We start from the raw sequence: 112100 nt of genomic DNA on the forward strand, positions 1-112100 counted from the left end.
ATCGTGACACTCGAAGACATCCTCGAAGAAATCGTCAGCGAGTTCGAGAACGAACAGAATATCGACAACCCGCTCATTGACCCTCTGCCTGACGGGCGCTTTGTGATCGATGGCGCAGCCTCTATCCGCGACCTGAACAAAAGCCTGGGCTGGCACCTGCCCTGCGACGGCCCGAAAACACTCAACGGACTTGTCACCGAGGCGCTGGAAACCATTCCGGAGACCACCGTTTGCCTGAAAATCGGCGCCTACCGCCTGGAAATCCTCGAGACCGAGGACAACCGCGTCAGCCGCGTGCTTATCTGGCACAACAGCGTCAAGCCCGCGGTTTAATCAGCGCTCCAGGCCTTGTTCGATTCGAACCGGCCTCCCTATAATCATCCTCGCTTACCCAAGCCTTGCCGACACGCGTGCTACCCGCACCCCGCGTTGCCGGCATGTTGCGTTACGCAACACCTGCGCCCGTTCCCATCCCGAACTGCGCTTGCACCCGCCCTTATCCGCCAGGGCAAACGACCATAAAAACTGCTCTGCCACGTCCGCAGCAAAAGCGAATGAAGGCTAAAGGGCTCATAACTGTCAGGGATATGCGCATGACCACCAGCACCACTTACAGCGAAGCTTCGCCCGACAAACCGGTCAACTCCGCAACCCGCGTGGCGACGGCCAGTTTTATTGGCACGGCGATCGAGTTCTACGACTTCTATGTGTATGCCACTGCCGCAGCACTGGTCATCGGCCCCGTGTTTTTCCCGCAGACCTCCGGAACCGCGCAAATGCTGTCGGCGTTCCTGACCTTCGGTATCGCTTTCCTTGCTCGTCCGCTGGGTTCGTTCCTGTTCGGCCACTTTGGTGACCGGGTCGGACGCAAATCCACCCTGGTCGCTTCGCTATTGCTGATGGGCGTGTGTACCACCCTGATCGGTGTGCTGCCGGGTTACGCCACCATTGGTGCCTGGGCGCCGATCCTGCTTTGCGTCCTGCGCTTCGGCCAAGGGCTGGGCCTCGGGGGTGAATGGGGAGGCGCTGCACTGCTGGCCACCGAGAACGCCCCCAAAGGCAAGCGCGCCTGGTACGGCATGTTCCCGCAACTGGGCCCTTCCATCGGCTTTCTCGCCGCCAACGGCTTGTTCCTGATCCTGGCCATGAGCCTGACCGACGAACAGTTCCGCTCCTGGGGCTGGCGGATTCCGTTCCTGCTCAGCGCGGCACTGGTGATGGTCGGCCTGTATGTGCGCCTGAAGCTGGAAGAAACCCCGGTATTCGCCAAAGCCATCGCCCAGCATGAACGCGTGAAAATGCCGATCGTTGAGCTCTTCAGCCAATACTGGGCGCCGATGCTACTGGGCGCCGCCTCAATGGTGGTGTGCTATGCACTCTTCTATATCTCGACCGTGTTCTCACTGAGTTATGGCGTTTCGACCTTGGGTTACACCCGCGAAACCTTCCTCGGCCTGCTGTGTTTTGCCGTGCTGTTCATGGCTGCCGCGACGCCCTTGTCGGCCTGGGCCAGCGACCGCTACGGGCGCAAACCGGTATTGATTGTTGGCGGCGTGCTGGCAGTGTTGTCCGGCTTTTTGATGGAGCCTTTGCTCACTCAGGGTTCGACCTGGGGGGTGGCGCTGTTCTTGTGCATCGAGCTGTTCCTGATGGGCGTGACGTTTGCGCCGATGGGCGCCCTGCTGCCTGAACTGTTCCCGACCCGGGTCCGTTACAGCGGCGCATCGGCCGCGTACAACCTGGGCGGGATCGTCGGTGCATCCGCCGCGCCGTTCTTCGCGCAAAAACTGGTGAGCATGGGGGGCTTGAGCTGGGTGGGCGGCTATGTATCAGGCGCAGCCATACTCAGCCTGATCGCTGTTCTGTGCCTGAAGGAAACAAGAGAGGCTGACCTGAACAAGGTCGCGTGAGGGCAGAAGCGCTGCAGGAACGAGCGTGCTCGCGATTGTATCAACGCGGCCTGACTAAAAACCGCGTCGCATGCATCGCGAGCACGCTCGCTCCTGCAGATAAATCATCCAGTCGATGTTTCGTTACAGCTCTACAACCACCGCTTTGGCAGCACGGGTCGCTTTGGCCCGCGCGGCTTCAATCGACTCATCCCGCGCCAGGGCAACGCCCATGCGGCGCTGACCGTTGACTTCAGGCTTGCCGAACAGGCGCAACGCCGTGTCTGGCTCGCTCAAGGCCGCACCCAGATTGGAAAAGGCAGTTTGAGTGGACTGCCCCTCCACCAGGATCACCGCCGAAGCCGATGGACCGAACTGACGAATCAACGGAATCGGCAAACCCAGAATCGCCCGTGCATGCAGCGCGAACTGCGACAGGTCCTGCGAGATCAGTGTGACCAGGCCGGTGTCGTGCGGGCGGGGTGAAACTTCGCTGAACCAGACCTCGTCGCCCTTGATGAACAGCTCGACACCAAACAGGCCGCGACCACCCAAGGCTTCGGTAACGGCCCTGGCAACGCGCTCCGACTCAGCCAGGGCTTTCGGGCTCATGGCTTGTGGCTGCCAGGACTCTTGATAATCGCCTTTCTCCTGACGATGACCGACAGGAGCACAGAACGTGGTGCCACCCACATGTCGTACGGTGAGCAAGGTGATTTCATAATCAAAGTCGATGAAGCCTTCGATGATGACTCGGCCCTTGCCCGCACGCCCGCCTTCCTGGGCGTAGTCCCAGGCTTTTTGGACGTCCTCGGCGCTGCGCAGCAGGCTCTGGCCCTTGCCCGAGGAACTCATCACCGGCTTGACCACGCACGGGAAGCCGAGGTCCAGCACTGCCCGGCTGTAATCCTCGAACGTATCGGCAAAGTGATACGGCGACGTTGGCAGATCCAGCTCTTCAGCCGCCAGGCGACGAATACCTTCACGGTTCATGGTCAGCGAGGTCGCTCGTGCGGTAGGAATGACTGTGAAGCCTTCAGCCTCCAGCTCAACCAGCGTCGCCGTCGCGATGGCTTCGATTTCCGGCACGATGAAATCCGGTTTCTCGGCCTCGATCACTGCACGCAACGCGGCGCCATCGAGCATGTTGATAACGTGACTGCGGTGCGCAACCTGCATCGCTGGTGCGTTGGCGTAGCGATCGACGGCAATCACTTCAACGCCCAGGCGTTGCAGTTCGATGACAACTTCTTTACCCAGCTCGCCGCAGCCACACAGCAATACGCGGGTCGCGGTCGGCGACAGTGGAGTTCCGATACGGGTCATTTCAGGTCCTCAAGGAAACAAATCATCGAAGGCGCTTGCCAAGCCAGCGCCTGCTGGGAAGAAAGGCCGGGATTTTACATGATCTGAAGCGTACGGCCTTACTGCTTACTGCACAGTCGCTTTGCGCAAACGCCAGGCCATCGCCAGCCATACGCAGGTCACGCCGGCAAATTTCGAGGCCATGGCGGTGACGATCACGCCCGTGGTAAAGGCGTCGATCATGCCAAAGAAGATGAAGGTATCAATAGGGATGCTCAGGGCAGAGCTGATCCACAACCGGTCATGCAACGGCCGCTTGGTGATGCTGAAGACGAGCCAGTCAATGCATTCGGACACGGCAAAGGCCGTGGCACTGGCGAGGGCAATCGAGGGATCGGAGGTGATGTACGACAGCACCAGCGCCACCAGCATGGCCAACAGGGCACCATGCCCGAAACGGGTCTGCACCATGTCGCGCAGGACAAACACCAGTCCGCCCCAGGCCGACCAGATAATGTCCAGATGGGGCGCTGTCGAAAACGCGAAGTTAATCAGCACAACGCTGGCGATATAAGCGATCAGATACAGCATGGGAGCGCGCGACACCTCTAAATAAGGCGCACAGGGTACTTGAGTCAGTCAAAACTGTGTAGCCGCTGCGCAGCCATCGCAGCCCTGCTCTCCTCCAGCGGCTACCGCTATCAGGTGTGCGATGCGCCGCCCGGCATCCACAGCATGCCGCCGGACTTTGCCCGCTCATGACACAACGCCAGCACTTCACGACGCTCAGGGTTGCTCATGCGGCTCCAGCGGGTGATTTCTGCGACTGTACGCTGGCACCCGGTGCACAGGTCATCGTCATCCAGCGCACAGATATTGACGCAGGGCGAAGCCACGGGACGCTCCGGGGTGGTCATTCTTCCTGCTCCGACAGTTCACGGGCATACCGCTGACCGTTTTTTACATAGTGCGCCGCGCTGGCCTCAAGCAGCTTTTTCTGCTCATCGGTCAAATCACGCACAACCTTGCCCGGCGATCCCATGACCAGGGACCCGTCAGGAATTTCCTTGCCTTCACCGATCAGCGAATTGGCGCCGATGATGCAGTGCTTGCCGATTCTGGCGCCATTGAGGATCACCGCGTTGATCCCGATCAGGCTGTAATCGCCGACCGTGCAGCCATGCAGCATGGCGTTATGACCAATGGTTACGCCAGTCCCTAGCGTCAGCGGATAGCCCATGTCGGTGTGCATCACCGCCCCGTCCTGAACGTTGCTGTGCTTGCCGATCAGGATCAGCTCATTGTCGCCACGCAGTACAGCGTTGAACCAGACACTGGCGCCCTCCTCCAGCCGCACCTTGCCGATCAGGGTGGCGTTCGGGGCTGTCCAGCTTTCGGGATGTGTGTCGACGAGCGAGTCGCCCAGGCGGTACTTCATGGAAATGTCCTCAGGGGCCACGGCCATCTGCTGATGGCTCTATATGGGGGTGGAACGCTCAGGTGGCGTATGCAGGCTGATGTTGACGTCATCATAAAGCAGGTTCATCAGCTCAACGATCATGATGGCTGTCAGCCCCCAGATCTTGTACACCCCAAAACGGTAGCTGGGCACATACCAACTGCGCCCCTGGTAATCGATGCGGTGTGTATGCTCCCGCGGATCCTGACGAAAGAACTCCAGCGGCACGCTGAACACGGCAGCGATCTCGGCATCGTTGGCCAGATACTCAACGTAGTCCGGCACCAGCCCCACGTAGGGTGTAACGCGGATACCGTGCAACGAAATCAACGGACTAAGCGGCCCGATCACTTCGACCAGGCCGGGCGGAAGACCGATTTCTTCTTCAGCTTCGCGCAGGGCCGTAAAGACCAGATCCGGGTCTTCAGGATCACGCCGGCCACCCGGAAAAGCCACTTCGCCGCCGTGGGTAGACAACCCGCTGGCTCGCAGGGTCAAAATCAACTCGGGTTGGGCACTGCGCGTCACCGGTAGCAGCACCGCGGCTTCGGGGAAGCGTCGATCTGTTTCCAGCGTTCGCGGGGTGTAGCGGCTCACACGGCCAAGTAGCTCGTCCAGCATAGGTCATCCCGATCGGTCACTTAACGGGCATCATGCACCAAATTGCCTGAGTCACCCAAGCCCCGCACTGTCGCAGCACTTGCCGCAAGCCCGTCTCACCCCCCAAGATAGGCACCAGACCAGAGACTTCAGCATGAAATTTTGCAATCAGTGTGGCCATTCTGTCAGCCAGCATATTCCGCAAGGCGACTCACGCTTGCGCTATGTGTGCGACCACTGCCGCACCATCCACTATCAAAACCCCAATATCGTTGCCGGATGCCTGCCGACCTGGGGCACGCAAGTGTTGCTGTGCCGTCGCGCCATTGAACCGCGCAAAGGCTACTGGACACTGCCTGCGGGCTTTATGGAAAACGGGGAAACGGTCGAACAGGCCGCACGACGCGAAACACTTGAAGAAGCCTGCGCGCAATTACAGAGCCTGAGCCTTTACACCTTGATCGATGTACCGCACATCAATCAGGTGCATATTTTCTACCGTGCCGAACTGCAAAGCCTGGACTTTTCCGCCGGAGAAGAGAGCCTTGAAGTTCAACTCTTTGAAGAAGCGGACATCCCTTGGTCAGAGCTGGCTTTTCGCACGGTGAGTCGTACCTTAGAATGCTTTTTCGCTGACCGGACAGCCAACATCTATCCGGTGCGCAGCGAAGCCGTACCGCCATTGAGCGGTCTGAACCACCCCAACAATCAATAATGAATGATGTTTGATTCGCACCCTCAGGAATGCCCCTCCAATGCGCTGGTTGCTCGCCGCTCTTTGCCTGTCCTTCACCCTGACGTGCCACGCCGACGTTACCGTTACGATCAACGGCAAACCGGTCGATAAAAATCAGGTACTCACGCCAACCAGGCCTTTGCCAAAAAGCAGCCTAGGGCAGCCCGTGGAAAAGATCCTGGTGCTCAAGTCTGCCCGTAAACTGCAGTTAATCAGCGACGGCAAGCCGATCAAGACTTACCGTATTTCATTGGGCAAGCAGCCCAAGGGCCCGAAAATTCGCGAGGGCGACAAACGCACACCTGAAGGGCTTTACTGGATCGACTGGCGCAAGAGAAGTGAAAAATTCAATCTGGCGATGCATATCTCCTATCCCAATGTCAGCGATGCCGCACAAGCCAGACGTGAAGGATTCAGCCCGGGGTCGATGATCATGATCCACGGTACACCTGACACCGAAGAAAACCCTGAAGAGCTGTTCCATACCCTGGACTGGACCGACGGCTGCATTGCCATGAAGAACTACGAAATGCGCGAAGTCTGGAACCTGACCAAAGACGGCACGATGATAGAAATTCGCCCCTGAGCACGCCCGCCTCATACAAAAAAGCCCGCTGACCGTTACCGGTTCAGCGGGCTTTTTTGATCGGGCCTCAAGCTAGAGATCCGCCAGGCGCCATACTTCATACGCAGGGGTTTCGTACGGGTGGCTGAGCTTGAGCGCAGCCACCACGGCCTGGATCAGATCATCTGCGACGACCAGCTCAACTTTCCATTCACCGACGAATTCGACCTGGCCGGTTTGCCCGATAAACGGCTGACTGCCGTCCAACGCGCGAAACTGACCCTGGCCCAATGTTTGCCAGGCGCAGTGGTCATAGCTACCGATACGTCCGCCACCGGCGGCGAATACAGCATCCTTGACCCCTTCGACATGGCTCGGCGGCACGAAAAAGCTGAGCTTGTACATCGTCTTAGTTCACCCAGGCACGGGCGTTACGGAACATGCGCAACCAAGGTGCATCTTCGTTCCACTCCTCAGGACGCCACGAGTTCTGCACGGCACGGAATACACGCTCCGGGTGCGGCATCATGATCGTCACACGACCGTCAAGGCTGGTAAGACCGGTAATCCCGCGCGGCGAACCGTTCGGGTTGGCCGGGTAGTTTTCCGTGACCTTGCCGTGGTTGTCGACGAAGCGCAGTGCTACGCAGCCCGACAGATCCGCTTGCAGCAGTGCTTCTTCGCTGGCGAACTCGGCATGACCTTCGCCGTGAGCGATGGCGATAGGCATACGCGAACCGGCCATGCCCTGCAGGAAGATCGAGTTCGACTCCTGCACTTGTACCATTGCCACACGGGCTTCGAACTGCTCGGAACGGTTACGCACAAAGTGCGGCCAGAACTCGCTGCCCGGTACCAGTTCACTCAGGTTGGACATCATCTGGCAACCGTTGCACACCCCGAGGGTGAAGCTGTCGGTACGCTCGAAGAAGCCCTGGAATGCATCACGTGCACGGGTGTTGAACAGTGCCGATTTGGCCCAGCCTTCACCGGCACCCAATACGTCGCCGTAAGAGAAGCCACCGCACGCGACCATGCCCTTGAATTCGTTCAGGTCGACACGGCCCGCCAGGATGTCGCTCATGTGAACGTCGACCGCGTTGAAACCGGCACGGTCGAACGCCGCCGCCATTTCAACCTGACCGTTGACGCCCTGCTCACGCAGAACGGCCACTTGAGGACGAATGCCTTTCTTGATGTAAGGCGCACTGATGTTGGCGTTGACGTCAAAGCTCAGCTGCACGCTCAGGCCTGGATTGTCTTCTTCCAGCAGCGCATCGAATTCTTGCTGCGCGCAATCGGCATTGTCACGCATGCGCTGGATCTGGAAGCTGGTTTCGGCCCACTGACGCTGCAACTCACCGCGCTGGCCGGCAAAGACTTTTTCACCGTTGAAGGTGATGGTGACTTCGCTGTTGTTCAGCGGCTGGCCGATCACGTCGACGCATTCACCCAGGCCAGCAGCGCTGAACTGTGCGAGCACGTCGGCGGTCGCGTCCTGACGCACCTGAATCACCGCACCCAGTTCTTCGTTGAACAGGACGGCCGGGATCTGGTTCACGTTGTCAGCCAGGCAATCCAGGGTCAGGTTCAGACCACAATGACCGGCGAAGGCCATTTCCATCACGCTGGTCAGCAGACCACCGTCAGAACGGTCGTGGTAAGCAAGCAGATGGCCATCAGCGTTCAAGCCCTGAATCACCGCGAAGAAGGCCTTGAGGTCTTCAGCGTCATCCACGTCCGGAGCCTGCTTGCCCAACTTGCCGTAGGTCTGGGCCAGGATCGAGGCGCCCATGCGGTTCTGGCCACGGCCCAGATCGATCAGGATCAGATCGGTCAGGCCTTTGTCCATGCGCAACACCGGGGTCATGGTCTGACGCACGTCGAGCACCGGAGCAAAGCCGGTGACCACCAGCGACAGTGGCGAGGTCACGGTTTTGTCAGTGCCGTCTTCGTTCCAGCGGGTTTGCATCGACATCGAGTCTTTGCCCACCGGAATGGTAATGCCCAGTTCCGGGCACAACTCCATGCCGACAGCCTTGACGGTGTCGTACAGACGGGCGTCTTCGCCGGGGTGACCCGCTGCGGACATCCAGTTGGCAGACAGTTTGATGTCGCTGATTTTGCCGATACGCGAAGCCGCGATGTTGGTCAGGGTCTCGCCGATTGCCATGCGGCCCGACGCCGGAGCATCCAGCAGTGCCAGCGGAGTGCGCTCGCCCATGGCCATGGCTTCACCGGTGTACACGTCGAAGCTGGTGGCGGTTACAGCCACGTCAGCCACGGGCACTTGCCACGGACCAACCATTTGATCACGCGCAACCAGACCGGTAATGGTGCGGTCGCCGATGGTGATCAGGAAGCTTTTGCTGGCGACGGCCGGGTGATGCAGCACACGCTCGACACATTCACCGATGTTCAGCGTTGAGGGATCGAAGTCATCGCCCAGTTCGGCTTCACGTACTGCCGAACGGTGCATGCGAGGTGCCTTGCCCAGCAACACTTCCAGTGGCATGTCCACCGGGTTGTTGCCGAAGTGGCTGTCGGTCACGGTCAGTTGCGGCTCTGCAGTGGCTTCACCCACCACGGCAAACGGACAACGCTCACGTTCGCAAATCGCCTGGAAGCGCGCGAAGTCCTCAACGCCAACCGCCAGAACGTAACGTTCCTGGGATTCGTTGCTCCAGATTTCGTGCGGGGCCATGCCCGGCTCGTCGTTTGGAATGTTACGCAGTTCAAAACGACCGCCACGCTCGCCATCGTTGACCAGCTCAGGGAACGCGTTGGACAGACCGCCAGCGCCCACGTCGTGGATGAAGCTGATCGGGTTCTTGTCACCCAGCTGCCAGCAACGGTCGATCACTTCCTGGCAGCGACGTTCCATTTCAGGGTTTTCGCGCTGTACCGAAGCGAAGTCCAGGTCAGCCGAGCTGGCGCCTGTCGCCATGGAGGACGCTGCACCACCACCAAGACCGATCAACATCGCCGGGCCACCCAGCACGATCAGCTTGGAACCAACGGTGATTTCTGCCTTCTGCACGTGTTCGGCGCGGATGTTGCCCATGCCGCCAGCCAGCATGATCGGCTTGTGGTAGCCGCGCACTTCTTCGCCACGCGGGGTGGTGATGGACTGCTCGAACGTACGGAAATAACCGGTCAGGGCCGGACGACCGAATTCGTTGTTGAATGCAGCGCCGCCCAGCGGGCCTTCAATCATGATGTCCAGCGCGTTGACGATGCGCTCAGGCTTGCCGTAAGGCACTTCCCACGGCTGTTCAAAACCAGGGATCTGCAGGTTGGATACGGTGAAACCGGTCAGGCCGGCCTTTGGCTTCGCGCCACGACCGGTAGCGCCTTCGTCACGGATCTCGCCACCGGAACCGGTCGCGGCACCCGGGAACGGAGCGATGGCCGTCGGGTGGTTGTGGGTTTCAACCTTCATCAGGATGTGTACCGGCTCCTGCACCGCGCCGTACTGGCGGGTCTCCGGGTCCGGGAAGAAACGCCCGGCAACGCTGCCCACGATGACAGAAGCGTTGTCTTTATAAGCAGACAACACGCCTTCGCTGTGCATGACGTAGGTGTTCTTGATCATGCCAAACAGGCTTTTTTCCTGGCTCTGGCCGTCAATATCCCAACTGGCGTTGAAGATCTTGTGGCGGCAGTGCTCAGAGTTGGCCTGGGCAAACATCATCAGTTCGATGTCGTGCGGGTTGCGACCCAAACCGTTGAAGGCATTGACCAGATAATCGATTTCGTCTTCAGCCAGGGCCAGGCCCAGTTCGACGTTAGCCTTTTCCAGCGCAGCACGACCGCCGCCCAGCACATCAATAGCCGTCAACGGCTTCGGCCTGGCATGGCTGAACAAGCCGGCGGCCTGCTCCAGGTTATCCAGTACGAGTTGCGTCATACGGTCGTGCAATGCAGCAGCAATCAGTTCGGCCTCTGCGTCGCTGAACTGGCCAGCCACGTAGAAAGCAATGCCACGCTCCAGGCGCTGGATTTTAGCCAGGCCACAGTTGCGGGCAATGTCGCTGGCCTTGCTCGACCAGGGAGAAATGGTGCCAAACCGCGGCAACACCAAAAACAGTCGGCCGCTCGGCTCTTGAACCGGCACGCTGGGGCCGTACTTCAGGAGACGAGCCAGTACCTGCTGTTCATCGCTGGTCAGCTCACCGGTGACATCGGCAAAGTGGGCGAATTCAGCATACAAACCGGTGACAGACGGAACCTTGAGGCTCAGTTGTGCAAGGAGTTTGCTGTGGCGAAAGGCAGAAAGGGCAGGAGCGCCGCGCAGGATCAACATCTTCGGGACAGCCTCGGAAGGGGTGTGCTTTGAGGCCCGGCATTCTAGCCTAAACAGCTCGCCACGGCACCCGAAACGGCACACCTGAAACACCCCAAACGCCACTAAACGACCAAAGCCTTATTCTTTATGGCTATCAGACACGTAAACAATGGTCATTTATCGTCTTTAAAAACCCGTCACCCCCCCATTTCATAGGGGTTCCAGCGGTTTACCGGTCTGTTATCAGAATGACCACACATTGTCGAGATATGGCACCCGCTGCGCTTTGCGTATACTGCGCGAATGTTTTCTCTATCTGCATTCCGCCAGCGTTGCGCCAAATGGCTCCTCGCAACCGGACTCTTCCTGATGCTCGGTGCCTGCGTTGAAAAACCAAGCACACTGGAGCGAGTAAAGGAGGATGGAGTACTGCGGGTGATCACCCGGAACAGTCCGGCCACCTACTTCGAAGATCGCAATGGCGAAACCGGCTTTGAATACGAGCTGGTAAAACGCTTTGCCGACGATCTTGGCGTAGAGCTGAAAATCGAGACAGCCGACAACCTGGACGACATCTTCACGCAGCTGGGCCAGCCCGACGGCCCGGCTTTAGCTGCTGCCGGTCTGGTCAGCAGCGAGAAACGCCTGCAGCAAGCCAGGTTCTCCCATCCCTATCTCGAAGTAACGCCCCAGGTCATCTATCGCAACGGCCAGTCACGCCCGACATCAGCGGCCAACCTGGTGGGCAAACGCATTACCGTGCTTAAAGGCAGCTCCCATGCCGAGCAACTGGCCGAACTGAAAAAGCAGTATCCAGGCATCAATTACGACGAATCCGATGAAGTGGAAGTCGTCGACTTGCTGCGCATGGTGGATGAAGGCCAGATCGACCTGACTCTGGTCGACTCCAACGAAGTGGCCATGAATCAGGTGTACTTCCCCAATGTTCGTGTGGCCTTCGACCTCGGAGATTCACGCAGCCAGCGCTGGGCAGTGATGGCGGGCGAAGACAACAGCCTCCTGAACGAAATCAACGCGTATCTCGACAAGGTCGAGAAAAACGGCACGCTGCAAAGGCTCAAGGACCGTTACTACGGGCACGTGGACGTGCTGGGTTACGTGGGCGCCTATACGTTCGCCCAGCACCTGCAGCAGCGCCTCCCCAAGTATGAAAAATTCTTCAGGGACGCCGCCAAAAAGGAACAGCTCGACTGGCGCCTGCTGGCAGCCATGGGTTACCAGGAGTCTTTGTGGCAGGCTGCCGTTACGTCCAAAACGGGTGTTCGCGGGCTGATGATGCTGACTCAAAACACTGCGCAAGCAATGGGCGTATCCAATCGACTGGACCCCAAGCAAAGCATTTTTGGTGGCGCCAAGTACCTGGCACTGATCAAGAGCGAGCTTGATGACGCTATCCCGGAGCCTGATCGCACGTGGTTTGCGCTGGCCGCTTACAACGTCGGTGGCGCTCACTTGGATGACGCACGCAAACTGGCCAAAAAAGAAGGCCTGAACCCCAACAAGTGGCTGGACGTGAAAAAAATGCTGCCTCGCCTTGCGCAGAAGCAGTGGTACAGCAAAACCCGCTATGGCTACGCCCGGGGCGGAGAGCCTGTGCACTTCGTGGCGAACATCCGTCGCTACTACGACATCCTGACGTGGGCCACGCAGCCGCAGCTGGAAGGCGATCAGGTTGCCAAAGAGCAGCTGCATATCCCCGGCATCGACAAGACCAAGCCTAAAGAAGAGCCGCAGCTTTAAGCTGGCGCCCCACTGCAGATGCTGCCCCGGCAAGAAGGCTGCGATCCTTTAAAGAGCAAAAGATCGCAGCCTGCGGCAGCGCCTACGCCGCGGCCAGAATCAGTGCTTTCATCTCGGCCACTGCCGATTTGAAACCCACGAACAACGCGTGCGCCACCAGCGCATGACCGATGTTCAACTCGTTAATACCCTTAATGGCCGCGATGGCTTCCACGTTGTGGTAGTGCAAGCCATGCCCGGCGTTCACGATCAGGCCCTGGGCCAGACCAAACGCCACGCCATCCGCCACGCGCTTTAACTCTTCGGCCACGTCGGTCGGGGTTTGCGCATCGGCGTAACGCCCGGTGTGCAGCTCAATCGCTGGCGCTCCGACACGCTTGGACGCGGCAATCTGCCGTTCATCGGCATCGATAAACAGCGACACCTCACACCCTATTTTTGCCAGCCGATCGACTGCGGCCTTGATTCGGGCTTCTTGCCCCGCGACATCCAGGCCGCCTTCGGTGGTCAATTCCTGGCGGGTCTCGGGAACCAGGCAGATGTGAGCCGGACGAATGCGCTCGGCAAATGCCATCATCTCTTCCGTTACGCCCATCTCGAAGTTCATGCGCGTTTGCAGCACATCCTTGAGCAGCAGCACGTCACGCTCTTGAATATGACGACGATCTTCGCGCAGATGCACGGTGATGCCGTCGGCGCCCGCCTCTTCAGCGTCCAGCGCGGCCTTGACCGGATCAGGGTAACGCGTGCCGCGAGCCTGACGCAGCGTGGCTACGTGGTCGATATTCACGCCGAGAAGAATGCGATTGCTTTGAGTCACGTGGGCTCTCCTGAAGAGCTGAAGATTCGGTGCACAGCATACCGGTCTATTCAGGGCTTGCGAAACAACTCACGACTGGCCAGCGGACGCCCCGCCAAATGAACCGCCAAAGCCTGACGCATCAAACGCTTGGCAGCGGATAGAGCGCCCGCAACCGCCCAGTCAGCTTCGGCCATTGCCTGCAACTCGGCCCCTTGAAACAAACCCGGCTGCAACAGCCAGACCCGCTCCAGCCCGGCATCCACCTGCAAGCGGTACAAGCCATCGCTCGCTACTGGCTCTCCATGGATATCGACTGTCAGTGAAAAGCCGTAGCCCAGGTCATCCAGCAGGCGCCATTCAAAAGCCCGTAGCAAAGGTTCCAGCGCCCGGCCCTCCGCCAGAGCCAACAAGGTCGCCGCATAATGCTCGAACACGGCCGGATGGGGATCTTCAGCGGGCAGCAGCCGAATCAGCAACTCATTGAGATAGAGACCGCTGAATAGCGCTTCGCCATTCAACCAGGTTGAAATGCCTGCGCTTTCCATGCGGCCTACATTTTTCAACTCGCCCCGTCCGCGAAACTCGATCTCAAGCGGAACGAAAGGTCGCGCCAAAGTGCCCGCCTTGCCACGCGCACTGCGCAGCACCGCTCGCAAACGCCCTTGCGGCGTAATGAAATCCACCAAGGCACTGGTTTCGCGATAGGGGCGACTGTGCAGAACATAGGCAAGTTGCGGGACGGGTGCACTGCTGGACATGGAATACCGACTCTCTGGAAACTGAAAACACCCTCCCCAGGCCCTCCCCCGAAGGAAGAGACCCTGGGTGAGGGTGTGTTCAGAGACTCATCGACCCGTAATACCGGGTCGGTCATGGATTCAAAACAGCACGTTGAGGGTGCGGTCATTTTCCAGTAACCCTGGCCCTCCGGGAGAGGGCCAGGGGCGAAGGCTGCCTGTTACAGGTCGCCGTAGCCCAAAGAACGCAGGGCGCGCTCATCATCGGACCAACCGCCTTTAACCTTGACCCACAGGTTGAGCATGATTTTGGAGTCGAACAGCAGCTCCATATCCTTGCGCGCCTCGGTGCCGATACGCTTGATTCGCTCGCCCTTGTCACCAATGATGATTTTTTTCTGGCCGTCACGCTCAACCAGAATCAAGGCATGGATGTGCAAGGTCTTGCCCTGCTGCTTGAACTCTTCAATCTCGACGGTGATCTGGTACGGCAGCTCTGCGCCCATCTGGCGCATGATTTTTTCGCGTACCAGTTCAGCGGCCAGGAAGCGGCTGCTGCGGTCGGTGATCTGATCTTCCGGGAAGAAGTGCTCGTTTTCCGGCAGGTGGTCGGCGATCACACGCTCAAGGGCTTCAAGGTTGTGCCCGTGCTGAGCCGAGATCGGAATGATCTGGGCGTTGGGCAATTGCTCCTGAAGCCAGCTCAGGTGCGGCATCAGCTCGGCCTTGTCTTCGATACGGTCCGTCTTGTTCAACGCAACGATCAGCGGGCCGGTGACGTACTGTACGCGCTCGAGAACCATTTGGTCTTCGTCGGTCCACTTGGTACGGTCCACGACGAAAATCACCACATCGACGTCTTTCAACGCGGCCGAAGCGGTTTTGTTCATGTAGCGGTTCAGGGCCTTTTCGCCGCCTTTGTGCATGCCCGGGGTATCAACGTAGACCGCTTGCACGGTGCCTTCGGTCTTGATGCCCAGCATGTTGTGGCGCGTGGTCTGCGGCTTGCGCGAGGTGATCGCCAGCTTTTGACCCAGAATGTGGTTCAGCAGTGTGGACTTACCCACGTTTGGTCGACCAACAATGGCGACATAGCCACAGCGTGTTGCAGTTGAATCAGTCATGGCCATTCTCCACGCCAAGGGCAATCAGTGCTGCGGCGGCCGCTACCTGTTCGGCAATGCGACGGCTCACGCCCTGTCCCCGGCTTTTTTCATTCAATAAAGCAATTTCGCACTCAACGAAGAAGGTGCGGCAATGCGGTTCGCCCTGGATATCGACCACTTCGTAACGTGGCAAGTCGCAGGCACGCGACTGCAAGAACTCCTGCAGGCGGGTCTTTGGATCTTTATTGGTATCGACCAGCGTCAAGGTCTCGAACTCACTCGCAAGCCAGGCCAATACGCGGTCGCGGGCGGTTTCCATGCCGGCATCCAGGTAAATGGCGCCGATCAGGGCCTCAAGGGCATCCGCCAAAATCGATTCACGGCGAAAACCACCGCTCTTCAGCTCGCCAGAACCCAGGCGCAGGTACTCGCCAAGCTCGAAGCCACGCGCCAGTACCGCCAGGGTTTCACCCTTGACCAGACGGGCTCGCAAACGCGACAACTGGCCTTCACGGGCCAGCGGGAAGCGATCAAACAATGCTTCACCGGCCACAAAATTGAGAATGGCATCACCCAGGAACTCAAGACGCTCGTTATTGCGCCCCGCGAAACTGCGGTGTGTCAGGGCCAGAATCATCAGTTCCTGGTCTTTGAAGGTGTAGCCGAGCTGACGCTCTAAACGATTTAAAGAAAAACTCACGATTTACCCACGCTGAGTTCGTGGCCGAATGTCACCACCGGACCGATATTAGGGATCAGTGATGCTCGTTTATCGCATAGCAAATGGACAGGGAACAGGCTGTTCGCCGCCGTCACACTTAACGCTTTGTTCAAATCCACATCCTGAATACAGTTGACCGGCGCGCCTGTCGCGGTGCGGCGGTCGTAAGAACCCTCAGGCGCCGAATTATCCGGACGCCTGAAAAGCATTCGGCGCTGTTATTAACAGCGCCGTCTTGGCTACTTGATCAGACCCACCCGCGAGAAGTTCGGCAGGTTGCTGGTCTTGGGTTCCGGCCAGCTCATCCAAACGGCGAAGGCCTTGCCGACGATATTCTTGTCGGGAACCATGCCCAGTTCGTCCTTGGGAATGTTCGGATCATCCCAGTAACGGCTGTCGTTCGAATTGTCGCGGTTGTCACCCATCATGAAGTAATGGCCGGCCGGAACCGTCCACTCCTTGTCAGGTGGAGCGCGATAGCGGCTCATTTCCTTGCGGATCATGTGCTCTATTTCGCCCAGCTTCTCTTTATACAACTGCGCGCTGCCCAGGGTGCCGGGTTCTGTAGACACCATTTGCTCGGCAACCAGCTGATCATTGACGTACAAATGCTTGTCACTGGTGTAGCGAATCTTGTCGCCCGGCAGCCCCACTACACGCTTGATGTAGTTGACTGCCGGATCGCTCGGGTAGCGAAAAACCATCACATCGCCCCGCTTCGGATCACCCACTTCGATGATTTTCTTGTCGATCACCGGCAAGCGGATCCCGTAAGAAAACTTGTTCACCAAAATGAAATCGCCTACATCCAGGGTCGGCTTCATCGAGCCGGACGGAATCTGGAACGGCTCAACCAGAAACGAACGCAGCACCAACACGATGAACAACACCGGGAAGAACGACTTGCCGTATTCAACCAGCAACGGTTCCTTGTTGAGCTTTTCGATTACCTGTCTATCGGCCGGTGCAACATTGGCCTGATAGTTGGCAATAGCCTTACGCCGGCGAGGTGCCAGGAAGACCAAATCGAGCAGCGCCAGCAAACCGCACACGGCAACAGCAATGACCAGCAACAGCGGGAAATTTAGTGACATAGGACCTAGCTATCCAACCTGAGCACCGCAAGGAAGGCTTCTTGTGGAATTTCCACGTTACCGACTTGCTTCATGCGTTTTTTACCGGCTTTCTGCTTTTCCAACAGCTTGCGCTTACGGCTAACGTCACCACCGTAGCATTTGGCCAGTACGTTTTTTCTGAGCGCCTTGACAGTGGTTCGCGCCACAATCTGTCCGCCGATGGCGGCCTGGATTGCAACATCGAACATCTGGCGCGGGATCAGTTCTTTCATTTTTTCGGTTAGCGCACGCCCTTTGTAGTGGGCGTTGTCACGGTGAACGATCAATGCCAGGGCATCGACTTTCTCGCCGTTGATCAACACATCGAGTTTCACCAGATTAGCCGACTGGTAGCGATCGAAATGATAGTCGAGCGAAGCATAGCCGCGGCTGGTGGACTTGAGACGGTCAAAGAAGTCCAGGACCACTTCGTTCATCGGCAAGTCGTAGGTCACCTGGACCTGGGTGCCGAGGAACAGCATGTCGTGCTGAACACCGCGCTTTTCAATACACAGGGTAATGACGTTGCCCAGGTGCTCTTGAGGCACAAGAATGTTGGCACGCACGATTGGCTCGCGCATGTCTTCAATCACTGACAGGTCTGGCAGCTTGGACGGGTTATCGACGTAAATCGTTTCACCGGTCTTGAGCAGCAATTCGAAAATCACCGTCGGTGCGGTGGTGATCAGGTCCAGGTCATACTCGCGCTCCAGGCGCTCCTGGATGATTTCCATGTGCAGCATCCCGAGGAAGCCGCAACGGAAGCCGAAGCCCAGTGCATCGGAACTTTCCGGGGTGTACTGCAGCGACGAGTCGTTCAGCGTGAGCTTTTGCAGCGCATCACGGAAGTCTTCGAAATCGTCGGAGCTGACCGGGAACAGGCCGGCGTATACCTGAGGCTGAATACGCTTGAAGCCGGGCAATACATCAACGTCCGGAGTCGAGCTCAAGGTCAGGGTGTCGCCCACGGGTGCGCCGTGAATGTCCTTGATACCGGCAATGATGAAGCCTACTTCACCGGCTTTCAGATCAGCGGTAGCCGTATGCTTGGGGTTGAACACACCCACGCTGTCTACCAGATGCATTTTGCCGGTGGACTTGACCAGAATCTTGTCGCCCTTTTTCACGCGGCCGTGGCGCACGCGAACCAGGGACACGACGCCCAGGTAGTTATCGAACCAGGAGTCGATGATCAACGCCTGCAGGGGATCTTCGATATTGCCGGTCGGTGCAGGAATGGTGTGCACCAAGCGCTCAAGCACCTCGTCAACACCCAGGCCGGTCTTGGCGCTGCAGGTCACGGCGTCAGTGGCATCGATGCCGATGATTTTCTCGATTTCTTCTTTCACACGATCAGGATCAGCCTGCGGCAGGTCGATCTTGTTCAAGACCGGCATCACCTCAAGACCCTGCTCGATAGCGGTGTAGCAGTTGGCTACGGATTGGGCTTCTACGCCCTGCCCCGCATCGACAACCAGCAACGCGCCTTCACAGGCCGCCAGGGAACGGCTGACTTCATAGGTGAAGTCCACGTGCCCCGGGGTATCAATGAAGTTCAGCTGATAGGTAATGCCATCATTGGCCTTGTAGTACAAGGTCACGCTGTGGGCCTTGATGGTGATCCCGCGCTCACGCTCGAGGTCCATGGAGTCCAGAACCTGGGCTTCCATTTCGCGGGCAGTCAAGCCACCGCACATCTGAATGAAACGATCGGCCAGCGTCGACTTGCCATGGTCAATGTGGGCGATGATGGAGAAATTGCGGATATGACTCAAATCACTCACGGGTCAACACTCAAAAAAAGTCGCAGGCAGACTGCCCGCCGAAAAATAGCCGGGAATTGTACCTGATCCTCGCGCCAAGCGTCACGTTCACAGGCCAATAGCCACCGACAAAAAAGCCCCTATCGCGAGATAGAGGCTTTGGATTAACGCAAAAAGCGACTCATCAGCCGGCCCGGCGCAATAACCAGAAACCGGCCAGGGCACAAACGCCCGCGGGCACCAGCACCGCAAACAATGGCGAGAAACCGAACACCAGGCTGGACGGGCCCAGCAAGTCCTGAGCGATACGGAAGGTGAAGCCCACCAACACGCCGGTGAACACACGCTGCCCCAGGGTTACCGAGCGCAAGGGGCCGAAGATGAACGAAATGGCCATCAGCACCAGCGCAGCAGTCACAAGCGGCTGCAAAACCTTGACCCAAAAAGCCAGCCAGTAGCGGCCATTGTTAAGCCCCTGATCCTTCAGGTAATGGATGTAGCTCCACAAGCCCGTGATCGACAGAGAGTCAGGTGCCATGACCACGGTATTGAGCAGCTGCGGGCTGAGGGCCACATCCCAGCGTTCTTCGGGGACCTTGATCACTTCGGTGCTGCGATCATGGAAAACCGTCGTGCTGACTTCACTCAACTGCCAGTGATCTTCGTCGAACTGCGCTTTTTTAGCGAAGCTGGACGACAGCATGTGGCGTTCTTTATCAAAGCGATAACGGGTCACACCATAAAGCAGGCCATTGGGCTGAACCGCGTTAATGTGAATGAACTCCTCGCCCTGACGATGCCACAGGCCATGCTTGGAGCTTTGCGCATCACCGCCGCCCTGGGCCAGGGCACGATTGGCCTGGGCGATGGTTTCAGTCGCCGGCGCCACGTACTCGCCAATCAGCACGCCGGCCAGCATCAGCACCAGCATCGGCTTCATGACAGCCCACACAATACGACCGATGGACACGCCCGCCGCACGCATGATGGTCAGCTCGCTGTTGCTTGCCAGCGTGCCGAGGCCTATCAGACAGCCAATCAATGCAGCCATCGGCAACATTTCATACATGCGCCGTGGAGCGGTCAGCAATACGAAGCTGAACACATCCATCACGGTGTAGCTGTCGCTGATGCTGCTCATCTCATCGATGAAGGCAAACAACGTCGCCAGCCCAAGAATAATCCCCAGTACCGCCAGGATCGCCAACAACACGCTGCTACCAATGTAGCGATCGAGCTTACCCACGAGCCATCTCCTTCACGCTACGGCGACTGGCCAGCTTCAAGCGCAGCGGCTCCCAGTACAACAACCCCAGACCGATCAGCAGGAACAGGACATGCACCCACCACAAGCCCAGCGCAGGCGAAAGCTTGCCCTTCTCAAGCGCACCGCGGGCAGAAATCAAGATGGTCAGGTAACCCATATAAAGAAGAATGGCCGGTAACAACTTGAGGAAGCGCCCCTGACGCGGGTTGACCCGGGACAGCGGTACGGCGATCAGGGTCACGATAAAGACCAGCAGTGGCAAGGAGATCCGCCATTGCAGCTCGGCCACTGCGCGTGGCGCAGGGTTGCCGATCAGGTCCAGTGTCGGGATCGCATCGCGGTCCGTGACTTCGTCGCTGACATCCGGCTTGGGCAGCAACACACCGTAGGTCTCGTACTGGATGGCGCGATAGTTGGCCTGGCCCGGATTACCGTCATAGCGGTAGCCGTTGTCCAGAATCAACCAGCGGCTGCCGTCCGGGCGAACTTCCTGGCGGCCCTTCTCGGCCACCAGCACTGAAATACCGCGATCCTTGGCATCCTGGGCCAGGCGCTTTTCAGAAATGAACACCCCGCTCAGGTTGGTCCGGTCGTTGGTCAGTTCTTCGGTGTAGGTCACCCGCGAACCATCGCTCAAGGCCTGAAAGCGACCCGGCACCAGGGTGTCGAACTCGGTCAGTGCATCCTGCTTGTTGAGCAACAGCTGAAACTGATTGGCGCCCTGCGGTGCCAGGCTCAGGCTGAGCCAGGCCACGAGCAGTGCCACAAACGTGGCCGGCACCATGGTCATGCCCAGCAAGCGCTGCTGGCTCATCCCCGTGGCCGACAGCACGGTCATCTCGCTTTCGAGATACAAACGCCCGTAAGCCAGAAGAATGCCCAGAAACAGCCCCAGCGGCAGGATGAGCTGCAGGAAGCCAGGCAGGCGGAAGCCCATGATCAGGAACAACGAGCCTGGATCCAGGGCGCCCGAGGCAGCCTGGGCCAGGTATTTGATAAAGCGTCCGCTCATGATGATGACCAGCAGCACAGCGCTGACAGCGCTCAATGTAAGCAGGACTTCGCGGGACAGATAACGGAAGACGATCAAACCAGACACTCCAGGGTCGTCAGGCTAAGGCGGCCAAACTAGCAACGTAACGAGTCGGTCCAGGCTCATGGTGATGAGCTGAGCCGTTTGAAAAGATGGGGCATTATCCTGCGAATGACCGCGCCTGTCACTGCGCATGCTCACCCGGCTTTTTTAAGCAGCAGTCCAGGGTTGTCAGCCTTGGTCGACGGGGTTCAAACTGCCCGCCTTGACGCTCATCTGGATTACAGGTGAAGCGCTTCATCTCTTCAAGCAGGCAAACACCTTGTTTGTCCGCACATTGACCATTTGATTCAGGGACCCGGACATGGAACTGGTTGTAAAAAGCGTTAGCCCAGAAACGTTGAAAACGGCCACTCTGGTGGTCGCCATCGGTGAAGACCTTAAACTCGGGCACACCGCCAAAACCATCGACGAACTCAGCGGCGGCGCACTCAGCGCTGTGCTCAAGCGCGGCGACCTGGCCGGCAAGACCGGTCAAACCCTGCTGCTGCACAGCTTGCCAAACCTCAAGGCTGAGCGCGTGCTGCTGCTCGGCACCGGTAAAGATGCCGAACTGGGCGACCGTCCGTTCCGCAAAATCATCAGCGCAGCCCTGGGTGTCATTAAAGGCCTGGGCGGCGCCGATGCCGTGTTTGCCCTCGACGAAATCGTGGTCAAGGGGCGCGACAGCTACGGCAAGAGCCGCCTGCTGGCAGAGACCCTGATCGACGGTGAATACACGTTCGACCGTTTCAAGAGCCAAAAAGCCGAACCCCGCGCCCTGAAAAAAATCACCCTGCTGACCATCAAGCCTGCACAGGCCGAGGTTCAGCGCGCAGTGACCCACGCCCAGGCAATTGCCGCAGGCATGGCCTTCACCCGCGATCTGGGCAACCTGCCGCCCAACATCTGCCACCCAAGCTTCCTGGCCGAACAAGCCAAGGACATGGGCAAGGAATACAAAGGCCTGAAAGTCGAGATTCTTGACGAGAAGAAAATCAAGGACCTGGGCATGGGCGCTTTCTACGCCGTGGGCCAGGGCAGCGACCAGCCACCGCGCCTGATCGTGATGAACTACTCGGGCGGCAAAAAATCCGAAAAACCTTTCGTCCTGGTCGGTAAAGGCATCACTTTCGACACCGGCGGCATCAGCCTGAAACCCGGCGCCGGCATGGATGAAATGAAGTACGACATGGGCGGCGCTGCCAGCGTGTTCGGCACACTGCGCGCCGTGCTTGAGCTGAAACTGCCGATCAATCTGGTCTGTATTCTGGCCTGCGCTGAAAACATGCCGAGCGGTGGCGCTGCACGCCCGGGCGATATCGTGACCACCATGAGCGGCCAGACCGTGGAAATCCTCAACACCGACGCCGAAGGCCGTCTGGTGCTGTGCGATGCACTGACTTACGCCGAACGCTTCAAACCCCAGGCCGTGATCGATATCGCCACCCTGACCGGTGCCTGCATGGTTGCCCTGGGCGCCCACACCTCGGGCCTGATGGGCAACAACGACGAGCTGATCGAACAATTGCTGGATGCGGGCAAGCAAGCTGACGACCGCGCCTGGCAGTTGCCGCTGTTCGACGAGTACCAGGAACAACTGGACAGCCCGTTTGCCGACATGGGCAACATCGGCGGCCCTAAAGCAGGCGCTATCACCGCCGGCTGCTTCCTGTCGCGTTTTGCCAAGGCCTATCACTGGGCTCACCTGGACATCGCCGGTACCGCCTGGGTCAGCGGCGGCAAGGACAAAGGCGCCAGCGGCCGCCCTGTGCCCCTGCTGACTCAATACCTGCTGGATCGCGCCAACGCTTGAAGCTGACAATCGAAGGCTGCGCCACCTGACGGTGGCGCAGTCTCGATTCAGGAATCGCAATGACCTCCGAAAAAACCAAGATCGACTTTTATATTCTGCCCAGCGCCGATCCGTCGGCACGCCTGGATTTCGCCTGCAAACTCACCGAAAAAGCCTGGCGCCTCGGCCACCGGGTGTACCTGCACTGCAGCGACGCTGCACAGCGCCAGGACCTCGACGAGCGTCTCTGGCGATTCAAGGGCGAAAGTTTCGTGCCCCACAGCAATGTCGAAGATCAACCCGATGATGTGATTGTCATGGGGCTGGGAGAGGTACCCGCCAGCCATCAGGATTTACTGATCAACCTGGACCTTAAGGTCCCGGACGCCTTCAAACACTTTGCCCGAGTGGCCGAAGTGGTCGTAGAAGAACCCTCCGTTCGACTGGCCGCACGGGAGAGTTTCCGTTTCTACCGTGAACAGGGCTATCCTTTGCAAGACCACAAGCTACAACGACTCTGAGCACACGATGGACACTCCCAACTCCCAGCAAAAAGCCGCCCACTTGCTCAATGACCTCGAATCCATTCGCAAGCTGCTCGGTGATGATGGCCTGCAACCGCCATTGCTGACCGACATGATCAGCGACGAAAGCACCCCAATCCCGTTGCTCTCCGAAATGATCGGCGAAGAACCCGCTCCCCCGCCCGCTGCCGCACCGGCCCCCAAGGCCGAAAAAGCTCCGGACGCCCTGCTGGTGCACCTGGATAAAGAGTTGCGCACAGCGGCACAAGCCATCATGCAAGACGTGATCAACGATTTCGCTCCGCACATCGAAACCGAAATCAAGCGTCGCCTCGATGCGCACATGGAACGCCTGCTCAGTCAGCATCAAAGCTGAGCCACTTCATGTAGCCGCTGCCGAAGGCTGCGTCCGATTGCGCAGCGATCGTAAATCCTGCGCCTTCGATTTATCCGGCACATTGCGATCTCTGCCGGGCCGTCGGACCCGGCTTCATGCCTGGGCAGCCTCCAGGAATTAGCCCGGCGCCTCACCACAACTCGCCCTATCCCTCCCGCCCCGCTATACTTGCCGGCTTTCCTGAATTAATGCCAATAGGGTCCCGCCGCGCATGGATAAGACCTACCAGCCGCACGCCATTGAAACTTCCTGGTACAAAACCTGGGAAGAAGAGAATTATTTTGCCCCGCAAGGCGCGGGCGACCCGTACACCATCATGATTCCGCCGCCGAATGTCACCGGCAGCCTGCACATGGGCCACGGTTTCAATAACGCGATCATGGACGCACTGATCCGTTTCCGCCGCATGCAGGGTCGCAACACCCTGTGGCAGCCGGGCACCGACCACGCGGGTATCGCCACCCAAATGCTGGTTGAGCGTCAGATCGAAGCACAAGGTCTGAACCGCCACGACCTGGGCCGCGAGAAGTTCCTCGACAAGATCTGGGAATGGAAAGACCAGTCGGGCGGCAACATCAGCCGTCAGATCCGTCGCCTTGGCTCGTCTGTGGACTGGAGCCGCGAGCGCTTCACCATGGATGACGGCCTGTCCGACGCAGTTAAAGAGGCCTTCGTGCGCCTGCATGAAGACGGCCTGATCTACCGTGGCAAGCGTCTGGTCAACTGGGACACCAAGCTGCACACGGCCATCTCCGACCTTGAAGTGGAAAACCACGACGAGAAAGGTTCGCTGTGGAACCTGCGCTACCCGCTGGCTGATGGCGCGAAAACCGCTGAAGGCCTGGACTACCTGGTAGTTGCCACCACACGTCCGGAAACCATGCTCGGTGACGCCGCTGTTGCCGTGAACCCGGAAGACGAGCGCTACAAGGCCCTGATCGGCAAGTTCGTCGAGCTGCCACTGGTAGGCCGCCGCATCCCGATCATCGCTGACGATTACTGCGATCCGGAATTCGGTACCGGTTGTGTGAAAATCACGCCGGCCCACGATTTCAACGACTACGAAGTCGGCAAGCGCCACAACCTGCCGCTGCTGAACATCTTCGACAAAAATGCCGCCGTGTTGCCTGCCGCCCAGGTGTTCAACCTCGATGGCACGCTGAACGAAAGTGTCGACGGCAGCCTGCCGGCCAAATACGCCGGCCTGGATCGCTTCGAAGCACGCAAGCAGATCGTGGCTGACTTCGATGCCCTGGGCCTGTTGGTGAGCGTCGACGATCACGCACTGAAAGTACCGAAAGGCGACCGCTCGGGCACGATTATCGAACCGTGGCTGACCGACCAGTGGTATGTATCGACCAAGCCTCTGGCAGAGCCTGCCATTGCCGCCGTTGAAGACGGCCGCATTGCGTTCGTACCGAAGCAATACGAAAACATGTACTTCTCGTGGATGCGTGACATCCAGGACTGGTGCATCAGCCGTCAGCTGTGGTGGGGCCACCGGATTCCGGCCTGGTATGACGAGTCGGGCAAGGTCTATGTAGGCCGCGACGAAGCCGAAGTCCGGGCCAAGAACAACCTGGACCCTGAGGTTGCGCTGCAACAGGACAACGACGTGCTCGACACCTGGTTCAGTTCGGGTCTGTGGACGTTCTCCACCCTGGGCTGGCCGGAAAAAACCGACGCACTGAAGACCTTCCACTCCACCGATGTACTGGTCACCGGCTTCGACATCATTTTCTTCTGGGTTGCCCGGATGATCATGCTCACCATGCATTTGGTGAAAAATGAAGACGGCACCCCGCAAGTACCGTTCAAGACCGTGTACGTACACGGCCTGGTGCGAGACGGCCAGGGCCAGAAGATGTCCAAGTCCAAGGGCAACGTCCTGGACCCGCTGGATATCATCGACGGTATCGAACTCGAAGACCTGGTGGCCAAACGTACCACCGGCCTGATGCAGCCAAAACTGCTGAAGAAGATCGAGAAGCAGACCCGCGATGAATTCGCGGACGGCATCGCCAGCTACGGCACCGATGCCCTGCGTTTCACCTTCTGCTCGCTGGCGTCCACCGGTCGCGACATCAAGTTCGACATGGGTCGCGTTGAGGGTTATCGCAACTTCTGCAACAAGATCTGGAACGCCGCACGTTACGTGCTGGACAAGGGCGAAGACTGCGGCCAGAACGGCGAAGCCTACGAACTGTCACTGGCCGACCGCTGGATCATCTCCCAGCTGCAACGCACCGAAGCCGAAGTCACGCGTCATCTCGACCAGTTCCGTTTCGACCTGGCCGCCCAGGCCTTGTACGAGTTCATCTGGAACCAGTATTGCGACTGGTACCTGGAACTGTCCAAGCCTGTGCTATGGGATGAAAACGCACCGGTCGAGCGTCAGCGCGGCACCCGTCGCACCCTGGTACGCGTACTGGAAGTGGCCTTGCGCCTGGCACACCCGTTCATGCCGTTCATCACCGAAGAAATCTGGCAGCGCCTTGCGCCGCTGGCCGGCGTTGAAGGCAAGACCATCATGCTGCAGCCATGGCCGGTAGCGAACGAAGCGCGCATCGACCAGGCCGCCGAAGACGATATCGAATGGCTCAAGGGCCTGATGCTCGGCACACGCAACATCCGTGGCGAAATGAACATCGGTCCGGGCAAGCCCTTGCAGCTGTACCTGAAAAACGTCAGCAGCGAAGATCAACGCCGTCTGACCGAGAATGATGCCTTGCTGAAAAAGCTGGCTAAACTCGAATCGATCACCGTGCTGCAAGACGGCGCCGAAGCACCGCTGTCCGCTACCGCTCTGGTCGGCGAGATGGAAGTGCTGGTGCCGATGGCCGGCCTGATCGACAAAGATGCCGAGTTGGCACGCCTGGACAAGGAAATCCAGCGTCTGCATGGCGAAGTCGCGCGAGTGGGCGGCAAATTGTCGAATGCCGCGTTCGTTGACAAGGCTCCGGCCGAAGTGATCGAAAAAGAACGTGCCAAACTGGCCGAAGCCGAACAGGCCTTGAGCAAGTTGGCAGAACAGCACGCGCGGATTTCCAGCCTGTAATAACGCTGCGCACCTGATCGCGGGCAAGGCCTACTGCCCTTCTGTAGGAGCAAGCTTGCTTGCGATGGTCTAAAACGATAACGCGTACTTATGCCGCGTTATTGAGATCATCGCGAGCAAGCGCGCTCCTGCAGGGGTTTTGGGCCTTGCCCGCGATTGCTTTTGTGGAATGAATTGAACATGACTACCCCACGCACTTCCAAAGCCACACGCCACAAGCCAAAGCCTGCCAGCGATGCCAAACCGGTCGAGCCGCGGGTCAAGCCCAGCCTGCACCCGCGCAACCGCCATCAGGGCCGCTACGACTTCCCTCAGTTGATTTCGGTATGCCCGGAACTGGCCGAGTTCGTGATCATCAACCCGTACGGCAAAGAGAGCATCGACTTCGCCAACCCGACTGCCGTGCGCGTATTTAACCGCGCCCTGCTCAAGGCGTTCTACGGCATTGCCCACTGGGACATCCCGGCTGACTACCTGTGCCCACCGGTACCGGGTCGCGCTGACTACGTGCATTTTCTGGCTGACTTGCTGGCCAGTATCAACGATGGAGAAATCCCTCGCGGGCAAAACGTTCGCGTGCTCGACATCGGTATGGGCGCCAACTGCGTCTACCCGCTGATCGGCCACAGCGAATACCGCTGGCAGTTCCTGGGCACCGAAGTCGACCCGACGGCCGTTAAAGCGGCCAAGGCGATTGTGCAGTCCAACGGCCTGAACAAAGCCATCAGCCTGCGTCTGCAACCCAATCCGCAGAAAATCCTGCTGGACCTGCTGGAAAGCAGCGAGCGCTTCGACCTGACCATGTGCAACCCGCCGTTCCACGCATCGCTGGACGAAGCGACACGCGGCAGCGAGCGTAAATGGCGCGCCCTGGGCAAGGCCGATCCCAAGCGCAAACTGCCGGTTCTGAACTTTGGTGGCCAAGCGGCCGAATTGTGGTGTGAAGGTGGCGAGCAGCGCTTTGTCACGCAACTGATCCGCGAAAGCATCCAGGTGGGTCGTCAGATACTGTGGTTCAGTGTCCTGGTGTCCAAGGCTTCCAACTTGCCAGCCATCCAGACTGCCCTTAAAAAGGCCGGTGCCCGTGAAAGCCAAGTGGTGGACATGTCCCAGGGCAACAAGCAAAGCCGCTTCGTGGCCTGGACCTTCCATGACAAAGAGCAACAGCAAATGTGGCGGGAAAAGAACTGGAAGTAAGCTGCACCTAAACCTGCAGGAGCAAGCAAGCTCGCTCCTGCAGGTATTGCGCGCATAAAAAAGCCGCGCCCGGACACGTCCGGGCGCGGCTTTTTTAATGCTTACTTGTTAACAGCGTCAGTCAGGCCTTTGGCCACAACGAGCTTGATAACTTTCTTGGCAGCGATTTCGATGGCAGCGCCAGTCGAAGGGTTACGGCCAGTACGGGCAGGACGCTCGGTTACTTTCAGTTTGCCAATACCTGGCAGAGTGATTTCGCCGCCATTTTCCAATTGATCAGCAACGATCTGAGCCAGTTGGTCCAGTGCGTTACGCGCGGTAGTTTTTGGCGCGTCGATGGCTTCAGCGATATCGGCGATCAGTTGGTCTTTAGTAATAGCCATTGAGATGTTCCTTCCCTATCAAATTCATTTGGTTTGCAGAGTGCAATGTCAGCCATCGAGCCAGATTTCAAGGGTCTGGCACACCCGTCAGCTTTCACGACGAATCGCGGATGTAGATAGCGAAAACGGGGTTTGGTTCGACCTGACACATGCTGAATGCACGCTTTACGCCGTTACAGAGCGCAAGACCGGGCAAAACTAGCACAGAGACGGCTAAATATCCGCCTCTACCTAGCCATTTGGTCAGCTTTATAGCCCTAAAACCCGAAAAAAACTGTCCGAACCCCTCTCATCCCCCCTAAACCCCGGTGCAAGAGCTGACCCAAGGCTCAGGTGCGGTACACTTATCTCTTTTTGGGGCCTGCGCTCCCAGCCCTCTCATTACTCGCCGAGAAGCCCATGCCGATCCGTCATTGCATCGTCCATTTGATTGAGAAAAAACCCGACGGTACGCCCGCAGTTCTCCACGCCCGTGACTCTGAACTGGCCGAGTCGATGGCCATCGAGAACATGCTCGCTGACCTCAACGAAAGCTATAACGCCAAGCAAGGTAAAGCCTGGGGCTTTTTCCATGCAGAATCCGGCGCCCATCCCTTCAGCGGCTGGCTCAAGGAATACTTCGAGGGTGGCAAGGACTTCACCGCTTTCAGCCGCGTCGCCGTTGAGCACCTGCAAAAGCTGATGGAGGAGTCCAACCTGTCCGTAGGTGGCCACGTCCTGTTCGCGCATTATCAGCAAGGCATGACCGACTACCTCGCCATCGCTCTGCTGCACCACAGCGACGGCGTCGCCGTGAACGCTGAACTCGACGTAACCCCCTCGCGGCATCTGGACCTCGGGCAGTTGCATCTGGCTGCCCGGATCAATATGTCCGAGTGGCAAAACAACAAGCAGTCCAAACAGTACATTTCGTTTATCAAAGGCAAGAACGGCAAGAAGGTCTCGGAATACTTCCGCGACTTCATCGGCTGCCAGGAAGGTGTCGACGGTCCGGGTGAAACCCGCACCCTGCTCAAGGCCTTCAGCGATTTTGTTGAAAGCGAAGACCTGCCCGAAGAGTCCGCTCGCGAAAAGACCAAAACCCTGGTCGATTACGCCAGCAGCCAGGCGAAAATCGGCGAGCCCATGGGGCTTGAGGAGTTGTCGGAGCTGATCGACGAGGAGCGTCCGAAAGCGTTCTACGACCATATCCGCAACAAGGACTACGGCCTGTCACCCGAGATTCCGGCCGACAAACGTACCCTCAACCAGTTCCGCCGCTTCACAGGCCGCGCCGAAGGCTTGTCTATCAGCTTCGAAGCGCACTTGCTGGGCTCCAAGATAGAGTTCGACGAAGAAGCCGGCACGCTGGTGATCAAAGGCCTGCCGACGCAATTGCTCGACCAGCTCAAGCGCAACAAGTGATGCTCAAGGGCGTCCTGAAGAAGGTCCTGTTTGTTCTGGTGGTGGTCGTGGTGTTCCAGAACTGGGGCAAGATCGAGCGGCTGCTAAACCCGTCGGGGGCGGTGCCCGAACATACCCGGGCCAATGCCCGGGTGGTGCTGTATTCCACCGACTGGTGCGGCTACTGCAAGGCCACGCGACGCTTTCTGGACCAGAAAGGCATTCCGTTCAAAGAGTTTGATATCGAAAAGAACCCCGCGGCACGACAGGCCTACGAGGCGCTGGGTGGACGCGGGATTCCCATACTGGATGTGAATGGCACCCTGATCAGGGACTTCAATCCGGAGGCCATTCTGGCAGCGCTGAAGTAACGGCCGCCTGACTTTGCACCAAACACTCTTTGGCGCTTTTCTTGAGCTTCTTGATCAGGCGTTCCTGACGCAAGGCTTCACCCTTGTCTGGCCAGGATTCGACATACACCAGAGCCACGGCCGGGCTCGAGGCAAAAAAACGGGCGCCTTTGCCACTTTGATGCTTGGCAAAACGGCGCACGGGATCATCGCTGATCCCGCAATAAAGCGAACCATTGGCCGCTCTTACCAAATAGACAAACCAGGGTTTCGCCAGCGTGACCACCCGCAGTCCTCAGCGACTCGCCTGAAAGGCCTTGAGCCCCTTGTGCGCTTGGGCCCTGATAGCGTTTTTCACCAGCGGCGTCCAGCCCAGCAACAGCCCCTTGGCACCCAATGCCTGACGCGACCAGCGCCAAAGATCGAAGTGATCGTGGTGCTCACAAATTTTGCCGTCACGAAACACAAAGCGGGCCTGAATATCGTTGATCACAATCGCGCCGGTCTGACCAAACTCATAGGTCGCGACCCAATGCGCACTGCCGCGTTGCGCATCGGCCTGCACCTGATCGAATGTCAGGGTGAAATCCTTGGCCCGCGAAGTCAGCATGCGCCACATATCGGTGGCGTTCTGGCCGCGCAACTCACCAAACACCGGATCACTGAACAGCACATCATCGGTGTAACAAGCGCTCATCGCCTCAGCATCAAGCCGTTGAAAGGCCTCATAGAAGCGGGTGATCAGCGCATGGTGTTCTTGGTTCATCGCAGTGTCCGGGCAAGTCTGGAATGTGAGCACAATAATCTGCAATGCCGCGAAACACTACGGGCTTCAGATTTTCTCGCTGCGCACATTGACATAACGTGCGCGTCCGGCCCCGAGCCCGGCCACAATGGCGCCCGCACCGACGACCGCAAAAATCCAGCCGAGGGCCTCCCACCCTCCGGTTACCTCGTGAACCAGACCGACAGCAAATGGCCCCATAGAGGCCACCGTGTAGCCAATGCCTTGAGCCATGCCCGACAAATTGGCTGCCACATGGGCGTCCCGTGAGCGCAGCACGATCAGGGTCAACGCAAGGCTGAACGTTCCGCCCTGCCCCAGCCCAAGCACGATCGCCCAGCCCCACAAGCCATCCAGCGGCGCATACAGACACCCAAAGAGGCCCGCCAGGGTCATGCTCATCACCAGCACGATGGCCAGCCGCTGATCCTTGCCACGGGTTGCCAGCCACGGAGCACTCAGCGCCGTCACCAGTTGCACGATAACCGAGCCCGACATCACCAGCCCGGCCTGAGTCGGCGTCAGTCCCCGACCAATCAAAATAGAAGGCAGCCAGCCAAAAACGATATAGGACAAGGAAGATTGCAGGCCCATATAGAGCGTCACTTGCCAGGCCAGAGGATCACGCAACAGGCCGCGAACCCGATAGGCCACGTGATGTGTACCTTGCCGCTTGCCCGTTTGCGGTAACCAGAATATTGCCGCGATCACTGCTGGCAGCGCCCAGAACCCCAGGCCGATTGCCCAACTGTTGGAAAAGTAATCGCTCAGCGGCACGGTTGCCCCGGCAGCCAGCGCTGCCCCCAGGCACAAGGCCATGGTGTACACCCCGGTCATCGTCCCCGCATGACCGGCGAAGTCGCGCTTGATAATGCCCGGCAACAACACCCCGATGACCCCAATGCTGGCACCGGCCAGAATGCTCCCGGCAAACAGCCCCGTTTCCCCCAGGCAGCTGCGCAACACAATACCGCCGCCCAGCACCAGCAAAATCCCCAATACCACACGCTCGGTGCCAAAGCGCCGGGCCAGCAGCGGAGCCAGAGGCGCAAACAGCCCCAGGCAAAGCACGGGAAGCGTCGTCAGCAAACCGGCTTGCGCGGCCGACAGTCCCAGGCTTTCGGAAACCTCGCTGAGCAGCGGTGCCATGCTCGACAGTGCCGGACGCAAGTTCAGCGCCACCAGCACCAGTCCCAGCAGCAACAACCATGGGCGGACTACCGCTGCAGCCTGCAGCGGTACCGGCTCATCGTCGGCCTCGGCGTCGATCAGCAGCTCTTCCAGATCATCCAGATGACGAACGGGTTCGCGACTGTCGTGTGGAGGTGACGGTGGCCGGGTCATGGTTTTCTCCTGTTCAAGGTTCATTGATCAACGTCCGGCAGAGCGCCATGGCCCGTTGCGAGTCCTGGTGTTCAACGGCATCCAGCAAGGCGCCATGCAGATCAAACACTGACTGGCGACGCGGGCGGATATCCAGCGTTTGGCGTAACTGACTGGAAACAAGATTCGAGGTATAGCGATACAACTCGCTTAATGCAGGATTGTGCGCGGCATCGATCAGACGCTGATGAAACAGCAGGTCGCAGCGGATAAACGTGTCGAGCTCGCCGTGATAGTGCTCGGCGCTGGCCTCGAGTGCCTGGCGCAACAGCTGCAAATCCTCGTGGGTCCGACGCTTGGCCGCCAATCCAACTGCTTCCACCTCAAGAATGCGCCGCGTCTCGCGTATCTGCTCCATCGAGCAGGACGACAAGGCGCGCACGGTATCCATGGGATCAACACGCCCCCGCAGATAACTGCCATCACCCTGGCGAATTTCGATCAAGCCGGCAAACGCCAGGACCCGCATGGCTTCACGCACTGTGTTGCGGCTGATGTTCAATTGCGCCGCCAATTCTGGCTCGGTGGGGAGTCGCTGACCCACCGCCCAAGTGCCGTTATTGATCCGAGCACGCAATTGCTCAAGGGCTTGATCGACAAGGGAGCGTTTTACCAGTGGCGATGCGTCTGTCATGGGGCTTGGTCTTTCGTCCAATCATTGGATGAATTGTCTTACATCCTAGTCAGACCCACAGGGAGGTGCAATCAACTAGAGATTAGAAAGCTCTAAAAAACACCGGATTAATCATTGAACATTAAACCCTTTAAGGGTAGTTTTGACACATCGAGGCAGCCTCTTATGGAAAAGAAAACACCTCATTACAACCTCCAGTGCATCCAGTCCGACGTCATCCGGCTCGGCGCTGTGGCCTTTACCAAAAGCGCACTGGATGGCGGACGAAGCCTGGGCCTGACCCTCGCGCAAATGCAGCGGGTAATTGCTTCTCTGGAGCGCAGGGCGTTGCACAAGTCGATGTCGACCCATGCCGATCACAAGGTATGGCAGGACGTCTATTACGCTCAGGCCTACGGTTTGTTTATTTACATCAAAGTGACCTATCGCCCTGGCGGAGGGCCCCCGGTCATCGCTTTCAAGGAAAAAAACTGATGAGCAGACATGATTGCTATACCTGCGGTGCTCCCGGCGCCATGCAAGCCTTCAAGGGGCGCAGCCTGAGTGTGAGTTTCAAACAATTGACCCGCATGGTGCACAGCCTGGCAGGCCACGAATGCACGGCGTGCGCAGAGATCGAGTTCGACGCCCCCAGCGCAGAGCGGTATGCCCGGGCGGGAGATGAACTGATCGAGGATGCCAAACGGGTCATGGCAGACGAGATGAAGCGGATCCGGCGCAAGCTGCACTTCACCCAAAAAAGTGCGGTACAGCTATTGTCCGGCGGCGGCCACAATGCCTTTAGCCGTTACGAACGGGCCGAGGTAGAGCCACCAAAGCCCTTGTTCGTGCTGATGCGCTTGCTGGACCGCCATCCCGAGCTGGCCCAGGAGCTACAAGCGATCAATGCATGCGACGACATCAATACGCTGCTGCAGCAAAAAGAACAGCAACGCCTGGGAGAGAACTGAAACGAGGGCGAACTGTGCAGCAACTGCCGCGCCTGTCGTCACAGCAGTTGCCAGCACTGAATCAATGCAGGATCTGATTCAGGAACAGTTGAGTCCGTTCGTTCTGCGGATGATCGAAGAAATCATTCGGGGCCGCCTGCTCAACGATTTCGCCCTTGTCCATGAAAATCACCCGGTTGGCCACGGTACGGGCAAAACCCATTTCGTGGGTCACGCACAGCATGGTCATGCCGTCTTCAGCCAGGCCAATCATGGTGTCGAGCACCTCCTTGACCATCTCCGGGTCGAGTGCAGACGTAGGTTCATCGAACAGCATGATCTTGGGTTTCATGCACAGCGCCCGGGCAATCGCCACGCGCTGCTGCTGGCCACCCGACAATTGCCCAGGAAACTTGTGAGCCTGCTCCGGAATACGGACCCGCTCCAGGTAATGCATGGCGACCTCTTCCGCCTGACGCCTGGGCATTTTGCGCACCCACATCGGTGCCAGCGTGCAGTTTTGCAAAATGGTCAGGTGCGGGAACAGATTGAAGTGCTGAAACACCATGCCGACTTCACGGCGTACCGTTTCGATCTGCTTGATGTCATTGGTCAATTCCACGCCGTCGACCACGATGCGACCTTGCTGGTGCTCTTCGAGACGGTTCAGGCAACGAATGGTGGTCGACTTGCCCGAGCCTGAAGGGCCGCACAATACGATGCGTTCACCTGGCTGCACATTCAGGTTGATGTCCTTGAGTACATGAAACTGGCCATACCACTTGTTGACGCCCAGCATCTGGATAATGCCTTCAGGGTCCGCCGCTTTCTTGATTGCTTCACTCATGTCGCACTCCTAACGCTTGTGACCGGTGTCCAGCTTGTGCTCCAGATGCATGGAGTAGCGGGACATGCCAAAACAGAAAATCCAGAACACCAACGCCGCAAACACATAGCCCTCAGTCGCCATCCCCAGCCACGCGGGATCGGCGGCCGCTTGCTTGACGCTATTGAGCAGGTCGAAGAGGCCAATGATGATCACCAGGCTGGTGTCCTTGAACAGGGCAATAAACGTGTTGACGATGCCGGGAATCACCAGCTTCAAGGCTTGCGGCAGAATCACCAGCCCCATGCTGCGCCAGTACCCCAGGCCCATTGCCGCCGCCGCTTCATACTGGCCCTTGGGGATGGCCTGCAAGCCACCACGCACCACTTCTGCGACATACGCCGACTGGAACAGAATGACCCCGATCAAGGCCCGCAGCAGCTTGTCGAAGTTCATGCCTTCAGGCAGGAACAACGGCAACATCACCGATGACATGAAGAGCACGGTGATCAGCGGCACGCCGCGCCAGAACTCGATAAATGTCACGCACACCACGCGCACCGCCGGCATCTGCGAACGGCGACCCAATGCCAGCAGAATGCCGAGCGGCAATGCCCCCGCGATGCCCACCGTCGCGATCACCAGGGTCAGCATCAAGCCTCCCCACTGGCTGGTGGCTACGGTGCTCAGCCCCCCATAACCGCCGTGCAAGAGGCTGTAGGCCAAGATCGGGTACACCACCAGAAAGCTCAGCCCGTACACCACCTTGTGCCTGAAGCGCGAAACGAACAGCGGCGCGGCCCCCAGCACCGCCAGCCATACCGTCAAGTCCACCCTCCAGCGCAGCTCATGGGGGTAATAGCCATACATGAACTGACCGAATCGCTGCTCAATGAACACCCAGCAGGCACCTTCCTTTGTGCAGTCGGCGCGGGTAGTACCGACCCAGTTGGCATCCAGAAGCGCCCAGTTCAACAGCGGTGGCACGATCAACCAGATCAGGTAAAAGGCAAACAGGGTGAGCAAGGTGTTGAGCCAACTGGAAAACAGATGGGTCCGTGCCCAGGCCAGGATGCCAATGCGGTTGCCCGGCGGCGGCATGTCGGGTTTGAAAACATGAGTTGTCATCGTCCCGTCCTCATCGCTCGATCAGCGCAATGCGCGTGTTGTACCAATTCATCAGCAACGAAATGCTGATACTGATTGCCAGGTACACACTCATGGTGATGGCGATGACCTCTATGGCCTGGCCGGTCTGGTTAAGGACCGTGCCGGCAAACAGCGAAACCATCTCCGGGTAACCAATGCCAGCTGCCAGCGAAGAGTTTTTCACCAGGTTCAGGTATTGGCTGGTCAGTGGCGGAATAATCACCCGCAACGCCTGGGGAATGATGACCTTGCGCAACGTTGGTCCCGGGCGCATGCCCAGCGAATGTGCGGCTTCAGTCTGGCCGTGGCTGACCGACTTGATGCCCGAACGGACGATTTCGGCAATGAACGCTGCCGTATAGACCGTCAAGGCAATGGTCAGCGCCAGCAGCTCCGGAATCAGTACCCAGCCCCCCACAAAGTTGAAGCCCTTGAGCTCGGGCATTTCCCACTGCACCGGTGCACCAGACACCACGCTGCACAGGCTCGGAATCACCAGCAGCAACCCCAGGCCAACCCAGAATTTGTGAAATGGAACGCCGGTCTCCTCAAAACGCTTATTGGCCCAGCGCACCATGACCAGCACTGCCGCAATCGCCAGCAATACACTGGCCACAAACGGCCAAAAGGCATCGGTGCCAATGGCGGCCGGCATGTTCAGACCCCGGCTGCTCATATAGAAGGTGTCAGCGAAGTTGTGACTGTTACGCGGCCCCGGCATGGTCAGGAAGACCGCGAAGTACCAGAACAGGATTTGCAGCAAGGGAGGAATATTGCGAAATACCTCGACGTAAACCGTCGCCAGCTTGCTGATTATCCAGTTCGGGGATAGCCGCGCGACACCAATGATAAAGCCCAGAATCGTCGCCAGAACCACTCCGATCCCCGACACCAGCAAGGTGTTGAGCAAGCCGATCAGAAATACCCGGGCATAACTGTCGGACTCGGTGTAGTCAATCAAATGCTGCGCAATACCGAACCCGGCACTGCGCTCCAGAAAGCTGAAACCGGAGGTGATCCCGCGGTGTTCAAGGTTGGTCTGGGTATTGTGAAACAAGTACCAGCCCAACGAGACCACCAGCGCAACGGTGATGATCTGAAATAACCACGCGCGCACACGTGGGTCGCCAAGGCTGAGCCCCGGCTTGGGTGCGCCGACTTTAGTCTGCATGATGTGCCCCTGAAAAAATGGATCAGAACATCACCCGGCAGCAAGGACCTGCTCTCGAATCGAAAACACGCCCTTACCTGCCAGGTGAAAGGTCCATCAGCGCACAGGTGGTGCGTACTGGATGCCGCCGTTGTTCCACAGGGCGTTCAGCCCGCGGTCGATGGCCAGAGGGGAGCTTTTGCCCAGGTTTTTCTCGAACACTTCGCCGTAGTTACCCACTTGGCTGACGATCTGAACCACCCAGTCTTTGGGCAGCTTCAGGTCTTTGCCGTACTCTCCGTCAGCACCCAGCAAGCGGGCGACGTCCGGGTTTTTGGTGGATTTGGCTTCAGCAACGACGTTTTTGGAGGTGATACCTGCCTCTTCTGCATTGAGCATGGCGAACAAGGTCCACTTGACGATACTGAACCAGTCCTCATCGCCTTTGCGTACAACAGGGCCCAAAGGCTCTTTGGAAATGGTTTCCGGCAACACGACATAATCGCCCGGGTTCGCCAGCTTGCTGCGCTGTGCATAGAGCTGCGATTTGTCGGAGGTCAGCACGTCGCAGCGACCGCTTTCCAGTGATTTGGCGCTTTCGTCGGAGGTGTCGAACGTAATGGGGGTGTATTTGAGATTATTCGCCCGGAAGTAATCCGACACGTTAAGTTCAGTAGTAGTACCGGCCTGAATGCAGATGGTGGCCCCGTCCAGTTCCTTGGCACTTTTCACGCCCAGCTTGTTGTTGACCAAAAAGCCAACGCCGTCGTAATAAGTCACGCCCGCAAATACCATCCCCATTCCGGCATCACGTGAACTGGTCCAGGTGGTGTTGCGCGACAACACGTCAACTTCGCCCGACTGCAGCGCGGTGAAACGCTCTTTGGCGTTCAACTGGCTGAATTTGACCTTGGTCGCATCGCCAAATACCGCGGCAGCCACCGCGCGGCAGATATCAGCATCAATCCCCAGAATCTTTCCAGAAGCATCCGGCACCGAAAAACCCGGCAAACCATCACTGACACCACACTGCACAAAGCCCTTCTTTTTAACGCCATCCAGCGTCGCACCTGCATGAGCGAAACCACTGACGCTCAATACAATTGCTGCGGTGGCCAGGGCCAAGGTGGATTTCAACTGCTTCATTCAAACCTCCAGTGTTGCTTCTGTTGTGTTTTAACAAGACCCGCCGCCCCCTTGTGAGGCACTGTTGACCCGTGTTGGCTTTTTATTGGATCAAGCGGCATAAGCCTTGAGCGATGGATGTATCGCACGTACCGTCAAACTGAAGCGCTCACTTGAGCAGTTGAAATCCTTGTCTAACTTCACCTCTCAGGCTTTTTGCTATCCCCCCTCCGGCAGTTGCCTGTTAGTGTTACCGCCGAAGGTGGTCAAACTCACCACCCTGACCACAAAGCAAGGCGCGTACCACTCTGGCGACTTAAGTGTTTCAGCCTGTATTTACGGAACCCGTACATTCGAATACCCGACACCCTTCGTACTTTTCAATCGACCCCGCACCTATGCCGCGCACCCGATCCGCGAGCACGCACAACGATGGAGCAGCCATGACCAAGCCTTTGATTATCGAACCCCAAAAGACTGTAGATGCCTGTGTTATCTGGCTTCACGGCTTGGGTGCCGACCGTTATGACTTTCTGCCGGTGGCTGAAGCGCTGCAGGAATCCTTGCTGACCACGCGTTTTGTCTTGCCCCAGGCCCCGACCCGCGCGGTGACGATCAATGGCGGATATGCCATGCCAAGCTGGTACGACATCAAGGCCATGAGTCCGGCGCGCTCGATCTGCGAAGAACAGCTGAACGAATCGGCAGACCACGTCATCGAATTGATCGAAGCCCAGCGCCAGAGCGGTATCGACGGCAACCGGATTTTTCTGGCGGGCTTTTCACAAGGGGGCGCAGTGGTCCTGCACGCCGCCTATCTGAAATGGCAAGGCCCTCTGGGAGGCGTAATCGCCCTCTCCACCTACGCCCCCACCTTCAGCAATGAACTGCAGTTGTCTGCGAGCCAGCAGCGAATCCCCGCCCTGTGCCTGCACGGTCAGTACGATGACGTGGTGCAGAACGCGATGGGACGCACCGCCTATGAGCATTTGAAACGCTTGGGTGTGGCTGTGACATGGCAGGAATACCCAATGAGCCATGAAGTGTTACCTGAAGAAATCCGGGACATCGGTGCCTGGCTGACGAAGCGCCTGGGTTAATACCGAAACATCCTGTCGTTCCCTACGCCGAGCCTGCGACATGCATTACACTGCCCGGCGTACACTCCTTAACCAACTGATGAGATGACCGTGCTCAAAGCACTCAAAAAAATATTCGGCAAAAGCGAGGCTGAGCCACTCGCGCCAGCTTCCATTACACCTTCGAGCCCACCCAGCCCGCGTACCGACGCGCAACAGCCTGGCCGCTCCGCTCCTGTGCAAGCACCGGTGATCACGCCCGACGCCCAGCCAGCTCCCGAACACGTGCATATCGAAAAACCCAAAGCGCCAACACCACGACGCGATGCGGCACCAAAACCGCCGGTCATCCCGTGGAAGCTCGAAGACTTCGCGGTCGAACCGCAAGAAGGCAAAACCCGCTTTCATGACTTCAAGCTCACCCCCGAGCTGATGCACGCCATTCAAGACCTCGGGTTTCCGTACTGCACGCCGATCCAGGCGCAAGTACTGGGCTATACCCTGAGCGGCCGCGACGCCATTGGCCGGGCTCAGACCGGTACCGGCAAGACTGCCGCCTTCCTGATCTCGATCATCAGCCAGCTGACCCAGACCCCGCCGCCCAAAGAACGCTACATGGGTGAGCCGCGAGCACTGATCATTGCGCCGACCCGTGAACTGGTGGTGCAAATCGCCAAAGACGCGGCCGACCTGACCAAGTACACCGACCTGAACGTGATGACGTTTGTAGGCGGCATGGACTTCGACAAGCAGCTCAAGCAGCTTGAAGCTCGCCACTGCGACATTCTGGTGGCCACACCGGGCCGCCTGCTGGACTTCAACCAGCGCGGTGAAGTGCATCTGGACATGGTCGAAGTGATGGTGCTCGACGAAGCCGACCGCATGCTCGACATGGGTTTCATCCCGCAAGTGCGCCAGATCATTCGCCAGACACCGCCCAAGGCCGAACGCCAGACGCTGCTGTTCTCTGCGACCTTTACCGAAGACGTGATGAACCTGGCCAAACAGTGGACCACTGACCCGGCCATCGTCGAAATCGAAGCGCAGAACGTGGCCAATGAGTTGGTGGAGCAACACGTCTACGCCGTTGCCGGGGCTGACAAATACAAATTGTTGTTCAACCTGGTGAACGATAACGGTTGGGAGCGCGTGATCGTGTTCGCCAACCGCAAAGATGAAGTGCGTCGCATCGAAGAACGCCTGGTGCGTGATGGCATCAACGCCGCCCAGCTGTCAGGCGATGTGCCACAACACAAGCGGATCAAAACCCTCGAAGGCTTCCGTGAAGGCAAGGTCCGCGTACTGGTGGCTACTGACGTGGCAGGTCGAGGGATTCACATCGACGGCATCAGCCACGTGATTAACTTCACCCTGCCGGAAGTTCCGGACGACTACGTACACCGTATCGGCCGTACGGGGCGTGCCGGCGCGAGCGGCGTCTCCATCAGCTTTGCCGGTGAAGACGATTCGTACCAGCTGCCATCGATCGAAACCCTGCTGGGCCGCAAAATCAGCTGCGAAACCCCGCCGACAGAACTGCTGCGACCTGTTGTCCGGGCTGTACGCAAGCCGAAGGACCCGACTGAGACCGTGTGATCAGGGGGAGAAAGGCGTAGCCGTTTAACACACGGCTACGTTGAGCGATTCAGACGCTACTTCCAGCGATCGGCGGCCGCGTGGTCACTGGATCGACCGTCAACCCAGCGCGGGCCATCGGCGGTGTGTTCTTTCTTCCAGAACGGGGCCCGGGTCTTCAGGTAGTCCATGACAAATTCGCAGGCCTCAAAGGCCGCCTGACGGTGAGCGCTGGCCACGCCGACAAACACAATCGGCTCGCCCGGCTCCAGTGCCCCTACACGGTGTATGACTTCCAGCTTGAGTAGCGGCCAGCGCTGCTCAGCTTCAGCGGCGATCCCGGCCAGCGCCTTTTCGGTCATCCCCGGGTAATGCTCCAGGAACATGCCCGCCACGTCATGCCCGTCATTGAAATCACGGACATAACCGACAAAACTCACCACTGCCCCGACACCCGCGTTAGCGGCCTGCATGGCGTTGACTTCAGCTCCCGGGTCAAAGGCCCCCGCTTGCACCCGAATCGCCATCTTCAGCCTCCGGTCACGGTTGGAAAAAAGGCCACTTCATCGCCATCCTGCAGCGGCTCATCGAGCTTGCACAGCGCTTCATTGCGGGCACACATGAGCTGGGGTTCGGCCAATACGTCCCACTCCCCGCCCCGAGCCATCAGGGACTCGCGCAGGTGCTGAACCGTCGCAAACTCGCCGCTCACCGACAACACGTCCCGGCCCAACGCTTCTCGGTAACGTGCGAAGAACATGACGTTCAGGTTCATGAGGCATCAGCCTGGAAGTGCCCGCTTTTACCGCCGGACTTTTCCAGCACACGGACGCTTTCGATGGTCATGCCGCGGTCTACCGCCTTGCACATGTCATAGATCGTCAGCGCCGCCACACTCGCGGCGGTCAGGGCTTCCATCTCTACCCCGGTTTGCCCGGCCAGCTTGCAGCGCGCCACGATCAACACCGCATCGGTGCCCTGGGCGCTGAGTTCCAGCTTGACGCTGGTGAGCATCAGCGGGTGGCACAGCGGAATCAGGTCGGAGGTTTTCTTGGCCGCTTGAATCCCGGCAATCCGTGCCACGGCAAATACATCCCCTTTGGGGTGGCCGCCGCTGACGATCATGTCCAGGGTTTCAGGGCGCATCCGCACCACGGCTTGAGCCGTTGCTTCACGGGAGGTCACCGCTTTGTCGGTGACATCGACCATATTGGCACGGCCTTGAGAATCTAAATGAGTCAGCACAGGGTTACTCCAGACAGGAACATCGATTGTAAACCCGAGGCGTCTTTTTTGCCCACGCGCGTTAAACCGGATCATCGACCTGACGAATACCCGGCATCAGAACATCGAATTGGCCGCCCCCCGAACTTCGCCGTACAACGTCTGAAAACGTTGGAGACGTGCTTATGTCGCTGTTGATTGCTATTGCCCTGAGCCTGCTTGCAGGCTTCGCGGTGCCCCTTCAAGCAGGCAGCAATGCCCGGCTGGGCGTGATACTGGGCCATCCCTTTTGGGCAACCGTCATCTCGCTACTGGTCAGCGGGCTGGCGATTTCACTGTTGATGCTGATCGTCAAAGTGCCCCGCCCCAACCTCGTGGCACTCAGCGCCGGGCCGTGGTGGATCTGGCTAGGCGGTGTCGCCGGGGTGTTTTACATCACCGTCGCGCTGATGGTGGTACCGCGCCTGGGCGCGCTCAACTTCATCATGGCGGTGGTGGTGGGCCAGCTGATTATTTCACTGCTCATGGACTACTTCGGCTTGCTGGGTTTGCCCCGGCATCCTCCCAGCCTGCAAAAAATCCTCGGCGTCAGCGTGGTGCTGGCCGGCTTTATCATCGCCTCACGCGGCTGAGGCCACAGCGTCAGGCAGCAGCCGCGCTGACTTGCCTGACCCGCTCACGTAACCAACGGTGGGCCGGATCGTCGTTAAAGCGCGGGTGCCAGATCTGCACATAATTGAACGGAGCCACCGCCATCGGCGGCGCTCGTGCAATCAGCGTGTCGCCCAACGGCAAATTGTCCAGGGTACGGGTGGCCACGGTCAGGATCAGGTCGGTGCCGGCAATCATCCCCGGAGCTGCACCCCAATGGGGCACGTTGACCGCCACCCGGCGCTGTAAGCCGCGAGTGCGCAATACGTTGTCGATTTCGCCCTGGGTGTTGCCATCCGTGGACACCAGCAAATGCGGTCGCGCCAGGTAAGTGTCCAGATCAAGCACGTCATTGTCTGGAAGCGACTGGCGATTGAGCAGACAGGTAAAGGTTTCTTCAAACAGTACATCGCAGCCAACCTCCGCCGGTAACGCGGCAAACACCCCAAGCGCCAGGTCGATCTTGCCGTGCTCGATCTGCTCCAGCATGCCGAGTCGACTGTCCTGGATGACCACCAGCGAGATGTCCGGTGCCTGCGCGCGCAACTGCACCAATAATTTTGGCAGCACGATCGCCGCACCGTAATCGGACATCGCCACGCGGAAAGTGCGTTGTGACTCCGCAGGTACAAAGCTCATGGAATGACCGAGCAGCGTTTCGATCTGCCCCAGGATGGTCTTGAGGGGTGCCTGGAGGCTTTGTGCCCGCGCACTCAGCACCACCTCATTGCCCTGCCGGATCAGCAGCGGGTCATCCAGCAACACCCTGAGTTTATTCAGCGAATGACTGATCGCTGGTTGACTCAAATGCAAACGGATACCGGTGCGGGTCACGTGCTTTTCGGTGAGCAGCGCATCCAGCACCACCAGCAGATTCAAATCAATATTGCGCAGTAACACCCCAACCTCCTGTCATTCGTCGCCCCGGGATGGCCTTTCCCAAGCGAACACTGCCTGCCTTGAACCCGATGCAGGCAGATACAGCGTCTCATGCCAGCGAGCTTACCTCAGTGCGAACGTTTATGACCGGAACGCAATCGGGCGGCTCCTGGCCGCCCGATTCAGGGTTAAACAATGGATGTCAGAGATGCGATTCGGCGTACTCGGCCAGAATCGAACGAGGCACCCCTTGCAGGGCAATGTGAACGCCGTTCGGGAAATCTTTGAAACGCTCCGTCAGGTACGTCAGCCCCGAACTGGTCGCTGACAGGTACGGTGTATCGATTTGCGCCAGGTTGCCCAGGCACACCACTTTTGAGCCAGCGCCTGCACGGGTGATGATGGTTTTCATCTGGTGCGGCGTAAGGTTTTGGCATTCGTCGATCAGGATCAGGCTTTGCTGGAAACTGCGCCCCCGGATGTAGTTCAGGGATTTGAACTGCAAGGGCACCTTGCTCAGGATGTAATCGACGCTGCCATGCGTGTTTTCGTCATCCATGTGCAGGGCTTCAAGGTTATCGGTAATGGCGCCGAGCCAAGGTTCCATCTTCTCGGCCTCGGTGCCCGGCAGGAAGCCGATCTCCTGATCCAGCCCTTGCACACTGCGGGTACAGATAATCCGCCGGTAACGCTTGCTGACCATGGTTTGCTCAATGGCCGCCGCCAGCGCCAGGATGGTCTTACCTGAACCCGCCGCACCCGACAGGTTGACCAGGTGGATATCCGGGTCGAGCAAGGCAAACAACGCCAGCCCCTGGTAAATGTCCCGTGGCTTCAAGCCCCAGGCTTCCTGGTGCAACAGCGGTTCCTGGTGCATGTCGAGGATCAGCAGGTGATCCTTGCGCACTTCTTTGATCCAGCCGACAAAACCCTGCTCATCGATGATGAATTCATTGATGTGCACAGCCGGCAAGTTTTCATTCATTTGCACCTGGTGCCAGGTGCGGCCATGACCCTGACGGGTTTCAACCTTGTTGACCCGATCCCAGAATGAGCCGGTCATGGTGTGATAGCCACGTGACAACATCGAAACGTCGTCAACCAGCTGGTCGGTACTGTAATCCTCAGACTCGATCCCGCAGGCCCGGGCCTTGAGCCGCATATTGATGTCTTTGGTCACCAGCACCACATGCAAACCGGGCTCACGGGCATGCAAATCAATCAGCTGGTTGATGATGATGTTGTCGTTGAGGGTTTCAGGAAGCAGCGCGTTGGGTTCTCTGCGCCGGTTCATCAAAATCGACAGAAAGCCCTTCGGTCCACTTTTTCCGCGCTGGATCGGTACGCCTTTTTCAACGTCTTCCGGCGATGCCACGCCCAGGGTCTGGTCAATCAGACGGATGGCCTGGCGGCACTCGGCTGCCACCAGTAGCTTGCCGGCTTTCAATTTGTCGAGCTCTTCGAGAACGGTCATCGGGATGGTGACGTGGTGTTCCTCGAAGTTAAGCAATGCGTTTGGATCGTGAATCAGAACATTGGTATCGAGTACATAAAGGATTGGCTGGTTGGAAGAAGGAGTGCGTCCGTGATCATCCATACTCGGTCACCTTTGTGGGAGCCATTCGACGCAATACCTCAACAGTGCTGCGCCTCGAAGTGACTGCCGAATCCATCTGTCCATATCAGATGAATGCCCCGCCCGATGGGTCCTGGAAGACGCCACCTGTGGTGCAGGTTTCGGCCGTCTGTCTTCGTAATACTCCAAAACACGTGACAAAAAAAAGTTTTTTTAACGCTTTGGCACTTTATTTCTCTGACTGACGAATAGCCTTGGCGGATACCCGGATCAGAGCTAGAGTCAGGTGTCTACCTGATACAAAACAGCACGTTCTTGAGCCCTTCAGCGCCGTTTTCAGCCGTTGCCCGAGCCACTACCTGAACGCTGCGCACGCCTCCCAGCCCAACCCGCTTTGCGCGGTCGCCTTTAACAACCAGGGCAACGCGCTGCGCACTTTTACCTGTGTGTCGTGAAACGTAATCACCCCATGACGCCACAACAGCATCAGGCTCAATACACGGTGCGCCGACTGTTCGGCTGTCAGGCTGGCTGCCATGTCCTGAGAGTCAATGTCCCACAACGCCACCCGCAGCCCCTGCGCCTGGAAAAACGCCCCGCTGTCTGCCCTTCGCTGCCCGTAAGGCGGGCGAAACAACGGCACATAACGCTGCGCCAATACCTGCCTGACCAGCGCCGTGCTGCGCAAAATCGAGTCCTGCCAGTCTTGCCAATGGCTGTGCGAACGATACTCCCAACCTTGCACCCCCACGCATTGCCCCTTGTACAGCGCCTGTACCGCCTGCGGGTTGCCCTTGTCGAGCCGGGCTTGCAAGGCACTGCCCAGTACAAAAAAGGTCGCGCTCATGGATTGCGTGCGCAGGTAATCAGTCAGCCAGTCGGTTGTGCCCGGCAAGGCGCTTGGGCCGCTATCGAAGGTCAGCATGAACAGCCGGTCATTCATGCCTTCGCCACTGAACTCCTGCTCGCTGAAGAGCGCGATTTCGCTGCTGATTTGCGGGAACAATGCTGCCAGACGCAATTGCTCATCCAGATAACGCTGATGAAACATACGGCTCGGCTGCGCCCAGGCGGCGTAAAATGACTCGTCGGTGATTTCGAACTTGCCGGCCTGCTCCCGCAAGCTGTCCAGGTCGTTGATGTAATAACAAAACGACGCATCCTGATCGCAACTTTGCTGGGCAAGGTTGTAGTTGGCCAACAGGCGCTGCCACATCCGTTTGCGCAAAGCCTCGATGGCCTCCAGGTTGATGGTTTTCAGCCCCAGGCGTTGCCTGAGGGCGTTTTCGTCCAGGGTTTCGCTGGCCAGCAAGGCCCGGGAAAAGGTGAGGATTTCGGCGCGCGAGGCCACATCGAATAAAGCCGGGCTGGTAAGCGATTCGGGCCAGGTGCTGCGATCCAGCGTCGCCGGTTCATTGGGCACCGCCAACGCTCCCAGGCACACCAGCCAGGCCGACAGGAAAAGAGCAATGCGCACGGATTCATCTCCTTTTAAAAACTGGCGGCACTATAACGCGGCTAATGCCGATTACCTGTAGCTACCGCGCCTGCGAACGCCGGTAATCGTCACGCTATCGCCGTGATAGGTGGAGTCAAAACGTCCAACCCCCTAGAATCCCCCGACGCTTAAAGGAGACGACCTCATGCTGACGGTGATTTCACCCGCTAAAACCCTCGATTACGAAACGCCGCCGGCCACTGCGCGTTTTACCCTGCCGGACTATCTGGACCACTCCCAGGAACTGATCGAGCAATTGCGCGAGCTGAGCCCGCAACAGATTGGCGAGCTGATGCACCTGTCCGACAAGCTCTCAGGCCTGAATGCCGCCCGCTTCGGCAGCTGGACCCCGGCCTTCACCCCGGCCAACGCCAAGCAGGCGCTGCTGGCATTCAAGGGCGATGTGTACACCGGCCTGAACGCTGTGGACTTCAGCGAAGCCGATTTTGACTACGCGCAAACCCACCTGCGCATGCTCTCCGGGTTGTATGGCCTGCTGCGCCCGCTGGACTTGATGATGCCGTATCGCCTGGAGATGGGCACCAAACTGGCCAACGCCCGAGGCAAGGACCTGTATGCCTTCTGGGGCACGCGCATCAGCGAATGGCTCAACGAAGCGCTGGCCGGGCAAGGCGATGACGTGCTGCTCAACCTGGCGTCCAATGAGTACTTCTCGGCGGTGAAAAAATCGGCCTTGAACGCGCGCATTATCAATACCGAATTCAAGGACCTGAAAAACGGCCAGCACAAAATTATCAGTTTCTATGCCAAGAAAGCCCGCGGCATGATGAGCCGGTTCGTGATCAAGGAACGCATCAATAACCCGGATCACCTCAAGCAATTCGACGACCAGGGCTATCGCTTCAGCGCCGAACAGTCGAAGCCGGATCTGTTGGTTTTTTTGCGTGACCACGCCCCCGAATAATGCCCGTCCTTGTGTAGCCGTCCTGGCCCGGCAAACCGCGACTCAGTGAGAAGCGGTATCCAAGCACCTCGCGATTCAAACACTGAGCCTTGCCTGCTTGCAGCGCGAGGCCACAGGTCCCTAAAAGTCTGGCGCGAAACACAGCCTTGAACTTCGCGCCTTGATGCCGCGAGTTTCCCGGCTCATGCTTGCCTGACACTTACTCGGCGAGATGTACGTCATGTTTATCGGCATTTTACTGATCATCACCTGGCTGGTACTGCTCTTGCGTTACCCGTCCAAGGCGCTGCCGGTCTCGATGGCGGCACTTCTGGGGCTGGCCATCGTGGCAGCGTCTGTCGCCTGGCTGGATCACCGTGAAGCCCAGCAACTGGCACGCCTCGAACTGCGTCTGGTCTTTGCACCCAACGAATGTCCGGCCGACCGCCCGCTGAGTCTGACCCTGCGCAACAGTAATGATGTGCCGTTGACTGAACTGAGCTGGCACATCGCGGCCTATGCTCCCGGTGATACTGTAAACCTCGCGGATAACCTCTACACCGCCCCACGCTACCGCGGCCCGGGCGAGCTGCAAGCCGGGGCAGCCTGGAAAGATTGCTTGCCGATGCCACCCTTGCGCGCCGGTTATCGTCCGCAAACCCTCGAATTCAAAGCAGAGCGCCTGCAAGGCAGCTTCTCCAACTAATGCGCCGCTCGACCGCGCTCAAGGATATTTCGATGTCTCGTGTTTTGATCACGGGTTGCTCCAGCGGTATTGGCCGAGCCTTGGCCGATACCTTCAAGGCACACGGCCACGATGTCTGGGCCAGCGCCCGCAAGCCAGATGATGTGGCGGAGTTGGCAGCGGCGGGTTTTAACGCTGTGCAACTGGATGTCAATGATCCGGCAGCCTTGACGCAACTGGCCGAACTTCTGACCGCCAATGGCCAGGGCCTCGATGTACTGATCAACAACGCCGGTTATGGCGCCATGGGTCCGGTACTCGATAGCGGTGTTGCGGGCCTGCAGCAGCAGTTCGAAACCAATGTTTTTTCAGTGGTCGGGGTTACCCGGGCGCTGTTTCCAGCGTTGCGCCGCAACCAAGGGCTGGTGATCAATATCGGCAGTGTTTCCGGCGTGCTGGTGACGCCGTTCGCTGGGGCTTACTGTGCATCGAAAGCGGCCGTGCATGCCTTGAGCGAAGCCATGCGCATGGAGTTGGCACCGTTTGCAGTCCGGCTCATGGAAGTGCAACCGGGCGCCATCGACACGCATTTCGCAAAAAATGCCAGCGCCCAGGCAGAAGTGCTGATTGCGCAGAACTCCCCCTGGTGGCCCATGCGTGACGGGATCCGGGCTCGGGCCAGCGCCTCGCAAGACAACCCGACGCCGGTGGGCAAATTCGCCGATGCCGTGTTCAAGGCCAGCCAGAAAAGCCGGCCACCGGCGGTGTTGCGCTACGGCAATGGCAGCCGTGCCCTGCCGCTGCTGGCTGCGTTGTTGCCGCGGACACTGCTGCAAAAGGTATTGATGAAGCGGTTCGGGTTGAACACAACCCTTTGAAGCGTTTAATCACCCCTGGCTTTTCATGAAATCAATAAACACCCGCACCTTGAGCGGCAGGTGCCGGGTGTCGGGGTACAGCGCGTAGACCCCTTGGCGAGTGAAGTGCCAGTCAGGCAACAGGTGAACCAGTCGGCCGGCCTCTAAATCGTCCTCAACCAACCAGTCAGGCAAGATCGCCACACCCTGCCCGGTTAACGCAAAGGCACGCAGTACCGATGAATTATCCGCCTTGATCCGCGCCTTGCCCGGGTCAGGTTGATAGGACTGAACCACGCAGCTGCTCACTCCGGTCACGCTCAACTCCCCCACCCGGCCATGCTCCAGCCACGGTGTTTGCTCCAGGGCCTGCACACTGTCGATGGCCGGACGGCTTTTCAAAAACGCTGGCGAAGCCACGGGCAAAATTGCAAATGTGCTCAACTGCACGGCGCGGTGGCTGGAGTCCAGGATACGGCCCAGTCGCAGCGCCACGTCAAAACGTTCCGAGATCAAGTCCGCGTGGGTCGACGAGGTCGACAGGTGCACGTTGAGCTCGGGGTGCAAGGTGCGGAACAGCTCCAGCGCAGGCACCACTTTTGCCAGCGCATACTCCACCGTCGTAGTGATCCGCAGCGTGCCCTTGAGTTCAGTGTGTTCGCTGCGCGCTTCGTCGATCGCCAGTTGTGCGGCCTCCAGCATGCTCAAGCAACGCAGATAAAAGCGCTCCCCCGCCTCGGTCAGCGCCAGCCGCCGGGTGTTTCGCGTGAGCAACGTCACACCCAGCTCTGCCTCCAGCCGTTTGATGGTGAAACTGACCACGGCCCGGGTTTGCCCCAGTAAATCCGCGGCAGCCGTGAGGGAGCCGGCTTCGACCACGGCTTTGAAAGTGTCGAAACGATCAAGGCTAACCATGCTGATTCCCGTCGATTGTCAAAATAATTTTGACAATCTAGCAGCGCCCGGGCCGTTCCTCCAACGACAAAAGCCGCCTACTGTTCGGCTTCTGATCAAGGAGCCCGCCATGGCCTATCGCAACAAAATCGCGCTGGTGTATTTGCTGGGCTTTGCGCTGGATCTGGTGAACATGTTTGCCGTCTCGATTGCCTACCCGCAGATCGGGCAAGAACTGCAGGCATCCGTCACACAACTGGCGTGGATCGGCAATGCCTACATGCTCGGCCTGACCCTGATCATTGTGCCCAGCGTGTGGCTGGCTGCGGTGCTGGGCGAAAAACGCCTGATGCTCATCTCGTTGCTGCTGTTCACCGTCGCCTCTTGGTGCGTGGCCCAGGCCGCCTCCATTGAAACGCTGATTGGCTGGCGACTGCTGCAAGGCCTGGGCGGCGGTTTGTTGATACCCGTAGGCCAAGCGATGGTGTATCGACAGTTCAAGCCCCATGAAAGGGCCCGCCTGACCTCGGTGATTTTGCTGGTGGCGCTGCTGGTGCCCGCACTGTCCCCGGTGCTGGGAGGCTGGGTGGTTGAAGCGCTGTCATGGCGCTGGGTGTTTTACGCCAATTTACCTCTGGCCCTGCTTGCCCTGCTGTTGGCGCAGTGCTGGATCAAATCCGACGTTCGATCGGCCGCTCCCGTGCCTCTCGATCCCGGCAGCGTCGCGAGCGGTGCACGGCACATGGCGCACTTGCTTAAAAGCCCGCTGCTGCGGGTGGCGATGATGACTTATCTGTTCATTCCGGGGATTTTTATCGGCACGCAACTGGTGAGTATTTTGTACCTGCACCAACTGGGTTACAGCCCGGCACAAACCGGCGCGCTGATGCTGCCCTGGGCGCTGTCCTCGGCGCTGGGCATCACCTTGAGCCGCTGGCAATTCAATCGCCTTGGCCCCAAGCCGTTGCTACTGCTGGGTATGAGCGCTCAAGCGCTGGGCATCGCCTTGTTGATGCACATTGAGGGCGGCCCTGCATTCCTGCCCGTGGCGCTGTATGCCCTCATGGGCTTTGGCGGCAGCCTGTGCAGCAGCACGGCACAAAACACCGCATTCATTGATGTCCCTGGCGAACACATGAGCCACGCCAGTGCACTGTAGAACCTCAACCGGCAGTTGAGCTTCCTGCTCGGCCCGGCTCTGATGATGGCGTTGTTCAGCGCCTTGACCTCGATCACCTCGACGCCTCACGCCTTTGCCCTATGCTTTGCCATCGGCAGTGCGTTGACCCTGGTGCCGCTCATTCCCGCTTTGCGCCTCGATACTCCACGCGTGCTGGCCTTGCTGGCACCCTGACCCAAGAGAATGTGATGACTGATTATTCGCGCTACTTCGACCTTGTAAAAGAAACTCACGTCGAGATTGAAGGCTGGTTTTCCGGGCTGGAGCCCGGCGTGCTTCCGACACTGCTGGCTCGCTTCTCGGAGCAATTCACGATGATTGCCCCCAACGGCAAGGCACTGGATCTCAACGGGGTGGGAAGCCTGTTCGAGCAACTGCGCGGAGCACGTCCCGGGCTGGTCATCACCCTCAGCGAGTTCAAGGGGATCGCCTTGCATGCTGGCGGCGCAGTGGTCAGCTATCGCGAGCTGCAAGAAGAACACAACGGCAACCGCACGGATCGGCGCGCAACCGTTGTATTTGAGCAAAATGCCGCCGGCGATGTGCTGTGGCGGCATTTGCATGAGACCTTTTGCGCGAACTGAACCCTCGATCAGTGTGACGGATGCGCGTCCTCCTGATCCTGCTCCACGATCACGGTGCAGGTGGTACCGGCCGCCAGCAGGAAGCCGTCGGGGATTTCATCGATGTGGATGCGCACCGGCACCCGTTGGGCCAGACGAACCCAGTTGAATGTCGGGTTGACGTCAGCCACCAGCTCACGGCTCTCGGGGTTGTCGCGGTCATAGATGCCCCGCGAGATGCTTTCCACGTGGCCCTTGAGTACCTCTCCGCTCATCATTTGCAGATCGGCTTTGTCGCCCACGCGAATGTGCGGCAGTTTGGTTTCTTCGAAGAAGCCATACACCCAGAACGAGTTCATATCGATCACGGCCATTTTCGGGTCACCCACCCGCGCATAGTCGCCCCGGTGCACATTCAGGTTGGTCACATAACCGTCAACGGTAGCCAGCACCTTGGTGCGCTTAAGGTCGAGTTTGGCCGCATCCAATTGGGCCAGCGCATGCTGATAATCAGCCAGCGCCGAGTCCGCGATATTGCTCGCATCGTCCCGGTTCTCGCGGGAGATCACCAGGTTGTCCATGTCCGCCCGGCGATGGGCGTTAACCTTGCGCATCTCCCAGGTGGCCTTGCGTGACGCCACCAGCGATTGCGCCTGCTTGACCACGATTTCGTAGTGCTCCGGGTCGATTTCCAGCAGGACCTCACCCTTTTTGACCAACTGATTGTCTTTGACCGGGACGTTGACCACGTAGCCGTTAACGTCCGCGGCGACGTTGATGATGTCGGCCCGCACGCGACCATCTCGGGTCCACGGGGTGTTCATGTAATGTTCCCAGAGGGTTCGGCCGATCCATATCGCAAGGGCCAAAACCAGCAAGGTGGCAAGCAGGCTGAAGAACTTTTTCATCGGATCGGTCTCAACGGTAAACAGTGAGCGCCATGGCGCCAAAAAGACAAGCAAACAGGCTCAGGCGCAGCAGCGCCGGATGCCAGAAGAAGCGGTACAGGTCGTAGCCGGAAAACAACCGGTCAAAGCCCCATGCCAACCCCGCCGCGATAAAAAACATCAGGGTCATGGTGGGCATGTAGACGCCGTGGAAGGCGATTTCACGAGGCATGTTCAAGTCCTTGCGGCTGGGCGTAGGCGGCCAGCGGCGATTGCGGGTCGAGCAGTGAGGTACGAATAAAGTGCAGGTAGCTTTGCACCCGGACCAGGGCCGAGGTGTCGAAGTTGCGGGCGAACGGTTCGTCAGTGGCTTGTACCCGGGTAATCGCGTGATCCACGGCGATCAGGGCGCGCTCCAGATTGCTTTCGCTGGGGGCGATGAACAGGCGCACCAGCGCACGCCCCATCACCCGAATCGCCTGGCGCCACGGCTGCGCCTCGGCATACGCCGGGTGAACCGGCAAGATCGCCTGTTCTTTGCGCAACTCGATAATCGCGTGCCCCACTTCCAGGACCACAAACATCCAGCGCAGCAGTTCACGCTGTACCTTGGGCTGACCGGCTGCCAGGCCATACGCCTGGTGCATCAGGTCGCGGGTGCGGCTCTCAAGGCTGGAGCTCAGGCCGCGCAATTTACCGCTGATGGCGTACACCACTTGTTCACGTAAATCCTGCTCCAGACGGCTCCATAACCAGCGGCTGTTGGGCGGCAGGATGATTGCACCGGCCGCGGCACAGACCAGCATGCCCATGACCATCGCGATGTAGTCATTGATGAACTGGTACGGGTTATAGATCGTCAGGTTGTCAGGAACCGAGCCGGTGCTGAAAAAGATCAGCAAACCCAGGCCGACACCGGCGTAGTTGGCCCGCGAGGTGAGAAACGATCCGAGCATGATGACCGGCGTCAGTACCAGGCAGAGCAAGGCGAAGCCGTCGATGTGGGGCAGCACAAAGAACATTTCGACAAAGCCCACCAGCGCCCCGATAAAGGTCCCGCAAGCCATCTGAAACGCCATGCGCTTGGGGTTCGGGGTGGCCGCCGAAAGGCCCACGGTAGCGGCGGCAATCAGGGTCATGGTGGCGCCACTGGGCCAGGCGGTCATCACCCAGTAGGTGCCGAGCACTGCCAGAATGAACGACGCCCGCAGCCCTGAAGCCGCCGCCGACCACCAGTTGGTCTGCGAGATAAAGGGTTGGTCCCAGCGCTCGCGCTCATGGGTATGGTCGGCCAGCGAGGCGTGGGTCAACGCGTAACTGTGCAAATCGTCGACAAAGCGGTACAGCAGTTCATAGGCGGTGTTGAAGTCGAGAAAGTCCGATGCACTGGGTTGCGTTTCGAGGAACTTCACCCGCAGCGTACGTACCTGCTCGGGCAAGGCGGCCTTGAACCCGGCCAACTGTTCGGCCAGCACCGCAGCGTCCTTGTCGGTCAAGGAGCGGCCCGTGTAGGTGTCGAGCAAACGGGCCAACAGCTCCAGCTCCGGCTCGATGGCCGACACCACTTGCGCCACGCCCCGGCTGCGCAAACGTGCGAGCAATTGGTGCAAGGCGTTAAAGCGCGTGGTGATGGCCATGAACTCGCTGTTGAGACGGCTCAGACGGCCGCTGCGACGGCGCATGTGCGGGTCTTCGAAGACCGTTACGCTGCGCATGCCTTCAAGGCCGACACTCTCGCCAATAAAGCGCACGTTACTGGCCTCATAGGCCGCTTGAGATGACTGCCCACGCAAACCTTCGGCAACAAATCCGGCGAATACCCCAAAGCGCTGATAGAGCGCGTTGTGCATGGCCGCGCCAGCGGTCTTGGGCAGAATGGCGGCACTGATCAGGGTTGAGCACAGAATGCCCAGCGAGATTTCCAGCACGCGCCACACCGCCGCCATGAACGCGCCGTCGGGATGCGCCAGTGCCGGCAGGCCAACCATTGCCGCGGTATACCCCGCCAGGACAAAACCATAAGCACGAAAGTTGCGGCAGCGTGCGGCACCGGCCGAGCAAATACCGACCCAGATCGCCATCGCCCCCAGAAACAGCACTGTGTTTTGCGCGAACAGCGCAATCAGTGCGACGGTCACAGCCGATCCGGTCAATGTGCCCAAAAACCGGTAAAAACTTTTGGCGAACACTTGGCCGCTTTGCGGCTGCATCACGATAAAGACCGTGATCATCGCGGTGCGGGGTTGCGGCAATTCAAGACGCATGGCCAGCCACAGCGTCAAAAAGGCCGCGATCAACACTTTGAAAATATGCACCCAGGTCACGCCATCGCTGCGTGCCCAGTCAAAAAAGCCTCGGCGCCATTCCAGGGAATACAGCCAGCGTACCGGGGCGGGCAAATGGTTCATCTACAGGCTCTCAACGTTAGCCATCAGGGGTTTAAGCAGTCAGACGGACTGGCGCGTTTCAATGATCAAACAGCGCCATGATTGCCGGGGGTTTGTCCGGGACGTAGCGGTCGTCCTTGGGCACGTCGTTACCGGCGCCCAAGCCGCCGCCCAGGGCCGTGACCAGCTCGGCGTGAGCACTCAGGCGAGCGGCCTGCACCTGTTGCTGGACTTGTTGCTGACGAAACAACAGGGTCTGGGCATTGAGCACGTTGAGGTAGTCGGTCAAGCCGCGCTGGAAAGCGACCATGGCGATGTCGTAGGTTTTTTGCGCGGCGGCCACCGACTCGGCGGCGAACTCCTGCTGTTTTTCCATCGACTCGCGCTTGATCAACTGATCGGAGATCCCTTTAAGCGCCGTGATCAGCGTCTGGTTGTACTTGGCCACCGCCATGTCATAACCACCCGAGGCGGCCCCCAGCTGTGAGCGCAATCGACCACCATCAAAAATCGGCAGCGAGATCGCCGGACCAACGTTGTAGTTGAGCTTCTTGCCGGTCAGGAACTCCAGCGCCCCGCCACCAGTGGCCATGAAACCGATACTGCCCACCAGGTCGACGTTGGGGTAGAAGCCTGCATGCGCCACATCGATGCCACGTGCCTGTGCAGCGACTTCCCAGCGACTGGCCACGACGTCCGGGCGTTGCCCCAGCAATTCGGCCGGCAAGCTGGACGGCAACTTGAGCGCCGTACTCAGGGCCAGAGTCGGACGTTTGAGACGCGCCCCCTCGCCCGGGCCTTTACCGGCCAGCGCAGCCAACTGGTTACGGGTCAGGGCGATTTCTTCTTCCTGGGCGTCGATTTGACGATGAATTTCGGGCAGCGGCGCTTGCGCCTGACTGACTTCAAAATAAGTACCGATGCCGCCATCCAGACGTTTTTGCGCCAGATCGAGAATCTGCTCCTGCTGGTGCAGGGTCGATTCGATGATGTCGAGCTGGGCATAGTGCAGCGACAACTGGATGTAGGCGCGAATCACGTTGTTTTGCAATTCAAGCTGCGCCTGACGTGCCTCGGCGGCACTCATGTGTGCCATGTCCACCGCCTGCTCCGTGGTGTTGCTTTCACGACCCCACAGGTCGAGGGCAAAGCTGAAGCCCAGGGCGGCGTTGTTGTCCCAGGTGGTGGTGTTGTCCAGCGCACCGGGGCCATAGAATTGATCGGATGGCCAGTTATGGCGCTTGAGGGTCGACTCGCCATTGATCTGCAGCGATTCGGCCGACTCGGCAATACCGGCCAAGGCTTTGGCCTGACGGACGCGCGCCGCAGCCATGGCCATGCTCGGGCTGCCCTGAACGGCCATATTGATCCAGGCATCCAATTGCGGGTCGCCATAAGCGTGCCACCATTGGGCCTTGGGCCAGTTTGCGTCTTGCGCGGCGTTTTGAATCGCCTCGTCGGTGGCCAACGTATTGGCAGCCAGCATCTTGCCTTCAGGGGCGATGCCACCAAAACCGATACAGCCATTTAATGCTAACGATAAAGCCAGGACACTGAGGGCTTTAAGCTCTCTGCTGATGCGACGCGACACTGCTGCAAATTCCGTCAGGGAGGGAGGAGGCTTGAGGAATAGAAGTCTATGGCTTGGCAGGCACAACGATAAGCAGGCATAACTGTGAATCTTTATTACCATTCTCGGGATAATCCGTTGGTCGAATGCCCCGCCGGCCTGCAAACCCGGAAACTTCGTGTCACAATTTGTCGTAGCACTGGTTGTTTTGTCGTCGTCCCCCCATATCGCCCCTTGAGAGCATTCCATGGACACTTTGCAAAATATGCGCGCCTTCACCAGCGTGGCCGAAGCCGGAAGTTTCACGGCCGCCGCCGCCATGCTGGACACCACCACGGCTAACGTCTCGCGCGCGGTCTCCAACCTTGAGGCCCACCTGCAAACCCGCTTGCTCAACCGTACGACCCGACGCATTGCCCTGACTGAAGCCGGCAAACGCTATTTGCTGCGCTGTGAGCAGATTCTGGCTTACGTTGAAGAGGCAGAAGCCGAAGCCAGTGACGCCCACTCACGTCCGGCAGGCCAATTGAAAGTGCACACCATGACCGGCATCGGTCAGCATTTTGTCATCGACGCCATCGCTCGCTACCGCAAGACACACCCGGACGTGACCTTCGACCTGACGCTGGCCAACCGCGTGCCCGATCTGCTCAACGAGGGTTACGACGTCTCCATCGTGTTGGCCAGCGAGCTGCCGGACTCCGGGTTTGTGTCTCAGCGGCTGGGCATCACGTACAGCGTCGTGTGCGCCTCCCCCGACTACGTGAAAGCCAATGGCAACGCGGACAGGCCCGCTGACTTGCTCAATCATTCGTGCCTGCGCCTGGTCAGCCCGGTCATTGCCCTGGATAAATGGGTGTTCGAAGGGCCGGAAGGCCAGGAAATGGTCTTGATCAACTCATCGCCGTTTCTGGTCAACTCGGCTGACGCGATGAAAACCGCGATTACCAGCGGCATGGGTGTCGGCATCCTGCCGTTGTATGCGGCGATCGAAGGCCTGCGTAACGGCACGCTGGTACGGATGATGCCCAAGTACCGCTCGCAGGAATTGAACCTGTACGCCATCTACCCGTCGCGCCAGTACCTGGATGCGAAGATCAAAACCTGGGTCGAATACCTGCGCAGTTCCCTGCCGGACATTCTGACGGCGCACCAGAAGGAATTGACGACCTATAGCTGATGGCTGGATAGCTGGCGTGGCCCGCCGGACATTGGCGAACGGCGGTGGAGAATGTTAGCGTGCTTACATTCCCGACAGCCGACGAGTCTTGTTCAGATGAGCCTTTCTAGCGCAAAGAAAACCGTACTTGCCTTCAGCCGTGTCACGCCCGAAATGATCGAGCGCTTGCAGCAGGAATTCAATGTGATTGCTCCCAATCCCAAGCTGGGCGATATCAACGCCCAGTTTGAGGAAGCCTTGCCGCACGCCCATGGCTTGATCGGTGTCGGTCGCAAACTGGGGCGCAAGCAACTGGAAAATGCCCGGCAACTGCAAGTGGTGTCCAGCGTGTCGGTGGGTTACGACAACTACGATGTCGACTACTTCAACGAGCGTGGAATCATGCTCACCAACACCCCGGACGTGCTCACCGAAAGCACCGCCGACCTGGGTTTTGCGCTGATCATGAGCAGTGCGCGCCGGGTGGCTGAGCTGGATGCCTGGACCAAGGCCGGCCAGTGGCAAGCCAGCGTCCCGCCCGCTTTGTTTGGCAGCGATGTGTACGGCAAGACTCTGGGCATTGTCGGCATGGGCAACATCGGCGCGGCGATCGCCCGCCGGGGCCATCTGGGTTTCAACATGCCGATCCTCTACAGCGGCAACAGCCGTAAAGCCGAACTTGAGCAAAGCCTGGGCGCGCAGTTCCGCAGCCTTGACCAGCTACTGGCCGAAGCAGACTTCGTGTGCCTGGTGGTGCCCTTGAGCGAAAAAACCAGACACCTGATCAGCCATCGCGAACTGGGCCTGATGAAGTCGAGCGCGATCCTGGTGAATATTTCCCGCGGGCCGGTCGTCGACGAACCGGCCCTGATCGAAGCCCTGCAAAACGGCACGATTCGCGGCGCCGGGCTGGACGTATACGAGAAAGAACCCCTGGCTGAATCGCCACTGTTCCAGCTCAAAAACGCCGTCACCTTGCCGCACATTGGTTCGGCCACCCACGAAACCCGCGAAGCCATGGCCAACCGCGCCCTGGACAACTTGCGCAGCGCGCTGCTGGGTGAACGCCCGCAGGACCTGGTCAACCCGCAAGTCTTTAAAGGCTGACAAACCTGTAGCCGCTGCTGCCATCAAGGGCCTACGGCCCTTTTCGCAGCCTGCGGCAGCGGCTACAACAACCGCCTTGCCGCAATATGAGCCCGCCCATACATCCTGTAGCAGCGGTCGAGCCGAGCGAGGCCGCGTCCGGCTGCGCAGCAGCCGTAGTCGGCGTACCTTCAGGCAAGCTTGGCGGCCATCGGTAACGGCTTGGGTTTGCGAAACACCAGTACGTTGCCGAGCATCACCAGAACCAGCCCCGCCAACGCCGGAGAGCTCCACTGGTAGCCTTCGGCGTAGGCCGACACGTTAAGCGCCACCAAGGGGAACAGCACGGTGCAGTAAGCCGCGCGCTCCGGCCCCATGCGCCCGACCAGAGTCAGGTACGCGGTAAACCCGATCACCGAACCCGGAATCACCAAGTACAGCAACGAGCCGACATACCGGGCATTCCATTCCATATTGAACGGAATCCCGCTTAACCCGCAGTACAACGCCAGCATGCTTGCACCATAGAGCATGCCCCAGGCGTTGGTGGTCAACGGCTTGAGCCCGGCCTTCTGTTGCAGGCTCGAGAGCATGTTGCCCGCCGAAAAACACATCGTGCCAATCAGGGCCAGTCCAAGTCCCAACAGGGTTTCGGGGCTGGCGGTGTGTCCGCTCAACTCCGGCCAGAACAACAGGCCCAAACCGAGCAAGCCCAAAGCACCACCGGCCACCACATTGCGCGCAATTTTCTGCTTAAAGAAAATCCGTGCGTTCAGCGCATTCCACAACGTGGCTGTCGAAAACACCACCGCGATCAAGCCGGTCGGCACCCACTGGCTGGCGGTCAGGAAACACATGAAATTGACACAAAACAGGCACAGCCCCTGCGCCAGGCATATCAAGTGACCGCGCTTGTTCATCACCTGTAGTTTGCGGCTGAGCAACAGCAAGGCAAACAGCACCAGCGCCGCCAGACCAAAGCGATAAACAATGGAGACCGGAATCGCCACCACCCCCAATTGCAACTTGAGGGCGATCCACGTGGTGCCCCAGATCAGCACCGTCAATAAATATAGAAATAGGTTCATGACACGCTCCTGAAGATGGCCTTCAGTGTGCGGCTGTGCCCGTGGGCGTACTTGCACATTCTTGCGCTTTTGTTGGCCCGGGGCTGGCAGCCCGGACACGACGGAGTAGGATGCAACGTGTTGGAGAACAGACCATGTCCGCACTCGATACCCTGCAAGTTTTTCAAGCCCTCAACAGCTCGCCCAATTCGCGGCTGGAGCATAGCGCCGAGCTGGGTGACGGCATGGCCGCAGCCCTGTGGAGCAATCACCACGACGCCCGTGAATACCAGGCACCGACGCATCACACGCTGTCGTGTTATATCGCTGGCGGCACCGAGACCTTTCGCCGCAACAATCCCGGCAGCAAGGGCGCACCGGGCAAGCTCTGCGTATTGCCCGCCGAGCACCAGTCAGAGTGGGTCATCAACGGTGAAATCCGCCTGGCCCATGTGTACGTCAGTGCAGAACAATTCGCTTTGGGGTGTATCACCCTGCTCGACCGCGAACCGCGCACCCTGCAATTGCGCGAGAGCACGTTTCTTGATGACCCGGAGCAAACCCGGCGCTTTCATCAATTGATCCGGATGAACTGGAATGAGCCCGGCGAACGCCTGCTTACCAGCAGCCTGGCCGGTGCCCTGCTCGATCATGCACTGCTGAGCCAAATTGGACGCCGCGAAGGGCTGCAACTCAAGGGCGGATTGGCAGCCCATCAACGCCGGCTACTGGTGGAGACCATTGAACACCACCTGGGCGAGCCCTTGAGCATCGGCCAATTAGCCGCGCAATGTGCGTTGTCGCCCTACCACTTTGCCCGCATGTTTCGCGAAAGCTTCGGCGTGCCGCCCCATCAATACCTGCTGGCACGGCGCCTGGCCCGGGCCCGCGACCTGTTGCGCCACTCATCCCTGGCCCTGGGCGATGTGGCGCTGGCGTGCGGTTTCGCCAGCGCCAGCCACTTCGCCAACCGCTTCAAGCAACACCTGGGCGGCACGCCGGGTGAATACCGGACGGCATTCAGGTAACGCGCTTAAAACGCCAGCGTGCTGGAGAACGTCATCTGGCGCGAGTCGCCGATGGAAACGAACATGCGGCTCGCGGCCGAGGTGTAGTAAGTCCGGTCGAAGAGGTTTTTGACGTTGAACTGAAACGTTACCTTCTGCCCTTCGATGCGGGTGTCGTAGGTGGCGAACGCATCGGCCACGGTGTAGGCCGGCAGATCGAAATCGTTCAGCGCATCACCGGCCCGCTCGCCCACGTAACGTGCGCCCGCCCCCACCCGTAACGTGTCGCCACCCACGATATTGCCGAAGTCATACACCGCCGACAGCGAACCGCTGTTTTTCGCCACGTTCTGCAAATGCATGCCTTGGTAGGTCGTGTCTTTGGTCACTTCAGCATCGGTATAGGCATAGCTGCCGATCACGCTCCACTGATCGCTCAACTGACCGCTGACATCCAGTTCGAGGCCCCGTGACCGGACCTCGCCCGCCGCCGAATACACCGTTTCATCATCCACCGTCGATGACACCAGGACATTGCGTTTTTTGATATCGAACAGGGCCACGGTGCCGGTAATGCGCCCCGGAATATCCAGTTTCGCGCCCAGTTCCCAGGACTTGGCCTGCTCGGGCGCGATGGATGAGTCCAGCACCACGCCACCGCTCAACGGGGCGATGGTGGAGTTGGGCTTGAACGATTCGGTGTAGCTGCCATAGAACGACAACTCGTCGGTGTAGCGGTACACCAGACCGGCACGCGGGACCCACTTGACGCCATGGGTGTCGGTGTTGGCGGTGAACGGTATGCCTTTGCCGGCCAGTTGGTCGTACTTCTGGAAGCGGGCACCCGCCACCAGAATCCACTGGTCGGTGAGATGAATGGAATCCTGCATGAATAACGAGTCGCTGCGCAGTAAGTCGGTTTGATTGCTGTCACTGGCGCTGACCGTGGTGCCGGCAACTTCCTGGCCATACTCCGGATTTTCGTAATCGAAGATGGACTGGCTATTCTGGCGGATCAACTCGGCGCGGTGGATTTTGCGGTACTCGTCATCCACGCCAAACACCAGGTCATGTTGCATGCCCGCAGCGTTCACCTTGCCTTGCAGACTGACGGTGGTGAACCGGTCAGTGGAAATGGCGCCCTGGGTGCCGTCCATTTTTCGGGTCAGTGTGCCCGTGGCCGGATTGACTGCGGTAACACGCACCTGGCTGGCATCGTAGGTTTCGCGGTTCCAGCTGTAACCGAAGTGGGCTTTCCAGTCGTCGTTGAGGTCGTGATCGACTTCCAGTCGGTACAGGTCCGAACGCCCTTCCATGTTATTGAACGGTTCATCGAGGCGCCGCGTGGCCGGGATATCCAGCGGGTGATTGGTCGCCGGATTGATTGCGGTGCCTCGGTCAAAGGGCGATAGAAATTCGCGGTGTTCATAGGCCAGCAACACTTGAGTATTGTCGCCATACCAGGCCAGCGACGGTGCAATCAGCGTCTCGCGATGGGTGCCGAAATTGCGCCAGTAGTCTTCGTCTTCATGGTCAATGATCATCCGGTAAGCCAATCCCGAATCCCCCAGCGGGCCCGTGCTGTCCAGGCTGGCGCCACTGCCGTTTTTACCGGAACCATAAGTGGAGCCGCGCACGGTCAGCGCGTTGTATTGCTCCAGCTGTGGTTTTTTGCTGACCACATTGACCACCCCGCCCGGGTCCTGGATGCCGTACAGCAACGAGGCCGGTCCCTTGAGGACTTCGACGCGTTCGGTCGCAGCCCCCAGTGCCCGACCCTGCACCAGCGGCATGCCATCGCGCATGATCGAGCCGTCACGGTTGTCGCCAAAACCGCGCTTCATCACCGAATCCTGCGTACTGCCCAGCGTGTTGCCCTGGGTGATACCACTGACGTTGTTAAGCGCGTCATCCAGATTACGGGGCGCCTGATCGCGAATCACCTGGGCGGCGACCACGTTGATGGTCTGCGGCGTTTCCATCGACGAGCCAGTGCCGCGCATCACCGAAGTGGTGGCGGGAGGCTGATAGCCGGTGTCGGCGGGTGCCATCGAAGTAATGCTGGTGGTGCCGAGGTTCAGCGCACCTGCGGTGGGCTGAGGCTCCAGGGCAAAGGTGCGGGGATCGGTACGACGCGCATTGAAACCCGACTGCGCGAGCATCTGCTGCAAGGCCTGTTCGGCACTCATGCGGCCCTTGATGGCCGGCGCTTGCAGACCATAAGGCGCTTCGTCGGTATAGACCACGCTGAGGCCGGTCAAGCGGCTGAAATCATTCAAGGCCCGGGGCAAAGGTTCGGCAGGCAGGTCGAAATCAAACTGAGCGCCAGGCTGCTGTTGCGAGACCCCGGCTGCCATCGCCACACACACCGGCGTTAACGCCAGCCCCGCCATCACCAGCGCAGAAGCCCCAAGCCACTGTTTTGCTGAACCGCCTGCCACTGACATTACCCTGGACTTCATGCTCATGACCTGTGTGTCGACCCGTTAGGGAATGCGAACTTTTCGCATTTTCAAGCACTACACGGATCTGCCCGGGGTCTACCTCACTGCGCCGTGAAAAATAATTTCAGAGCGTGCTCAACGCAACACGATCAGCCGACCCAACACCTGATGCTGCTCAAACCCGAGCACACCCTGCAAGGAATCGAGCACCGCTTGCGGGTCCTGGCTGGGGAAGCTGCCGCTGATGCGCCGCGCACCCAACTGGCTATTGAGCAACACAATCTGCCCCGGGTAATACCGCTTGAGGTCTGCCACGACCTCGGCCAGCGGCGTCCTGGAGTACGTCAGCCAGCCTGTGCGCCAGGCCGACCGTGCCCGGCTGTCGACCTGATGCACGGCATCGCTCGCACCAGCGTCATACGCCACTTGCTGATCGGCTGTGAGAATCTGCTGTGGCGCATCCTTGCCCGCCTTCACCCCGACCCGTCCAGACACCACCGTGACCTGAGCGCCCTGCGGTTGCAGGCGCACTTCGAATTCCGTCCCCAGAACCCGCGCTTCGCCCTCACGGGCCTCGACCACAAAGGGTTTACCGGTGCGGGACACCTGAAAGAAAGCCACGCCACGACGCAACTGGACATGCCGCTCGCCGCCACTGAAGTCCACGGCAATGGCGCTGTCGGCGTCGAGGGTCACCCGGGATTGATCGGCCAGGGTCACCGTGCGGACTTGCCCCGGTGCGCTGACATAATCGGCGCCCAGGTCATCCATCCAGCGCGCCGGTTGCCAGCCGCCGAACACCCCGATCATCAACAGCAGGCTGGCGGCCATCGCCAACCCGCCGGACCAGCGCTTGAGGCGGCGGTAGCGGGGAACGTCCATCGCCGACAAGTAGCGCCGCATCGCCAGCGCCTCCTCATCAGCCAGCGTACTGCCCGCCACTTCGCTCAACTCCCATACAACCTGCGCCTGAGCATAGGCCTCGGCATGCGCAGGATCGGCCTTCAGCCAACGGCTGAAGGTGGCCTGGTCGCCACTGTCGGGCTGATCGTGCAACACGCTGAGCCAGGCCAGAGCTGTACGCTCCTGCTCAGGAGTGACGTGGATACTTGAACGAGTGATCACGGCGCAGTCCCTGATGGCGGTTCACGCAAACTGGCCTTGCAGGCCTCGAGGGCGCGCATCATATGTTTTTCAACCGCACTTTGGGACACGCCCATGACGTTGGCGATATCGGCATACGTTCGGCCGTGAATCCGGTTGAGCAAAAATATATGCCGGGTGCGCTCGGGCAAACGACGCAAGGCGGCCTCGACCTGACGCAAATCATTACCGGCTTCCAGTGCCGCCTGGGGCTCACAGCCCCGGGCATCCGGCTCAGGTTGCCAGTGCTGGTTGACCCGCCCGCGTGAGCCTTCGCTGCGCAAATGATCGATCGCGATATTCCCCGCACAGCGCAGCAAATACGTACCCAGCTCTTCGACCTGCACCAGGGGACGGCGCCAAAAACGCAGAAACAGATCCTGCACCAGGTCGGCAGCCGTTGCCCGGCATCCCACGCGACGGCTTACCAACGCTTCCATTTGCGGACGTTGGGATAAAAACACCTGCAGGAAATGCGCACGTCCATGGCGCGTTTCACTGCCAGGGCCGTCCTCGGGTTCAGGTGGGGTCATGGGCGTCGGGAGAAGGTCAAAAAGGAAGGCGATACTAATGATAAATATTCTCATAAGCAAAATGAGATGACGGACTGCAGACACTCATTGATCAGCGGAGATTGCTCTATGCAATCACCCACCCCTACAGCGCAAACAATTCTCGTTCTCTAGCACATTATCAACCTGGCCAAGGCAAATACATCGGCGAGCCTCGTACCCTGTGCGTCCAGCCCTCAGTCGCATTTTGATATAAACCAGCCAAAGCCCGCACCTGCGGGCTGTTCTTCCTGCCAAAGGCTGACGCCGGTCACTGCGCGCGATTGATCGCAAAAATAGTGCTTGAAATATTTGTTCATCGGCCCAAACACTGTAACTGAGCGATGACGATGAACCTTTGAACACTCGAGGCCGTCAGACCTCACACGAGCACGCTTATATAAGGGAAGAATTATGCAAATTAACGTCTTTTCCGATAAACATATCGACAGTGACGAACGTCTCCAGGGATGGGTTAAAGCAACTGTTGAAGTTACGCTCGAACGCCATCTGGAGGACCTGACCCGCGTCGAGGTCCATCTGAGTGATGAAAATGGCGGCAAGTCCGGTCCTAAAGACAAACGCTGCAAAATGGAGGCACGACCTAAAGGTCATCAACCGATTTCCGTATCCCACGATGCTGACTCACTGACTCAAGCCGTCGAGGGTGCAACTACCAAACTGGAACACGCACTGGAGCACTTGTTCGGCAAGCTTCGTGGCAAACGCTCCGTGACCCTCGCCCCGGAAGGGTTTGAAGAGCACGAAGCCAAGCAGAGCGCTGACGCGCTACTGGAAGAAGAGTTTCTGGAGAAAGAAAAAGAACTCGAGCTCAATAGCTGATCCAGCGTTCAGGACGCACTAAAAAAGGGCGGGCTTACTTCGGTAAGCCCGCCCTTTTTTGTACGACTCTTACGGGTTACAGCTCGCCCTTCTCCACTTCAGGATGCTCGCCGGAGCCGGCACCGGTCTTGCGGTGCGGGTTCTCGATCTTCACCGAGGGGAACTGTGAAGATGCATAGCGCACCACCAGGATGGCCACCGCCAGCAACAAGATCGCCCCGGTCAGATACACAACCCCCATGTCTGGCGGATTGTGATGCGATACGTTGGAAATCAGCAAACGGGTCAGCGCTGTGATCGCCACATAAATCAAAAAACGTACGGGCATGTGGTTGGTCTTGAAATAAATCCCGACCATGGCGCCCAGTTCGAGGTAGATAAACAGCAGCAGGATGTCATCGATAGAGATGTTGCCCTTCTCCACCATCTGCAGAAATTCCATCACCGCCGCCCACGCCGTCACGGCGCCAATGGCGAACAACGCCAGGTAATGGAAGGTTTCGACAAACAGATTCCCCATCGACTCTGCCAGTTCATGAACCTGACCACGTAGCTTTTCAGCTTTGTTAACTTTCACGATGCAGCTCCTTGAATCGACTCAAACGGATCATCCGCGTTGCACATGACGCTTTCTGCATGCAGAAAAAAGGCCAGTAGCAGCAGATAAGATGATGGCCGACAGGGATTAGACACGTTGAGTACGCGCTGCGGGCCGTCAATTGCAGCTAGAGTAAAAAAGCCGCTATTCAAATCCCGGCGATTGGCTTATCCTTTTAGCTGTATATAAATACAGTAATCGCAAGACAATTTATCGTGAAGGCATATGAGGTGGTAAATGGCCGTCGAAGTGGTATACCGCAGCAGCCGAGATCTGGAGCGTTTGTTCATGGATAAAGCCGAAGCTGACCGTCATGACAAAATGCTGGAGCTGGCCGAACTGCTGGCTGAAGTGTTGCAAAAGGCTGTGCCGTCCCTGAGCGAGCAGCAAGTAGAAGAAGCCGGTATCTACATGGCGAAAAATCGCGATGTCTTTGCCAAGGCCTTCAAGAGCCAGCCGGACGCCCTGTCCGAGTTGCTGGTCGAGAGCGAGTAAATATCCCGCAGAAGGTGGGTTCCCCTTAACCCGTCCCTTCTGCTGCCGGATACAGCAGACTCTGCGCCAGCTCATCCGACACCCTTGCCGGGGAGCGTTTTTCGGCCTGTGCGTGAGCATAGATCCCGGCCAGACGCTGGCTGATGCGTCGCAACTGCAAATTGATTGCCTCGGGCTGAGCCCCTTCATGGGTCAGGGCCAGGTAAATCAGTCCGCCTGAATTGATCACATAGTCGGGCGCATACAAAATTCCACGGCGCTCGAGTTGATCGGCCACTTGCAGGTTGGTCAGCTGATTATTCGCACACCCGGCCACGGCGGCGCAGCGCAATTGCGCCACGCTGTGCCAGTTAAGCACGCCGCCTAACCCGCAGGGCGCCAGAATGTCGCAAGGCGTGCTGAGCAACGCCTCGCAGGCCACCGGGTGAGCACCCAGTTGTTCCATCGCCAGGCGAACCTTGCCCGGATCAGTGTCGCTGACCAGCAACTCTGCGCCTGCCGCATGCAGCTGCTCGGCCAATGCATACCCGACCTTGCCCAGCCCCTGAACCGCGACACGCAACCCCTCGAGGTTATCACTGCCCAAACGCCATGACGCTGAACTGCGGATTCCGGCAAAGACCCCCATTGCCGCATGGGGCGAAGGATCCCCCGCATCCGTGGTGCTGGTGACGTGTTGGGTGTGCTGAGCAATGCAGTCCATGTCGGCTGTCGAGGTGCCGCTGTCAATGGCCGTGATATAGCGGCCCGCGAGTTGCTCGACGCAACGGCCAAAGGCTTCAAACAATGCCGCTCTGCTCTCCACGTGCGCCGCACGCACAATCACCGCCTGCCCACCGCCAAACGCCAGCCCGGCCAATGCAGCCTTGTAGCTCATGTCTTGCGCCAGGCGGACGGCATCGTTCAGCGCGCTTTCATCATTGGGATAAGCCAGGTAGCGGCAACCGCCCAATGCCGGACCAAGACGACTGCTATGAACAGCAATCACCGCCTTGAGCCCGGTAACAGGGTCGACGCTGAGGTGAAGCGACTCGATATGAGCGCTTTGCATGAGAGCAAACATAATGACCTGGCCCTCGAACAGTTACGGGTAACGCCAGTATAGGTGGCGTCCGAAAAACCGTTGAAGTGCGCAAGCATAAGATCGAGGTATATGTGCGATTAAAGACATATCGGCTCAACAACCTGCGCGAACGAGGCTGCATGGCTTTTGGAGGAGACAGCTCCGTCGTTCGTGAGCGCTGACGAACGACGGAGCGGCGATACCCGAATACCCCGCGCTAGACACTTGCCGCAGGCGGCGTATCGGGCTGCTGCGCCGGATGAGCCTTAATGAAGGCCGGGTGATTTTGCGCCAGTGCCAGCACCCGGCCAATGCGCGGGTATGACGCCAGCGACACCTTGAAACGCTCCGCGGCGTAGAGCTGCGGAATCAAGTAAACATCTGCCAGCCCCGGCTCGGCACCAAAGCAGTAACCGCTGTCACCAATCAATTGCTCAACAGCCGTCAACCCTTGGCTGATCCAGTGATTGATCCATTGCACCACCTGCTCTTCATCCTGCCCGAGTTGCCGCAGCCGGTTGAGCACACTGACGTTGTGCAACGGGTGGATATCGCAGGCGATCAAAGCCGCCACTGCCCGTTCATGGGCCCGGGTGGTGAGGTCTTTGGACAGCAGCGGTGATTGTGGATAACGCTCTTCGAGGTATTCGATAATGGCCGGTGATTGCGTCAACACCTCACCGTCATCGGTGCGCAAGGCCGGCACGCGACCTTGCGGGTTGATCGCCAGATACGCCGGCTGGCGGTGTTCGCCGCCCTCGGCGGCAATCAGGTTGATCGCCAGCGCGCGGTAATCGAGGCCCTTGAGGGCCAACGCAATACGCACCCGATACGACGATGTTGAACGGTAGTAGGTGAAGAGATCCATGATCCGTTCCTTTTAGCGCGCCGCGATGACCTTGCCCCGGCACTCGCCAAATCCGATGGAGGCATAGCCTTCACGGATGCAGCGTGCGCGCAGGATGATTTCGTCGCCGTCTTCGAGGAATTTGCGAACCTCACCCGACGCCAGCTCGACCGGTAGTTTGCCGCCCTCGGTAATCTCCAGCAGGCTGCCCAGTTGCGAACGATCCGGGCCGGACAAGGTGCCCGAGCCGAACAGGTCACCAGACTGCAATTGGCAACCATTGACGCTGTGATGCGCCACCAGTTGCGCAGCTGTCCAGTACATGTTCAGGCTGTTGCTCAGGCCAAGTCGATGGGCAGGCAGGTTTTGTTCACGCATTGATTCGGTGAGAAGCAGTACTTCAAGCTCGATGTCCAGCGCCCCTTTGGCCTGATCCTGGGGGTCGAGCAAGTACGCCAACGGTTGCGGATCACCTTCAGGACGGGCCGGCTGCGCACGACGGAATGGCTCCAGCGCTTCGGCAGTCACCACCCACGGCGAAATGCTGGTAATAAAACTTTTGGACAGAAACGGGCCAAGCGGCTGGTATTCCCATGCCTGAATATCCCGGGCCGACCAATCGTTGAGCAGACAGAAACCGGCGATGTGGTCGCCCGCTTCACTGACCGGAATCGGGTCGCCCATCTCGTTGCCCTGGCCGATCCAGATCCCCAGTTCCAGCTCGTAGTCCAGGCGTGCGCATGGGCCGAACGCGGGCTCGGTCTGGCCCGCCGGCAAGGTCTGCCCCTTGGGACGGCGCACGTCCGCGCCGGACGCGCGAATGGTCGAGGCGCGGCCGTGGTAGCCAATCGGCACGTATTTGTAATTGGACAGCAACGGATTATCAGGGCGAAACAGTTTGCCAACGTTTTTAGCGTGTTCGATACCCACGTAAAAGTCGGTGTAGTCGCCGATTTTTGCCGGTACCTGCAGTTCGCAATCCGCCGCCAGCGGCAGCAGCCTGGCACCTTGGGCTTCGATCTTGCCGCGCAAAGTGCTGCCTTCACTCAGCAACTCGAGCAAACGCTCACGCAAAGCCACCCGGGCACTGCGCCCCAAGGCGAAGAACGCATTCAGCACCCCGCCCATAGTGGCCTCTACCGCCACTTTGGCCTGCCCTTCAAACAAGCCGGCCGCCAAGCCCGCCTCAAGGTCGAAGATGTGTTCGCCGATCGCAACACCACTGCGTGGAGCCGAGCCGTTCAGGCTGAAGATGCCCATCGGCAGGTTTTGCAAAGGAAAATCGCGGTGGCCGTTAGCCGAGGCGATCCAGCTTTGGGTGAGAGTGGACAGGGTCATGGCTTATCTCCGATTCGGGGTGAAGGTTGCGGGCAGCGAGGCCCAGCAAGCGTCGTAACTGGATTGCAATTGCGGGCACTCGAGGGCAAACCGGCTGGGGCGCAACACTTGGCTGGTTTCAAACATAAAGGCCATGGTGTTATCGATTTTGCTCGGTTGCAGCTCGGCCGCAATGGCTTTGGTGCAGGTTTCGCCGTCCGGGCCATGGGCGCTCATGCAGCTGTGCAGCGATGCACCGCCCGGCAAGAAGCCTTCGGCCTTGGCGTCGTAACTGCCCTGGATCAGGCCCATGTATTCGTTCATCAAGTTGCGATGGAACCACGGTGGCCTGAAGGTTTTTTCTGCCACCATCCAGCGCGGCGGGAAAATGACGAAGTCCAGGTTAGCCAACCCCGGCACGCTGGTTGGCGAAGTCAGTACGGTAAAGATCGATGGGTCGGGGTGGTCGAAGCTGACGGTACCGATGGTGTTGAAACGTCGCAGGTCATATTTGTAAGGCACGTTATTACCGTGCCACGCCACGACGTTCAAGGGCGAATGATCCAGCTCGCAACCCCAGAGTTCACCCAGAAACTTTTGCACCAGCACGGTGTTGCTCCGGTCGTCCTCGTAGTGGGCCACCGGGCTCAAAAAATCACGCGGATTGGCCAGGCCATTGCTGCCAATCGGCCCCAGATCCGGTAAGCGCAGCGCAGCACCGTGGTTTTCGGCAACGTAGCCTCGAGCCTGCGCATCCAGCAATTCGACACGAAACTTGAGGCCGCGCGGGATCACGGCGATTTCCAAAGGCTCCAGCTCCAGCACACCCAGCTCGGTGCAAATGCGCAAACGGCCCTGCTCGGGGACGAGCAACAATTCGCCATCGGCATTGAAAAAGACACGCTGCATGGAGGTGTTGGCGCAGTAGTTGTAGATGCTGATGCCGGAAGGCTTTTGCGCCCCGCTGTTGGCAACCATGCCGATCAACCCGTCGATGAAATCCGTGGGCTCATCAGGAATGGACAACGGGTTCCAGCGCAAACGGTTAGGCGTGACCGGGCCTAACGGGCCACCGGCCAGTTGCCGCTCCAGCTTGATAAATGCCGGATGCTTGGCCGACGGCTGAATGCGGTACATCCAGGTACGGCGTGCTTCGCTGCGCGCCATGGTGAAGGCCGTGCCGGAAAACAATTCGGCGTACAGGCCATAAGGCACTTTTTGCGGGGAGTTCTGGCCGACCGGCAAAGCGCCCGGTAATGCTTCACTGCTGAATTCGTTGCCAAATCCGGATTGATAGACGGGAGTTGGCAAAGGCGAGTCGAGGTTCATGGAGCCTCCAGAGTGGAGAAGGCAGATGACAGCGCCATGCCCTGAATCAGCCTGCGCGTCGCTGCATTATTTTTATCGTAATTCAATTACGCATAACGTAATTTGATTGGTATTAAGCGTCAAGCTATAAAGACGCCCATTCGTCCCGAGATCCCAGAGCCTCCATGGAAAAGCCCCGCAGCAGCAACGACAGCACCGGCAAGCAAAAAGTGCGTTCCGCCGAGGTCGGTACGGACATCCTCAAAGCGTTGGCCGAGTTATCACCCTCGACCTCGCTCTCGCGGTTGGCCGAGCACGTGCAAATGCCTGCCAGCAAGGTGCACCGCTATTTACAGGCGCTGATTGCCAGTGGTTTTGCTGAACAAAATATCGCCACCAACCATTACGGCCTGGGTCGCGAGGCATTGCGTGTGGGCTTGGCCGCACTGAGCAGCATGGACGTCCTCAAAGTCGCCGCCTTGCCCCTGGCAGAGTTGCGCGATGACCTGAACGAAACCTGCTTTTTGGCGGTGTGGGGGAATCAGGGGGCGACCGTGGTGCATATCGAGCCGGCAGTACGGGCGATTACCGTGGTCACTCAATTGGGTTCGGTGCTACCGCTCCTGAGTTCATCCACCGGACTGGTGTTCAACGCCTTTCTACCCGACCGCGAAACCGCAGAGTTGCGCGAGCAGGAGTTGGCACACGATCAGATTCATCCTTTGGCGAAAGCCGAGGATTACGCCGCATTACGCGAGCAAATTCGCCAACGCGGTTTGCATTTCGTACACGGTTTATTGATGCCGGGCGTGGATGCGTTGTCCGCCCCCGTGTTCAGCGCCACCGGGCAAGTAGCCGGGGTGCTGACCGTGGTCGGCCCGACGTCGCTGTTCCACGCTGACGAAAACGGGCCCGCAGCCAAACGGTTATTGGCCGCGAGCCAGGCCATCAGCTGGCGCATGGGTTATCAGCCAGGCTGACAACCCGCGGGATCATAGATCCCACTTGTATCTGGATTCGTCCAGCAAGTGCTGGATCATTTTTTCGACGTCATACAAAGACAGCGTGTGGATCCGGTAAGTGTCTTCGAACGTCCACGGCTTGGCATACACGCCTGAAAGGCTTTGGTTATAGGTCGGTGCCACCCCGCGTTCAAGGCTGTCGGTACCAATATCGACCAGTGATTGAGTAAAGGTAAGCTTGGGGTCTACCACCGCATGAACCGTGTTGACGTATACATCGTCACATAACATCCCCGATGGCTTGAGCTGCTCGTTCAAGAAGGCTCGTACGCGTTTGGCGTATGAAGCGATGTCATTCGACGTGATGATGCGTGGACTTGAGGGGAGGTCTTTCGGGTCAATCATTGCACTACTCCTGTTACTGCTCCCTGCCTATCAAAGCCTCATGCTGTGATTAAGTCTGCAGTGAACAACCTGGTGAGTGCGCATTACACCCCGTGCTCGCGCCTGGTGCGCGGTACAAGATTATCGCGTGACATCCGTCCCTGAACGCCCACGCCAGAGACCGCCTCGGTCCTATAGGACTGTTGCCGAAAACGTAACAGAGATTGTCGCAAAGCAGGCTTACTCCGACACGGCCAAGCTTTTATTCTGGATGCATCTCCAGAGCGATGAAGTCGCTCTGCTACTCTCTTTAAGTGCTTGGCCTTTAGCGGCCAGTCGCCCCCCCGATTTACCCTGACGTTGATTTGTAGCTCCTTGATGAACGTCTTCTTTGGCCGCTGTTCTACAGCGGCCTTTTTTATGCCTGTTATTGGCGAGCCTTGCGTTTACGAGACGCTACAACACCCCCACGCAGGCTGCGCCAAGGAAACCCCAAAACCTGTAGCAGCAGTCGAGCGCAGTGAGGCCGCGTCCGGGTCTGCGCTGAATGGATAGTTACGACGGCTACGCCGCCGGACGCGGCCTCGTTCTACTCGTCCGCTGCTACAAACGGCCTTTGTAGCCGCTGCCGCAGGCTGCGCCAAGGACACCCAAAGTCCGCAGCGCGGCCGCGTCCGGGTCTGCGCTGAATGGATAGTTACGACGGCTATGCCGCCGGACGCGGCCTCGTTCTACTCGTCCGCGGCTACAAACGGCCTTTGTAGCCGCTGCCGCAGGCTGCGCCAAGGACACCCAAAATCCGCAGAGCGGCCGCGGTTTAAAAGATGCTTGTCAGCAACGGTGCGGCAAACAGGTTGAGAATACCGGTCAGTACCATCACCAGGCCTGCGACCGAGCCTTCTTCGCTACCCACCTCTCGGGCACGGCTAACACCTGCTCCGTGGGCTCCAATACCGAACAACGCACCGCGGGCCAGACTGCTGCGCAGTGGCAACCACTTGAGCAGAAGACCGCCCAGCAGCGCACCCAATACACCGGTGAACATCACAAATACGGCGGTGAGTTCTGGTACCCCGCCCAAGTCCTGGGCCAGGGGCATGGCAAACGGTGTGGTGATGGAACGGGGCACCAGTGACATCGTTAATGAGGTATCGAGGGCCAATGCCCGGGCCAGCCAGAATGAGCTGCCAATGGAGGCTGCGCTACCCGCCAGCATCCCCAGCAACAAGGCCCCCCAGTGCCGGGCCAACAGCTGACGCTGTTGCCAGATAGGTACTGCAAAGGCCACGGTCACCGGCCCCAGTACCAGCATGAGCCAATGGGTGTTGCTCGCGTATTCGGAGTACGCGGTATGCAATGGCACCGCGACAGCGAGCAACAAGGCCGGGACCAATATCAGCGGTGATAGCCAATAGCGTCCGGTGCGGCCATACAGCCAGCGGCTCAGGCCATACGTAAGCAGGGTGAATATCAGCCAGAACATCGGCATCACCTCAAACTTCATGGCGCATCCTCCATCGGCACACAGCCTCCACGGTAAACGCGGTAACCACCATGACCAGCAAGGTACTGACACCGATCACCAGCAGGATGCGCCAGCCTTCATCGCGCACAAGTACGCCGTAGTCGAGCAAACTCATCAACGCAGGAATAAAGAACAGCAGCATTTCAGCCATCAATACGCCCGCCCCCAGTTGCAGGGTCGCGGGCTTGATCCAGCCCAGGGCAAAACCCAGTAACAGCAGCGCCATGCCGACCACACCACCGGGTATGGGCAAATGCCACACGCTCGCGAGTTGGCACCCGAGCAAGTAGATGGCGAGCAGTACGGCCAATTCGCTGACCAGCCGACCCAAGCGTTTTACATCAAAGCGTTTCATGTTGTTTCCATTCCAGACTGGGCTTCAGTGTAAAGAGCCCCCTTCCATCCCTAAAACGAATTGTTAGACTGGCAACCATTCCAAAGTGGAATCACGGTCATGGAATTCAAGCAGCTACGAACATTTGTCGAGGTCGCACATCAGGGTGGTTTCACTCAGGCAGCGCACACTCTGCATATCAGCCAGTCAGCGGTAAGCAAACAGGTCGCTCAGCTTGAGCACAGCCTCGCCACGCCTTTGTTCGATCGACTGGGTTCCCATGTACGCCTGACGGCGGCAGGTAATGTGGTGCTGCAACGTGCTGAAAGCATGCTGCGTTTGCACAGGGAGTTACTGAGTGAGCTTGATGATTTGAGCCATTTGACACGCGGCGAGCTGACGCTGGGGTTGCCATTGCTGGGCAGTGATGCCCTGTTCGCCAGATTGTTTGCCGAATACCGGCGGCGCTACCCGAATATTCAGGTGCAGTTACTTGAGGGGGGCAGCTTGAATATTGAGCAGGCGGTATTGAGCGGCGAAGTGGAACTGGGCGGCAGTCTGACCCCCAAAAACCCGGCCTTCGCTTACCAGCCGTTCTGCGATGAACCGCTTGACGCTTTACTGCCCGCCGACCATCCCTTGGCAGAAGACGGCAGCGTGCGCCTGGAGCAATTGGCCGACACCCCTTTTTTACTCTATCAACGCAGCTTTGTACTCAACGACCGCTTGCTGCAAGCCTGTCAGCAAGTTGGCTTTACACCCAAAGAAGGCGGCCGCAGTGGCCAGGCGGATTTTCTGGTGGCGCTGGTGGCCGCCGGGCAAGGGGTTGTCTTGTTGCCAAGCGTGGTTGCACGCGGCCTGGTACGCCCCGGCGTCGTGCGGTTGAAGCTGGTTGCACCCGACTATTTACGCTGGGATATCGCGTTTATCTGGCGAGACGGGGCGTATTTGTCACGGGCAGCTCAAGCCTGGCTTGAGCTGCTGCGTGAACACCCGGTTACTGGGTCAGTGCTTTGATCAAGTCTGCCAGCCAAGGCTCGGCATCACTTTCTGGGGTGACGCTCTCGCTGGAGTCCAGACGGAGCATAGGCAGCACTTCATTCACTCCCAGCTCGGCGAACAACTCGCGCATTTGCTCGCCCCCGCCGCAGAAGGTATCGCCATAACTCGAATCGCCCAGCCCCATCACCGCACCCGGCAAACCACGCAAGGCAGCCGGTAACTGGTCACGCAGGGCGCTGTAGAGCGGGATCAGATTGTCCGGCAGCTCGCCCATGCCCGTGGTAGAGGTCACGGCCAAAATGGCTTCTGGCGCAAACGCCAGAACCTCGTCCAGGGTTGCACGCGGGTTGAGCATGACCTCAAACCCTGCCTCGGCAAGCAGTTGCCTGGCATGACGAGCGACTTCTTCAGCGGTGCCGTACACCGAGCCGGAAAGAATGGCGACTTTCATCAATCTGATCCTGTAACTGTCTAAAAGGTCTGGATGTTAACAGGTGAGGCAGCGCTTCGGGGATGGCAACTGGACGGCTCGCAGCCATGCCCTAGAATAGGCCTATTTGCCCGCCAGTCAGGAGCGACTACCGATGATCAATGCCCGTTTACTGCAACGCATGATAGACGCGACCCAGGACGGCATTGTGATCGCCGAACAGGAAGGCGAAGACAACATCCTTATTTATGTGAACGCTGCTTTTGAAGCACTCACCGGCTACAGTCGCGATGACATTCTTTATCAGGACTGCCGCTTCCTGCAGTCAGGCGATCGTGATCAGCCGGCGCTGGCGCTCATCCGCAAAGCCATCGCCAGTAGACAACCGGTCCGCCAGGTACTGCGCAACTACCGCAAGGATGGTTCTCACTTCTGGAATGAGTTGTCGATCACCCCGGTATTCAACGAAAGCGATCAACTGACTTACTTTATTGGCGTGCAAAAGGATGTCACCCCTCAGGTAAAAGCCGAGATGCGGGTGGCCCAGTTAGAAGCCCAACTCAGCGCGGTACAGGCAGAGCTGGAAGCACTGAAGGCGACGAGCGGTTATAACAAAACGTAAAAATCGCGGTCTGTACCTACCACTACAGACCCTTTTTTCGAGCCCCTCATGCCACACGATGCTCTTTTGACCCAGGAAGAGCTGGATTTCATCCAGTCGATGCATCACAACCCTCTGTCGAATACAGGGGAAGCATCGTCAAGCCTGGTGGTCAACGGGGTCTCTCAAATACGCGATTTGCTGACACGTTTGGCAGCTCATGAGCACGTCACGATCCACGCTCATATTGCCAATCAGCACATGAGTTTTCCGCTGCGTCTGGTCGAAGACGAATTCCATACCCAGCACCTGGAGCTGGGAACACCCAGCATCTTCGAAGACGGTCCCAAGGCCCGGCCGTGGCGCATGACGTTGCCAGAACCGGTCCCACTGGAAAACATTCGTGGCAAGCCCGGACATTTATGGATCACCGAAATGTCGTTCAAGGGGCTATTGGTTGAAGTGCGTAACGACGCCCGCCCGCCTCGCCAGTTTTCGCAGTGGTTCAGCCCCGGCGGCCAAGAGCGCATAGCCCTGCGTGGCACCCTGGAACGCAAGACTGAACTGGGCTTATACGCCTATCGCCTGAGCCAGCATGACCACGACGAAACCGAACGGTTGCGCCAGTTCATCCTGCATCGGCATCGCCTGGCACACCCCGAACTGCACGCCAGCACTCAACCCTTGAGGTCAGCGTCAAGCCGTTGATTCATCAGCCCGGCGTCACTGCCCAAACAGCCAATGGATGAACCTGCCAACGCTTCCTGGGCAACATTGGCTGCCTCACCCGCCAGCAATAATGAACAGTTCAAGGTGTTTGCCAGACGCAGCAGCCGTCGAACATGCGCAGTGCTCAACGCTTGGTTGGCAAACAGCACCACGGCCTGAGGCTTCAACTTCTCGCAAATCAGTGATAACTCGCCCAATGGCTGTCCAACGGCCAAAACCCTGACCACCCGATCGGATCGGGTCAGGAGCAAACCGGCGACCAGCAATTCCAGCTCATGGCACAGCTCGGGCAGCGCCACCAAGACGACACATTGCCGGGCACCCGCGGCCTGCAAGTGAAGACGATGCTGGACGCGCCCGCGCAAGAACCCATCCAGAAGCAGCCATTCGCTGGTGCGGCCAAATTCGTCCTGCTCTCTGAGCAACTGCTGCCACAACGGCAGAAATATGGTCTGGAATACGATGTCGACCGGATAGATCGAGAAAACCTGCCCATACAGACGTTCAAGTTCCGCCTCATCGAAAGCGCTGAGAGCGGTCCGGATACTCAAATGCCATTCGCTGTATTCGTCAGTTTCGATCCCTGCCTGCAGGCAACTTGATCGGGGCTCACGCGTTAACAAGTCACCTACTTTACTGACGGTGACACCACGCTCAATCCAGCCAAGCACACGACGGACTGTCTCGATATCCGTCATGGAATACAAACGATGCCCACTTTCGGTGCGTGTTGGCTGTATCAATCCATATCGCCGCTCCCAGGCACGCAGTGTCACCGGATTGACACCTGTGAGGCGGGCTACTTCACGAATCGGATAAAGATCTCCCGGCGCAGATGAGTCAGCGGTCAGCGCAACGGGTTCAATATCAATAATCATGGGCATATGAGAGCCATCGACCAAATGTAGGTAACGCATTCTACGCAATATGTCGCTACACCGCCTTGAGATACATACAGCGCGCCTCCCCTACGTCAAACAGGTTACCCAGAGACGCTTTGGCCCAGGCATGGCCGTTGCGCAACAGACGCTGGTATAGTTTTGTCATTACGCCACCACCCCGCTGTTTCTTTAGACCGAGCCTGTCATGCCTTCTACTTCTGCCCCGATCCTGATCACTGGCGCCGGACAGCGCATAGGCTTGCATTGCGCGCAGCAACTGCTGGCTGAGGGCTTTCAGGTAATCATCAGTTACCGCACCGAGAAGCCGGGCGTACAAGCCCTGCGTGATCTGGGTGCGACAACGTTGCTCGCCGACTTTTCGACCCCGGACGGTATCCTCGCTTTTATCGAGCGGCTCAAAAGCCATACCGATTGCCTGCGAGCCATTGTCCACAATGCATCGGCGTGGCTGGCGGAAAGTACCGACACCGAAATCAATGCGTTCAATCACATGTTCAACGTCCACATGTTGGCGCCCTACTTGATCAATCTTCATTGCAGCGACCTGCTGGAACGCTCAACACCTGCCGACATCGTGCACATCAGCGACGATGTCACCCGTAAGGGCAGCAGCAAGCACATTGCTTATTGCGCCACCAAAGCCGGACTCGACAGCCTGACTTTGTCATTCGCAGCTAAACTGGCGCCACGCATCAAAGTCAACGGCATCGCCCCGGCGCTGGTGCTGGTGCTGTTCAATCCTGACGACGATGCCGCGTACCGCACCAAGGCGCTGGCAAAATCCGCACTGGGCATCGAGCCCGGAGCCGAGGTGATCTACCAAAGCCTGCGTTATTTGCTGGATAACCCCTATGTCACCGGAACGACCCTGACCGTCAATGGCGGCCGGCATCTCAAATGAGCCGCCCCGCGAGGAAGTATTTTCATGAGCGCATCACTGCCTGAGCACTATCGCGAGATCCTTGTGGGTCTCGGTGAAAACCCCGACCGCGAAGGCTTGCTCGACACCCCAAAGCGTGCGGCTAAAGCCATGCAGTATCTGTGTCGTGGCTATGAGCAAAGCGTGGAAGAGATTGTAAACGGCGCCCTGTTCTCATCAGACAACGATGAAATGGTGATCGTCGCCGATATCGAGCTGTACTCCCTGTGCGAACACCACCTGCTACCGTTTATCGGCAAGGCGCACGTGGCGTATATCCCGACCGGCAAAGTGCTGGGCCTGTCTAAAATTGCCCGTCTGGTCGACATGTTCGCCCGCCGCCTGCAAATCCAGGAAAACCTCACTCGGGAAATCGCCGACGCCATTCAGAACATCACCCAGGCGGCTGGCGTAGCCGTCGTCATTGAAGCCAAGCACATGTGCATGATGATGCGCGGCGTAGAAAAACAGAATTCGACCATGAACACTTCGGTCATGCTGGGCGCGTTTCGTGAGCCAAGCACCCGTATGGAATTCTTGCAATTGATTGGACGGAGCAAGCCGTAATGTCACAACTTCAGCCAGGAATGGCCCGCATTCGCGTCAAGGACCTGTGCCTGCGCACCTATATCGGGATCAATGAAGAAGAGATCCTCAACAAGCAGGATGTGTTGATCAACCTCACCATCCTTTATGCCGCCCAGGATGCCGTGCGCGATAACGATATTGATCACGCACTGAATTACCGAACCATCACCAAGGCCGTGATCCAGCACGTCGAAGACAACCGTTTCGCCCTGCTCGAACGCATGACCCAGGAATTGCTGGATCTGGTGATGGCCAATACTGCCGTGCTGTATGCCGAGGTCGAAGTCGACAAACCCCACGCCCTGCGCTTTGCTGAATCCGTATCGATTACGCTCGCGGCGAGCCGCTAAGCTGCCAATTTCTCAATCCAGGTGCCCCCTATGACGCCCCAAGAACGCCTTGAACTCGAAGCTGCCGCCTTCCGCCGGCTTGTCGCACACCTGGACAGCCGCAAAGACGTGCAGAACATTGACCTGATGAACCTCTCGGGTTTCTGCCGCAATTGCCTGTCCAAGTGGTACAAGGCCGCGGCTGACGAGCGGCAGATCGACCTCAGCCTCGATGATGCCCGCGAAGTGGTTTACGGCATGCCGTACGCCGAATGGAAATCCCTCTACCAGAAAGAAGCCAGCGGCGAACAATCCGCGGCGTTTGTCTCAGGAAAAAAGCATGACTGATTTAAAAACCCTGCGCGCCAGCCTTAACCGGGGCGAACATCTGTTTGCCGACACCCTGGCGTTTATTGCCGCGCATTACGACTACCAGCCCCAGGCGTTCAACAACGGCGGCGTGGAAAATGCCGCCGGGCAAAATGAAGGCTCGTGCAAAACCCTCGGCCTGGCCCTGCTGGAAGGCTTTAGCGATCAGGAAGCACTGCTGGCCTTTGGCGAGCACTATCGCTCGGTACTGGCGACGCCGGAAGGCACCGATCACGGCAACATTCGCGCGCTGATGGCTCACGGCCTGGCTGGCGTTAAATTCCCTGCCCGTCCGCTGGCACGCAAGGCCTGACACCCTCCCGCTGTTTCAGCGCACGAGCACGCACAAAAAAACCGGCCGAGGCCGGTTTTTTCATGCACCCAGGATCATCAGAACGCGGCGTTCTGCAGGCCGTCCAGGTAGCGCTCGGTGTCCAGTGCCGCCATGCAGCCGGCGCCTGCCGAGGTGATGGCCTGGCGGTAAACGTGGTCAGCCACGTCGCCAGCCGCAAACACACCTTCAATGCTGGTAGCGGTAGCGTTGCCTTCACGGCCACCCTGCACAACCATATAGCCGTCTTTCAATTCCAGCTGGCCTTCAAACAACGAAGTGTTCGGGGTGTGGCCGATGGCGATAAACACACCGTCCACTTTCAGCTCATCAAAGCTGCCGTCGTTGTTTTTCAGGCGGGCACCGGTCACGCCCATGTTGTCACCCAACACTTCGTCCAGGGTCGCGTTCAGCTTGAGCTCGATCTTGCCTTCAGCAACGCGGGCATGCAGCTTGTCGATCAGGATCTTTTCGGCGCGGAACGTTTCGCGGCGATGAACCAGAGTCACTTTGCTGGCGATGTTGGCCAGGTACAGCGCCTCTTCCACAGCAGTGTTACCGCCACCGACCACAGCCACAGGCTTGTTGCGGTAGAAGAAGCCGTCACACGTGGCGCAAGCAGAAACACCCTTGCCCATGAAAGTTTCTTCAGACGGCAGGCCCAGGTAACGGGCACTGGCGCCAGTAGCGATGATCAGCGCGTCACACGTGAAAGTGCCGCTGTCGCCCTTGAGGGTGAACGGACGGTTTTTCAGATCCACTTCGTTGATGTGGTCGAAAATGATTTCAGTCTCAAAACGCTCGGCATGTTCACGCATGCGCTCCATCAAAACCGGGCCGGTCAAACCGTGGACATCGCCCGGCCAGTTGTCGACTTCGGTGGTGGTGGTCAATTGACCGCCCGCCTGCATGCCCGTGATCAGCAGTGGTTTGAGGTTGGCGCGAGCCGCATAGACAGCAGCGCTGTAACCGGCAGGGCCTGAGCCCAGAATAATCACACGCGAATGACGTACTTCAGACATGACTCACTCCTATGACCGCCCGCAGTGAAGCAGGGTCGGAACGCCGCTTTAGCGGCGGGAATAAAAAGGAACCGCAAAGGCTTTCAGGGTGTACCTGAAACGCGCTGGTCCTGAAAAATGTGTGGGTGCAGCGTATCGAGGTGGCAGAGATTAAGGAAATACCGTTTAACAATCCAGCTCATAGCAGGTCTCTATGTGACCTGATGCGTTCCACAGACGCCTTTGTAACAGTTATTGTCGAACCCGACCCAAGGCTTTCGCCCTTCAGGCAAAGCCGTTAAGGTCGGCCGGTTTTCCATCTGCTCGGAGCACCTTATGCCCGCCCCCGTTCTTTCAGGCCCCCAATACCTGCGTGAAGGCTTCAAGCTGATACTCAGCCCCGGCCTTCGTCTGTTCGTGCTGCTGCCGCTATTGATCAACCTGGTGCTGTTCGTCGGGTTGATCTATTTTGCCGGTCATCAGTTCAGTCTCTGGGTTGATGCCCTGATGCCTTCATTGCCCGGCTGGCTCAGTTTTCTCAACTACTTGCTGTGGCCACTGTTTGTAGTACTGGTCGTGCTGATGGTGTTTTTTACCTTCACCATGCTGGCCAACATCATTGCCGCGCCATTCAACGGTTTTCTCTCGGAGAAGGTCGAAGCCGTGGTGCGCGGGATCGATAACTCCCCGCCCTTCAGTTGGGGTGAGCTGGTTGCCATGGTGCCGCGTACCCTGGCCCGCGAAATGCGCAAACTGGGCTACTTTCTGCCGCGGGCCATTGCCTTGATGATCCTGTCGTTCATTCCCGTGCTCAACCTGATTGCAGCGCCTTTGTGGCTGTTCTTCGGGATCTGGATGATGGCCATTCAGTACATCGACTACCCGGCGGATAACCACAAGCTGGGCTGGAACGAGATGCTCGCCTGGCTGCGCGAAAAACGCTGGCAGAGCCTGAGCTTCGGCGGGATTGTGTATCTGGTGCTGCTGATCCCGGTGGTCAATCTGCTGATGATGCCGGCGGCAGTGGCGGGAGCGACGTTATTCTGGGTGCGTGAACGCGGTGATGAGGCGCTAAGCGCGTCCAGCCGCGGCTGAGCACTTCACAAATCCATCATCGACGTGACACACCGTCGTCATGTCATCAGCCGAAACTGATGCCATGACGACAGCACTGCATATCTCCCTGATTACAGAAACCTTCCCTCCCGAAATCAATGGTGTGGCCAATACCCTTGGCCGGCTGTATGAGGGGTTGCGGGCACGCAATCATCAAGTAGAACTGGTACGCCCGCGCCAGGCTGGCGACAGCAACCAGCGCAGCAATCACGAACTGATGCTGTGCCGGGGCTGGCCATTGCCGGGTTATCCTGGCCTGCAATGGGGCGTCACTTCGACACAACGATTGCTGAAGCGCTGGCAACAACAGCGTCCGGATGTCATTTACATCGCCACCGAGGGCCCACTGGGCTTGTGCGCCCTGCGCGTCGCCCGACGTTTGGGCATCGCCGTGATCAGCGGCTTTCACACCAACTTCCAGCAATATTTCAGCCAATACGGTCTGGGCCTGTTTACCCGGGCCCTGATGCATTACTTGCGCTGGTTTCATAACCGCTCGACCCTGACGCTGGTACCCAGTGCCAGCCAGCACCTTGAACTGGAGCGCAGGCATTTTGAACGCCTGGAGTTGTTGGCACGCGGTGTCGACAGCCAGTTATTCAGCCCGTCCAAACGCCAGAATGCCTTGCGCCAGAGCTGGGGGCTCAGAGAAAACGATATCGCCCTGCTGCATGTGGGACGACTGGCTCCGGAAAAAAATCTGGGGGCGCTCAAACACTGCCTCGACGCACTGCAAGCGCGTTATCCGCAACGACGTTTCAAGTTGATTGTGGTGGGCGACGGACCAAAACGGGTGTCACTGGAAGCCTCGTTGCCGGAAGCGATTTTCTGCGGGGTACAGTCCGGCGAGGCCTTGGCCATGCACTACGCCTCTGGCGACGTGTTTTTGTTCCCGAGCCTGACCGAGACGTTCGGCAATGTGGTGCTCGAAGCCCTGGCCGCCGGGCTGGGCGTCGTGGCGTATGACGAAGCCGCGGCCGGACTGCATATCCGGCATGGCTACAACGGCGTGCTGGCCATGCCCGGCGATGAACATGCCTGGATCGAAGCCGCCTGCTGGTTGCTCGAAGAGCCCGAAACCTTGCGAACCATACGACTCAATGCCCGCCGGCATGCCAGCCGACACGGCTGGCCCGACATCATCGAACAGTTCGAAGGTCAGCTGTTGCGTGCGTGCGACAGCGAAACCCGGCTGGTGGCCGTGCCGGCTCCCGTCACAATCAAAAAACCCTAGAGCAGAGCCTTTTCAATCGCCTGAATCACCGAGGCCTCGTCCGGTGCCGTGCGAGGCGAAAAGCGCGCCAGCACTCGACCGTCCTGAGCTACCAGGAATTTCTCGAAATTCCAGGTGATATCCCCCGGAAACTCAGCCCCTTCGCCCGCCAGCAAACGATAGAGCTGATGACGGTCAGCGCCGTTGACGTCCAGTTTGCTGCTCAAGGGAAAACTGACACCGTAATTCAAGCTGCAAAACGCCTGGATTTCTTCTTCGGTGCCCGGTTCTTGTCCGGCGAATTGATTACACGGCACTCCCAACACACTGAAACCCTGGCCTTTATACTGCTGATACAGGTTTTCCAGTGCAGCGTATTGAGGGGTCAAACCACATTTTGAGGCGACGTTGACCACCAATACCACTCTGTCCTTGAGGGTTTCCAATGGCAGCGGCGTGCCATCCAGTGCGTCTAATACCAGTTCGTGAAAAGCGCTCATGACGGACTCCAAGATTCCGGGACAGTGTTCAAACAATCGCTCAGACAATCGTCAAGGATGAAAAAAGGCGCCCGTAGGCGCCCTCTTCTGGCTAGCTCGAATGTGAGCGTAGCAGCAGTGATCAGTGCTGATGACCGCCTTCACCGTGGACGTGACCGTGAGCAACTTCTTCTTCGCTCGCGTCACGAACAGCCACAACCTTCACTTTGAAGTTCAGGCGCTGACCGGCCAACGGGTGGTTGCCATCAACGGTTACGTCGTCACCGTCCAGATCACGGATGGTCACGATCTGCATTTGGCCGTCCGGCGCCGAAGCGTGGAACTGCATGCCGACTTCCAGTACGTCAACGCCTTCGAACATGCTGCGGTTCAAGGTGCTGACCAGCTCGGCGGAGTATTCGCCGTAAGCGTCTTCTGGCTCAACGGTAACATTCAGTTCATCACCAACGGCCTTGCCATCCAGTGCCTTTTCCAGACCCGGGATGATGTTACCTGCGCCTTGCAGGTAAACCAGCGGTGCGCCGCCGGCAGAGCTGTCGATGACCTCACCAGCGTCGTTGGTCAGGGTATAGTCGATGGAGACAGCCTTATTGGCGGCGATCGTCATGGGGCGAGACCTTTTGCAAAAAAATAATGAGTGCGCAAGTTTAACCAAGCAATCGCCTGAAAGCGAACACAACCAAACAGAACCAAGACCAACGGATCACTTTGAAAACTTCAACAATCATTGAATGGCGTCAAGATGACGAGGGGCATTGGGTAGCCGTACTGTCTTGCGGTCATACTCAGCACCATCGTCACCAGCCGCCCTGGCAATCCCGGGCATGGGTCCTTGACCCCCAGCAACGTCAATTAAAAATAGGCCAGCCCTTTGTGTGTGGCTGGTGTGCTCAAGAGGCAGATAGCGCTAATCTTGGCAATTGATTCTTGGCATACGCCCCGTTCATCGGGTGTTGCCCTTGCACTGCTCACGTCAGGAAGCTCGCATGCAAACTTTCTTTATCGCCCCCACTGACTTCGGTGTGGGCCTGACCTCTATTAGCCTTGGCCTGGTGCGTACGCTGGAGCGCGCGGGTTTGAAAGTCGGTTTTTTCAAACCGATTGCCCAGCCGCACCCCGGAGATCTCGGGCCTGAACGCTCGACCGAGCTGATCGCCCGCACCCATGGTCTCAAGCCGCCCAAGCCGCTGGGACTGGCGCATGTTGAACGCATGCTCGGCGACGGCCAGCTGGATGAACTGCTCGAAGAGATCATCAGCCTCTATCAAGAAGCGGCCATTGGCAAAGACGTGCTGATCGTCGAAGGCATGGTCCCGACCCGCACCGCCAGCTATGCAGCACGGGTCAACCTGCACCTGGCAAAGAGCCTGGATGCCGAAGTGATTCTGGTCTCGGCACCTGAAAACGAAGTGCTCACCGAGCTCTCCGGCCGCGTCGAGTTGCAAGCCCAGCTGTTTGGCGGGCCCAAAGACCCGAAAGTGCTGGGTGTGATCCTGAACAAGGTGCAGACCGACGAAAGCATGGACGTCTTCTCGGCACGTCTGAAAGAGCATTCGCCGCTGCTGCGCAGCGGTGATTTCAAACTGCTGGGCTGCATTCCATATCAACCTGAACTCAATGCACCGCGCACCCGCGACGTAGCTGACTTGCTCGGCGCCCAGGTACTGAATGCCGGAGACTACGAAACGCGGCGCATGTCGAAGATCATTTTGTGCGCCCGAACCGTCTTGAACACCCTGCAATTGCTCAAGCCGGGCGTGCTGGTCGTCACCCCCGGCGACCGCGATGACATCATCCTGGCCGTCAGCCTCGCCGCAATGAACGGTGTACCGCTGGCTGGCTTGTTGCTGACCAGCGACACCCAGCCCGACCCGCGCCTCATGGAACTTTGCCGAGGGGCATTGCAAGCCGGGCTGCCGGTGTTGTCGGTCAGCACCGGCTCTTACGACACCGCCAACCGTTTGAACAGTTTGAACAAAGAAATCCCGATCGATGACCGCGAACGCGCGCAAATCATCACCGACTTTGTTGCCAGCCACCTTGACGCCCAATGGCTGCACCAGCGCTGCGGCACGCCTCGGGAAATGCGCCTGACACCTGCAGTATTCCGCTATCAACTGATCCAGCGCGCCCAGCAAGCCAACAAGCGCATCGTCCTGCCCGAAGGCAGCGAGCCGTTGACCGTGCAGGCCGCGGCTATCTGCCAGGCACGCGGCATCGCGCGTTGCGTGCTGCTGGCCAAACCCGAAGAGGTTCAGGCGGTGGCCAAGGCTCACGGCTTTGAACTGCCTGAAGGGCTGGAGATCCTCGACCCGGACCTGATTCGCGCACGCTACGTCGAACCGATGGTGGCGTTGCGCAAGACTAAAAGCATCAATGCTCCGATGGCCGAACAACAGCTCGAAGACACTGTTGTGATCGGCACCATGATGCTGGCGCTGGACGAGGTCGACGGCCTGGTTTCGGGCGTCATCCATTCAACGGCCAACACCATCCGCCCTGCCCTGCAACTGATCAAGACCGCACCGGGTTGCACGCTGGTGTCATCGGTATTTTTCATGCTGTTCCCGGAACAGGTACTGGTCTACGGCGACTGCGTGATGAACCCGCACCCGTCTGCCGCGGAACTGGCCGAAATCGCCCTGCAGAGCGCCGACTCGGCTGCCGCCGTCGGGATCACCCCGCGCGTGGCGATGATCAGCTACTCCAGCGATGAGTCGGCCAGCGGTGAAGAAGTCGAGAAGGTTCGCGAAGCCACGTTGCTGGCCCATGAAGCGCAACGGGGATTGTTGATCGATGGCCCGCTGCAATATGACGCCGCCGCCAATGAAGCCATTGCCAGACAACTGGCGCCTAACAGCCAGGTGGCTGGCCGGGCCACGGTGTTTGTATTCCCCGACCTGAATACCGGCAACACCACCCACAAAGCTGTACAGCGCAGCGCCGATTGCGTCAGCCTTGGCCCCATGCTGCAAGGCTTGCGCAAACCGGTGAACGATCTGCCACGGGGCGCGCAAGTGGACGACATCGTCTACACCATCGCCCTCACGGCGATTCAAGCCGATAACCGACCTATGGATGTGTAAATGCTGGACTTTCTGCCTGCGCCGCTACGCGGTGTGATTGCTTCACTGCTGCTGGCGATCAACACCATCGTGTGTTGTACACCGCTGTTCGTGGTCGCCCTGTTCAAACTGTGCCTGCCGTTTCCGGCGGCACAGCGGGCAACCGACTGGCTGATGCGCCATATCCACGAAGCCTGGATCAGCAATAACTCGCGCTGGATGGATTTACTGCGCAAGACCCGTTGGCACATCAAGGGCCTGGAAGGCCTCGACTATGAACACTCGTACCTGATCACCAGCAACCACCAGAGCTGGGTCGACATCATGGTGCTGCAATACGTGCTCAATAAACGCATCCGGCCGCTGAAGTTTTTCCTCAAACAGGAACTGATCTGGGTGCCGGTGATTGGCCTTGCCTGGTGGGCCCTGGGCTTCCCGTTCATGAAGCGCTACTCCAAGGCCTACCTGGCCAAACACCCGGAGAAAAAAGGCGCAGACCTGGCCACCACCCGTAAAACCTGTGCCAAGTTCAAAGACCAGTCCGTGGGCATCTTCAACTTCGTTGAAGGCACGCGCTTCACCGAAGCCAAGCATGCGCAGCAGAACTCGCCGTTCCGTTACCTGCTCAAGCCCAAGGCCGGTGGCATTGCTTTCGTGCTGGATGCCATGGGTGAGCAGCTGCAATCGATCGTCAACGTGACCATCCACTATCCGGGCGGGCGTCCGGGTTATTGGGATTTGTTGTGTGGCAACGTGCGCGACGTGGTGGTGGTGTTTGAGGAATTGAACATACCGGCTGAGTTTATCGGCAAGAACTACGATCAAGACCCTGAATACCGGCTGGCATTTCAAGGGTGGATCAACCAGTTGTGGGAAGACAAGGACCGGCTGCTGGGTGAGTTGCATCGCAAATACCCGCCGTGCTGACCCAACCTCTGCAGGAGCGCGCTTGCCCGCGCGAGAATCACCCCGGTGTCTCAGACTCACCGGGGGCATTGCGAGCAAGCGCGTCTGCAAAGTGATGTGACCTGTAACAAAAAGCCCGCCACCGATTTCCCGGTGGCGGGCTTTTTTTCAGTGCGGCTTAGATCGCGCCGCGCTGGCGCAACAGGTCCAGCACCAACTTGACGCTGTCTTCCAGTGACAACGATTGAGTGTCAACCACCAGGTCGGCATTCAACGGTACGTCATAGGGGAAGGACTCGCCCGGGATATTGTCGCCACCCGCCGCGTACAGACCTTGCGGATCACGCTCGGCACATACGGCCGGCGAGGCCTGCACATAGACCGTCAACAGGCGGTCACTGCCGATCAACGCCTTGGCCTGCTCGCGGCCTTCTGCATCCGGAGCCACGAACGCGGCCAGGGTCAGCAGGCCGGCTTCGTTGAACTGACGCGCCACGTGCGCGGCACGACGCCAGTTCTCGGTGCGACCGGCACGGTCCTGCGGCAAACCTTTATTCAGGTCGTGGCGCAGGTTCTGGCCATCGAGGACGAACACCGCACGGCCCATGTCAAACAGCTTGCGCTCGACCGCGTACGCCAGGGTGCTTTTACCGGCACCCGACAGGCCGCTGAACAGCACGGTCGCCGGTTGCTGGCCAAAGCGCTGGGCACGCTCTTCAGTGGCCACGTGGGCCAGTTTACCGTGATGTGTCGCGCTGCCATGACTCAAGGCCTGAGCGACGATCATGCCGGCGCCTACAGTGCCATTGGTCAGGCGATCGATAATGATGAACGAACCGGTGGTGCGGTTGCTGGTGTAACCGTCCAGGGCAATCGGTGCGTCGAGGCTGATCTTGACCTTGCCGATCTCGTTCAGTTGCAAGGCGCTGGCCGGCCCTTCTTCCAGAGTGTTCACATCGACCTTGTTGACGATGCTGGCAATCGAACCCGGCACGTAGCTGGTCGCACGCTTGATGTCGTACTTTTTGCCCGGCAGCATCGGCTCTTCAGCCATCCATACCAGCATGGCTTCGAAGTTGTCGGTCACCAGTGGCAGGTTGTCGGCATGCACCAACAGGTCGCCACGGGAGATGTCGATTTCGTCTTCCATGGTCAACGTTACGGCCTGACCCGGACCTGCATGCTCCAGCTCGCCTTCAAACGTGACGATGGACTTGACGCGGCTGCTCTTGCCCGACGGCAGCACAACGATTTCATCGCCCTTGTGCACAATACCGCTGGCCAACGTACCGGCAAAACCACGGAAGTTCAGGTTAGGACGGTTCACGTACTGCACCGGGAAACGCAGATCGGTCAGGTTGCGATCCGCTGCCACTTCAACGGTTTCGAGAATTTCCATCAGCGACTGACCGGTGTACCACGGCGAACGCTCGCTCTTGTTCACCACGTTGTCGCCCTTGAGGGCAGACATCGGCACAAAGTGCAGGCTGGTCGGTTTCATCTCCAGGCCGTCGGCGAACTGCAGGTAGTCGGCCTTGATCGACTCGAATACACCTTCGTCAAAGCCCTTGAGGTCCATCTTGTTGATGGCCACAACGATGTGCTTGATGCCCAGCAACGACGCAATAAAGCTGTGACGACGGGTCTGGGTCTGCACGCCGTAACGGGCGTCGACCAAAATGATCGCCAGGTCACAGGTCGAAGCACCGGTGGCCATGTTGCGGGTGTACTGCTCATGGCCCGGGGTATCGGCAATGATGAACTTGCGCTTGGCCGTCGAGAAGTAGCGGTACGCCACGTCAATGGTGATGCCCTGCTCGCGCTCGGCTTGCAGACCGTCCACCAGCAACGCCAGGTCGATATCATCGCCCGTGGTGCCGCTCTTTTTCGAGTCGCGGGTAATGGCTTCCAGATGGTCTTCGTAGATCATCTTGGAGTCGTGCAGCAGGCGCCCGATCAGGGTGCTCTTGCCGTCGTCGACGTTGCCGCAGGTCAGGAAGCGCAACATTTCCTTGCGCTCGTGCTGGCCCAGGTAGGCGAGGATGTCCTCGCTGATCAAATCAGATTGGTGCGACATGACAACCCCTTAGAAATAACCCTGACGTTTTTTATCTTCCATCGAGCCTGCGCCATCGTGATCAATGACTCGGCCCTGGCGCTCGGAAGTTCGCGTCAGGAGCATTTCCTGGATGATGTCTGTGAGGGTTTCAGCCTCAGACTCCACCGCGCCAGTCAGCGGGTAGCAACCAAGAGTGCGGAAGCGGACCTTTTTCTTGACGATTCGAGCCTTGTCTTCGTCAGACAGGTGCTCAAGGATACGCTCGTCGTCGATCATGATCAGCGTGCCGTTCTTCTCGATGACATCACGCTCGGCTGCGAAGTACAGCGGCACAATCGGGATACCTTCAAGGTAGATGTATTGCCAGATATCGAGTTCGGTCCAGTTCGACAGCGGGAACACGCGGATCGATTCGCCCTTGTTCACGTTGCCGTTGTACACGTTCCACAATTCTGGGCGCTGGTTTTTCGGGTCCCAGCGGTGCTTGCTGTCGCGGAACGAGTACACGCGCTCTTTGGCACGGGATTTCTCTTCATCGCGACGGGCACCACCGAAGGCAGCATCAAAACCGTATTTGTCCAGAGCCTGCTTGAGGCCCTCGGTCTTCATGATGTCGGTGTGTTTGGCACTGCCGTGGGTGAACGGGTTGATCCCTTGCGCCACGCCATCCGGGTTGACGTGAGTGATCAGGTCCAGGCCCAGCTCGGCAACCATCTTGTCGCGAAAGCTGTACATCTCCTGGAATTTCCACTGGGTATCGACATGCATGACCGGAAACGGCAGCTTGCCCGGGAAAAAAGCCTTGCGTGCAAGGTGCAGCATCACGGCGGAGTCTTTACCGATCGAGTACAGCATCACCGGGTTATCGAACTCGGCGGCCACCTCGCGGATGATGTGGATGCTTTCCGCCTCCAGCTGTTTCAGGTGCGTCAGTTTGTCGACCATGGCTACTCACGAAAGCTATCTTATGAACGGCCTGCGGGCCGTGTTCGAGCGGAGAATCCTAGCACAGCGGTCTCTTATATAGATGCCACCAACTAGATCGAAACGGTCTAAGAATAGATCGCAGAGTTTGGGAGGATCCCACGCCTGTAGCCGCTGCCGCAGACTGCGACGGGTTGCGCAGCGCCCCTGTGTTTAAGGTCCTGCGGACCTTATCGCAGCCAGCGGCAGCGGCTACTGTGCATCGATTTAAATCGGGTTCGGACAGTCGATGAACAGATGTTCGAGGGCGAAGCGACGGGCCAGGTAATCGCCCAATGCCTGCACGCCGTAACGCTCAGTGGCGTGGTGCCCCGCGGCGATAAAGCTGATGTCGTTTTCCCGGGCGCTGTGGAAGGTCTGCTCCGAGGCTTCGCCGCTCAGGTACAGGTCGACCCCCGCCAGTACAGCCTGATCGATATAGCCCTGACCACCGCCCGTGCACCAGCCCACACGACGAATCATCGCACTGCCTTCAATCAACAAAGGCTCACGCCCCAGCGCTTCCTGTACCCGCCGGGCAAAGTCACGGGCGGTGACCGGTTCAGCCAATGAACCGACCAACCCCACCACTTTGGCGTTATTCGGGTCCAACGGGCCTTCGACGGTGATATCCAATTGCTTTGCCAACTGCACGTTGTTACCCACGTCCGGGTGCAGGTCGAGCGGCAAGTGATACGTCAGCAAGCTGATATCGTGCTTGAGCAAGGTTTTCAGGCGGCGCTGCTTCATCCCGGTGATGCAAGGATCTTCGCCCTTCCAGAAATAGCCGTGGTGCACCAGGATCAAATCCGCGTTGACCTCCACCGCGGCATCGAGCAATGCCTGGCTGGCGGTCACACCGCTGACGATACGCAACACCTGAGGCCGTCCTTCGACCTGCAAGCCATTGGGGCAGTAATCGCTGATTGCAGCGCAGTTCAGGTAACGATTTGCTTCTTCTACCAGCGTGCTCAGGGCCACAGCCATAAAAGACTCCTAAATATAGCGTTCAGAGCCTGTCGGCCCTCGTATAATGGCCGCCATTATGGGCCGTAAGGATGGCTCTGCAACCTTCAGGATAGAGTTCAATGTTTAAGGCTTTGCGTTTTTTTGGCTGGCCATTGCTGGCTGGCGTACTGATCGCCATGCTGATTATTCAGCGTTATCCGCAATGGGTCGGGCTACCGAGCCTGGACGTTAATCTGCAACAAGCCCCGAAAACCAGCTTCATGCAACAAGGGCCGGTGACCTACGCTGACGCTGTCACCCGCGCCGCGCCGGCAGTGGCAAACCTGTACACCACCAAGGTGGTGAACAAAAACGCCAAGCCGCTGTTTGAAGACCCGCAGTTCCGGCATTACTTCGGCAACAACGCTCCCAAGCAAAAGCGTATGGAGTCCAGCCTGGGTTCCGCAGTGATCATGAGCCCCGAGGGCTACCTGCTGACCAATAACCACGTGACCATGGGTGCCGACCAGATTGTCGTTGCGCTCAAGGACGGTCGTGAAACCCTGGCGAGAGTCATCGGCAGCGATCCCGAAACCGATCTGGCCGTGCTCAAGATCGACCTGAAAAAGCTGCCCGCCATCACCATTGGCCGCTCGGATACCCTGCGCATCGGCGACGTTGCACTGGCGATCGGGAACCCGTTCGGCGTGGGCCAAACCACGACTATGGGCATCATCAGTGCGACCGGGCGCAACCAGTTGGGCCTGAACAACTACGAAGACTTCATCCAGACCGATGCCGCGATCAACCCGGGTAACTCGGGGGGCGCGCTGGTGGATGCCAATGGCAACCTGACCGGCATCAATACGGCCATCTTTTCCAAGTCAGGCGGCTCACAAGGTATTGGGTTTGCGATCCCGATCAACCTGGCCATGGAAGTCATGAAGTCGATTATCGAGCACGGGCAAGTGATTCGAGGCTGGCTGGGGATTGAAGTACAGCCGCTGACCCCGGATCTGGCCGAGTCGTTTGGCCTGAGCGGACGCCCGGGCATTGTGGTAGCGGGGATTTTCCGTGACGGCCCGGCACAAAAAGCCGGCCTGCAGTTGGGCGACGTGATCCTCAGCATTGATGGCGTACCGGCCAGCGACGGGCGTCGCTCGATGAATCAGGTAGCGCGCATCAAACCTTCGGACAAGGTGTCGATCCTGGTCATGCGTAACGGCAAGGAAACCAAGCTCACGGCTGAAATCGGCCTGCGGCCGCCGCAAGAGCAGCCACCACAGAAAGAAGACTGAAGCACCCATTCGCCGGTGCTGCCGAAGGCTGCGATCTTTCGATCTGAAATGTCGCAGCCTCCAGCGGTTCCCGGCCGCGATTAAAGGTCGGACAACCCTTCGATCAGCGCCGCATTCTGCTCCGGCGTGCCGATGGTAATGCGCAGGAACTGGGCGATGCGCAGTTGCTTGAAGTGACGCACGATCACCCCCTGATCACGCAACTTCGCCGCCAGCGCCGCCGCATCATGCTCGGGGTGACGGGCAAAGATGAAGTTGGCCGCCGAGGGCAGCACCTCAAACCCCAATCCCTGCAACTGCCCTACGACCTGCTCGCGACTCTCGATCACCGCCTTGCAGGTCTGCTCGAAGTATTCACGGTCCTCAAAGGCAGCGGCCGCGCCTGCAATCGCCAAACGATCCAGCGGATAGGAGTTGAAGCTGTTCTTGATTCGCTCCAGCGCTTCGATCAGGTCGGGATGGCCCACCGCCAATCCGACACGCAAACCGGCCAACGAGCGCGATTTGGACAGGGTTTGGGTAACCAGCAGGTTCGGGTAGCGATCTACCAGACTGATGGCCGTTTCACCGCCAAAGTCGATATAGGCTTCATCCACCACCACCACGGAATCCGGGCTGGCCTTGAGCATGAGCTCAATGGCATCCAGTGCCAGCAGGCAACCGGTCGGCGCATTGGGGTTGGGGAAGATGATCCCGCCGTTGGCTTTGGCGTAATCGCCAGGCTGGATCTGAAACTGTTCGTCCAGCGGCACGGCATCGAACGCTATGCCATACAAGCCGCAGTAAACCGGATAGAAGCTGTAGCTGATGTCCGGAAACAGCAGCGGCTTGTCGTGCTGGAACAGACCATTGAAAACATGGGCCAGCACTTCGTCAGAGCCATTACCCAGAAACACCTGATTGGTCTGCACCCCGTAATACTCAGCCACCGCCTGCTTGAGCAGGTCGCTGTTCGGGTCCGGGTACAAACGCAGGTTGTCGTTAAGCTCGGCCTGCATCGCTGACAGCGCTTTAGGCGAAGGCCCATAAGGGTTTTCGTTGGTGTTGAGCTTCACCAGCTTCGCCAGCTTCGGTTGCTCGCCCGGCACGTAAGGCACCAGTTGCTTAACGAAAGGACTCCAGAATTTACTCATGCTTATTGCCCCTGTTCGGTGTCGGCGATGATCCGGTACTCGGCACTGCGGGCGTGGCCGGTCAGGGATTCGCCACGCGCAAGAATCGAAGCCGTTTTACCCAGGTCGGAGGCGCCCTGCTCCGAGCAGAAAATGATCGAGGAGCGCTTCTGGAAGTCGTACACCCCCAGCGGTGAGGAGAATCGTGCGGTGCCCGAAGTCGGCAGGACGTGGTTCGGGCCCGCGCAATAATCACCCAACGCCTCGCTGGTGTGACGGCCCATGAAGATCGCACCGGCATGGCGGATCTGTGGCAACCAGGCTTGCGGGTCGGCCACGGACAACTCCAGGTGCTCGGGTGCGATACGGTTGGCGACGTCGATCGCCTGCTGCATGTCATTCACCAGAATCAGCGCACCACGGCCATTGATCGACGTATTGATGATGTCAGCCCGCTCCATGGTGGGCAGCAGCCTGGCAATACTGGCTTCTACCTTGTCGAGGAACTCGGCGTCCGGGCTGACCAGAATCGCTTGCGCGTCTTCGTCGTGCTCGGCCTGAGAGAACAAGTCCATGGCGATCCAGTCCGGATCGGTCAGGCCATCGCAGACCACCAGGATTTCCGAAGGTCCGGCGATCATGTCGATGCCGACCTGGCCAAATACATGGCGCTTGGCAGTGGCCACATAAATATTGCCCGGCCCCACGACCTTGTCGACCTTGGGTACGCTTTCGGTGCCATAGGCCAGGGCGGCGACAGCCTGTGCGCCGCCAATGGTGAACACCCGGTCAACGCCGGCAATGCACGCGGCAGCCAACACCAGCTCGTTGAGTTCGCCACGCGGGGTCGGCACGACCATGACCACTTCAGGAACGCCTGCCACCTTGGCCGGGATCGCGTTCATCAACACCGAAGACGGATACGACGCCTTGCCGCCAGGAACATACAAACCAGCGCGATCCAGCGGTGTGACTTTTTGGCCCAGCACCGTGCCATCGGCTTCGGTGTAGCTCCAGGAATCCTGCTTCTGTTTTTCGTGATAGCTGCGCACGCGCTGTGCGGCTTTTTCCAGTGCTTCACGCTGAGGCACGGTGATGCGGGTCAACGCCAGTTCCAGACGCTCGCGCGGCAGGATCAGGTCAGCCATGGACGTCACTGTCAGCCCGTCAAAACGCTGGGTGAACTCCACCAAAGCAGCGTCCCCACGCTCGCGTACTGCCTTGATGATGTCCAGCACGCGCTGGTTGACCGAGTCATCAGACACACTTTCCCAGCTCAGCAAATGATCCAGATGCTGCGCGAAGTCCGGGTCAGCAGCGTTGAGTCGGCGAATTGCAGTGGGAGCGGTCATAGCGAGGGCCTCGGTAATTGGCGAATGCTTAGAATTTACACAGCTTGATATTGCACAGATCAGGCACCGCAAGACTACCAAGCCATCCGCGCGGGTACCTGAGATTTCTGGCTATTACACGGATAGATGGGCGCGACCCGGGGTCGCGCAGGTGAGTCAGCCGCGGTGTCGCGACTCCACTGCTTTGCGCAGGGTGTCGATCAGAGCTTGAATACGGGCGTGCTGCATTTTCATCGAAGCCTTGTTAACCACCAGACGGGAGCTGATGGCGGCAATGAAGTCCTGAGGTTCCAGGCCATTGGCACGCAAGGTGTTGCCAGTGTCGACGACGTCGATGATTTTGTCGGCCAGGCCGATCAGCGGGGCCAGTTCCATCGAGCCATACAGCTTGATGATATCGACCTGACGACCTTGCTCGGCGTAATAACGCTTGGCAACGTTGACGAACTTGGTAGCCACTCGCAGACGGCCTTTAGGCTCGACGGCACCGATGGCGCCGGCAGTCATCAGTTTGCACTGGGCAATCTGGAGATCCAGAGGCTCGTAAAGGCCCTGGCCACCGTATTCCATCAGCACGTCTTTACCGGCCACACCGAGGTCTGCCGCACCATGCTCGACATAGGTCGGCACGTCAGTGGCACGCACGATCAGCAGGCGTACGTCGGGCTGGGTGGTCGGAATAATCAGCTTGCGGCTTTTGTCCGGATTCTCTGTCGGCACAATGCCCGCTTCAGCCAGAAGCGGCAAAGTATCGTCAAGGATACGGCCCTTGGACAGTGCAATGGTCAGCATGGGAAACGTAAGTCCTTATCAGGGTACTTATGCCCGGACGCAATCGGCGCCGGACAAACATCGAGCCTGATAATCAGGCTCGACTTGAACGATTCGAGGCCAGGTAAGGTAAAGCTTGCAAGCCATTACGTCACCTGGCGGCTGGACACGATCCCTGTGCCCATACAGCCAGACTGCAAAAACTAGCCCGGAACGCGGCGAATTTTTGCGCCCAGCATTTGCAGTTTTTCTTCGATGCATTCGTAACCACGGTCTATGTGGTAAATGCGATCGATCAGGGTGTCGCCTTCAGCAACCAGCGCCGAAATCACCAGGCTGGCCGAAGCACGCAGGTCGGTTGCCATCACTGGCGCGCCCTTGAGTGTTTCAGTACCGGTCACGATGGCAGTATTGCCTTCGACCTGGATCTTGGCGCCCATGCGGTGCAATTCATACACGTGCATGAAGCGGTTTTCAAAGATGGTCTCGATCACGGCACCGGTGCCTTCGGCAATGGCGTTAAGCGAGATGAACTGCGCCTGCATGTCCGTCGGGAACGCCGGGTACGGAGCTGTACGCACGTTCACGGCCTTGGGACGCTTGCCATGCATGTCCAGTTCGATCCAGTCTTCACCGGTGGTGATCTCGGCGCCTGCTTCCTTGAGCTTCTCGAGTACGGCTTCGAGAATCGTCGGATCAGTGTCCTTGACCTTCACACGGCCGCCGGTCACGGCAGCTGCCACCAGGTAGGTGCCGGTTTCGATACGGTCAGGCATCACACGGTAAAGCGCCGGGTGCAGACGCTCCACACCTTCAATGGTGATGGTATCTGTACCCGCGCCGCTGACGTTGGCGCCCATGGCGTTCAGGAAGTTGGCCAGGTCGACGACTTCAGGCTCACGCGCTGCGTTTTGCAGCACGCTGCGGCCTTTGGCCAGGGCCGCGGCCATCATGATGTTTTCAGTACCGGTTACGCTGACGGTATCGAAGAAGAAGCTGGCACCGCGCAAACCGCCTTCCGGCGCCTTGGCTTTGATGTAGCCGCCTTCCACGTCGATCACCGCACCCATGGCTTCAAGGCCGCGGATGTGCAGGTCAACCGGACGCGAACCGATGGCGCAACCGCCTGGCAGTGCAACTTCGGCGTAGCCGAAGCGCGCAACCATCGGACCCAGTACCAGGATCGAGGCACGCATGGTCTTAACCAGCTCGTAGGGTGCGATCAGAGTCTTGATCGTGCGCGGATCGATCTCAACGCTGAGTTTTTCATCGATCACGGGTTCAATACCCATGCGACCGAACAGCTCGATCATCGTCGTGATGTCGTGCAGGTGCGGCAGGTTGGCTACGGTCACTGCGCCATCGCACAGCAGGGTTGCAGCCAGAATCGGCAAGGCGGAGTTCTTCGCCCCGGAAATGCGGATTTCGCCATCAAGACGAACACCGCCGGTAATAATCAATTTATCCATAACAATCTCGACGCCAATGGGCTCAGGGGGCTCAGGTGCGCTCGGCCCAGGCCGCGCTGCTGAAGAATTTCATAGTGACCGCATGGATGCTGCCATCAGCGATCCAGGGGTTCAAATGGGCATAGATGCTTTGTTGACGCTTGACCGGGCTCAAGGCCACCAGTTCGTCACTAATCACGTTCAGCTGAAAGTTGCAGCCTTCGCCCTCAACTTCTACCTGGGTTCCAGGCAGCTTTCCCTCAAGAAAGCTCTTCACTTCTACGGCCTGCATGCTCAACCTCAATCGGCGCCAACGCGCGCGGGTCGGCCATCATACAAAAAAGCCCCGCGCCTGCGAACCCCGCATAACAGGACTCTGACGGGGGGCCTTCCATAGATGGCTATTAATGTTCTGCCAGCAATTCAGTCAAGCCCGACACCTGCGCGATTTCACGCAGGTCTTCGGGCATGGCTCGAATGCTCAACGGCTTGTTCAGGGCTTGTGCATCACGGATGTAACACAACAACAGCGACAAACCGACGCTGCTGGATTTTTCGACCGCCGAGCAATCCACCACCAGGGCTTTGGCCAGGGCTTTCTTGATCAGGGCCTGGCCTTCAGCGCGCAAGCGCGGGCCCGTCTGATAATCAATCACGCCACTCAGGCGCAACTCGCTCTCGCCAGCCAGTGTTACAGCCGCCTCACTCATTGGTTGGCAGCCTTGGGAGCGGCTTCATCGGTCACTTGCTTGGCCTTGGCGACTTCACCTGCCCAGTTGTCGATGGTTTTATCCAGGTTGTTGCCATTGCGCTGCATGGCATCGGCGAACTGGTCACGGAACAGTTTGCCGATATTGATGCCATTGATAATCACGTTACGCACTTTCCACTCGCCGTTAACCTTGTTCAAGGTATAGGAGAGCGGGTAAATAGCGCCGCCATTACCTGTGACCTGCATGTCGACACTGGTGCGATCGCCACTTTCATCTTTGGCCGGCGACACAGTGATGCCCTTGTTATTGAATTCAAGCAAGGCATTGCCATAGAACTGCATCAGGCTGCGCTTGAAGTTCTCTTGAAAACGCTGCATCTGCGCAGGTGAGGCTTTGCGCGAATACTTGACGGTCATGATGCTTTTGGAAATGCCGTCAACGTCCACCACTGGGCCGACGATAGTGTTCAAGGCATCGTAGAACTGACTTGGGCTCTGCTTGTACTGCTCTTTATTGGCAGCAAGGTCGGCCAGCAATCGGGTCGTTGTGTCTGAAACGATGTCATGGGCAGACTGCCCTGGCGCAGCATTGGCCGCCAGAGGCAGGGCTGCAGCCATAATCACCAACAGGCCACGGCGCAAGAGAGAAATCATCTGAACACTCCTTATTTGGCGTCTTTGCTAACAGTATTAAGCAGGAACTTGCCGATCAGGTCTTCAAGGACCAGCGACGATTGAGTGTCATGAATGGTGCCACCATCCTTGAGCAAATCGTCTTCTCCGCCCACGCTGATACCGATGTACTTCTCGCCCAACAGGCCCGCCGTGAGGATAGACGCTGTCGAGTCGGTCGGCAGGTTATCCACGCGCTTTTCCAGCTGCAAGGTGACACGGGCGGTGAAGTTGTCACGGTCCAGGTCAATTGCCGTGACCTTGCCGATCGTCACACCGGCCATCGTGACCTTGGCGCGAACGGTCAGACCGGCAATATTGTCGAAATAGGCGTACAGCTTGTACGTGTCGGTGCTGGTAGCCGGGGACAATCCGCTGACTCGCAGGGCGAGCAACAGCAAAGCCAGGATGCCAGCCAGCAAGAACAGGCCGACACCGATTTCCATGGTGCGGTTTTGCATCAGAAATCTCCAAACATCAAGGCGGTCAAAATAAAGTCCAGCCCGAGGACTGCCAATGAGGCATACACCACGGTCTTGGTAGTGGCACGGCTGATCCCCTCTGAAGTGGGTTCACAGTCATAACCTTGGAACACGGCAATCCAGGTCACCACAAAAGCAAATACGATGCTTTTGATGATCCCGTTCAATACGTCACCACTGAAGGTCACGCTGTTTTGCATGTTGGTCCAGTACGAACCGTCGTAGACACCGAGCCAGTCCACCGCCACCCATGAGCCGCCCCAGATCCCGACCACGCTGAAAATCATCGCCAGCAGCGGCAAGGAAATGAACCCTGCCCACAACCGTGGCGCGACGATGTACTTAAGCGGGTCAACACCAATCATTTCCAGGCTGGACAGCTGCTCGGTCGACTTCATGTTGCCGATTTCTGCAGTCAATGCAGAACCGGCCCGACCGGCAAACAGCAGCGCAGTCACCACTGGCCCGAGTTCGCGCAAGAGCGTCAGGGCAACCATTTGCCCGACCGCCTGCTCGGAACCATAACTGGACAAGATACTGAAGCCCTGCAGCGCCAGCACCATGCCGATGAAAATGCCGGATACGACAATAATCACCAGCGACATGACACCCACGGAGTGCAACTGTTTGAGCAACAGCCCGAACCCGCCCCCCATGCCTCCCCGCCCCAGCAGGGCGTGAAACAGGAAAATGCTCGAACGGCCCAGCACTGCGAGAATGTCGATCCCGGCCCGCCCGAACAACCCGATACGGTCCATTATTGAATGCTTGCGCATCAGCGCTTCCCCAGAAGATCGGTTCGGTAGTCCGACGCCGGAAAATGAAACGGAACCGGGCCATCCGGATCGCCGTTCATGAACTGACGAATACGCGGGTTATCGGCGTTCATCAACTCGTCTGGCGTGCCCTGCCCCAATACCTGACCATCACCGACAACATATAGGTAGTCGGCAATACTCGCTGTTTCGGCCAAATCGTGTGAAACCACAATACTGGTAATACCCAGTGCGTCGTTCAACAGACGAATCAGACGCACCAGTACGCCCATTGCGATAGGGTCCTGCCCCACGAAAGGTTCGTCATACATCAGTATTTGCGGATCCAGCGCAATCGCCCGCGCCAAAGCCACCCGACGCTTCATGCCTCCGGACAGCTCATCCGGCATCAGGTCGATTGCACCGCGCAACCCGACCGCTTGCAGCTTGAGCAGCACGATGTCACGGATCATTTCTTCCGGCAGATGGGTGTGCACCCGCAACGGAAAGGCCACGTTCTCGAACACGTCGAGATCGGTGAACAGGGCTCCGCTTTGAAACAACACGCCCATATGCTTGCGGGCATCGAAAAGATCACTGCGCGACAGCGCCGGCAGATTCTGACCGTTGACCCAGACCTCGCCGCTAGTGGGACGCAGTTGCATTCCCATCAGACGCAATAGTGTGGTTTTACCGCAGCCGGACGGCCCCATGATTCCCGTGACCTTGCCACGCGGAATTCGAATATCGACATTATTGAAGATGCTGCGCGTGCCGCGCTTGAAGGACACTCCCTTCAGCTCAACCGCGTAGGCGTTATCGGCGCTCATCTAAACTCCTTGCGATGCAGCCTCTGCCTCTCACCCGGACACCAAACCCCTTGTCAGGAGGCATGCGTTCCCTGAGCGGGCTGAACTGGCGGCGAACTATATCACTGCTGATACTGACCGCCCAAGGCCGAAGGAGTGCCCGTACAGATACCAGACAGCGAAATAAGTACGAATTAACAGGCATAAGCTCCCCGTTTGCAGGCAAGGGCAATAAAGCACTGCGATCAAGCGTGAGGGAATTCAACATTACCGCTATAATATTTGCCTTTTCTCAGGCTACCTGACTTCGAACATGAGCCAATCCAGCGACCTGATTCAATCAGCCCAACGTACTATCCGCCTCGAGCTGGAAGCCGTAGAAGGTTTGCTGCCTCATATCGACGCAGATTTCGTACGCGCCTGCGAGATAATTTTGGCAAGCAAGGGCCGGGTAGTCGTTGTAGGCATGGGCAAATCCGGGCATATCGGGCGCAAAATTGCCGCCACTCTGGCCAGCACCGGCACCACGGCTTTTTTCGTCCATCCCGCTGAAGCCAGTCATGGCGACATGGGCATGATTGCGCGCGGTGACATCATTCTCGCGCTGTCGAACTCCGGCTCGACCATCGAAATCGTCACCCTGCTGCCACTGATCAAACGCCTGGGCATCCCGTTGATCTGCATGACCGGCAACCCGGAGTCACCCCTGGCGAAGGCTGCCGATGTCAAACTCGACGCCCGCGTGGCCCAAGAAGCTTGCCCGCTGAACCTGGCGCCCACTTCTTCGACCACCGCAGCATTGGTGCTGGGTGATGCCCTGGCAATTGCATTGCTTGAAGCCCGGGGCTTTACTGCCGAAGACTTCGCTTTCTCGCACCCGGGCGGCGCCCTCGGCCGACGCTTGCTGCTGAAAGTCGAGAATGTCATGCACAGCGGCGAAGAACTCCCCCAGGTAGTACGCGGCACACTGCTTAAAGACGCGTTGATGGAAATGACCCACAAGGGCCTTGGCATGACCGTCGTCATTGAAGAAGATGGCCGCCTGGCCGGAATCTTCACCGACGGTGACCTGCGCCGCACACTGGACCGTCAGATCGATATCCGCAACGCAACTATTGACTCGGTCATGACACCCCACGGCAAAACCGCCAGGCCCGACATGCTGGCAGCTGAAGCCTTGAAGATCATGGAAGACCACAAAATCAGCGCACTGGTGGTTATCGACAAGGAAGAACGACCGGTCGGCGCCTTGAACATGCACGATTTGCTTCGCGCAGGAGTCATGTAATGCCCCTCGACCTGCTAAAGCGCGGCAAGAACATCAAGCTTGCCATTTTCGACGTTGACGGCGTATTGACCGACGGACGTCTCTATTTTCTTGAAGACGGCAGCGAATTCAAAACCTTCAACACCCTCGATGGCCAAGGCATAAAGATGCTGATGGCTGCCGGGGTTCAAACCGCAATTATCAGCGGCCGCAAAACCCCTGTGGTTGAACGCCGCGCACAGAATCTGGGCATCCCGTACCTGTATCAGGGCCGGGAAGATAAATTGGTCGCATTGGACGAGCTTCTCGGCCAACTCAACCTAAACTATGAACAGGTCGCCTTTCTGGGCGATGATTTGCCTGACTTGCCGGTTATCCGTCGTGTCGGCTTGGGAATGGCCGTTGCCAATGCGGCCAGCTTCGTTCGCGAACATGCTCATGGCGTGACCCTGGCGCGTGGCGGCGAAGGTGCCGCCCGCGAATTCTGCGAGCTGATCCTGCGCGCCCAAGGCCGTCTGGACGCAGCCAACGCCGCCTACCTATAGAGCTTCCTATGCTGAGCAAAAAGATTCGTAACATCCTGTTATTCGCGGTCATTGCTGCGCTGTTCGCAGCCGTTGGCTATTGGAATATCAGCCCCGGCCGCTTTCTCGACACCCCTGTAGTGGCTGTCGATGAATCTGCCATCGATTATTACGCCCTGAACGCCCGCAGCCTTCAGTACCTGCCGGACGGTAAACTGCAGTACGAACTGACCGCCGACAAGGTGGAACATGTAAAGGCTTCAGAGGTCTCCTTACTGACCAAACCCGACCTGCAGATGTATCGCGGTACAGCGTACCCGTGGCACGTCCAGAGCGAACGCGGTGAAGTCAACCCGGACGGCAGCGAGGTCGAGTTGATTGACTCGGTACGCATCGCCCGAACCGACGAAAAAAAACGCACTACGGTTATTACCAGTAGCCGCATGACTGTATTCCCCCAGAAGCAATATGCGCAGACCCAGCAAGCCGTTAGAATCGACGGCGCTGGCGGCGTTACAACTGGCAAGGGAATGAAAGCATATTTGAAAGACGGCAGGATGGACCTGCTGTCCAACGTAAGAGGACAGTATGAGTCTCGTTAAAACCCTCCCTTTATTGCTCAGCCTGAGCGCAGCACTGGGAAGCGCGAGCGCCTGGGCTCTGCCGAACGATAACGAACAGCCTATCCGCATCCAGGCCAATGAAGCACAGCTGGATGACAAACAAGGCGTCGCTACCTACAAGGGTGATGTGATCATCACTCAGGGCTCGATGAAAATCACCGGCAACACGGTCACTATCACCCGCAACGCGGCAGGTGAAATTGACGTTGTGACGTCGGTGGGCAACCTTGCCTACTTCGAGCAGCTGCAAAAAGAATCTGACCCCAAACCGGTTCAGGCGTATGCCGTGACCATTCAGTACCATGCGCCGCAAAACCGCATCGTGCTGATCGACAGGGCCAAGGTCATTAACGACGGCAACACCACCGAAGGCGAGAAAATCGTCTACGACACGGTGAAACAGGTCGCCAATGCCGGTCGCGCCAATGGCAGCAGCGTCACCGCTCCACGTCCGCGCATCGACATGGTGATCCAGCCGAAGAAAAAAACCGACCAACAGAAGGCCCAGTAATGGCAACTCTGAAAGCCCAGCATTTGGCCAAAAGCTACAAGAGTCGCCAGGTGGTACGTGATGTCAGCCTGTCGATCGACAGCGGGCAAATCGTCGGCTTGCTCGGCCCTAACGGTGCGGGCAAGACCACGTGTTTCTACATGATTGTCGGCCTGGTCCAGGCCGATCAGGGGCGCGTGCTGATCGACGACCTCGACGTCAGCCATCAGCCCATGCACGGTCGCGCACGCGCCGGTATCGGTTACTTGCCGCAGGAAGCTTCGATCTTTCGCAAGCTGTCGGTTGCCGACAACATCATGGCGATCCTCGAAACGCGCAAGGAGCTGGACAAGGCAGGTCGTCGCCAGGAGCTGGAAAGCCTGCTGCAGGAATTCCACATCAACCACATCCGCGAAAACCTGGGCATGAGCCTGTCCGGGGGCGAACGCCGCCGGGTCGAAATTGCCCGCGCACTGGCCACTGCACCCAAGTTCATCCTGCTCGATGAACCCTTTGCCGGCGTTGACCCCATCTCCGTAGGCGACATCAAGCAAATCATCCATCACCTGAAAGCCAAAGGTATTGGCGTCCTGATCACCGATCACAACGTCCGTGAAACCCTCGATATCTGCGAAACTGCGTATATCGTCAACGACGGTCAACTGATCGCTGAAGGTGATGCTGAAACGATTCTGGCCAACGAGTTGGTGAGAGAAGTTTACCTCGGTCACGAGTTCCGCCTGTAATCGCAGGAAAGGTGGAAACGCCTGGAGCGCTGACAAATAAAACGTCCGACGACGTTTTATTCCACAAGCGCTCAAGCCGTTTCCCGGGGCAACCGAAACTAATTAAGAACGCCCCTAGGCAAACGTAGCGGTTTCAGGCATATAATTTGCTTATGTTTGGCGCTTCCGCGCCCTTGTAGTGGATGGCGCCATGTGCGCCGGCGAATAAGGTGTAAAGCCCCTGCCATGAAACCATCGCTAGTCCTGAGAATGGGCCAGCAGCTGACAATGACACCTCAGCTGCAACAAGCCATACGCCTGCTCCAATTGTCGACCCTGGACCTGCAACAGGAAATCCAGGAGGCCCTGGAATCAAATCCGATGCTCGAACGCCAGGAAGAAGGCGAAGACTTCGACAATTCGGACCCTATGGCCGACAACATCGAGCAAAAACCCAACAACGATATTCAGGAACCTTCCTACCAGGAATCCGCCCCTACCGTGGACAACCTCGAGGAAGGCGAATGGAATGACCGCATTCCCAACGAGCTGCCTGTCGACACCGCCTGGGAAGACGTTTATCAGACCAGCGCCAGCAGCCTGCCAAGCAATGACGATGACGAGTGGGACTTCACAACCCGCACCTCTGCCGGTGAAAGCCTTCAGAGCCACTTGCTGTGGCAATTGAACCTGGTACCGATGTCCGACACTGACCGACTGATCGGTGTGACGCTCATCGACTGCATCAACAACCAAGGCTATCTCGACGAAACACTCGAAGAAATCCTCGAGGCGTTCGACCCGGAGCTGGACATCGAGCTCGATGAAATCGAAGCTGTCCTGCACCGCATCCAGCAATTCGAACCCGCTGGTATCGGTGCGCGCAGCCTCGGCGAATGCCTGCTGCTGCAACTGCGTCAGCTGCCTGCCAAAACACCTTGGCTGAACGAAGCCAAGCGCCTGGTCACCGACTACATCGACCTGCTCGGCGCTCGCGACTACAGCCAGTTGATGCGCCGCATGAAGCTCAAGGAAGACGAGCTGCGCCAGGTCATCGAACTGGTACAAAGCCTTAATCCTCGCCCCGGCTCGCAAATCGAGTCCAGCGAAGCCGAGTACGTGGTACCTGACGTTATCGTGCGCAAAGATAACGAACGCTGGCTGGTGGAGCTCAACCAGGAGTCCGTGCCACGTTTGCGCGTCAACCCGCAATATGCCGGTTTCGTCCGTCGCGCCGACACCAGTGCCGACAACACGTTTATGCGCAATCAGCTACAGGAAGCACGCTGGTTCATCAAAAGCCTGCAGAGCCGCAACGAAACCCTGATGAAAGTGGCGACCCAAATCGTCGAACATCAGCGCGGCTTCCTGGAGTACGGCGACGAGGCCATGAAGCCTTTGGTGCTGCATGACATTGCCGAAGCCGTAGGCATGCACGAGTCCACGATCTCTCGGGTTACCACACAAAAATTCATGCATACCCCGCGCGGTATTTATGAGTTGAAGTACTTTTTCTCCAGCCATGTCAGCACCTCCGAAGGCGGCGAATGCTCGTCCACCGCGATCCGTGCCATCATCAAAAAACTGGTTGCCGCTGAAAATCAGAAAAAGCCGTTGAGTGACAGCAAGATCGCTGGTTTACTGGAGGCACAAGGTATTCAGGTCGCCCGTCGCACCGTCGCCAAGTATCGCGAATCCCTGGGAATCGCGCCTTCGAGCGAACGTAAGCGTTTGATGTAAGCCACGGGTTACAGCGTTTCAGTGGCAGGCTGCTCAGCCTGCCACTTTATGCAATGGCATCAAAAGGAGAAACTGTATGCAAGTCAACATCAGTGGACACCAACTGGAAGTCACCGAACCGCTGCGCGCTTACATCGGCGAAAAACTCGACCGACTGGAACGCCACTTCGACAAGATTACCAACGTACAGGTGACGATGGCGGTCGAAAAACTGAAACAGAAAATCGAAGCCACTCTGCATATCCATGGAGGGGAAGTCGTTGCCAACGCCGAGCATGACGACATGTATGCGGCAATTGACCTGCTCACTGACAAGCTTGATCGCCAACTGAAAAAGCATAAGGAAAAGACCCAAAGCCTGCTCCAGGGCGCGACCGGTCGTTAATACTCCCTACCCATGATTCGACTTGAAAATATCCTGACCCCCGGCCGTTCCCTCGTGAACGCGCCGGGCGGCAGTAAAAAGCGCGCACTCGAACAAATTGCCAACCTGATCAGTCGCGAAGTGCCTGATCTCGAAATGCAGGATGTTTTCGAGAGCCTTATTGCCCGTGAAAAACTCGGTTCCACCGGTTTTGGTAACGGAATTGCAATCCCCCATTGCCGTCTCAAGGGCTGCAAGTCGCCAGTCAGCGCCTTGCTGCACCTCGACGCCCCTATAGATTTCGACGCCATCGATGGCGCGCCGGTCGACCTGCTTTTCGTTTTGCTGGTACCTGAAGCGGCAACCGATGCACACCTGGAACTGCTCCGGCAGATCGCCAGCATGCTCGATCGTAAAGACGTGCGTGAGAAGCTGCGCGCCGCATCCAGCAACGAAGCGCTGTATCAGGTTGTTCTGGACGTACAGAACGGTCATTAATCATGCGCTTAGTTATTGTCAGCGGACGCTCCGGCTCCGGTAAAAGCACTGCCCTCGCCGTCCTTGAAGACAACGGTTTCTATTGCATCGACAACTTGCCTGCCGGCTTGTTGCCCGAGCTGGCAGAGCGTGCGCTGATCCACACCGAGCTGGCACAGCCGCTGGTGGCCGTGTCGATTGATGCGCGAAACCTGCCGAGCCATTTGTCGCGTTTTCCGCAATTGCTTGAGGAAGTGCGCAGTCGGCATATCCAGTGCGATGTGCTGTATCTGGATGCCGACGAAGAAACCTTGCTCAAGCGGTTCTCTGAAACCCGTAGACGTCATCCGCTGAGCAGTGCCAGCCGTTCTCTGGCCGAAGCGATTCGCGACGAAACGCAACTGCTGGGGCCGATTGTCGACCTTGCAGATCTCACCATCAACACCACCAACCTCAACCTGTACCAGTTGCGCGACACGATCAAGTTGCGCCTGCTGAACAAACCTGAGGCCGGCACAGCCTTTTTGGTGGAATCGTTCGGCTTCAAGCGCGGGATGCCGGTGGACGCCGATCTGGTGTTTGATGTGCGCTGCCTGCCCAACCCGTATTGGAAACCCGAACTGCGGGAACAATCGGGGCTGGACCAGCCCGTCATCGACTATCTGGCAGCCCAACCGGATGTCGAAGAGATGTTCCAGGACATCTCCAGCTATCTGCTCAAGTGGCTGCCGCGCTTTGCCGCCAGTAACCGCGCCTATGTCACCATTGGCATCGGCTGCACCGGCGGTCATCACCGCTCTGTCTACCTGACCGAACGACTCGGCAAATGCCTGCAAGAAACCCTGAAGAACGTCCAGGTTCGCCACCGCGACCTTACTTGAAAGGATTTATCCCGCGATGCCTGCTCTGGAAATAGAAATCATCAACAAACTGGGCTTGCATGCTCGCGCATCCGCCAAGTTCGTGGGCATCGCCGGGAAATACCCCTGCCAGATTCAGGCAGGCCGCTCGCCGGAATCCATGGTCGACGGTAAGAGCATCATGGCCATGATGATGCTCGCTGCTGGCAAAGGGACCACCATTCATCTCAAAACTGAAGGTGAGCAAGAGCAGGAAGCGCTGGAAGCGCTGGTGGCATTGATCAACAACTACTTCGATGAAGGCGAGTAATCGCTGAAACGGTCTCTGCAGGAACAAGCGTACTCGCGATGGTTCTGTGTAATGGCTGAATCGCAGTGATCTTGAAACCCTCAAGAGCAATCGAGCGTCGTCCGATTGCTCCTGCAGGTTCAGATCATATAGCCGGTTTTTCCTACCCCAATGCCGTGTCCATCACCATCATCAGACAAAACCCGACACACAGCCCCAGACTCGCCAGCTTTTCGTGGCCATTGCGACGCGACTCCGGAATGACCTCCTGTGTCACCACCAACAGCATCGCGCCTGCCGCCAGGGCCAGCCCCAAGGGCAACAGCACCTCGGCAAGGTTTACCAGCCATGCGCACAGCACCGCAAACACAGGCTCAACCAGACCTGACGCCGCGCCCACCAGAAAGGCCCGGACCCGCGACATTCCCGCGCCCGCCAGAACCAACGCGATCACCAGCCCTTCCGGAACATCCTGAAGCGCAATCCCCATGGCCAGGCTATCGGCATCAGGCATGCCGCCACCCGCCGAAACCCCGACAGCCATACCTTCCGGAATGTTGTGCGCCACAATGGCAATCACGAACAACCAGATACGCGGAGCAATAACAGGCTCCCCCGGGCGGCTGTTCAACCCTTGCGGTCCGGCCCCGGACACCTTGAGATCCACCAGAAACAGAAAAAACGCACCCAGCAGGATACCTGCGCTGACCAGCCCGCTTGAGGCCCAGGAGGACAGCCCCAGATTTTCAGCCGCTGCAATGCCTGGCACGATCAAAGAAAAGGCGGTGGCAGCCAGCATGACGCCCGCGCCGAAGCCCAGCAACGTATCGCTGACAGCCATCGGCATTTTACGTATCACCAGCACCGGTACCGCCCCGAGTGCCGTTCCCAGCGCACAGAGAGCACCGCCCTGAAGCGCGCGCAACATCCGCGGCTCAAGATCCAGCCAGACCAGCCCCTTGGCAACCAACAAGGCCGTGCCCGCCAACAGCAAGAGCGAGCCCAGGGCATAACGAAACATCCGTACACCGCCGACCGCTAATATTTGCGTGCCCATAATCCGCCTGAATCCTTTTGAGTGGGCTTAGGCCATCGCAGCCTGATAACGACGCGCCACTTCTGGCCAATTGATCACACTGTAGAACGCATTGATGTATTCGGGACGACGATTTTGATAACGCAGATAGTAGGCGTGCTCCCACACATCCAACCCCAGAATCGGCGTATTACCGTTCATCAGGGGACTGTCCTGGTTGCCACTGCTTTCGATCACCAGCTTTTTTTGCGGAGTCACGCACAACCACGCCCAGCCGCTACCAAAACGGGTCAAGGCCGCCTTGGTGAAGTTCTCCTTGAACGATTCCAGCCCACCCAGTTGCTCATCGATGGCCCTGGCCAAGGCGCCTTCAGGCTGACCTCCGCCCGCAGGGCTCATGACCTCCCAAAACAGCGAATGGTTAGCATGCCCGCCACCTTGATTGATCACGGCAGCACGCAGTTGCTCGGGCAACTGATGAACACTGGCGACCAGCTTCTCGACAGGCCATTGCGCCCACTCGGTACCTTCGACAGCGGCATTGAGGTTATTGATATAGGTCTGATGATGCTTGGTGTAGTGAATTTCCATGGTCTGCGCATCGATATGCGGTTCAAGCGCGTCATAGGCATAAGGCAAGACTGGCAAGGTGTAAGTCATTTCAATGGACTCCCGGGTGATGGCCACTGACCGTTGAGAATTCGTGGCAGGCCTGAGCCACGTTACGTTTGAGCAAAAGACTGGTGCGCGGGTATTCGCCGTGCTCGCTGATGAAATTCAACAATTCAACATAGGTTTTGCTGCTCTGGCGCAGTGCTGCTTCACGCAATGCCGGCGCCAGTCGGGGGTTCTGCAGGGTCTGCAACAAACGCTGATGAATCGCACACAGGTACTCGACACTCTCCTCCGGCTGATTCAACCGCAAGTGCAGATCCGCCAGGTTGTGATGGGAAATCACACACGCGGCGACGGCTTCATCGGCATCACTCCAGCGCTCGAACAACACCTGCGCCAATGCAAGCGCCTGTAAGTAATGTTCTCGCGCATCAACCAGCTCGCCCTCGGCGAAACAGCGATTGGCTCTTTCGATCGTGCGTTTCCAGTGTTCCATGTGCGCCTCCAAAGCAGTGTCGATGCGTTAAATACCGCCGGCTGTCAGCTTCTCGGGATCCAGCAGAACCTCAAGCTGGCTGCGTGGCAGGTCGGTGTATTCCTCGGCCACATCAATCACCGGACGCCCTTGCTGATAGGCAGCCTTGGCAATTTCAGCGGCTTTTTGATAGCCAATGATCGGATTCAGCGCAGTCACCAGAATCGGATTGCGCGACAACGCCTCCTTGAGCTTGCCCTCGTTGACCTTGAAGCTGCTGATGGCTTTGTCAGCCAGCAGACGGCTGACGTTGGCCAGCAACTCAATGCTGCTTAGCAGATTCTGGGCAATCACCGGCAGCATCACGTTCAACTCAAAGTTGCCCGACTGGCCGGCCACGGTAATGACCGCGTCATTACCGATAACCTGCGCTGCAAC

At 58.4% G+C, this 112100-nt stretch carries 118 protein-coding genes and 3 pseudogenes (2 of these 121 cut by a window edge); 52 read left to right on the forward strand and 69 right to left on the reverse strand.

All coding sequences use genetic code 11. From position 1 onward, the window contains the following. Together AWM69_RS05250 and AWM69_RS05255 are read left to right on the forward strand one after the other, a co-directional pair. Window positions 1-333: pseudogene (locus tag AWM69_RS05250) on the forward strand (transporter associated domain-containing protein); its annotated part reaches 420 nt to the left of the window's first position; the annotation flags it as partial. A 260-nt stretch (window positions 334-593) separates the two neighbouring features. Beyond that, window positions 594-1910: an MFS transporter gene (locus AWM69_RS05255; protein ID WP_131652592.1), complete on the forward strand. Its 1317-nt coding sequence runs from the start codon at window positions 594-596 to the stop codon at window positions 1908-1910. Between the two features lie 123 nt (window positions 1911-2033). Here AWM69_RS05255 and purT read toward each other — a convergent pair whose 3' ends face one another. The 5 genes from purT to AWM69_RS05280 all read right to left on the reverse strand — a co-directional run bounded on the left by purT (window position 2034) and on the right by AWM69_RS05280 (window position 5274). Then, window positions 2034-3215 (reverse strand): formate-dependent phosphoribosylglycinamide formyltransferase, encoded by a 1182-nt coding sequence (gene purT / locus AWM69_RS05260; protein WP_048378738.1) that lies wholly within the window; start codon window positions 3213-3215, stop codon window positions 2034-2036. 105 nt (window positions 3216-3320) lie between these two features. After that, window positions 3321-3785, reverse strand: coding sequence for a VUT family protein (locus AWM69_RS05265; protein ID WP_131652591.1), 465 nt, complete (start codon window positions 3783-3785; stop codon window positions 3321-3323). A 110-nt stretch (window positions 3786-3895) separates the two neighbouring features. Continuing rightward, complete coding sequence (locus AWM69_RS05270; protein WP_131652590.1) at window positions 3896-4111, reverse strand: DUF1289 domain-containing protein; 216 nt, start codon at window positions 4109-4111, stop codon at window positions 3896-3898. After that, a complete protein-coding gene (locus AWM69_RS05275) occupies window positions 4108-4632 on the reverse strand; it encodes a gamma carbonic anhydrase family protein (protein ID WP_048378731.1) in 525 nt (174 codons plus the stop codon). The genes AWM69_RS05270 and AWM69_RS05275 overlap by 4 nt, the downstream gene beginning before the upstream one ends. 39 nt (window positions 4633-4671) lie before the next feature. Next, complete coding sequence (locus AWM69_RS05280) at window positions 4672-5274, reverse strand: CoA pyrophosphatase (protein ID WP_131652588.1); 603 nt, start codon at window positions 5272-5274, stop codon at window positions 4672-4674. A gap of 133 nt (window positions 5275-5407) precedes the next feature. Between AWM69_RS05280 and AWM69_RS05285 the strand changes: the two genes are divergently transcribed. Both AWM69_RS05285 and AWM69_RS05290 read left to right on the forward strand, forming a co-directional pair. After that, the gene (locus AWM69_RS05285; protein ID WP_218725913.1) at window positions 5408-5968 is read left to right on the forward strand and encodes an NUDIX hydrolase; all 561 of its coding nucleotides are present in this window, start codon (window positions 5408-5410) and stop codon (window positions 5966-5968) included. 40 nt (window positions 5969-6008) lie between these two features. After that, window positions 6009-6575, forward strand: a complete 567-nt coding sequence (locus AWM69_RS05290) for a murein L,D-transpeptidase family protein (protein WP_218725914.1) — start codon at window positions 6009-6011, stop codon at window positions 6573-6575. Between the two features lie 72 nt (window positions 6576-6647). Here the strand turns inward: AWM69_RS05290 and AWM69_RS05295 are convergent, their stop codons facing one another. Both AWM69_RS05295 and purL read right to left on the reverse strand, forming a co-directional pair. After that, window positions 6648-6959, reverse strand: a complete 312-nt coding sequence (locus tag AWM69_RS05295; RefSeq protein ID WP_218725915.1) for a YqfO family protein — start codon at window positions 6957-6959, stop codon at window positions 6648-6650. 4 nt (window positions 6960-6963) lie between these two features. Beyond that, window positions 6964-10860 (reverse strand): phosphoribosylformylglycinamidine synthase, encoded by a 3897-nt coding sequence (gene purL, locus AWM69_RS05300; RefSeq protein WP_218725916.1) that lies wholly within the window; start codon window positions 10858-10860, stop codon window positions 6964-6966. 285 nt (window positions 10861-11145) lie between these two features. Here purL and mltF point away from each other — a divergent pair, with 285 nt between their 5' ends. Then, the gene (mltF, locus tag AWM69_RS05305; protein ID WP_218725917.1) at window positions 11146-12603 is read left to right on the forward strand and encodes a membrane-bound lytic murein transglycosylase MltF; all 1458 of its coding nucleotides are present in this window, start codon (window positions 11146-11148) and stop codon (window positions 12601-12603) included. An 82-nt stretch (window positions 12604-12685) separates the two neighbouring features. Here mltF and pdxJ read toward each other — a convergent pair whose 3' ends face one another. The 8 genes from pdxJ to lptF form a co-directional block, all read right to left on the reverse strand. Next, complete coding sequence (gene pdxJ / locus AWM69_RS05310; protein ID WP_218725918.1) at window positions 12686-13423, reverse strand: pyridoxine 5'-phosphate synthase; 738 nt, start codon at window positions 13421-13423, stop codon at window positions 12686-12688. Between the two features lie 50 nt (window positions 13424-13473). Then, complete coding sequence (gene recO / locus AWM69_RS05315; protein WP_131652581.1) at window positions 13474-14163, reverse strand: DNA repair protein RecO; 690 nt, start codon at window positions 14161-14163, stop codon at window positions 13474-13476. Between the two features lie 200 nt (window positions 14164-14363). After that, window positions 14364-15266 (reverse strand): GTPase Era, encoded by a 903-nt coding sequence (era, locus tag AWM69_RS05320; RefSeq protein WP_048378713.1) that lies wholly within the window; start codon window positions 15264-15266, stop codon window positions 14364-14366. Beyond that, a complete protein-coding gene (gene rnc / locus AWM69_RS05325; protein ID WP_048378711.1) occupies window positions 15259-15948 on the reverse strand; it encodes a ribonuclease III in 690 nt (229 codons plus the stop codon). The genes era and rnc overlap by 8 nt, the downstream gene beginning before the upstream one ends. Before the next feature lie 260 nt (window positions 15949-16208). Further along, entirely contained in the window at window positions 16209-17063 is an 855-nt protein-coding gene (lepB, locus tag AWM69_RS05330) for a signal peptidase I (RefSeq protein ID WP_218725919.1), read from the reverse strand. A gap of 5 nt (window positions 17064-17068) precedes the next feature. Continuing rightward, window positions 17069-18868, reverse strand: a complete 1800-nt coding sequence (lepA, locus tag AWM69_RS05335) for a translation elongation factor 4 (protein WP_048378707.1) — start codon at window positions 18866-18868, stop codon at window positions 17069-17071. A gap of 163 nt (window positions 18869-19031) precedes the next feature. Continuing rightward, window positions 19032-20093: an LPS export ABC transporter permease LptG gene (gene lptG / locus AWM69_RS05340; protein ID WP_218725920.1), complete on the reverse strand. Its 1062-nt coding sequence runs from the start codon at window positions 20091-20093 to the stop codon at window positions 19032-19034. Beyond that, window positions 20086-21204, reverse strand: a complete 1119-nt coding sequence (lptF, locus tag AWM69_RS05345) for an LPS export ABC transporter permease LptF (protein ID WP_218726018.1) — start codon at window positions 21202-21204, stop codon at window positions 20086-20088. The genes lptG and lptF overlap by 8 nt, the downstream gene beginning before the upstream one ends. Window positions 21205-21511: 307 nt before the next feature. Between lptF and AWM69_RS05350 the strand changes: the two genes are divergently transcribed. The 5 genes from AWM69_RS05350 to rlmF all read left to right on the forward strand — a co-directional run bounded on the left by AWM69_RS05350 (window position 21512) and on the right by rlmF (window position 28157). Then, window positions 21512-23002, forward strand: a complete 1491-nt coding sequence (locus tag AWM69_RS05350; protein WP_218725921.1) for a leucyl aminopeptidase — start codon at window positions 21512-21514, stop codon at window positions 23000-23002. A 59-nt stretch (window positions 23003-23061) separates the two neighbouring features. Beyond that, window positions 23062-23502 (forward strand): DNA polymerase III subunit chi, encoded by a 441-nt coding sequence (locus AWM69_RS05355; protein WP_218725922.1) that lies wholly within the window; start codon window positions 23062-23064, stop codon window positions 23500-23502. Window positions 23503-23509: 7 nt separating this feature from the next. Then, complete coding sequence (locus AWM69_RS05360; protein ID WP_218725923.1) at window positions 23510-23881, forward strand: DNA polymerase III subunit chi; 372 nt, start codon at window positions 23510-23512, stop codon at window positions 23879-23881. Window positions 23882-24113: 232 nt separating this feature from the next. Beyond that, window positions 24114-26960 (forward strand): valine--tRNA ligase, encoded by a 2847-nt coding sequence (locus tag AWM69_RS05365; RefSeq protein WP_218725924.1) that lies wholly within the window; start codon window positions 24114-24116, stop codon window positions 26958-26960. Between the two features lie 180 nt (window positions 26961-27140). Beyond that, entirely contained in the window at window positions 27141-28157 is a 1017-nt protein-coding gene (rlmF, locus tag AWM69_RS05370; protein WP_131652577.1) for a 23S rRNA (adenine(1618)-N(6))-methyltransferase RlmF, read from the forward strand. Between the two features lie 101 nt (window positions 28158-28258). Here rlmF and AWM69_RS05375 read toward each other — a convergent pair whose 3' ends face one another. Then, window positions 28259-28540, reverse strand: a complete 282-nt coding sequence (locus tag AWM69_RS05375) for an HU family DNA-binding protein (protein WP_003440137.1) — start codon at window positions 28538-28540, stop codon at window positions 28259-28261. Window positions 28541-28939: 399 nt separating this feature from the next. On the opposite strand from AWM69_RS05375, the gene yejK reads away from it, so the two are divergent. Next, a complete protein-coding gene (gene yejK / locus AWM69_RS05380; protein WP_218725925.1) occupies window positions 28940-29944 on the forward strand; it encodes a nucleoid-associated protein YejK in 1005 nt (334 codons plus the stop codon). Next, window positions 29944-30294, forward strand: coding sequence for a glutaredoxin family protein (locus tag AWM69_RS05385; RefSeq protein WP_218725926.1), 351 nt, complete (start codon window positions 29944-29946; stop codon window positions 30292-30294). Before yejK ends, AWM69_RS05385 begins: the two co-directional genes overlap by 1 nt. Here AWM69_RS05385 and AWM69_RS05390 read toward each other — a convergent pair. From AWM69_RS05390 to AWM69_RS05405, 4 genes are all read right to left on the reverse strand, one after another. Next, a complete protein-coding gene (locus AWM69_RS05390) occupies window positions 30260-30559 on the reverse strand; it encodes a GIY-YIG nuclease family protein (RefSeq protein ID WP_339429297.1) in 300 nt (99 codons plus the stop codon). The two genes, AWM69_RS05385 and AWM69_RS05390, sit on opposite strands and share 35 nt — an antisense overlap. A 9-nt stretch (window positions 30560-30568) precedes the next feature. Further along, window positions 30569-31039, reverse strand: a complete 471-nt coding sequence (locus AWM69_RS05395; protein WP_131652574.1) for a nuclear transport factor 2 family protein — start codon at window positions 31037-31039, stop codon at window positions 30569-30571. A gap of 66 nt (window positions 31040-31105) precedes the next feature. Further along, window positions 31106-32425, reverse strand: coding sequence for a CynX/NimT family MFS transporter (locus AWM69_RS05400; RefSeq protein WP_218725927.1), 1320 nt, complete (start codon window positions 32423-32425; stop codon window positions 31106-31108). Beyond that, window positions 32415-33074 (reverse strand): FadR/GntR family transcriptional regulator, encoded by a 660-nt coding sequence (locus AWM69_RS05405; protein WP_131652573.1) that lies wholly within the window; start codon window positions 33072-33074, stop codon window positions 32415-32417. The genes AWM69_RS05400 and AWM69_RS05405 overlap by 11 nt, the downstream gene beginning before the upstream one ends. Window positions 33075-33239: 165 nt before the next feature. Here AWM69_RS05405 and AWM69_RS05410 point away from each other — a divergent pair, with 165 nt between their 5' ends. Both AWM69_RS05410 and AWM69_RS05415 read left to right on the forward strand, forming a co-directional pair. Next, window positions 33240-33548 (forward strand): type II toxin-antitoxin system MqsR family toxin, encoded by a 309-nt coding sequence (locus AWM69_RS05410; protein WP_131652572.1) that lies wholly within the window; start codon window positions 33240-33242, stop codon window positions 33546-33548. Further along, a complete protein-coding gene (locus AWM69_RS05415) occupies window positions 33548-34024 on the forward strand; it encodes a type II toxin-antitoxin system MqsA family antitoxin (protein WP_131652571.1) in 477 nt (158 codons plus the stop codon). The genes AWM69_RS05410 and AWM69_RS05415 overlap by 1 nt, the downstream gene beginning before the upstream one ends. A gap of 61 nt (window positions 34025-34085) precedes the next feature. Here AWM69_RS05415 and AWM69_RS05420 read toward each other — a convergent pair whose 3' ends face one another. The 4 genes from AWM69_RS05420 to AWM69_RS05435 all read right to left on the reverse strand — a co-directional run bounded on the left by AWM69_RS05420 (window position 34086) and on the right by AWM69_RS05435 (window position 38274). Continuing rightward, window positions 34086-34850, reverse strand: coding sequence for an amino acid ABC transporter ATP-binding protein (locus AWM69_RS05420; RefSeq protein ID WP_131652570.1), 765 nt, complete (start codon window positions 34848-34850; stop codon window positions 34086-34088). Between the two features lie 9 nt (window positions 34851-34859). After that, complete coding sequence (locus tag AWM69_RS05425) at window positions 34860-35957, reverse strand: amino acid ABC transporter permease (protein WP_131652569.1); 1098 nt, start codon at window positions 35955-35957, stop codon at window positions 34860-34862. 10 nt (window positions 35958-35967) lie between these two features. Beyond that, a complete protein-coding gene (locus AWM69_RS05430; protein ID WP_218725928.1) occupies window positions 35968-37149 on the reverse strand; it encodes an amino acid ABC transporter permease in 1182 nt (393 codons plus the stop codon). A gap of 96 nt (window positions 37150-37245) precedes the next feature. Then, entirely contained in the window at window positions 37246-38274 is a 1029-nt protein-coding gene (locus tag AWM69_RS05435) for an amino acid ABC transporter substrate-binding protein (protein ID WP_131652567.1), read from the reverse strand. 422 nt (window positions 38275-38696) lie between these two features. Here AWM69_RS05435 and AWM69_RS05440 point away from each other — a divergent pair, with 422 nt between their 5' ends. Further along, window positions 38697-39353, forward strand: coding sequence for an alpha/beta hydrolase (locus tag AWM69_RS05440; RefSeq protein WP_131652566.1), 657 nt, complete (start codon window positions 38697-38699; stop codon window positions 39351-39353). A gap of 84 nt (window positions 39354-39437) precedes the next feature. Beyond that, window positions 39438-40928 (forward strand): ATP-dependent RNA helicase RhlB, encoded by a 1491-nt coding sequence (rhlB, locus tag AWM69_RS05445; protein ID WP_131652565.1) that lies wholly within the window; start codon window positions 39438-39440, stop codon window positions 40926-40928. 56 nt (window positions 40929-40984) lie between these two features. On the opposite strand, the gene moaE is transcribed toward rhlB, so the two are convergent. The 3 genes from moaE to moaC are packed head-to-tail and all read right to left on the reverse strand — an operon-like array spanning window position 40985 to window position 42152. After that, complete coding sequence (gene moaE / locus AWM69_RS05450; protein WP_131652564.1) at window positions 40985-41434, reverse strand: molybdopterin synthase catalytic subunit MoaE; 450 nt, start codon at window positions 41432-41434, stop codon at window positions 40985-40987. Window positions 41435-41436: 2 nt separating this feature from the next. Beyond that, entirely contained in the window at window positions 41437-41682 is a 246-nt protein-coding gene (locus tag AWM69_RS05455; protein WP_131652563.1) for a MoaD/ThiS family protein, read from the reverse strand. After that, entirely contained in the window at window positions 41679-42152 is a 474-nt protein-coding gene (gene moaC / locus AWM69_RS05460) for a cyclic pyranopterin monophosphate synthase MoaC (protein ID WP_131652562.1), read from the reverse strand. Before moaC ends, AWM69_RS05455 begins: the two co-directional genes overlap by 4 nt. 164 nt (window positions 42153-42316) lie before the next feature. Between moaC and AWM69_RS05465 the strand changes: the two genes are divergently transcribed. Then, a complete protein-coding gene (locus AWM69_RS05465) occupies window positions 42317-42763 on the forward strand; it encodes a DMT family transporter (protein WP_131652561.1) in 447 nt (148 codons plus the stop codon). A gap of 10 nt (window positions 42764-42773) precedes the next feature. On the opposite strand, the gene AWM69_RS05470 is transcribed toward AWM69_RS05465, so the two are convergent. From AWM69_RS05470 to AWM69_RS05480, 3 genes are all read right to left on the reverse strand, one after another. Next, window positions 42774-43682: a LysR substrate-binding domain-containing protein gene (locus tag AWM69_RS05470; protein ID WP_218725929.1), complete on the reverse strand. Its 909-nt coding sequence runs from the start codon at window positions 43680-43682 to the stop codon at window positions 42774-42776. A gap of 181 nt (window positions 43683-43863) precedes the next feature. Then, window positions 43864-45258, reverse strand: a complete 1395-nt coding sequence (locus AWM69_RS05475; protein WP_048378652.1) for a PhoH family protein — start codon at window positions 45256-45258, stop codon at window positions 43864-43866. A 334-nt stretch (window positions 45259-45592) separates the two neighbouring features. After that, the gene (locus AWM69_RS05480) at window positions 45593-46714 is read right to left on the reverse strand and encodes a polysaccharide deacetylase family protein (protein WP_218725930.1); all 1122 of its coding nucleotides are present in this window, start codon (window positions 46712-46714) and stop codon (window positions 45593-45595) included. 166 nt (window positions 46715-46880) lie between these two features. On the opposite strand from AWM69_RS05480, the gene yaaA reads away from it, so the two are divergent. The 3 genes from yaaA (at window position 46881) to AWM69_RS05495 (ending at window position 49202) form a co-directional block, all read left to right on the forward strand. After that, window positions 46881-47660, forward strand: a complete 780-nt coding sequence (gene yaaA / locus AWM69_RS05485) for a peroxide stress protein YaaA (RefSeq protein WP_218725931.1) — start codon at window positions 46881-46883, stop codon at window positions 47658-47660. 220 nt (window positions 47661-47880) lie between these two features. Beyond that, on the forward strand, window positions 47881-48345 hold the full coding sequence (locus AWM69_RS05490) for a multidrug transporter (RefSeq protein WP_131652557.1): 465 nt from the start codon (window positions 47881-47883) through the stop codon (window positions 48343-48345). A 32-nt stretch (window positions 48346-48377) separates the two neighbouring features. After that, the gene (locus AWM69_RS05495; RefSeq protein ID WP_218725932.1) at window positions 48378-49202 is read left to right on the forward strand and encodes an SDR family oxidoreductase; all 825 of its coding nucleotides are present in this window, start codon (window positions 48378-48380) and stop codon (window positions 49200-49202) included. A gap of 9 nt (window positions 49203-49211) precedes the next feature. Here the strand turns inward: AWM69_RS05495 and AWM69_RS05500 are convergent, their stop codons facing one another. Further along, entirely contained in the window at window positions 49212-50096 is an 885-nt protein-coding gene (locus AWM69_RS05500) for a LysR family transcriptional regulator (RefSeq protein WP_218725933.1), read from the reverse strand. A 109-nt stretch (window positions 50097-50205) separates the two neighbouring features. Here AWM69_RS05500 and AWM69_RS05505 point away from each other — a divergent pair. Both AWM69_RS05505 and AWM69_RS05510 read left to right on the forward strand, forming a co-directional pair. Then, window positions 50206-51429: pseudogene (locus AWM69_RS05505) on the forward strand (MFS transporter). Between the two features lie 14 nt (window positions 51430-51443). Then, window positions 51444-51839: a DUF4440 domain-containing protein gene (locus AWM69_RS05510; RefSeq protein WP_218725934.1), complete on the forward strand. Its 396-nt coding sequence runs from the start codon at window positions 51444-51446 to the stop codon at window positions 51837-51839. A gap of 8 nt (window positions 51840-51847) precedes the next feature. On the opposite strand, the gene AWM69_RS05515 is transcribed toward AWM69_RS05510, so the two are convergent. Genes AWM69_RS05515 through AWM69_RS05530 form a run of 4 tightly spaced genes read right to left on the reverse strand, consistent with a single transcriptional unit; the run spans window position 51848 to window position 56683 of the window. Further along, complete coding sequence (locus tag AWM69_RS05515) at window positions 51848-52726, reverse strand: HlyD family secretion protein (protein WP_218725935.1); 879 nt, start codon at window positions 52724-52726, stop codon at window positions 51848-51850. Between the two features lie 10 nt (window positions 52727-52736). Next, a complete protein-coding gene (locus tag AWM69_RS05520; protein ID WP_016781859.1) occupies window positions 52737-52937 on the reverse strand; it encodes a DUF1656 domain-containing protein in 201 nt (66 codons plus the stop codon). Next, the gene (locus tag AWM69_RS05525) at window positions 52927-55113 is read right to left on the reverse strand and encodes an FUSC family protein (RefSeq protein WP_218725936.1); all 2187 of its coding nucleotides are present in this window, start codon (window positions 55111-55113) and stop codon (window positions 52927-52929) included. Before AWM69_RS05525 ends, AWM69_RS05520 begins: the two co-directional genes overlap by 11 nt. A 58-nt stretch (window positions 55114-55171) precedes the next feature. Further along, window positions 55172-56683 (reverse strand): efflux transporter outer membrane subunit, encoded by a 1512-nt coding sequence (locus AWM69_RS05530; RefSeq protein WP_218725937.1) that lies wholly within the window; start codon window positions 56681-56683, stop codon window positions 55172-55174. A 226-nt stretch (window positions 56684-56909) separates the two neighbouring features. Between AWM69_RS05530 and AWM69_RS05535 the strand changes: the two genes are divergently transcribed. Then, window positions 56910-57842 (forward strand): LysR family transcriptional regulator, encoded by a 933-nt coding sequence (locus tag AWM69_RS05535; protein ID WP_131652551.1) that lies wholly within the window; start codon window positions 56910-56912, stop codon window positions 57840-57842. A gap of 96 nt (window positions 57843-57938) precedes the next feature. Beyond that, entirely contained in the window at window positions 57939-58928 is a 990-nt protein-coding gene (locus tag AWM69_RS05540; protein ID WP_131652550.1) for a D-glycerate dehydrogenase, read from the forward strand. Between the two features lie 170 nt (window positions 58929-59098). Here AWM69_RS05540 and AWM69_RS05545 read toward each other — a convergent pair whose 3' ends face one another. Then, window positions 59099-59995: a DMT family transporter gene (locus tag AWM69_RS05545; RefSeq protein ID WP_218725938.1), complete on the reverse strand. Its 897-nt coding sequence runs from the start codon at window positions 59993-59995 to the stop codon at window positions 59099-59101. A 134-nt stretch (window positions 59996-60129) separates the two neighbouring features. Here AWM69_RS05545 and AWM69_RS05550 point away from each other — a divergent pair, with 134 nt between their 5' ends. Then, window positions 60130-61002: an AraC family transcriptional regulator gene (locus AWM69_RS05550; RefSeq protein ID WP_131652548.1), complete on the forward strand. Its 873-nt coding sequence runs from the start codon at window positions 60130-60132 to the stop codon at window positions 61000-61002. A gap of 5 nt (window positions 61003-61007) precedes the next feature. On the opposite strand, the gene AWM69_RS05555 is transcribed toward AWM69_RS05550, so the two are convergent. The 3 genes from AWM69_RS05555 to AWM69_RS05565 form a co-directional block, all read right to left on the reverse strand. After that, window positions 61008-63443 (reverse strand): TonB-dependent receptor, encoded by a 2436-nt coding sequence (locus AWM69_RS05555; protein WP_218725939.1) that lies wholly within the window; start codon window positions 63441-63443, stop codon window positions 61008-61010. Between the two features lie 117 nt (window positions 63444-63560). Beyond that, window positions 63561-64550: a FecR family protein gene (locus AWM69_RS05560; protein WP_218725940.1), complete on the reverse strand. Its 990-nt coding sequence runs from the start codon at window positions 64548-64550 to the stop codon at window positions 63561-63563. Further along, window positions 64547-65101, reverse strand: a complete 555-nt coding sequence (locus tag AWM69_RS05565) for an RNA polymerase sigma factor (RefSeq protein WP_218725941.1) — start codon at window positions 65099-65101, stop codon at window positions 64547-64549. Before AWM69_RS05565 ends, AWM69_RS05560 begins: the two co-directional genes overlap by 4 nt. 432 nt (window positions 65102-65533) lie before the next feature. Between AWM69_RS05565 and AWM69_RS05570 the strand changes: the two genes are divergently transcribed. Continuing rightward, entirely contained in the window at window positions 65534-65962 is a 429-nt protein-coding gene (locus AWM69_RS05570; RefSeq protein WP_048378615.1) for an HPF/RaiA family ribosome-associated protein, read from the forward strand. A 76-nt stretch (window positions 65963-66038) separates the two neighbouring features. Here the strand turns inward: AWM69_RS05570 and AWM69_RS05575 are convergent, their stop codons facing one another. Then, on the reverse strand, window positions 66039-66539 hold the full coding sequence (locus tag AWM69_RS05575) for a phosphate-starvation-inducible protein PsiE (RefSeq protein WP_048378613.1): 501 nt from the start codon (window positions 66537-66539) through the stop codon (window positions 66039-66041). 258 nt (window positions 66540-66797) lie between these two features. Here AWM69_RS05575 and AWM69_RS05580 point away from each other — a divergent pair, with 258 nt between their 5' ends. Continuing rightward, complete coding sequence (locus AWM69_RS05580; protein WP_003439988.1) at window positions 66798-67055, forward strand: YebG family protein; 258 nt, start codon at window positions 66798-66800, stop codon at window positions 67053-67055. 25 nt (window positions 67056-67080) lie between these two features. Here AWM69_RS05580 and AWM69_RS05585 read toward each other — a convergent pair whose 3' ends face one another. From AWM69_RS05585 to hmgA, 4 genes are all read right to left on the reverse strand, one after another. Further along, window positions 67081-68118 (reverse strand): Glu/Leu/Phe/Val dehydrogenase dimerization domain-containing protein, encoded by a 1038-nt coding sequence (locus AWM69_RS05585; protein WP_048378611.1) that lies wholly within the window; start codon window positions 68116-68118, stop codon window positions 67081-67083. Window positions 68119-68335: 217 nt separating this feature from the next. Then, window positions 68336-68986, reverse strand: a complete 651-nt coding sequence (gene maiA / locus AWM69_RS05590; RefSeq protein ID WP_131655018.1) for a maleylacetoacetate isomerase — start codon at window positions 68984-68986, stop codon at window positions 68336-68338. 12 nt (window positions 68987-68998) lie between these two features. Next, window positions 68999-70303, reverse strand: a complete 1305-nt coding sequence (gene fahA / locus AWM69_RS05595; protein WP_218725942.1) for a fumarylacetoacetase — start codon at window positions 70301-70303, stop codon at window positions 68999-69001. Window positions 70304-70306: 3 nt separating this feature from the next. Continuing rightward, window positions 70307-71611, reverse strand: a complete 1305-nt coding sequence (gene hmgA / locus AWM69_RS05600) for a homogentisate 1,2-dioxygenase (RefSeq protein WP_131655020.1) — start codon at window positions 71609-71611, stop codon at window positions 70307-70309. A 164-nt stretch (window positions 71612-71775) separates the two neighbouring features. Here hmgA and AWM69_RS05605 point away from each other — a divergent pair, with 164 nt between their 5' ends. Next, window positions 71776-72570 (forward strand): IclR family transcriptional regulator, encoded by a 795-nt coding sequence (locus AWM69_RS05605; RefSeq protein ID WP_218725943.1) that lies wholly within the window; start codon window positions 71776-71778, stop codon window positions 72568-72570. 12 nt (window positions 72571-72582) lie between these two features. Here the strand turns inward: AWM69_RS05605 and AWM69_RS05610 are convergent, their stop codons facing one another. The 3 genes from AWM69_RS05610 to AWM69_RS05620 all read right to left on the reverse strand — a co-directional run bounded on the left by AWM69_RS05610 (window position 72583) and on the right by AWM69_RS05620 (window position 74816). Further along, window positions 72583-72957, reverse strand: coding sequence for a hypothetical protein (locus tag AWM69_RS05610; RefSeq protein WP_218725944.1), 375 nt, complete (start codon window positions 72955-72957; stop codon window positions 72583-72585). A 796-nt stretch (window positions 72958-73753) separates the two neighbouring features. Beyond that, window positions 73754-74440 carry an LrgB family protein gene (locus tag AWM69_RS05615; protein WP_131655023.1) on the reverse strand — a complete coding sequence of 229 codons (687 nt, stop codon included), beginning with the start codon at window positions 74438-74440 and terminating at the stop codon, window positions 73754-73756. Further along, entirely contained in the window at window positions 74430-74816 is a 387-nt protein-coding gene (locus AWM69_RS05620) for a CidA/LrgA family protein (RefSeq protein WP_131655024.1), read from the reverse strand. The genes AWM69_RS05615 and AWM69_RS05620 overlap by 11 nt, the downstream gene beginning before the upstream one ends. Before the next feature lie 99 nt (window positions 74817-74915). Between AWM69_RS05620 and AWM69_RS05625 the strand changes: the two genes are divergently transcribed. Further along, window positions 74916-75812 carry a LysR family transcriptional regulator gene (locus tag AWM69_RS05625; RefSeq protein ID WP_218725945.1) on the forward strand — a complete coding sequence of 299 codons (897 nt, stop codon included), beginning with the start codon at window positions 74916-74918 and terminating at the stop codon, window positions 75810-75812. Here the strand turns inward: AWM69_RS05625 and AWM69_RS05630 are convergent. Beyond that, on the reverse strand, window positions 75793-76248 hold the full coding sequence (locus AWM69_RS05630) for a flavodoxin (protein ID WP_131655026.1): 456 nt from the start codon (window positions 76246-76248) through the stop codon (window positions 75793-75795). The two genes, AWM69_RS05625 and AWM69_RS05630, sit on opposite strands and share 20 nt — an antisense overlap. A gap of 133 nt (window positions 76249-76381) precedes the next feature. On the opposite strand from AWM69_RS05630, the gene AWM69_RS05635 reads away from it, so the two are divergent. Further along, window positions 76382-76849, forward strand: a complete 468-nt coding sequence (locus AWM69_RS05635; RefSeq protein WP_048378599.1) for a PAS domain-containing protein — start codon at window positions 76382-76384, stop codon at window positions 76847-76849. A 48-nt stretch (window positions 76850-76897) separates the two neighbouring features. After that, window positions 76898-77536, forward strand: coding sequence for a hypothetical protein (locus AWM69_RS05640; protein ID WP_131655027.1), 639 nt, complete (start codon window positions 76898-76900; stop codon window positions 77534-77536). Here the strand turns inward: AWM69_RS05640 and AWM69_RS05645 are convergent. Further along, complete coding sequence (locus AWM69_RS05645; RefSeq protein WP_218725946.1) at window positions 77506-78441, reverse strand: MerR family transcriptional regulator; 936 nt, start codon at window positions 78439-78441, stop codon at window positions 77506-77508. The two genes, AWM69_RS05640 and AWM69_RS05645, sit on opposite strands and share 31 nt — an antisense overlap. A gap of 202 nt (window positions 78442-78643) precedes the next feature. Here AWM69_RS05645 and folM point away from each other — a divergent pair, with 202 nt between their 5' ends. The 5 genes from folM to AWM69_RS05670 are packed head-to-tail and all read left to right on the forward strand — an operon-like array spanning window position 78644 to window position 80977. Next, window positions 78644-79360 (forward strand): dihydromonapterin reductase, encoded by a 717-nt coding sequence (gene folM, locus AWM69_RS05650; RefSeq protein ID WP_218725947.1) that lies wholly within the window; start codon window positions 78644-78646, stop codon window positions 79358-79360. Between the two features lie 24 nt (window positions 79361-79384). After that, window positions 79385-79945 (forward strand): GTP cyclohydrolase I FolE, encoded by a 561-nt coding sequence (gene folE / locus AWM69_RS05655; RefSeq protein ID WP_048378595.1) that lies wholly within the window; start codon window positions 79385-79387, stop codon window positions 79943-79945. After that, entirely contained in the window at window positions 79945-80316 is a 372-nt protein-coding gene (gene folX / locus AWM69_RS05660) for a dihydroneopterin triphosphate 2'-epimerase (RefSeq protein ID WP_048378594.1), read from the forward strand. The genes folE and folX overlap by 1 nt, the downstream gene beginning before the upstream one ends. Before the next feature lie 30 nt (window positions 80317-80346). Continuing rightward, a complete protein-coding gene (locus tag AWM69_RS05665) occupies window positions 80347-80643 on the forward strand; it encodes a DUF1244 domain-containing protein (RefSeq protein WP_218725948.1) in 297 nt (98 codons plus the stop codon). Continuing rightward, window positions 80636-80977, forward strand: a complete 342-nt coding sequence (locus AWM69_RS05670; RefSeq protein WP_218725949.1) for a HopJ type III effector protein — start codon at window positions 80636-80638, stop codon at window positions 80975-80977. The genes AWM69_RS05665 and AWM69_RS05670 overlap by 8 nt, the downstream gene beginning before the upstream one ends. A 77-nt stretch (window positions 80978-81054) precedes the next feature. Here the strand turns inward: AWM69_RS05670 and trxB are convergent, their stop codons facing one another. After that, entirely contained in the window at window positions 81055-82017 is a 963-nt protein-coding gene (gene trxB / locus AWM69_RS05675) for a thioredoxin-disulfide reductase (protein ID WP_131655032.1), read from the reverse strand. A gap of 315 nt (window positions 82018-82332) precedes the next feature. Here trxB and cysZ point away from each other — a divergent pair, with 315 nt between their 5' ends. Both cysZ and AWM69_RS05685 read left to right on the forward strand, forming a co-directional pair. After that, window positions 82333-83091: a sulfate transporter CysZ gene (gene cysZ, locus AWM69_RS05680; RefSeq protein WP_218725950.1), complete on the forward strand. Its 759-nt coding sequence runs from the start codon at window positions 82333-82335 to the stop codon at window positions 83089-83091. Window positions 83092-83131: 40 nt separating this feature from the next. Then, window positions 83132-84346, forward strand: a complete 1215-nt coding sequence (locus tag AWM69_RS05685) for a glycosyltransferase family 1 protein (RefSeq protein ID WP_131655034.1) — start codon at window positions 83132-83134, stop codon at window positions 84344-84346. Here AWM69_RS05685 and AWM69_RS05690 read toward each other — a convergent pair. Then, the gene (locus AWM69_RS05690) at window positions 84343-84825 is read right to left on the reverse strand and encodes a glutathione peroxidase (protein ID WP_131655035.1); all 483 of its coding nucleotides are present in this window, start codon (window positions 84823-84825) and stop codon (window positions 84343-84345) included. The two genes, AWM69_RS05685 and AWM69_RS05690, sit on opposite strands and share 4 nt — an antisense overlap. Before the next feature lie 121 nt (window positions 84826-84946). After that, on the reverse strand, window positions 84947-85432 hold the full coding sequence (locus AWM69_RS05695) for a peptidylprolyl isomerase (protein ID WP_048378587.1): 486 nt from the start codon (window positions 85430-85432) through the stop codon (window positions 84947-84949). A 13-nt stretch (window positions 85433-85445) separates the two neighbouring features. Here AWM69_RS05695 and AWM69_RS05700 point away from each other — a divergent pair. From AWM69_RS05700 to AWM69_RS05710, 3 genes and pseudogenes are all read left to right on the forward strand, one after another. Next, window positions 85446-85749 (forward strand): annotated as a pseudogene (locus AWM69_RS05700) (DUF3565 domain-containing protein). Window positions 85750-85811: 62 nt separating this feature from the next. Then, window positions 85812-87911, forward strand: coding sequence for a phosphate acetyltransferase (pta, locus tag AWM69_RS05705; RefSeq protein WP_218725951.1), 2100 nt, complete (start codon window positions 85812-85814; stop codon window positions 87909-87911). After that, a complete protein-coding gene (locus AWM69_RS05710; RefSeq protein WP_218725952.1) occupies window positions 87912-88817 on the forward strand; it encodes an acyltransferase in 906 nt (301 codons plus the stop codon). Between the two features lie 157 nt (window positions 88818-88974). On the opposite strand, the gene cysN is transcribed toward AWM69_RS05710, so the two are convergent. From cysN to AWM69_RS05725, 3 genes are all read right to left on the reverse strand, one after another. Next, entirely contained in the window at window positions 88975-90873 is a 1899-nt protein-coding gene (cysN, locus tag AWM69_RS05715) for a sulfate adenylyltransferase subunit CysN (RefSeq protein WP_131655037.1), read from the reverse strand. 9 nt (window positions 90874-90882) lie between these two features. Beyond that, entirely contained in the window at window positions 90883-91800 is a 918-nt protein-coding gene (cysD, locus tag AWM69_RS05720) for a sulfate adenylyltransferase subunit CysD (RefSeq protein ID WP_131655038.1), read from the reverse strand. 246 nt (window positions 91801-92046) lie between these two features. Continuing rightward, complete coding sequence (locus AWM69_RS05725; protein WP_218725953.1) at window positions 92047-92805, reverse strand: Nif3-like dinuclear metal center hexameric protein; 759 nt, start codon at window positions 92803-92805, stop codon at window positions 92047-92049. Window positions 92806-92906: 101 nt separating this feature from the next. On the opposite strand from AWM69_RS05725, the gene algW reads away from it, so the two are divergent. Next, window positions 92907-94064 (forward strand): Do family serine endopeptidase AlgW, encoded by a 1158-nt coding sequence (gene algW / locus AWM69_RS05730; RefSeq protein WP_131655040.1) that lies wholly within the window; start codon window positions 92907-92909, stop codon window positions 94062-94064. An 80-nt stretch (window positions 94065-94144) separates the two neighbouring features. Here the strand turns inward: algW and hisC are convergent, their stop codons facing one another. The 10 genes from hisC to AWM69_RS05780 form a co-directional block, all read right to left on the reverse strand. Further along, entirely contained in the window at window positions 94145-95197 is a 1053-nt protein-coding gene (gene hisC / locus AWM69_RS05735; protein ID WP_218725954.1) for a histidinol-phosphate transaminase, read from the reverse strand. A gap of 2 nt (window positions 95198-95199) precedes the next feature. Then, window positions 95200-96528, reverse strand: coding sequence for a histidinol dehydrogenase (gene hisD, locus AWM69_RS05740; protein WP_218725955.1), 1329 nt, complete (start codon window positions 96526-96528; stop codon window positions 95200-95202). 156 nt (window positions 96529-96684) lie between these two features. After that, the gene (hisG, locus tag AWM69_RS05745; RefSeq protein WP_048378578.1) at window positions 96685-97320 is read right to left on the reverse strand and encodes an ATP phosphoribosyltransferase; all 636 of its coding nucleotides are present in this window, start codon (window positions 97318-97320) and stop codon (window positions 96685-96687) included. A gap of 182 nt (window positions 97321-97502) precedes the next feature. Further along, a complete protein-coding gene (gene murA, locus AWM69_RS05750; protein ID WP_048378577.1) occupies window positions 97503-98768 on the reverse strand; it encodes a UDP-N-acetylglucosamine 1-carboxyvinyltransferase in 1266 nt (421 codons plus the stop codon). A gap of 31 nt (window positions 98769-98799) precedes the next feature. Then, entirely contained in the window at window positions 98800-99039 is a 240-nt protein-coding gene (locus tag AWM69_RS05755) for a BolA family protein (RefSeq protein ID WP_003439919.1), read from the reverse strand. A 112-nt stretch (window positions 99040-99151) separates the two neighbouring features. Then, the gene (locus AWM69_RS05760) at window positions 99152-99457 is read right to left on the reverse strand and encodes a lipid asymmetry maintenance protein MlaB (protein WP_218725956.1); all 306 of its coding nucleotides are present in this window, start codon (window positions 99455-99457) and stop codon (window positions 99152-99154) included. Further along, a complete protein-coding gene (locus tag AWM69_RS05765) occupies window positions 99454-100113 on the reverse strand; it encodes a phospholipid-binding protein MlaC (protein WP_131655042.1) in 660 nt (219 codons plus the stop codon). The genes AWM69_RS05760 and AWM69_RS05765 overlap by 4 nt, the downstream gene beginning before the upstream one ends. A gap of 11 nt (window positions 100114-100124) precedes the next feature. After that, window positions 100125-100592: an outer membrane lipid asymmetry maintenance protein MlaD gene (gene mlaD / locus AWM69_RS05770; RefSeq protein WP_131655043.1), complete on the reverse strand. Its 468-nt coding sequence runs from the start codon at window positions 100590-100592 to the stop codon at window positions 100125-100127. Further along, a complete protein-coding gene (gene mlaE, locus AWM69_RS05775; protein WP_131655044.1) occupies window positions 100592-101389 on the reverse strand; it encodes a lipid asymmetry maintenance ABC transporter permease subunit MlaE in 798 nt (265 codons plus the stop codon). The genes mlaD and mlaE overlap by 1 nt, the downstream gene beginning before the upstream one ends. Next, complete coding sequence (locus tag AWM69_RS05780) at window positions 101389-102198, reverse strand: ATP-binding cassette domain-containing protein (protein WP_131655045.1); 810 nt, start codon at window positions 102196-102198, stop codon at window positions 101389-101391. The genes mlaE and AWM69_RS05780 overlap by 1 nt, the downstream gene beginning before the upstream one ends. Window positions 102199-102490: 292 nt before the next feature. Here AWM69_RS05780 and AWM69_RS05785 point away from each other — a divergent pair, with 292 nt between their 5' ends. From AWM69_RS05785 to AWM69_RS05830, 10 genes are all read left to right on the forward strand, one after another. Continuing rightward, complete coding sequence (locus AWM69_RS05785) at window positions 102491-103465, forward strand: KpsF/GutQ family sugar-phosphate isomerase (protein ID WP_218725957.1); 975 nt, start codon at window positions 102491-102493, stop codon at window positions 103463-103465. Then, entirely contained in the window at window positions 103465-103989 is a 525-nt protein-coding gene (locus tag AWM69_RS05790) for an HAD family hydrolase (RefSeq protein ID WP_218725958.1), read from the forward strand. The genes AWM69_RS05785 and AWM69_RS05790 overlap by 1 nt, the downstream gene beginning before the upstream one ends. A gap of 8 nt (window positions 103990-103997) precedes the next feature. Next, window positions 103998-104570: an LPS export ABC transporter periplasmic protein LptC gene (gene lptC, locus AWM69_RS05795; protein WP_218725959.1), complete on the forward strand. Its 573-nt coding sequence runs from the start codon at window positions 103998-104000 to the stop codon at window positions 104568-104570. Further along, window positions 104557-105102, forward strand: a complete 546-nt coding sequence (gene lptA / locus AWM69_RS05800) for a lipopolysaccharide transport periplasmic protein LptA (RefSeq protein WP_048378568.1) — start codon at window positions 104557-104559, stop codon at window positions 105100-105102. Before lptC ends, lptA begins: the two co-directional genes overlap by 14 nt. Continuing rightward, window positions 105102-105827 (forward strand): LPS export ABC transporter ATP-binding protein, encoded by a 726-nt coding sequence (gene lptB, locus AWM69_RS05805; protein WP_048378567.1) that lies wholly within the window; start codon window positions 105102-105104, stop codon window positions 105825-105827. Before lptA ends, lptB begins: the two co-directional genes overlap by 1 nt. A gap of 225 nt (window positions 105828-106052) precedes the next feature. Further along, window positions 106053-107546 (forward strand): RNA polymerase factor sigma-54, encoded by a 1494-nt coding sequence (locus AWM69_RS05810; RefSeq protein WP_048378566.1) that lies wholly within the window; start codon window positions 106053-106055, stop codon window positions 107544-107546. A gap of 76 nt (window positions 107547-107622) precedes the next feature. After that, entirely contained in the window at window positions 107623-107931 is a 309-nt protein-coding gene (gene hpf, locus AWM69_RS05815; RefSeq protein ID WP_016781796.1) for a ribosome hibernation-promoting factor, HPF/YfiA family, read from the forward strand. 12 nt (window positions 107932-107943) lie between these two features. Beyond that, window positions 107944-108408 carry a PTS IIA-like nitrogen regulatory protein PtsN gene (gene ptsN / locus AWM69_RS05820; RefSeq protein ID WP_048378565.1) on the forward strand — a complete coding sequence of 155 codons (465 nt, stop codon included), beginning with the start codon at window positions 107944-107946 and terminating at the stop codon, window positions 108406-108408. 2 nt (window positions 108409-108410) lie between these two features. Next, window positions 108411-109268: an RNase adapter RapZ gene (gene rapZ, locus AWM69_RS05825; RefSeq protein ID WP_131655049.1), complete on the forward strand. Its 858-nt coding sequence runs from the start codon at window positions 108411-108413 to the stop codon at window positions 109266-109268. Between the two features lie 16 nt (window positions 109269-109284). Next, window positions 109285-109557: an HPr family phosphocarrier protein gene (locus AWM69_RS05830; protein WP_131655050.1), complete on the forward strand. Its 273-nt coding sequence runs from the start codon at window positions 109285-109287 to the stop codon at window positions 109555-109557. Between the two features lie 142 nt (window positions 109558-109699). Here the strand turns inward: AWM69_RS05830 and AWM69_RS05835 are convergent, their stop codons facing one another. The 4 genes in view from AWM69_RS05835 to AWM69_RS05850 are tightly spaced (at most 27 nt apart) and all read right to left on the reverse strand, a layout consistent with a single transcriptional unit that may run on beyond the window. Beyond that, window positions 109700-110593, reverse strand: coding sequence for a ZIP family metal transporter (locus AWM69_RS05835; protein ID WP_131655051.1), 894 nt, complete (start codon window positions 110591-110593; stop codon window positions 109700-109702). Between the two features lie 27 nt (window positions 110594-110620). Beyond that, a complete protein-coding gene (locus tag AWM69_RS05840; protein ID WP_131655052.1) occupies window positions 110621-111232 on the reverse strand; it encodes a superoxide dismutase in 612 nt (203 codons plus the stop codon). Between the two features lies 1 nt (window position 111233). Next, entirely contained in the window at window positions 111234-111683 is a 450-nt protein-coding gene (locus AWM69_RS05845; protein WP_218725960.1) for a DUF2753 domain-containing protein, read from the reverse strand. 27 nt (window positions 111684-111710) lie between these two features. Continuing rightward, window positions 111711-112100 carry the 3' portion of a lyase family protein gene (locus tag AWM69_RS05850; protein WP_218725961.1) on the reverse strand. 987 nt of this gene lie beyond the right edge of the window, so the window shows 390 of its 1377 coding nt (coding positions 988-1377); its start codon lies off the right edge, out of view; the stop codon is at window positions 111711-111713.

Source organism: Pseudomonas sp. D1HM (assembly GCF_019266105.1).
Classification (GTDB): Bacteria; Pseudomonadota; Gammaproteobacteria; order Pseudomonadales; family Pseudomonadaceae; genus Aquipseudomonas; species Aquipseudomonas taetrolens.

Bases quoted from the DNA above. Each gene is read 5' to 3' on its own strand.
- AWM69_RS05255 (WP_131652592.1), top strand. From the start codon at position 594: ATGACCACCAGCACCACTTACAGCGAAGCTTCGCCCGACAAACCGGTC.
- purT (WP_048378738.1), bottom strand. From the start codon at position 3,215: ATGACCCGTATCGGAACTCCACTGTCGCCGACCGCGACCCGCGTATTG.
- AWM69_RS05265 (WP_131652591.1), bottom strand. From the start codon at position 3,785: ATGCTGTATCTGATCGCTTATATCGCCAGCGTTGTGCTGATTAACTTC.
- AWM69_RS05270 (WP_131652590.1), bottom strand. From the start codon at position 4,111: ATGACCACCCCGGAGCGTCCCGTGGCTTCGCCCTGCGTCAATATCTGT.
- AWM69_RS05275 (WP_048378731.1), bottom strand. From the start codon at position 4,632: ATGAAGTACCGCCTGGGCGACTCGCTCGTCGACACACATCCCGAAAGC.
- AWM69_RS05280 (WP_131652588.1), bottom strand. From the start codon at position 5,274: ATGCTGGACGAGCTACTTGGCCGTGTGAGCCGCTACACCCCGCGAACG.
- AWM69_RS05285 (WP_218725913.1), top strand. From the start codon at position 5,408: ATGAAATTTTGCAATCAGTGTGGCCATTCTGTCAGCCAGCATATTCCG.
- AWM69_RS05290 (WP_218725914.1), top strand. From the start codon at position 6,009: ATGCGCTGGTTGCTCGCCGCTCTTTGCCTGTCCTTCACCCTGACGTGC.
- AWM69_RS05295 (WP_218725915.1), bottom strand. From the start codon at position 6,959: ATGTACAAGCTCAGCTTTTTCGTGCCGCCGAGCCATGTCGAAGGGGTC.
- purL (WP_218725916.1), bottom strand. From the start codon at position 10,860: ATGTTGATCCTGCGCGGCGCTCCTGCCCTTTCTGCCTTTCGCCACAGC.
- mltF (WP_218725917.1), top strand. From the start codon at position 11,146: ATGTTTTCTCTATCTGCATTCCGCCAGCGTTGCGCCAAATGGCTCCTC.
- recO (WP_131652581.1), bottom strand. From the start codon at position 14,163: ATGTCCAGCAGTGCACCCGTCCCGCAACTTGCCTATGTTCTGCACAGT.
- era (WP_048378713.1), bottom strand. From the start codon at position 15,266: ATGACTGATTCAACTGCAACACGCTGTGGCTATGTCGCCATTGTTGGT.
- lepB (WP_218725919.1), bottom strand. From the start codon at position 17,063: ATGTCACTAAATTTCCCGCTGTTGCTGGTCATTGCTGTTGCCGTGTGC.
- AWM69_RS05350 (WP_218725921.1), top strand. From the start codon at position 21,512: ATGGAACTGGTTGTAAAAAGCGTTAGCCCAGAAACGTTGAAAACGGCC.
- AWM69_RS05355 (WP_218725922.1), top strand. From the start codon at position 23,062: ATGACCTCCGAAAAAACCAAGATCGACTTTTATATTCTGCCCAGCGCC.
- AWM69_RS05360 (WP_218725923.1), top strand. From the start codon at position 23,510: ATGGACACTCCCAACTCCCAGCAAAAAGCCGCCCACTTGCTCAATGAC.
- AWM69_RS05365 (WP_218725924.1), top strand. From the start codon at position 24,114: ATGGATAAGACCTACCAGCCGCACGCCATTGAAACTTCCTGGTACAAA.
- rlmF (WP_131652577.1), top strand. From the start codon at position 27,141: ATGACTACCCCACGCACTTCCAAAGCCACACGCCACAAGCCAAAGCCT.
- AWM69_RS05375 (WP_003440137.1), bottom strand. From the start codon at position 28,540: ATGGCTATTACTAAAGACCAACTGATCGCCGATATCGCTGAAGCCATC.
- yejK (WP_218725925.1), top strand. From the start codon at position 28,940: ATGCCGATCCGTCATTGCATCGTCCATTTGATTGAGAAAAAACCCGAC.
- AWM69_RS05385 (WP_218725926.1), top strand. From the start codon at position 29,944: ATGCTCAAGGGCGTCCTGAAGAAGGTCCTGTTTGTTCTGGTGGTGGTC.
- AWM69_RS05395 (WP_131652574.1), bottom strand. From the start codon at position 31,039: ATGAACCAAGAACACCATGCGCTGATCACCCGCTTCTATGAGGCCTTT.
- AWM69_RS05400 (WP_218725927.1), bottom strand. From the start codon at position 32,425: ATGAACCTTGAACAGGAGAAAACCATGACCCGGCCACCGTCACCTCCA.
- AWM69_RS05405 (WP_131652573.1), bottom strand. From the start codon at position 33,074: ATGACAGACGCATCGCCACTGGTAAAACGCTCCCTTGTCGATCAAGCC.
- AWM69_RS05410 (WP_131652572.1), top strand. From the start codon at position 33,240: ATGGAAAAGAAAACACCTCATTACAACCTCCAGTGCATCCAGTCCGAC.
- AWM69_RS05415 (WP_131652571.1), top strand. From the start codon at position 33,548: ATGAGCAGACATGATTGCTATACCTGCGGTGCTCCCGGCGCCATGCAA.
- AWM69_RS05420 (WP_131652570.1), bottom strand. From the start codon at position 34,850: ATGAGTGAAGCAATCAAGAAAGCGGCGGACCCTGAAGGCATTATCCAG.
- AWM69_RS05425 (WP_131652569.1), bottom strand. From the start codon at position 35,957: ATGACAACTCATGTTTTCAAACCCGACATGCCGCCGCCGGGCAACCGC.
- AWM69_RS05430 (WP_218725928.1), bottom strand. From the start codon at position 37,149: ATGCAGACTAAAGTCGGCGCACCCAAGCCGGGGCTCAGCCTTGGCGAC.
- AWM69_RS05435 (WP_131652567.1), bottom strand. From the start codon at position 38,274: ATGAAGCAGTTGAAATCCACCTTGGCCCTGGCCACCGCAGCAATTGTA.
- AWM69_RS05440 (WP_131652566.1), top strand. From the start codon at position 38,697: ATGACCAAGCCTTTGATTATCGAACCCCAAAAGACTGTAGATGCCTGT.
- rhlB (WP_131652565.1), top strand. From the start codon at position 39,438: ATGACCGTGCTCAAAGCACTCAAAAAAATATTCGGCAAAAGCGAGGCT.
- moaE (WP_131652564.1), bottom strand. From the start codon at position 41,434: ATGGCGATTCGGGTGCAAGCGGGGGCCTTTGACCCGGGAGCTGAAGTC.
- AWM69_RS05455 (WP_131652563.1), bottom strand. From the start codon at position 41,682: ATGAACCTGAACGTCATGTTCTTCGCACGTTACCGAGAAGCGTTGGGC.
- AWM69_RS05465 (WP_131652561.1), top strand. From the start codon at position 42,317: ATGTCGCTGTTGATTGCTATTGCCCTGAGCCTGCTTGCAGGCTTCGCG.
- AWM69_RS05475 (WP_048378652.1), bottom strand. From the start codon at position 45,258: ATGGATGATCACGGACGCACTCCTTCTTCCAACCAGCCAATCCTTTAT.
- yaaA (WP_218725931.1), top strand. From the start codon at position 46,881: ATGCTGACGGTGATTTCACCCGCTAAAACCCTCGATTACGAAACGCCG.
- AWM69_RS05490 (WP_131652557.1), top strand. From the start codon at position 47,881: ATGTTTATCGGCATTTTACTGATCATCACCTGGCTGGTACTGCTCTTG.
- AWM69_RS05495 (WP_218725932.1), top strand. From the start codon at position 48,378: ATGTCTCGTGTTTTGATCACGGGTTGCTCCAGCGGTATTGGCCGAGCC.
- AWM69_RS05500 (WP_218725933.1), bottom strand. From the start codon at position 50,096: ATGGTTAGCCTTGATCGTTTCGACACTTTCAAAGCCGTGGTCGAAGCC.
- AWM69_RS05510 (WP_218725934.1), top strand. From the start codon at position 51,444: ATGACTGATTATTCGCGCTACTTCGACCTTGTAAAAGAAACTCACGTC.
- AWM69_RS05515 (WP_218725935.1), bottom strand. From the start codon at position 52,726: ATGAAAAAGTTCTTCAGCCTGCTTGCCACCTTGCTGGTTTTGGCCCTT.
- AWM69_RS05520 (WP_016781859.1), bottom strand. From the start codon at position 52,937: ATGCCTCGTGAAATCGCCTTCCACGGCGTCTACATGCCCACCATGACC.
- AWM69_RS05525 (WP_218725936.1), bottom strand. From the start codon at position 55,113: ATGAACCATTTGCCCGCCCCGGTACGCTGGCTGTATTCCCTGGAATGG.
- AWM69_RS05535 (WP_131652551.1), top strand. From the start codon at position 56,910: ATGGACACTTTGCAAAATATGCGCGCCTTCACCAGCGTGGCCGAAGCC.
- AWM69_RS05540 (WP_131652550.1), top strand. From the start codon at position 57,939: ATGAGCCTTTCTAGCGCAAAGAAAACCGTACTTGCCTTCAGCCGTGTC.
- AWM69_RS05545 (WP_218725938.1), bottom strand. From the start codon at position 59,995: ATGAACCTATTTCTATATTTATTGACGGTGCTGATCTGGGGCACCACG.
- AWM69_RS05550 (WP_131652548.1), top strand. From the start codon at position 60,130: ATGTCCGCACTCGATACCCTGCAAGTTTTTCAAGCCCTCAACAGCTCG.
- AWM69_RS05555 (WP_218725939.1), bottom strand. From the start codon at position 63,443: ATGAAGTCCAGGGTAATGTCAGTGGCAGGCGGTTCAGCAAAACAGTGG.
- AWM69_RS05565 (WP_218725941.1), bottom strand. From the start codon at position 65,101: ATGACCCCACCTGAACCCGAGGACGGCCCTGGCAGTGAAACGCGCCAT.
- AWM69_RS05570 (WP_048378615.1), top strand. From the start codon at position 65,534: ATGCAAATTAACGTCTTTTCCGATAAACATATCGACAGTGACGAACGT.
- AWM69_RS05580 (WP_003439988.1), top strand. From the start codon at position 66,798: ATGGCCGTCGAAGTGGTATACCGCAGCAGCCGAGATCTGGAGCGTTTG.
- AWM69_RS05585 (WP_048378611.1), bottom strand. From the start codon at position 68,118: ATGTTTGCTCTCATGCAAAGCGCTCATATCGAGTCGCTTCACCTCAGC.
- maiA (WP_131655018.1), bottom strand. From the start codon at position 68,986: ATGGATCTCTTCACCTACTACCGTTCAACATCGTCGTATCGGGTGCGT.
- fahA (WP_218725942.1), bottom strand. From the start codon at position 70,303: ATGACCCTGTCCACTCTCACCCAAAGCTGGATCGCCTCGGCTAACGGC.
- hmgA (WP_131655020.1), bottom strand. From the start codon at position 71,611: ATGAACCTCGACTCGCCTTTGCCAACTCCCGTCTATCAATCCGGATTT.
- AWM69_RS05605 (WP_218725943.1), top strand. From the start codon at position 71,776: ATGGAAAAGCCCCGCAGCAGCAACGACAGCACCGGCAAGCAAAAAGTG.
- AWM69_RS05610 (WP_218725944.1), bottom strand. From the start codon at position 72,957: ATGATTGACCCGAAAGACCTCCCCTCAAGTCCACGCATCATCACGTCG.
- AWM69_RS05615 (WP_131655023.1), bottom strand. From the start codon at position 74,440: ATGAAGTTTGAGGTGATGCCGATGTTCTGGCTGATATTCACCCTGCTT.
- AWM69_RS05620 (WP_131655024.1), bottom strand. From the start codon at position 74,816: ATGAAACGCTTTGATGTAAAACGCTTGGGTCGGCTGGTCAGCGAATTG.
- AWM69_RS05625 (WP_218725945.1), top strand. From the start codon at position 74,916: ATGGAATTCAAGCAGCTACGAACATTTGTCGAGGTCGCACATCAGGGT.
- AWM69_RS05630 (WP_131655026.1), bottom strand. From the start codon at position 76,248: ATGAAAGTCGCCATTCTTTCCGGCTCGGTGTACGGCACCGCTGAAGAA.
- AWM69_RS05635 (WP_048378599.1), top strand. From the start codon at position 76,382: ATGATCAATGCCCGTTTACTGCAACGCATGATAGACGCGACCCAGGAC.
- AWM69_RS05640 (WP_131655027.1), top strand. From the start codon at position 76,898: ATGCCACACGATGCTCTTTTGACCCAGGAAGAGCTGGATTTCATCCAG.
- AWM69_RS05645 (WP_218725946.1), bottom strand. From the start codon at position 78,441: ATGCCCATGATTATTGATATTGAACCCGTTGCGCTGACCGCTGACTCA.
- folM (WP_218725947.1), top strand. From the start codon at position 78,644: ATGCCTTCTACTTCTGCCCCGATCCTGATCACTGGCGCCGGACAGCGC.
- folE (WP_048378595.1), top strand. From the start codon at position 79,385: ATGAGCGCATCACTGCCTGAGCACTATCGCGAGATCCTTGTGGGTCTC.
- folX (WP_048378594.1), top strand. From the start codon at position 79,945: ATGTCACAACTTCAGCCAGGAATGGCCCGCATTCGCGTCAAGGACCTG.
- AWM69_RS05665 (WP_218725948.1), top strand. From the start codon at position 80,347: ATGACGCCCCAAGAACGCCTTGAACTCGAAGCTGCCGCCTTCCGCCGG.
- AWM69_RS05670 (WP_218725949.1), top strand. From the start codon at position 80,636: ATGACTGATTTAAAAACCCTGCGCGCCAGCCTTAACCGGGGCGAACAT.
- trxB (WP_131655032.1), bottom strand. From the start codon at position 82,017: ATGTCTGAAGTACGTCATTCGCGTGTGATTATTCTGGGCTCAGGCCCT.
- cysZ (WP_218725950.1), top strand. From the start codon at position 82,333: ATGCCCGCCCCCGTTCTTTCAGGCCCCCAATACCTGCGTGAAGGCTTC.
- AWM69_RS05685 (WP_131655034.1), top strand. From the start codon at position 83,132: ATGTCATCAGCCGAAACTGATGCCATGACGACAGCACTGCATATCTCC.
- AWM69_RS05690 (WP_131655035.1), bottom strand. From the start codon at position 84,825: ATGAGCGCTTTTCACGAACTGGTATTAGACGCACTGGATGGCACGCCG.
- AWM69_RS05695 (WP_048378587.1), bottom strand. From the start codon at position 85,432: ATGACGATCGCCGCCAATAAGGCTGTCTCCATCGACTATACCCTGACC.
- pta (WP_218725951.1), top strand. From the start codon at position 85,812: ATGCAAACTTTCTTTATCGCCCCCACTGACTTCGGTGTGGGCCTGACC.
- AWM69_RS05710 (WP_218725952.1), top strand. From the start codon at position 87,912: ATGCTGGACTTTCTGCCTGCGCCGCTACGCGGTGTGATTGCTTCACTG.
- cysN (WP_131655037.1), bottom strand. From the start codon at position 90,873: ATGTCGCACCAATCTGATTTGATCAGCGAGGACATCCTCGCCTACCTG.
- cysD (WP_131655038.1), bottom strand. From the start codon at position 91,800: ATGGTCGACAAACTGACGCACCTGAAACAGCTGGAGGCGGAAAGCATC.
- AWM69_RS05725 (WP_218725953.1), bottom strand. From the start codon at position 92,805: ATGGCTGTGGCCCTGAGCACGCTGGTAGAAGAAGCAAATCGTTACCTG.
- algW (WP_131655040.1), top strand. From the start codon at position 92,907: ATGTTTAAGGCTTTGCGTTTTTTTGGCTGGCCATTGCTGGCTGGCGTA.
- hisC (WP_218725954.1), bottom strand. From the start codon at position 95,197: ATGAGTAAATTCTGGAGTCCTTTCGTTAAGCAACTGGTGCCTTACGTG.
- hisD (WP_218725955.1), bottom strand. From the start codon at position 96,528: ATGACCGCTCCCACTGCAATTCGCCGACTCAACGCTGCTGACCCGGAC.
- hisG (WP_048378578.1), bottom strand. From the start codon at position 97,320: ATGCTGACCATTGCACTGTCCAAGGGCCGTATCCTTGACGATACTTTG.
- murA (WP_048378577.1), bottom strand. From the start codon at position 98,768: ATGGATAAATTGATTATTACCGGCGGTGTTCGTCTTGATGGCGAAATC.
- AWM69_RS05755 (WP_003439919.1), bottom strand. From the start codon at position 99,039: ATGCAGGCCGTAGAAGTGAAGAGCTTTCTTGAGGGAAAGCTGCCTGGA.
- AWM69_RS05760 (WP_218725956.1), bottom strand. From the start codon at position 99,457: ATGAGTGAGGCGGCTGTAACACTGGCTGGCGAGAGCGAGTTGCGCCTG.
- AWM69_RS05765 (WP_131655042.1), bottom strand. From the start codon at position 100,113: ATGATTTCTCTCTTGCGCCGTGGCCTGTTGGTGATTATGGCTGCAGCC.
- mlaD (WP_131655043.1), bottom strand. From the start codon at position 100,592: ATGCAAAACCGCACCATGGAAATCGGTGTCGGCCTGTTCTTGCTGGCT.
- mlaE (WP_131655044.1), bottom strand. From the start codon at position 101,389: ATGCGCAAGCATTCAATAATGGACCGTATCGGGTTGTTCGGGCGGGCC.
- AWM69_RS05780 (WP_131655045.1), bottom strand. From the start codon at position 102,198: ATGAGCGCCGATAACGCCTACGCGGTTGAGCTGAAGGGAGTGTCCTTC.
- AWM69_RS05785 (WP_218725957.1), top strand. From the start codon at position 102,491: ATGAGCCAATCCAGCGACCTGATTCAATCAGCCCAACGTACTATCCGC.
- AWM69_RS05790 (WP_218725958.1), top strand. From the start codon at position 103,465: ATGCCCCTCGACCTGCTAAAGCGCGGCAAGAACATCAAGCTTGCCATT.
- lptC (WP_218725959.1), top strand. From the start codon at position 103,998: ATGCTGAGCAAAAAGATTCGTAACATCCTGTTATTCGCGGTCATTGCT.
- lptA (WP_048378568.1), top strand. From the start codon at position 104,557: ATGAGTCTCGTTAAAACCCTCCCTTTATTGCTCAGCCTGAGCGCAGCA.
- lptB (WP_048378567.1), top strand. From the start codon at position 105,102: ATGGCAACTCTGAAAGCCCAGCATTTGGCCAAAAGCTACAAGAGTCGC.
- AWM69_RS05810 (WP_048378566.1), top strand. From the start codon at position 106,053: ATGAAACCATCGCTAGTCCTGAGAATGGGCCAGCAGCTGACAATGACA.
- hpf (WP_016781796.1), top strand. From the start codon at position 107,623: ATGCAAGTCAACATCAGTGGACACCAACTGGAAGTCACCGAACCGCTG.
- ptsN (WP_048378565.1), top strand. From the start codon at position 107,944: ATGATTCGACTTGAAAATATCCTGACCCCCGGCCGTTCCCTCGTGAAC.
- rapZ (WP_131655049.1), top strand. From the start codon at position 108,411: ATGCGCTTAGTTATTGTCAGCGGACGCTCCGGCTCCGGTAAAAGCACT.
- AWM69_RS05830 (WP_131655050.1), top strand. From the start codon at position 109,285: ATGCCTGCTCTGGAAATAGAAATCATCAACAAACTGGGCTTGCATGCT.
- AWM69_RS05835 (WP_131655051.1), bottom strand. From the start codon at position 110,593: ATGGGCACGCAAATATTAGCGGTCGGCGGTGTACGGATGTTTCGTTAT.
- AWM69_RS05840 (WP_131655052.1), bottom strand. From the start codon at position 111,232: ATGACTTACACCTTGCCAGTCTTGCCTTATGCCTATGACGCGCTTGAA.
- AWM69_RS05845 (WP_218725960.1), bottom strand. From the start codon at position 111,683: ATGGAACACTGGAAACGCACGATCGAAAGAGCCAATCGCTGTTTCGCC.